Here is a 115,343-nt window from a genome sequence, read left to right as displayed (position 1 = left end):
CTGGCGAAAGTATTCCTTCACGTCATCGAGCATAACGACATCGGCATATTTCTGATTCATATCGTACAGATTCATCCAATGGGAGGCTTCGGTCCGGTCGAACACGCATTCCTCCACGACGCCCATCCGGAACCGGTTCGTCGCTCCGTCTACGACTGAGGCTCTTACGCACCCGCTCGTCGTTTCGCCGCAGCAGATGACGGTATCAATGCCAAGGCTGACCAGTTGAAAAAGGAGCGGCGTACCCTGAAAGGCACTCGGCGCCGTTTTCTCAATAACGAGCTCGCCGTTCACCGGCTTCACTTCTTCGACGATTTCATAGCCTTTGAGGCGCTGCTCCTCCGTAAGTGCAGAAGGTCTGGATTTACGGTGAATCCATGGCTTAATGCCGCTCTGCAGCCCTTTTACATGAATGACCGGAATGCCGCTTTCCCTGGCAACCGCGACAAGTTCGGCTGTTTTATCCACAGCGGCCCAGCCCTCCAAGCCTGTACTGCCCGGCCATGTCTCCATCGACTCGAAGATCGGCTCTCGGCGCGTCCCAAGCACGCTGTAATAGATGTCGATCAGCAATAGCGCAGGTCTCTCACCGAATCCGTTCGGCTCTTTCTTGCCTGTCAACTGATTATGCTCTTTGTCGCGCTCCGAGAAAAACGTTTCCCAACCTTTGGAATTCATCCTCATTCCTCCTCTTGAATATTATGTGACTTAAATGGCATATTACCTAACATTATCAAGAACTGCTCGCTAGTGTTGTTTTCATCTTACATGCGTTCAACGACCCGGTAAATAACCGTTTTTGAATGATTTTATTCATATAACGAATGAATACGGTTACATTTCAGAATTTTCAATTAATTAATCGTGAAATCATTGTACGATCGCCAATCTTTTGTTAGAATTATGTTAATAAATGTGACGCAATAAGAAAGGGGTTAAGGGATGAATCTCGAACAAATCTCCACCTTTCTCACCGTCTATCAAAGCGGAAGCTACAAGAAGGCGTCAGAATTGCTGTATCTTCCGCAGCCGACGGTATCGAACCGGATTAATCAGCTGGAGAAGGAGCTCGGCAAATCGCTGCTGCTTCGCGGCAAAGGCAATGTGAAGCTGACGGAGGAAGGAAAGGCATTTCTGCCGCACGCGCGCCGGATCCTGGGAGCGCTGAAGGAAGGGATGGAGGCTGTGGAGCGGGTAGGCGAAGGGGCAACCGGCAAGCTGTCCATCGGCTGCAACAATTCGTTTGCCGCCTCTATTTTGCCGGATGTAATGGAGGCTTTCGCCAATCAATACCCGGACGTTTCGATTAAGGTATACACGTACGCATCCAGCGAGCTGGTCCGGTTAATGAAAAATCAGCATTTCCAGCTTGGCATTACCCGTTATACGAGCAATGACAGCGGTTTGAACTACCGTCCGATTTTGAGCGAACAAACGATGCTGTTTGTATCGCCGGATCACCGGTTTGCGAGTCGGATCTCAGTCTCGCTAGAAGAAATTTTGCAGGAGCCGATCCTGACCTATCCGAAGGAAACCCAATACCGCAAAATGATTGACGTGACATTGAATCAGTTCAGCTTGTCCTACCAGCCGAAGCTCGAGACGAACAACTTGCAGCTAATCAAGCATTTTCTTAAAATCAATACCGGCGTGTTTCTATCTGGCAGCGCATACATGAGGAAGGAAATCAAACAAAAGGAGCTGGTTCAATTGGAAATTGAACGCAACCCTTTTCCGCTTAGCCAAGTTTTTGTCGCTTACCGTGACAATGAACTGCATAGTCTGGATTATTTGTTCATCAAGCTTTTCGAGGAACAGATTAATCTACAGGCCAAGGAAGGCCCGCTCCTGACCGCCTTCTGTTAATAGAAAATAAAAGATTAGACGGATAGGATTCGGGATTCATCCGAATCCTTTTTTGGTATGCCTGCTCTTCCATTGAAAACCAGCATGACAGGAAGACTAAAGTGAGTATATTTTAATATTTTACATTTGCCCTTATTCATCTTCCTCTAATGTTTGTCCGCTATAATCTGAAATACCTTTTGCTTCTTAGAATAGGAGGTGAACGATGAAGAATCTGCAAGCGGGAATCGAAGAGAAGGCTTCTGAGACGGAGGTTCGTCAGAAAAAAGAACGGATCGAAGAAGTAACGCTTCTTCGCGCGTTTGCTTTCTTAGCGGTGACGCTTCAGCACTGCATAGCGGAGTATATTTATCGGCCGGACATCATGCCGGCAGACTCGGTCATGCTGGCGATGCTGTATCATTTCACCCGGTTTGGCACGCCGGCGTTCGTGTTCCTGTCCGGTCTCATCCTATTTTACAATTACAGCGGGAAGCTGAACTACCGTTCGTTTATTCGAAGAAGGTTCGGTGATATTTTTGTTCCTTTTCTATGCTGGACGATTATTTACTGGGTTGCGGTGGAAGGGATTAACGGCTCCAAGTTGATGCAGCCTTCGGCGTGGCCGGGTATCTTCTTGCAGCTGGTAAGGCCGACCTACGGCTACCATCTGTGGTTTATCCTCATGATTTTTCAGTTTTACTTGTTATTCCCGCTGTTTTCCAAGGCGGTCGCGTTGTTCCGGGAGCGTCTGCACCTCCAGCCGGAAGGGAAATTATTCAACCGGGTTGCGTGGGCGACCGTGGGGCTCGGCCTAATGTACGGCGGGTTATTGTGGCTGTCCTATTACAGAATGCCAGGCTGGGCCGCTTCCATGGGCGGTATTTGGGCGGGGCTGATCGCGTACCGCTCTTATTATTTTGTCATGTACGTATTCTACTTCCTGATAGGCAGCGTATGCGCCTTCGGCCTGGCCAGGTTTCGGACGTTTGCGGCTGATGCGATGGGGTGGACGATGTTCGTGTTCATCGGGGCGTATATTTGGCTCGGTTACGATGTTCTGCGCTTCTCGGCGGAGCGAATGAATTTACAGGTTTCCAGCTATTTGAAGCCTTCCACTTTCTTGATCATCGTCTCCGAGCTGCTTCTCCTGTACGGGTTCGCGCTGATATTGCAGAAACGGAAAGGCACGCTTTACCGCATCCTGCGGTTTATCGGAAAGCATTCGTTCGGCGGATTTCTGGCCCACGCGTTTGTGCTAATGCTTGTGAGCGTGGTAACGCGGCCCATGCAGCTCAGCGGGTCTCATCTGCCGGCGGCATTGATTACGTTTATCTTGGTTGCGGCAGGCGCGATCGGTTTGGCCAGTCTGCTGGAAAAGCTGCCGTTCGGGCGATGGCTGGTCGGGCCGACGGGCCGCCGAAAGCCAAAGGCGACTTATGCAGACCGGTCAGCGGCGGAACGTCCCGTCCGAGAACAGACAGGCTAGCAGTCGCTTCAGCTTCCCGGTGCGTTATAATGCAAATAGCTATTCATCTAAGAGGACAAAATTAAAATAAAAGGGCTGCCACACGGCAGCTCTTCACTCAACTATTTCATCCCGACTATGTATGCCTAGTCAGGAATCAGCTCTGATTGCGGTTAACGAACGGAACCGTCGTTTCTTCCGGATGCTCGATGTCCGTATCTCCGTAAAATTCACGATCCATGCGAATGTTTGCTTGTTCAATCTCCGACTTGTCGGAAAGCGGGCGTTCGCTTGCGATGTCTTTCGCTCGATCCAATTTCAACACTCCTTTCTGGCGCTGCACTAGTATGCCCGTCATTGTATGTGTAAATGTACGTCAAAAATACCAGTCCTGCAAGAATACCCCTCCAGCCTGACCGGATGCCTCTCTTCCCAATCCGCCATGAGATGAGGAGAGGAGTGTGCTAGCTGCCTACGAAGGCAGTAAACACACTCCTTTCTTAAGCTCATTCCCAAATTTAGGCGGACACGGTCTGTTTGTTCAGGCTTCCTACCGAATCAAAGTATTGGCTAGCATAACTCAAATCAATAACGTCGGCATACTTCTGATGCATATCATACAAATTCATGTAGTGGGACGCCTGTGTGCGGTCGAATACGCATTCCTGCACGACACCCATCTTGAACCGGTAGGTTGCGCCGTCCACAACGGATGCGCGCACGCAGCCGCTCGTTGTCTCGCCGCAGGCGATTACCGTATCGATGCCGAGGCTGACGAGCTGGAATAACAAGGGGGTACCGTGAAATGCGCTCGCAGCCGCCTTCTCGATGACAAGTTCGCCCGGCAGCGGCTTAACCTCGTCAATAATTTCCCTGCCTCTAAGGATGTCTTCTTCGATCAGCTTAGACATATCGCGCCGCTTCTTGCCTCCGCGCGACCAGCTGTTAACGCCGGTGTGCAGCCCCTTCACATGGATGACGGGGATACCGTTCTTGCGCGCCGAAGCCAGCAGTTGGACCGTATGGTCTACCGCTTCCCAACCTTCAAGGCCCGTACTCATCGGCCAGGTTTGGACGGATTCCATAATCGGCAGCCGTTCGAAGCCAAGCACGCTGTAGTAAATGTCGATCAGCACTAGTGCGGGCGTCTCACCGAATCCGGCAAGCTCCTTTTTGCCAAGCAGCGCATCATGCTCCTTGTCCTGCTCGGTCATAAAGTCGTACCAACTCAACTTTGACATTTCGCATCCCTCCGAATCGATTAGTAACAGCTTTATCGTAATCGACGCCAAAAAGGCTGTAAATGCGCGGTTTTGAATGTGCCGTTCCATTATTTGAATGATAGCGCCTTCATGGGTATTTGCGGCAGCAGTTGAATGTAGTATGGGAGGGAATCGCGGATGAATAAGCCGAAGAAGATCCTTAGAAGCAAAATCGTTCTCTTTCTGGCCGTACTTATGGCTTTCATGTATATCAATAATAGCCCGCTCTTTTCCAGCGGATTTGACGCCCCGGAGGACATCAACCGGCTGCCCTCAGGCTTCACCGGCGGGATATGGACGAACCGGATTGACCGCATTCGCTCCACTCTATCAATAAGTAGTGATGGTTGTTTCATTGCTTCTTTGCATCGTCAAATGATCTGGAAGGAATGCTTCCCCGAGATAAAGCGCACTCGGATATCCGGGAAATCGCCTTCCAGACGGGCGGCCAGCGCCTTCATGCCGGGCTCTTCGCTCTGCGCGTGGCCCAGCAGAATCAACGCTTTCTTTTTCCCTTGATGCGCAGCGTCGCGCACATATTCCGGCGTCTCCCATTCCGGTCCCTCGCCTGTGATGATCAAGTCCAGCTTTTCTTGCTCGAAGAGCGGGATTGACAAAGCGCCGCCTCCCCGGTAGCCGACCGACAGCCCGATTCGCGTGCAAACCGCGGATAGATCGCCGACAGTCCGGACATAAGAAATGCCCAGCTTCCCCTTCACGTACTCAGCCGTTTCCCGAACGGTCATCGCCGGAATCGTCACAATCGCCGCCGCCGGCTTATGCTCGTCAACCACCGAATCCCAGCCTAATGCACGAAGCAAGCCTGCCGTAATGCCGTCGGGGTTATAGCGGTGCACGTAATCGTGGCATCTGTAGATCGCAATGCCCGATTCGGTGATAAGCTTTAGCTTTTCCGCATATACGGGGTCATGATCGCTTATGATCGGGTTCTGATGACAATAGAAGCTCGCTTCATGCGAGATGATCAGATTCGCCCCCGCTGCGACCGCTTGTTCAATCACCTCTTGCGTCGCCATAAATGTCGTTACGATGCCCCTGACCTCGGAATCGGGCTCACCGGCCTCCAAGCCGTCAACCGTATGCGCCAAGGGGCCGACGGGCTCCATTATTTTGGATATAACATCACTAATACGTATCGTCAAAATCTCCTCCCGCTCTATGGGATAACGCAATGCCCGAAACAGGTGTTATCCCGGGTTTTCCGTTATCCTTATTTTTCGTAAGCCTTTGCTGCCGTTGCCAGCTGCTCATACGCTTCTTCCGGATTTATTTTGTTGAAGCTCGTTAGAGAACGCTTCCATTTTAACATGCTTACCCCTCCTGAAATCAATCATTATGTTTTTGCTCTGTTTTCAATTAGCTATTGAAAAAGGTTGATCATATAAGAGGAATCCATGATTTATTTAAAAATACCCCGAATCTTCGCGATGACCGAAGCATTGAAAATCGAGAGCAGAATAGTCGAAAAAAGTCCGGCATCGAAGCGATGCCGGACATTTATTGCCTATTGGCGAGTTACACCTTTTTACTTTTCTTAATGGCTATTGCAATCGTTAGAGCGAGTCCGCCCCATAACAAAACTGCCCCGAACAGTAACATGCCGATCGCCGCTCCGCTCATTCCCGGACTCCCTCCTGTTTGTTATCTGTTTTCCATTTAAACACGTATGCCAGGGGAAACGCGATCAACAATGTCGCGCCAACCATCATCCATCCAAATATAAGCAGTGCATGAAAGGGGTATCCCTCGTATGCTTTCGAGAATTCCAACTGGAAGTTTTTAAAAGTCATGAAAAGCAATATGAGCGGAGTCACGCCGATAATCATGATGTTCCACCAGGCGCCCACACGGAAGTCGGACACCAGATTGTTCTCTTCCCGGATGCGTGTTATGTTAGTGAACCAGCCGATAAGGATCACTTCGAACAGGCCGGCAATAACGATACCGAAGTTATTAATAAAATGGTCTACAATATCAAGCAGCACGATACCGGCGCCGGTTGTATAAACGAGACTTGCCAGCGCGCAAATGCCGACCACCCAATTCACGGCCGTTCTTCGGCTTAAGCGGAATTTGTCCATCAAGGCTGCTATCAATACTTCAACGATAGAGATCAACGATGAGAAACCGGCAATGACTAGCGACAAGAAAAAGAGCGCTCCGAACGTTCCGTTTAGAGCGGGGAATGCGTTAATGATTTTCGGAAATACAACAAAAGCAAGTCCGACGCCCGAGGCAGCCACGTCTTTCACCTCGCTGCCTGTGGATACGGCCATGAAGCCGATCGCGGCGAATACTCCGATCGCGGCAAGAAATTCGAAACCGCAATTACTGAAAGCCATAATAAAGCCGCTATTGTTTATGTCCTGTTTCTTGTTGAGATAACTGCTATAGGTAATCATTATAGCAAACGCGATCGAAAGGCTGAAAAATATTTGCCCATACGCTGCCATCCATACGCTGTGCCATTCCGGATTCGTACCGCCGAGGAAGCCTGGCAATATTTTGCCGAAATCAGGTGTGAGCAGGTGATCTAAACCAACGGCTGCCCCCGGCAGCGTTACTGCACGGATGACAATCAAGATCATGACGACAAACAGGATCGGCATGAAAATTTTGCTTATTTTTTCAATGCCCTTCTTTACGCCGCGATACAATATAAAATAGGCTCCTGCCCAAACCGCGATTAAAGGAATCAGAATGTGCCACTGCAAACCACCTAAATTCCAACCCGACTCCGTTACGGCATCAACGGGAGTGCCCAGATATGTACCGAATAAAAATGCTTTCGTATCTTCTCCCCAACTCAAGTTGAACGAGAAGAAGAAGTAACTGATCGCCCACGCAATAACCGCAACATAGTAGGTTGTGATGACGAAACAAATCAGTACCTGCCACCAGCCGAGCCATTCGAACTTACGGGATAACCGGCTCAGCGATAATGGGGCGGACCCTCTGCCTTTCCGTCCGACTCCGAACTCCAGCAGAAGGATTGGAATTCCTGCCGTTAATAATGCGAAGAAGTAAGGGATTAGAAATGCTCCCCCGCCATTCTCGTATACGACGTACGGGAACCTCCAGATGTTACCCAAACCTACAGCCGAACCGACTGCAGCCAATATGAAACCTACCCTGCTGCCCCACTGTTCTCGTTGTTCCATTCAGCCACATTCTCCTTTCTGTTAATCATGAAAGCGCTTTACAACCTATTATCACATAATATTTTATTTGTTATCAAGGTCAATATGAAATTAATTCAGGAGACTAAGCTGTATATAGTTCAATTGAATTTTTCCCATGTTTGAAAAAAATATCCTCGGTCCCCGGTAAAAAACTCTCAAGCAGAAGGCGCTTGTCTGCGTTCATGTCAGAATTGGTCAAATGCATGCCGCGCGCATACTTACCTTATAGATTGCAAATAATTTAGGTGGTGTATGGGCGGATGCATCTGAACTTGATCTTTATGGCATACTCCAAGCAAGAGGAGCGAGCGCATACCTATGGAGAAGACCAAATCACGCAAGCTGAACATATCGTTCGAGAGCGACATGACGTTCTCTTCATTCAACGAATCCAAAGGTAAAGAATCCAAGAAAAGCAGCGGCGGCTCTAAAGGAAGGATTTGGGAGTTTGCGGCGCTGGCTACTATCCCGATGGTGCTCGTATTCGGCAATTCCATGCTTGTGCCCGTACTTCCCGAAATGCAAAGGGAACTTGGAATCAGCAAATTTCAAAGCAGTCTCGTGATCACCATCTTCTCCCTAGTCGCCGGGATCTTTATTCCGATCATCGGATATTTGTCGGACCGCTTCGGACGTAAGGTCATTATCATTCCGGCACTGGTTATTTATGGAGGCGGCGGGATCTTAGCAGGCTTTGGCGCCATTTGGAACTCTTACTCGATCATTATTATCGCCAGAGCGATTCAAGGTCTTGCGGCTGCCGGAACGGCCCCCGTCGCCATGGCGCTGGTCGGCGATATGTACGAGGGCGGAACGGAAAGCAAGGCTCTCGGGCTGACCGAAGCGTCGAACGGGACGGGGAAGGTGCTGAGCCCGATTATCGGCTCCTTGCTCGCCTTAATTGTATGGTATGCTTCCTTTTTCGCTTTTCCGGTATTTTGCGCTTTATCGCTTCTGGCCGTGCTTTTTCTGATCAAAGAGCCGAAGCGTAATAAGAAGCAGGAATTGAAGCAGTATATCGGCAAAATAAAAGAGCTGTTCAAAGAAAAGGGCAGCTGGCTCATCACGTCGTTTTTTGCAGGCTCTTTGGGACTTTTTATTTTGTTCGGCGTGCTTTTTTATTTATCGAACATTTTAGAGAAGCCGCCTTACAATATCGACGGCGTCATGAAAGCATTGGTACTAGCCATTCCGCTGCTCGGCATGGTCATCACTTCCTATACGACGGGAAGCCTCATTAAGAAAAACGGGCGTCTCATGCGGTGGTTGATGAATATCGGATTGATTGCCATGTCGATATCGCTTGCCGCAACGATTTTTTTCTTCAAAAATATATATTTGTTTATCGGCCTGCTGACGGTAAGCAGCATAGGCACCGGACTGCTTCTGCCCTGCCTGAATACGATCATAACCGGCGCCGTTCAAAAAAGCGAACGCGGAATGATCACCTCCCTGTACAATAGCTTGCGATTTTTGGGCGTTGCAGCCGGTCCTCCGTTATTCGGCTGGATGATGGATAAATCGGACCGCATCGTATTTATCACCGTATCGTCGTTGTCGTTCCTTACGCTCGGATTAGTTTTCTTTATGATCAAACCGCCGCGGCAGGTTAACTGAACGACATCAAGGGCTGCCATTTCGGCAGCCCTTGATGTCGTTCAAGCGCAGCATTGTGCTTCAAAAAACGTGACAACTCACATGGCAGACTCATTTACTCATTTTCCGCTTAATATAGCTCATTCGCTAATAGTATCCCCATTCGTCCGATATTGACCCGGCGTTAGCCCCGTCCACTTTTTGAATGCGCTCTGAAAAGCGCTCGGTTCCGAATAATGCAGCAAATACGCAATCTCTGCGACCGAATACTCCCGTTTGTGTAAATAACCGACCGCCAATCCCTTTCGGACGCCGGCGGCAACATCATTATACGAGGTGTTCTCTTCCTTCAACTTGTTCTGCAAGGTTCTCGTGCTCATCCGGAACGATTCCGCCGTCTGCTGCAGGGTTGGAAAATAAACCGGCATGCATTTCAGCATCCAATGAAATACCCGATCGGAGAACACCCTTCCATTGGTCAGCTTATCCCTCGTTTCCTCTGCGATCGATGCAAAAAGTTCAAGCAGCTTCGAGTCGGAATATAAAATAGGATAATCGAGCACTTCTTTGCTCATAAGTAAATAATTGTCCGTACCGCTGAATGCCGGTACTCTCCCAAATACGTTCAAGTAGGGAACGGTATCATCCGGCGCATCATGCGTGAACTGAATCTCATGAAGCGGAATGCGCTTGCTGCTCATTTTGCCGATCAATTGATACAACGAGCTCGCCATATCCTCCATGCAGTGCCGCGACATCCGTCCGGCCCGGCTTTGCAGAAACAAACGGAGCAGCACGCCTTCGCCCCGAACCTCCCACTCCAAATTAAATCCGCTGCACAGGATGGTGTTATATCGTTGGTAGGCCTCCAGCGCGTCGGCAACCTTCCCGGAATGCATCATCACGTAACCCAGAATACCCAAATCCACCACGTCCGTTAAATGACCCTGGCGCAAGCCGAAATGATCGTCCCTCGTGAATAAAGCTGCCGTATTCATGAGCCGTTCCAGTTCCTCTTCGGCGATTCGGACCTCCACATCCTGCAGCAGACTTCCGTCAAACGAAGAAAACCGGCAAAACTCATTCCAATCCAAGCCCTTATGAACGATTGCCTTCATGATCGGATAAACCAAGGAAATGGCAATTCCCTGACTATTCATACGATCTCCCCTCCAATTGCGCGATCCAACAGGATTAATGCGCTTTAGATCATATCTCCCGCCGGTTAAAAGTTTTATGCTGTATGTAGTTAATTGTTCCCCTATCATATTACACGAGAGGAATGGTCAGATGAAATCTAAAATCGTCATTATTAACGGGCATCCCGATCCGCAAAGCTTCTGCTCCGCCCTATGCCGCTCATATATAGAAGGAGCCGCGAGCCGTTCTGCGGAAATACGCGAGATCGATTTAAGCCAAATCGTCTTTGACCCGAATTTGAAGTTTGGATACCGCAAGCGCACAGAGCTTGAGGAGGATTTAAAAGAAGCGCAGGAGCTGATCCGGTGGGCCGATCATCTCGTGTTCGTCTATCCTACGTGGTGGGGGGCAATGCCGGCGATTCTAAAGGGCTTTATCGACCGCGTTTTTTTGCCCGGCTTCGCCTTCAAGTACAGGGAGAATTCGGTCCTCTGGGATAAGCTCTTAACCGGCAAAACCGCGCATTTGATCGTCACGATGGATACGCCCGCCTGGTATAACCGTTGGATCTACCGGCATGCCGGTCATCATGTGATGAAGCGGAACATCTTGCAGTTTTGTGGTATCACGCCCGTTCGCGTTACCGAGATCAGTCCGGTTAAGCCGTCCTCGGCGGAGCAGCGCGCCAAGTGGCTGGACAAAATAAAGCGGCTGGGCACGAAGCTTGCTTAATGCGTGCAGCGAACCCGATTGAAATTTCAATCGGGTTTTACGTATAATTTTTTAATTAAAAGCTAAAGTTTGTAAGGCTTCTTTTTCGCCTGCAATTTGATAAAATACAGGATACGGCATCATTACATTAACCCATTGGAGGATGAATCATGACAAAGCCCGCGCAACCGAACGAGCCATTGGTCACCCATATTTATACCGCTGATCCGTCTGCTCACGTATTTGAAGGCAAGCTGTATATTTATCCTTCCCATGATCTCGACCATGAGAAGCAATCGAACGACAACGGCGACCAATACGATATGGAGGATTATCACGTCCTTTCCTTGGAGGATGTTAACGCGCCTTGCATCGACCATGGCGAAGCCCTTCACGTGAGAGATATCCCTTGGGCCAAGCAGCAGCTATGGGCGCCCGACGCGGCTTATAAGAACAATACCTATTATTTATTTTTTCCCGCCCGGGACAAGGCCGGCATTTTTAGAATCGGCGTCGCTTCTAGCCCGTCTCCTTCCGGTCCGTTCACGCCTCAGCCGGATTACATACCCGGCAGCTTCAGTATCGATCCTGCCGTTCTGGTCGATGAAGACGATAAAGCGTATATGTATTTCGGTGGACTATGGGGCGGCCAGCTGGAGAAATGGCAGACCGGCGCTTTCGTTCCGGATGCGGAAGGACCGGCCGAGTCGGCTCCGGCACTAGGACCGAGAGTTGCCGAATTAAGCGGGGATATGCTCACGTTCAAGCAATCGCCTCAAGAAATATCCATCGTGGATGAGGACGGCAATCCCATTCTCGCAGGCGATGAGGATCGAAGATATTTTGAAGGTCCATGGGTGCATAAGTATAAGGATGAATATTACCTTTCCTACTCTACGGGCTCGACGCACCGCATCGTTTACGCGACGAGCAAAGATCCGAAAGGGCCGTTTGTCTTCAAAGGCACGATCCTCACGCCCGTTATCGGCTGGACGACCCATCATTCCATCGTTCAGTTCAATGATAAATGGTATTTATTTTATCATGACAGCAGCCTATCGGGCGGAGCCGACAATAAACGCTGCGTGAAGTTTACCGAGCTCGCGTATAACGACGACGGTACGATTCAAACGATACACCCTTACGGGAACAAATAAACTTCGCAAAGCATAGCATATGCGTAAATGACAGGAAGCCGATCCCCCCGGATCGGCCTTCTTTATTTGCTTCCCCTGGGATTCACACCGCATCTGAAAGTATTTCATGGTAAAATAATTTCCAGATTATATAATAGAGGTTAGATGACCGAAAGGATGCTGATCCATAATGAAATTTGAAGAGTACCGCTATGAACGTCCCGATGTAGACAAATTCAAGCAGGAGTTCACCAGACTGCTGGGGGAACTGAACAACGGCGCAACGTTAGAGCAGCAAAAAGCTTCCGTCACTGCCATTAACAAGCTTCGAAGCGAATTTGATACGATGGAAACCCTGGTGAGCATCCGGCATTCCATCAATACGAAGGATGAATTTTATAAAGCCGAGCAGGAGTTCATGGATGAGACGGGGCCGATTCTACAGGAATACATAACCGATTATTATAAAGCCCTTGTCCATTCCAAGTTCAGAGCCGAATTCGAGAAGGAATGGGGTTCGCAGCTGCTCCAGCTTGCCGAAATCTCGCTTCGTACGTTTAGTCCCGAAATCATCGAAGATTTACAGTTGGAAAACAAGCTTTCAACGGAATATTCCCAGCTTATCGCATCCGCTAAAATCCAGTTTGAAGGCGAAGAACGCACATTGCCTCAGCTCGCGCCGTTTGAACTGTCGACCGACCGCGATATGCGTAAACGGGCTTCCGAAGCCAGATACGGCTTTATGTCCGAACACGAGCCTGCATTTGACCGTATATTTGACGATCTCGTCAAGGTGCGCGTCCGCATAGCGAAGAAGCTGGGCTACGACAGCTTTGTTGAACTCGGCTATGACCGGATGATGCGCACGGACTACAATGCCGATATGGTGGCCAATTTCCGCAAGCAAGTGCTGGAGCATATTGTCCCGGCAGCCCTCCTGCTGCGGAAGCGGCAGGCCGACAGGCTGGGTCTGGATGAATTGAAATACTACGACGAGAATTTCAACTTCGAGACCGGCAACGCCGCTCCCAAAGGCGATCCCGACTGGATCGTGGCGAACGGGGCGAAGATGTACAAGGAGCTTTCGCCTGAAACGGATGAATTCTTCTCCTTTATGCGGAATAACGGTCTCATGGATCTGGTCAGCAAGCAAGGCAAGCAAGGCGGCGGATACTGTACGTATATCAGCAAGTACAAGGCTCCGTTTATTTTCTCCAATTTCAACGGAACCTCCGGGGATATCGATGTTCTGACCCATGAGGTAGGCCATGCCTTCCAGGTATTCCAGAGCCGCAATATTGAAGTGCCGGAATATGCATTCCCTACCTATGAGGCTTGCGAAATTCATTCGATGAGCATGGAATTTATTTGCTGGCCGTGGATGGAGCTGTTCTTCGAGGAGGATGCCGCCAAGTACCGTTACAACCATTTGGCGGACGGCCTGCAGTTTATTCCTTACGGAGTCGCCGTCGATGAATTCCAGCACTATGTGTACGACAACCCGGAGGCAACGCCTGCCGAGCGCAAGCGTTCATGGCGGGAGATCGAGAACAAATATTTGCCTCACCGTAATTACGACGGCAACGCTTACCTGGAACAGGGCGGATTCTGGCAAAAGCAAGCCCACATATTCCGCTCCCCGTTCTATTACATCGACTATACGCTGGCCCAGATCTGCGCCTTCCAATTCTGGAAACGTTCGAATGAAGATTTCAAATCCGCATGGAGCGATTATTTGCGGCTATGCCAAGCGGGCGGAAGCCAATCCTTCCTTAAGCTGGTCGAGCTTGCCGGTCTGACCTCGCCATTCGAGGATCATTCCATCGGCTCCGTCATCGGAGACATTGAGGACTGGCTGAACGGGATTAACGACAAAGCGCTGTAAGACGCGGCGAAGACCGCCAAACATTAGGGACACCTTATGTTTGGCGGCCTTTTGCTATAATGCGAAGGAAAGGAGTGAATCAGGATGAATCGATATATCGATCAATATATTCGCAATGAAGAAGAGAGGGTACGGGCAGGCATGGCGGAGGAGCTTGCTGCCCGTTTCGCGGAGCGTGCCGCCGCGCACGACCGGGAAGGATCCTTTCCCTTTGACAATTTCGCCGATCTTCGCGAGGCCGGTTACTTAAAGCTGACGGTGCCGAAGCCGTTCGGCGGGGACGGCATCTCGCTCTACGAGCTTGTGTTGCTGCAGGAACGTCTCGCTTACGGGGACGGCTCGACGGCACTCGCCGTAGGCTGGCATCTCGGCCAGGTCCTTCACATCGGGACAACCGGGAAATGGCCGCCGCGCATATGGGCTGATTTGTGCCGTTCTGTTGTGTCAGACGGAACGATGATCAATACCTTTGCCAGCGAAGCAGCCTCCGGCAGCCCCAGCAGGGGAGGTAAGCCCGAAACGAAGGCTATACCGGTACCAGGCGGGTGGCGGATTACGGGACGCAAAACGTTCAGCACGCTGTCACCGATTCTCGACCGTTTTGTCGTTACGGCCTATATCCAGGGCGAGGACTGCACGGCCGACTTTCTGATCACACGAACGGATCGGGTGAGCCTTGCGGAAACCTGGGATACGCTCGGGATGCGCGCGACTGGAAGCCACGATGTCATACTGGACGATGTGTTTGTGGAGGAAGACATGCGGCTGACCGGACAAGGCGCGGATGACGGCGGGGGCTGGCTTCTGCATATTCCGGCTTGTTACATGGGCATTGCCATGGCTGCAAGGGATTTCGCTCTTGCTTTCGCCCGCTCTTATCAACCCAACCATTTAGCCGGACCGATCGCCGATCTTCCCTCCGTCCGGCAGACGATCGGAGAAATGGAAGCCCTGCTGCGGACCGCGCGCGTTCTTCTGTACGCGGCAGCGGACCGCTGGGACCGGCAGAAGGAAGAACGGCCTTCGGCCGCAATGAAATCGGAGCTCGGTCTGGCCAAGTATACGGTCACCAATAACGCCGTCAAAATCGTGGACCTGGCGATGCGCATCGTCGGCGGTTCGAGCTTGTCGCGAAAGCTCCCCCTGGAACGGTACTACCGCGATGTTCGCGCCGGCCTTCATAATCCGCCGATGGATAGCTCGGTGCTCCATAACTTGGCCTCAGCCGCTTTAGACGAAACGCTGTGATTCCGGGGAAAATTTAAAACAAATCATGCGGAACGCGCGGCGGAACCTCCCGATTCCCCTTCAGAAAATATTCATATCCGCCGAATCGGGAGAGCGCCTCCCGGTCGGGCAGCCATACCCACTCGTCGATTTCGGTCTGGCAGCGGTGGGCCCGGAACGCGGCAAGCTTCTCCTTCAAATAGCCGCGAACGTCGATCTTGACCACGTCTTTCCGGGAATATCCGAAACGCTCGGGCCGTTCCATCGCGTTCCCGAAAGAAATGAAATATAACGAGCCTCGATGTCCCATTCGCCGGAAAGCTTCCGTCGCCGCTTTCCCGATTGCGCAATGATCCGGGTGTCCGCCCAGCGTCTCGTGAAAAGTAAGCACGACATCAGGATCGACTTCTCGGATCAAATCTTCAATCCGTCCCGCCAAGCCGCCGGGATCGGTAAATTCAACCGTCTTGTCGCGGATATCCAGAAAGAGAAGGTGCCGGATGCCCAGGCTTGCGCAGGCTTCCCGCAGCTCGATCTCGCGTGCAGCCGCCATTGTTTCCCGGTTAAGGTAAGGCGGATTGCCCATCCGGCGTCCCATTTCGCCGCGTGTGGCGCTCACCAGCGTAATTTCGACGCCTTCGCCGGCGTATTTGGCAAGCGTTCCGCCGCAAATAAACGACTCGTCGTCAGGATGGGCAAATACGGCCAGAAGCTTACGTTTTGGAGCGTTATCGACTGGTTTGTTCATTCCGGAAACGGCTCCTTTCCGATGTGAAGCGCCGCATTCATCCGCCCTCTGTCGTCATAGCCGGCCAGCAGCAAGCGGCCGTCCCCGGCGATCTCGTAGTGGGTGAGAGCTTCCATCCGCAGCCAGCCATGCCCATCGAATCGGAGAGCAGCGCGGAACGGGCCATCCCCCGCGATATAAGCATGAGTAACGTGAATCTTGAAATTGCGGACAAACACAAACGATGTCGCCTCGCTGTGAATATAGACATCCGTTCCAACGAAAGACCGCAGCTCTGCCTCCACATGAGGCTTCATGATTTTGTTCATCATTGAATTCTCTTTTCTTAACATATTTTCGTTGCTTACCGGATTATCGTATCACAAAAAAACTTTTAATAAAATCCAACTCTTGGATACCGGTTTTACGATCTATTTTGTTTATGATGTTTTGAATATCAATGCTAAATAGACGAATACACGGGCAATACGGGTCGCACATACATACATTCTAATATCCAAATTTTTCAAGGAGGCCTCATTACCCAGAATGAAGAAGAAATCAAGGAAAATAAAGACGAACGTGCGTTTGCACGGCGAACTCATTGAAAGCTCATATAATGAACTCGAGCTGTTGGAATCCCGCCCTGTTCCGGTAACAAAATCTCCGCTTCTTCAAGTGCTTGATTCCTTAAAGCACAAATCAACGAATATAAAATAATTTTATAAAGTCGAATATTTAAAAGCCGCTTCGTCATGAAGCGGCTTTTGGATACGGGTTACGTATCAAGTCGGCTTTAATGGGGTAAAAACACGATGAGAGCTCTGAAAATTTTCTATTTTTGTTCATTTCCTTTAAGCATCTACATGAGACGGACGAGGGCGGCGCATATGCTCAAGCTTTACGGCAGCTGAGGCTATTATGATCGACAATAGACATACCGCGAGAAAATGAAGCAAACGATTCGCAATAAACAAATGCTCCAGATGTACGGCCTCCGACGCTCCGCGAACAAGGACGATGGCGTAGGGATGCAAAATATAAATCCAAACCCGCCAGTCTCTGAACGCTTTGCCCGACTTGCCCCTCCAGTGCAGCGCCCATTGGAACAAATAATAAGCGGCGGGAATCGCAAAAATATACATCCCGTCATGCCTTGGAATATCCGCCGCATTCAGGAGGATGCCCTCGGCGAACATCAGGATTAGCGATGCGGCGAACAAGCCGGCCTGCGCGGCCGCGCTCCTCTCCCGTTTCGGCTGCTTAGACGCCCAAGCGCCCAAAGCAAGAAATACGGGAGCATAAAATAAGCCGTTGCGCGTGTAATCGAACAGGTTGAACATTCCGTCATAGATTTGCGTCAGACCTTTGTTTCCCTCCATGAATCCGTAATAGCTTCCGCCAAGCAATCCGATGGCATACAAGCTGCATGCTGCTGCCAGCATCGCTTTCATCGGCATTCTCTTATACAAGAAATAAGTCATATATAGACCGGTCAACATGGCCGGCAAGTACCACAAATGATAGACGGTGCCGTCGAACACGATGTCTTTCATAAAGGAATAAACGGAGAAATCCGTTGTAAAATAACCCGTATACAGGTTTAGCGGAATATACAATAAAATAGCAATGACGTATAGCTTGCCTACTTTTTTGGCATAGCCATGCAGGGCTTGCGGGTCGGCTGCAGGGTCGCCGGTCAGCTTGCGGAAAAAAAAGAACCCGGAGGTCATGAAAAACACGGGAACGGCTATCCGGGTGAGGACGCCGCTTATCAGAAAATCAGCATAAGGATTGATACTTTGCAGCGGACCCGTATGATTGGCGACAACCAACAGAGCCGCCATAAATTTCAACCAGTCGAGACCGCTGTAATTCGGCTTCATCACAACAAACAACCTCCTTCAGGTTACAAGTCATCTTCTTGATTAAAGATAACTGTTAACTGTAAAGAGGTTTTTAAGTAAAGCTTAAGTTTTGCTTATTTTTTGACAAGCCGCCGTTCATTTCGCGCCATTGATTGCTGAATAATATATTCAGCCGCGACCTAGTTGAGCTTCTTCTTGTCCTGCTTCCCCAAATGGGTATAGGGAATATGCCGAACGAATACGATTTCCTTGGGCATCTGGTATCTTGCGGCCCTCGTCCGCAGCCACTCCATAAGCGCTTCCTCGGTCAGGTCGGCATGCTCGGCCGTTTGAACGTACGCTTTCAGCCTCTGTCCGAATAATTCGTCGCGGACGCCTTTCACGGCGACGTCTTCTACCGATGGGTGGCGGATCAGGATTTGTTCGAGTTCGATCGGATAAACGTTCTCGCCGGCCGACACGATCCGGTCGTCCGCTCTCCCGCACAGAAAATAATACCCGCGCCGGTCCCGGTAGCCTAAATCGCCCGTCTCGATCCAAGCGCTGCCGCCGCTCTGCGTCGACCACTTGTTTTTGATGCAAAATTGGCCGATCTCTCCCGCTCCAACCCTTTTCCCGCGGGCATCCAGTACGTTTAACCGGACGCCTTTTATTTTTTTGCCGATCGTGTTAGCGGCATGCGTTAAATCTTGCGGCGTCGCGATGATATTCAAACCCGCTTCGGACGTTCCGTACAGATTGTACAATACGTCTCCTAACTTGCCCAATACCTCGGCCGCCAGCTTCGGATTAAGCTCCGCGCCCCCTGAGGCGACGCAAGCAAGCGACTTCAAATCCCCGGCATTATGCCTCAGCATTTTATGAATCATCAACGGTACGACGGTAACGACTTTAACCTGATGCCGCCGGATGAGAGCGCATGCCTTCCCGGCATCGAAGCCGCTCGTGAGGACGACCTTCTTCCCCAATGCGACGAATAAGAATAGGATCGCGACCCCGTAGCCGTGATAAATAGGCGTAGCGATGTAAGCCGTCTTGTGCCGCAACAAATTCAGCTTCGCAAGCAACGTCGAGAAAGGCTGCAAGTAATGGAACAGCGACGGTTTATGCGCGGCTTGTTTAGCTTTGCCCGTGGTACCGCCCGTCAGCAGCATGATTTTGCCGGACGACGTTCTCCGCCGTTTCCGCCCGGCGTACCCGGATGCGCGAAGCATGTTATTAATAGCGGGCAAGCGGTCATGGTAGCTCAATACCTTATCTTTCGAATACGACGATTGCTCTATCATAGAAGCTAGCTCCGCATCGTATACAAGCAAGTCAAAATCATAGGCGTCCGTCAATTGTCCGAACTGGGCCGCGCTCATCTCGGCGCTCAGCAAACAAATATCCGATCCCGTCATGGATGCGGCAAAAAGGGCTTTCACCAAAGAGGCATGGTTTCCGCACATCAGCCCGACTTTTCGACCGCTCCCGACATTGTAATGCTGCATCAAAAGCTCGGCAAGCCGTTCCGATTGGGACGATAATTGCCGGTAGGTCAGCGTTTCCCTGTCATCCGTCAACGCGGTCATCCCGCCAAATTGGCTCTCTGCGATTTTTAGCAGCGCCATGACGTTGACGCCATAATGACGGATGGCGGAGACTATTCCGTACAAACCGGCCGGAGAAAGCATGCCGATTCGGCGGAGCACGCCAAACAGTTTAAGAATCCCCACCGTCATTCCTCCTATTCCGCAGCCTGCCCAACATTGCCGCTTCCCACGGACCTCTGAACAGCAAGGAAGCCAGTTGTCCGAATAGCAGCCACCACGGCATGACTCTTTTCCGTTTCGTATACATGGACTTGGCGATGATTCGCGCCGCATGGTCCGCGCTCATGGCTGGCCTGTTCCGATAGGCCGCCGTCGGCAGGATCATCGGCGTCCTTACTAACGGCAGATAGATCGACGTCGTTGCGATTCCCATTGCATGCAGTTCGGGCGCCGAGGACCGGAGCCAGGTATCGAAAGCCGACTTCGAAGCCTGATAGGCGGCAAAGTAAGGGAATGGGATTAACGACGTGTTGATCGTCGAAACGTTGATCATCTGTCCCTGTTTTTGTCTCAGCAGCGGAATGACGGACAACAGCAACCGGACGGGCGCAAAATAATTGATCGCCATCGTCCGGGTAAAATCGTGGTAGCGGTCCAAGGAATCTTCCATCGATCGTCTGATAGATAGGCCGGCGTTGCTGACAACCACGTCAACCCCGCCTGGCAATTGATGCAGAAAGGCTAAAAACGACTCCAGCTCGTCCTCCTTTCGAAGGTCCGCCCTAAAGACGCTTACCTGTGCAGCCCCTTCCTCGATTTCCCGTTTTATGGCGCGAAGCCTTTCCTCTCTTCGGGCTGCCAGGATCAGGTGAACCGGCAGACGGCCGAGCAGGTATGCCAGCCGTTCTCCGATCCCGGAGCTCGCGCCCGTTATGACGACCGTCTTCCCTTGCAGAACGCGGGCAAGCTTCTTCTCTTCCATGCGATCCGGCGGATATAGCAGTCTTTCCAACAAACTAGGCTTGCGCATCGGCATAATCCTTTACGGTAGGGTTTGCCTCTATTGTCCTCGAATTAGCCGCGGGACACAAGCAAAAAAAAGCAGCCGGATCGGCTGCTTTCATCTTCCCGCAGCCGCCCTTTCTACAAATGTCTCAGCTTATCCGGATTGGCTACGGCGTAGATCGATTCGATTTTATTGTTTTTATAAGCAAAAGAATAGACGTATTGAATGCCGTCATCCATGACGATGCGAAGCCCCGGCGCTCCATTCACGTTAAGGTAAGCGTACGTGTATTTTCCTTCATACATCTTAAGCAAATTGAAAAGCAGATGAATAACCTGATTGAACCCGGCAACGGGAATTTGCGCCGCGCGCACCTTGCCGCCGCCGTCCGAATAGAAAACCGCGTTCTCGCCCACCAGCTCAAGCAGCCGGTTCGTATTCCCCTGCAGGAGGGCGTTCACGAAATCCTTCACCTTCTCCTCGGCGACGGGGACCGGCGGATTTTGTTCGGGATCGAAATGAATGCTTTTTTTGGCTCTGCGGAAAATTTGGCGGCAATTCGCGCTGCTTTTCCCGACCATTACGGCAATCTCGTCGAACGGATAGTGAAATAGCTCGCGAAGCAGAAAGACTGCTCTTTCCACCGCCCCCAGCTGCTGCAGGAGCAGCAGATAAGCCGTCGAGATCGACTCCCGCCGCAAGTAAGCTTCCGAGGGATCGGCTTCCGGCGCCCCGTATTCGATCAACGGCTCCGGAAGCCAAGGCCCGACGTACAATTCCCTTTTTTGGGCCGAGGAACGCAGCAGGTCGAGACAGCGGTTCGTCACGATTTTGTACAGATACGCTCTTTCGTTTTGAACGGCGCCGGCTCCTTGCAATTGGTTGTAGCTCAGGAAGGCTTCCTGCACGATGTCTTCCGCGTCCATGACGCTTCCAAGCATCCGGTAAGCCAAAGAAATAAGCGGAGCTCTATAGATTTTATATAATGCTTCTAAGCTCATCGAATGGATTTCTCTCCTTGTCCTCAAGGGAGAGCATATGCCGAACGGCTCTCTTGGCGCTTGCCGTCGAGGCGTCAACCAGCATTTCGCCGTGCGATGCCCAATCGCCCGCCACATACAGCCCCTTGATTTCCGGGACGGCGGGTCCCGGGTTCTCTTGGCGTTTCAAATGCATGAAATCATGGCAAACCGTGATCTTCGGCAAGTATTGGCTGACGATCAATTCGTCCCTCCAGCCCGGCTGGATCAGATCCAAGGCTTGTTCCAGCTCCCGCAGATCTTGTTCCGGATCGGTCTCCTTTCCTTGATACTTGATCAAGGATACGACCTGCGCGCCGTCGTCGCTTAAATAAGCCGCGCGCGACTGGTTCGAGAGGAAGACCGTTTGATCGATGCCGTACACGAACTGCTGCTTCGGCTTCGGCAGGCGCCGCAATGCCACGTCCAGGCAAGCGGACGTAATTTCGATCGCTTGTTCTTTCCAGGCATGAAGAGCGGTGGCTTCCGCATGCGGGACCAATTGACAGGCGGCCGCGGGTGGAACTGCGAGGACGATGTTTGCCGCCTCGATCCTCGTTCCGTCTTCGCACTGGACATGCCGTACGGCACCTTCGCCGTGATCGACGGAGGCGGCCTTGCTTTTCGTTAGAAACCGCACGCCGAGATCCGATGCTTTCATCCCTAATTCATCGACCGTCGCGCCCCAGCCGCGATCCAGATACAGCACGCCTTGCAAGGAATTTTGAAGCTGCTTCAAAACAGGGCCGGCCGCCTGCAGATCCGGCGCCGCCACGTAACTTGCCGTACGCAGCAGCGCATAAAATAAATGCCGTGTCATCGGATCGCGCACGTTTCCTTCGATCCACTCCCGGAGGCTGACGCGGTCATAGCGGCGGGTATCCAGCTTTCCCAATTTCGCGAGCCAAGACGCCAGCTCCGTCTTTCCCCTCCAAGACAGGAGCGGGGTGGTCAACAAGGAGGACACGCCCATCGGCATTGTATGCAGCTTCCCTTTCCATATCCCGTACCCGTCGATCGACGGTTTATTTCCTTGCAGGCTAAGCCCCAATCCACGGAACGTGGCATATGCGTCCCCATGATATAAGGCATGCCCGCCAAGATTAAAGTAGGCGCCCTTCTTCTTGTTGGAAATGGCCCTGCCGCCCAACCGTTCCGCCCGTTCGATAACGATCGTTTTCTTCCCCGCCTTTGCGGCATAGACCGCCGCCGTCAACCCCGCGATTCCCCCGCCTACGATTGCCACGTCATACTGCAGCTGTTGCATGTTGGATCATCCCTTTCGAGTTTGTTACCGGTATGACGGGCAAGGGAGGCAAAGTGTGACAAAAATAAAAAAATTAGTTCTCCATGATATAAGTATCCAAGTATTCGTTGCGGAACTTTCCATCCGGATCCAAGCGCTTCGTCAATTGCCTAAAGTCCGGCAGCTTCTCGTAGAGCGATTGCAGCCGGGCGGGCGTCATGGCAAACAGCTTGCTCCAGTGCGGACGGGCATGAAAGGGCGCAAGCAGCTCTTCGATCATCGGCAATACTTGCCGAACCGCCTCCCCATCCGCTTTCCACGTAAAATGGACCGCGACCGAATCCCGCTTGTAGCAGGGGCTCATCCACAGATCGTCCGCGGCAATCGTACGAACCTCGGAGACGTATAGTAGAGGCGCTATCCGCTCCCTTAGACGATCAATTGCGCACAGCGCTTGATAGGCATATTGTCGGGGAACGAAGTATTCGCTTTGCAGCTCTTCCCCGGCGCTCGGAGTGAAATCCATGCGAAAATGCGGCATTCGTTCGTACCACGGTCCGGGAACGCCCATCTGCTCGCTGCAATTATCCGTATTGAAGCCGGGCACCGGGTGCCGATTCCCCGCTGCCGGCGTCGCGCCGAATAACGCCGGCTCCGCCTGGGCGGATGCCTGCGTTGCTCTCCGTTTTATCCAAACCTGGTTAAAGGACGGTTCCTTCCAGTCCGTAAACAAGCTGACGCTGTAAGCGCTTGAGAATAGATCGTCAAAATGATGTTCCAGCTGCGCGAGCGGCAGATTCTCGTACACGCGCTGGCTCATCTCGAACGCCGGGATCACGTCCAGCGTGAGCTTCGTGACAACGCCCAGCGCCCCGAGTCCGACGACCGCCCCGGCGGCGTCGCCGCCTTGTTGATCGCGCGAGAATACGACTGCCTCTCCGTCCGCTTTCACGAGCTCCAGGGCATGAACCGCCGTTGCGAGACTGCCGTTCCGGTCGCCGGAACCGTGCGTCGCCGTCGCGCATGCGCCCGCGACGGTAATATGCGGCAGCGACGCCAAATTATGCAGCGCATAGCCATGGCTATCGAGGTACTTGCACAGCTCTCCGTACCGGATTCCGGCCTCGACCGTTACCTTATGGCTCGTCCGGTCCAGCGCGATGACACGGTTCAGGTTTTGCAGCGAGAGATGGCTTGCGGCCGTATCCGCGATTCCATTAAAGGAATGGCGCGAGCCGAGCACCTTCACCCGATTACGCCTAGCCACCATTTCCTGTACTTGCTCCATGCTGTCGGGGACAAGGATTTCCGTGGCGCCATACCTGTAATTGCCAGCCCAGTTACGTTCATTTTCCACTTATGCAACGCTCCTTACCCATTTGGATGAACTCTATGTATTAGAATATCTATTGATAACAAATTTAACAAGAGTTGAAACGGCATCCAAATCAGGTTCAGGAGTATTATTCATAGGGCAGTGTCTTATAGAAAGGTGAAAATAGAGCGCAGCAAGCCGCGTTTCTTCGGAGAGGCCTGAGGCTTGGCGGCGGCCGGGTGAGTCTCGTCGTGCACCGGTCGGTTTCTGACGCTTGGCGTCTGAATCGTTTCTACGGCCGCGGCTAATTGCACGATCATTTGCCGCAGCTCCTCGAGTTCCTCGCGCTGCCCGCGCAGCTGAACCGACACGACTTCGTCGGCTTTCTGTTGAAGCGAGCGTTCGACTTGCTCGATTCGGGTTAACAGCTCTTCCGCAGCCGAAGCATCGGCATGCGGCGGGGTCTCTTCCTGTCGACTCGCAGGCCGCTTCTTGTCTCCGTTAAGATGAATGCTGTCCAAGTGATCCCCGTGATCGATGCGTTCTTTAATGTGTTTGAGCAAGCCGATATCATGCTCCGAGAATATATAGTGGCCGAACCTGTCCTTTTGAAAACAATCCGGGAAAGTGGAAGCCCAACGTTTGATCGTCGTTTGGCTGACGGAAATCAGATCTGCGGCATCCTTCGTTTTCAAAGCACCCATTTCTATCCCTCCGCTTCAGTTTTTCTAACTATATATTAGCTGCCCGGAAGCGGCTTCCTGCAAGGGTGACAAAGGTAGTGCCGATTCGATAAAAAAAGTGCTTTTTACGAGTGATCATGCAAAAAAGCAGCCCGTTCCTCATCCGAGGGCAGGCTGCTTTTGCTCTACTCGTTCACCATTCGTTTCACCTTCACAACGCAAATACGACCGACCGATTGGTCCTCCCTTGGAACGTAAATCAACCCAAATTAATCTCTTTGATCTTGTCTAACGGGATTTTCGGCTGCCGGGCTTCCGTAAGAAGGCCGTTGATTTCCTGCTGAACGTCGGCCAGCTGCGTATAGCAGAACCCGCTTATATAATCCACGCTCTTAATCGCTTGAATGAGGCCGGCGAACCGTTTCAGAAACTCCTCGTCCGAGGAAACCTGTTCACCGTAGCCCCAGCCCTTATCCGACTGGTAGGCAATCCCGCCGAATTCGCTGATGATTATCGGCTGCCCCTTGTATGCATACCCTTCGGCAAAGGCGTACTTCCAATGGTTGCAAGTCGATTCATTCGTAACAATGGCATCCTTGTCCGCATAACGCTTCAAAAAGCCTTCGCCGGTTCCGACATAATCATGCAGCGTCAGAATATCCGAAACCGTATGCTCCCAACCGTCATTCGTAATGACCGGGCGATACGGATCAATTGACTTGGTCAGATGGTAGATGCCCTCGGTAAATTTCTGCTGTCTCTTATCGCGGAGGATGGACGCGATCCCCCACGATTCATTGAACGGCACCCAAGTAATAATGCTCGGATGGTTATATTGCCGGCGGACGATTTCCAGCCATTCGTTCGTAAACGCTTCGACCGCGTTGTCGTGAAACTCGAAGGTCGCCGCCATTTCGGACCATACCAGCAGCCCCTTCACATCGCACCAATAGAGGAAACGGGCGTCTTCAATTTTCATATGCTTGCGTACGCCGTTGTAGCCCATCGCCAGAATATGGTCGATATCTTCAATGAGGGCTTCCTCGTTCGGCGGTGTTAAATGACTATCCGTCCAATACCCCTGATCCAATATCAGCCGCTGGTAGACCGGTGAATTATTCAGCAGCACCTTCCCTTTTTCAATGGAGATCTTCCTCATCCCGAAGTAGGAGAATACCCTGTCCATCACCTTATCGCCCGAGTACAGGACGAATTCAACATCATATAAGTTCGGATGCTTGGGCGACCAGTAGCATTTCTTCCACGGTCCGTTCGCCTCATGCACCAGATCGACTTCAACGGTCTGGCACGGGCGATCCACGATTAGGCTTACCTGCTTGACGGGTTTGCCCTTCAATGTAATAACGGCTTCCAGCCTCAAACCGGCGGCCGCTTCCGCCCCGTGCACCTGATAATCAAACCGGACGTTATTGCGGTCGATATCCGGCGTTATTTTGACGGCGTCAAGCCGCTGCTCCTCCACGTATTCAAGCCATACCGTCTGCCATATTCCGGTCGTCTGGACATAGAAGCATTCGAAGTTATCCTTGGTCCAGCGCTGCTTGCCCCGCGGCTGGGTGCAGCTGTCGCTGTCCTCGGCCTTGACCGTCACATAATTATCTGCACCAAATACTAGATAAGGGGTAATATCGAAGGAAAATGCCGCGTAGCCCCCTTGGTGCCGGCCGGCCATCGCGCCATTGATCCATACCTTGGCGATATAATCGACAGCCTGGAAATGCAGAATGACCCGTTTTCCTTCGGCCTCCTTCGGTATATGAACCGATTTGCGATACCACACGTACGGATGGAATTGCTCCTCGCCGATCCCGCTCGCCTTGGTTTCGTAAGTAAAAGGCACGTTTATCGCATGCGTCCCGTCAAGCTTCTCCTGCCACTTCTCCTTCTCCCCGGCATTGCGGTCATCGAAGCGGAAGCTCCATTCGCCGTTTAAATTCAGCCAATTATTGCGCACGAATTGCGGCCTCGGGTAATCCTTGGTGTAGGCTTTGGTCGTCATGCCCGGCCTCCCGTTCCTTGCTGCGCCTTGATTTCAATGGCATAGACGGAGAATGGACGCAGCGGGTAACCTTCCCGCCATGCGGCAATCGGCACCTTGCTGCCGGTGCAGACGATACGCTCCGGTTCAAACACGGAATTGATGTCGTCAAAGGATTCCCCCGTAATTTCATGCAGGATCGTGTCCCCATCCGCCCCGAAGGCGTCCAAGCTCAGCTCTGCTTTCACTTCCTGCAAGCTGCGGTTTACGATAAATACGGTAACGAGGCTCCGGTCTTCATTCGCGCATGCCGCGATGTCCAAATCCGGAAGCGCGTCAAGTCCGATCGGCGTCGTCTTGAGCGCCTGAACGGAGAAGGTGCCGCATACGGTTTCGACCGGTAGCATATGCCGGATGTCACGGCCCGCATACAGCTTTAATACTTCATAGGTCGGCGTTCCGTACACGGTAAGGGGACGGCCGCTCCAGCCCGATTCCTTGCCGCAGTATTGATCGGCATAATAATCGCCAACGCGTATGCATCCCCCGAGCCAGCCGTTCACCAGATCGGAGAAGCTGCCGATGTGGATCATATCGCTGCAGCGAAGCATTTCATTCAGGTTGGCGGCATTGGCTACCGCCGCCCCCAGCGTATGCTCGTTCGGCAGCCCTTTTCTGATCGTATTCGGATAATACATCGTGTTGTACTCGGTGATGGCCAGCTTCACATGGCTATGCTTCGCATTCGAGCGGATATGCTCCTCCGCCTGTCGAACGTGGTAACGCGTCCATTCGGGATAAGAAGCGATCGCCTTATACCGCTCCTCCGCCGGGCTGTTCGGGTTCATCCCGAAGAGTCCGTAACCGTGATAGATGTGCATCGTCAAATAGTCGATATGCTCGCCTGCAATTTCCAGCACCGACTTGTTCCATTCCTGATCGAAATGCCCGCAAGCCAGAATAACGATGGAAGGGTCCACCGCCTTCATGGCCTGCACGAATGGAATCGTACGTTCCGCGAACTCGTTCGCGGAGCATGTTCCCACCTGCCACTGCCCCCACACTTCATTGCCGATCTCCCAATACCGGACATGGTACGGTTCAAGGTGACCGTTCGCTGCCCGCCTTGCACCCATCGGCGTATCGATGCCTCCGTTGCAGTATTCCACCCACTGAGCGGCTTCCTCGGGCGTGCCGGAGCCGTCGTTCACGCAGATCAGCGGCTCCACCTGCAGCTCACGGCAAAATTGGATAAATTCGTCGGTGCCGAAATATTTGCTTGTCCACCCGCCCCAGGCTTCATTGAACATGACGGGCCGCTCCAGCACGGGACCTACGCCATGCTCCCAATGATAAGCGCTGATGTAATTGCCGGCGAGTCTCATCATGCCGGCGTTAAGGTCCCGCGTCATCTCGACAATCTCGCGCTTCACCATTCCGATGCTGTCCACAGGCAACAGCGAAACATGATCGAGCCAGAGCATCCCGGTCGACACATGATCGACCCATCTCGGGTGCCCGGCCGGTACATAGATCCGAATCTCGGCTTCGGAGCAAGCGCGGGATACGGGCAGCTGTACATCGTATGTCTGCCAGTTATGGCTTTCGAGGTCGACGCGCACCCGGCCGAGCAGTTCCTCCGTCCGCCGGTCAACCGCGTCAATGAATACATACCGGAGCTCGATGGATGCACGCGCAACAAGTTTGACCGTGTAATCCGTCGGTCCCTTCAAAGCCGCTTTCTGAGCAATGCCCGCATAGGCTTCGTCGTCGCTCAGCACACGGATGCGTTGTGCGCGCCCCGAGTGCTTCGGGGCCGGCGCTTCCAGCGCATATTGGGTATTCCTTCCGTTCGTATAGGCAGCCCAGCTTCCGGAAACCGCCCTCTTCGCTTCGGCTTCGCTTTCAAAGTCCATGTCCTTCAACGGATACGCGAGCATCGCTTCCATATGGTCCCGGATATCCTCCACGAAATGACCGAAGAGGTAAGGGTTGATCGCATGCCCGCTCGTCCGGCTGCAGTCAATCGTAATCGTTGCATTCGTTTTCAACATAAAGCCTCCATTTGGGATATTTTATAAGGGCTTCCAAGTTAACCTTTGATCGAGCCGATCATGACGCCCTTAACAAAATGCCGCTGCACAAAAGGATACATCATTAATACGGGCAGACTGGAGACGATGATAACCGCGTATTTAATGCTCTCGGCAAGCAGGATCTTGTCTTCCAGCCCGACGGTGCTGTCCACGGCATCGGATTGGCTGATCATCAAAATTTCGCGCAGCACAAGCTGAAGCGGATGCAGGGCTTCATCCCGAATATAGATGAGCGCGTTAAAAAACGAATTCCAATGGCCTACCGCGTAGAACAGGACCATAACCGCTAAAATCGGCTTGGATAACGGCAGAATAATGTTGAGAAGCAGCCGCCAATTGGAGCAACCGTCCATATGGGCAGCCTCCTGCAGCTCCCAGGGAATACTTGCCTGGAAATACGTTCGCATGACGATCAGATTGTACGTGGCGATCGCGCCGGGAACAATCAGCGACCACATCGTATCGACCATCCCCAATTCTTTGACCAGCAGATAGGTCGGAATCAGCCCTCCGCTGAAAAACATAGTGAGCGTGATAATGACCATCATGACCTTGCGTCCGGGAAGATCCGGTCTTGACAGCGGATACGCCGCCAATATCGTCATGATGATGTTAATGAACGTGCCGACCGCCGTATACAGGATGGTGTTGCGGTAACCGGTCCAGATTTTTTCGTTATGCAAAATATTCGTGTAAGCATCCAGCGTAACGCTCTTCGGGAGCAGCCATACTTCCCCGTTCAGCGTTCTTGCCGGATCGCTGAATGAAGCGCTGACAATAAATATAAGCGGGTAAAGCACGATAATCATAATAACCGCGGCAATCGCGTACACGATTGCGTCGAACGCCCGGTCATCCGAAGTGCTTCTTATGGTTGCTTGCTTCGACATTGCAGGGCACCTCCTTTACCATAAGCTCGTCTCTGCCGTTTTGCGGGCAAACCGGTTCACGAGCAGCAGCAGCATGAGATTAATGACCGAGTTGAAAAGCCCGATCGCAGCGGTGTAGCTGTATTCTCCCTTCAGAATGCCCGTTGTATAAACAAACGTGGAGATCACATCGCTGGATTCCAGATTCAAATTGTTTTGCAGCAATAGAATTTTCTCAAACCCGATGTTCATGAAATGGCCGATATCCAGGATGAGTAAAATAACGATTACGGGAACGATGCCCGGCAAGGACACATGCCAGATGCGCCGCAGCCTGGTCGCCCCGTCCATCTTGGCTGCTTCATACAGCTGCGGATTGACTCCGCTAAGCGCCGCAATATAGATGATCGACTGCCACCCCATGTTTTGCCAGATGTTCGAGCCGATAAAAATCGTCTTGAACCAGCCGGCTTCCTCCAGAAATCGGATCGGCGTGCCGCCGAACGCCTCGATCAGAATATTGACCGGACCGGTTTTTGGCGACAGGAACACCGTCAGAATGCCCACCATGACGACAACCGATATAAAGTGGGGAATGTACGTTATATTTTGCAGCCACTTGCTGAACGTTTTGCTCCGGATTTCACTAATAATCAATGCCAGAAGGATCGGAATCGGGAATGCAATCAACAGAGAAAACAGATTGATCGATACGGTGTTCCAGAGGAGCCTCCAGAAATAATAAGAATCAAAAAAACGTTCGAAGTGAGCAAAGCCTTCCCAGCTGCTGCCGACAATCCCCTTTGCCGGGTTGAAATTTTTAAACGCGATTTGCAGCCCATATAGCGGTCCGTAGTGAAAGACCAAATACCAGACCATCGGCAGCAGCAGCATGAGGTACAGATCGTAGCGCTTGCCCATTTGCCTTAACAGCCGGTTACCGCGTCCCGTATGGCTCCGAGGCAGAGCAGCCGTCGCATCGGCTTGCACGCTCTTCATGAGCATCTACTCCTTATCCATGGTGGGATCTACTTTATTTCTCCATCTTGTCATAGGCATCCTGATAAAGCTTCTCCAGCTCGTCGACCTTCATCTTCTTCAGCGTGGATTGGAATTCTTCCCACTTATCGAAGCTGAGCGCGCCGACAATAAATTTCGTGCTCTGCTCCTCGTAATATTTGTCGATATCGTTGCGCAATACGTTGACCTGCTGCGCCGTTTGCTCGTCGAACATCGGAGCCGCGTAGCGGACCTCCGGCATGAACGGATCCAGCTTCTCCTGCGCCGCTTGCACCTGAGGAGGATTGATAAAGGAGGCAACCTTGTCGCTGATGATGTGCGGCGCTCCGCCACCGGCGTACGGCGTTATTTTCGCTTGATTAGTGATGTCCTTCAGGAATTCTTCCGTGTAGTACGGGATTCCGTCCTTCAGCTCGTAATGCTCGCCTTCTCTGCCGAACCTCAGCAAGGTGGAGCCTTCGTCGCTGAAGAAATAATCGATCCAGCGCATCGTGACTTCCGGATATTTATTGACGGACGTGACGGCAAAGGCTCCAAAGTCCCGCGCGACAGGCGAGGCTTGACTTTGCAGACGATCCCCTTGAGGACCTGTCGGAGGCGCGATCCCCGTATATTGCTCCTGGATCGACAGGAAATTATTGTTCGTCTGGTCGAAGAAAAATCCCGCGTTGCCGGAGCCTTGCTTGGCCAGATATTGCGCTTCCTTATGCGAGAATATCTCCTGATCCAGCAGCTTCTCCTTATAAAGCTTATTTAAATACATCAGCATCTCTTTATTCCGTTCGCTGCCCATCCAAATGTCGACCTTGTCATTGTCAAGATTGATATTGTAGCCGAGCTGCAAATCCAGACCGAATGATCCGGTCATCATCGTGACCACCGACAGCCCTTGACGGGCGGTCATCGGAATTTCATCCGGCTTCCCGTTCCCGTTCGGATCCTGATCCCGGAAAGCGACCAATGCTTGGTACAGATCCTCTGTCGTCTCCGGCTCCTTCAGGCCGAGCTTATCCAACCAGCTTTTGTTAATCCATTTCTTATCCGTACGCGCCGCGCCCAGCGTCACAATACCCGGAATGGCGTAAATGTGGCCTTCCGGCGTCGTGATGGCCGCGCGGATCTCAGGATATTCCTCCATCAGGTTTTTTAAATTTGGAGCGTATTCGTCGATCAGGTCTTCCAGCGGAATCAATTGGCCTGCCGATCCGTAGCGGACCGCTTCGAGCGGCGACAGGCCCGAACGGTAGAGAGCATCCGGAAGCTCATTTGAAGCGAACAACAGATTTTTCTTCTCCGGGAAGCCGTCTGTCGGCGCTTCGATGAATTCCACCTGCACATTGCTCATTTTCTCATAATCCTGGAACACCGGCATATCCTTGAACGGACCGTTAACCGGTGCGATCCGGGTGAACATCTTAAGCTTGACCGGTTCCTCCACGATCGGGAATCCATCGGTTTGAACGACGCTTTCGGATGGAACCTCGTCCTCTGTCTCTTTGTTCGAACCGGCACCGGAACTGCATCCGGCGAGCACCAAGCTGGTTGCAATTACCGTGCTAATCGCATAACTTCCCCAGTGTTTACGCATAAATCCGTGACCTCCGCTTTTTTATTCACCGACGTTTGTAAGCGTTTACCGTGGTGTGAATTCATTATAATTCACCTGAAACTGCCGCAAATTACAATAATATGACTATTTACTCCACTTATTTTACGGATTGGCCGTGATCCGCCGTCTTCAGCTGCGTGGAATGAGCACGGCTACTTCTCCGCTCTCCCCCGTCCCAAGCTGTTCAAATATTCCTGCGGCGTCATCCCCGTTATCTCCTTGAACACTTTGAAAAAATAGTTGTGTGTGGTGAAGCCCACTTGATTGCTGATCTGTTTGATCGAATACTGACCGCTCTCAATCAGCTTACGGCCTGCATCGATGCGGACCCGGTTCACGTATTCGGAGAAGGTCGAATTCGTCTCTTCTTTGAATAGCCTGCTTAAATAAGAAGGGTTCAGGCCGATCGTACCCGCCGTCAGCTCTAACGTGACATATCCCGTATACCGTTCCAGGATGAAATCGATCGCCTGCGACACATGCCGTGAATAGGAACCGGTTACCTGCCGCCGCTTCAATAATGTCAGCAAGCCGGCGAAGTACGACTGCAGCCAATGCTCCAATTCCAAGATGCTGCCGATCCTCCCGAGCTCGCTGCGAGAGGGAAGCTCGTCCGTTGAAGCTTCAGGCGAATGGATCGGCATCCATTTTTTCAAAACCTTATCGCCGGTGTGCAGCAGCTCGCTGACGATCATCTGCACCGTATGGGAATGAATCGGCTGATTGCGAATGGCGGCCAACACGGAGGCTATCAAGCTATGCATGCCTTCCTTGTCTAACCTCTCGATGGCGAGAAGAATTTGCTTCTGCTCCTCAATGGTCAAGGAAACACGCTGGTTATATACGCTTCTTCGCCGTTCCTCCGCTTGCTCCGAATCCCCGGAAGACTTGCCGGCGGCGGGCGGCTCTATGGAGGGAGAAACATCCAGCGCCCGCCCGGCTGAAGCGTAGCTTGCTCCGATCTGCGATAAGCTGCCGCATGCGTGACCGACCGCATAGACGCACTTCAAATTCAGAAACAGCTCAAGCGAATGCTGAAGCTTGCTCACCAGCCTGCCTGCCTCACTCGCGGATGCATGCTCGCTGCGCTCCTTGAAGGCAAGCACGACGATCATTCTCCCGTCCCCCGCATAAGCGGCTGTCCGCTCATGGATATCGCCCAAGCTCTGCTGCATAATATCGACGGCCTGCTGTACCAGTCTGTTCGTTTGCACGTCGCTGTACGATTCCGTGAGCAGCAGGAAAGGAACGATTTGAACGGCCGCTGCCGCATAGCTGACCGCCCCCGGGTACAGGCTGTTGCTGCGCGCATAGGCTTCAAACTCCGCTGCGGCATCCTTATTCCCCCTCACCAGCTCCGCCAAATGATCGCGGATGAGCACGGGATTCAGCCTCTCGGCCATTTTACCGTTGGCAATGCGGTTTTCATGCAACCGTTGCTCCTGCCGCAAATCCAGTACCGCTTTGTTCAACATGGTGAGAAGCGTTGCTGCGTCCAACCGGTGCTTTAATAGATAATCGACTGCCCCATTCTTCAGGCACTCGCGAACGTAATCGTAATCGTCAAAGCTGCTGAGCATGATCGTCTTGATCGGGGGAAATCTTTCTCTAATCGTTCGATTGAGCTCCACGCCGTTCATCTCGGGCATATTCACGTCGATAATGGCGATGTGAGGCGGAGATTGCTCGATCATCTCCAGGGCGATTGCCCCGTTGTACGCTTCTCCGCATATCTCGAATCCATTCTTTTCCCAATCCAACAGTGTCCTAAGTTCATGACGCACCAATGGCTCGTCGTCTACCAGCAGTACCTGAAGCATGACTCATATCACCTCTTTACCGAATTTGGACATATCCGTCCCGCATAATTTGGGAAACCGGATTTCTGCCTTTGTAAATAATCCGGGCTCGCTGTACAGCTTTACGCCGTAGGGATCGCCGTACATTCGAACAATCCGTTCATGCACGCTGTGCACCCCCATGCCGCTAAAGCGTGACGGCGCCTCGTGCTTGCCCGCCTCTCCCAATAGAAAATCCATTTGCTCCGGCGTCATGCCTTTGCCGTTATCCGTCACTTCGATCATAAGATCATTCCGTTCGCCGTAGACCCGAATCAGCACATAGCCTCCTTGCCCTGACGGACCGATGCCATGAATCATGGCATTCTCTACGAGAGGCTGCAGCATCAGCTTCAGCACGCGGCATTGCAGCAAAGCCTCGTCTTCGATCTCCGTATGCACCTCGATTGGCTCCATGTGTTTGTATTTCTCGATCGATATATAACTGTATACATAATGAAGCTCCTCCCGCACCGTCAGAAATTCACTAGAATTTCCGAGCACGCTCCGCATCAGGTCAATTAACGAGCCGGACACCTCAACGATATTAGGAACGTTGTTCAGTTTAGCCAAATATTTGATCGTGTTGAGCGAATTATATAGAAAATGGGGCCGTATCTGCGCCTGCAGCGCCGTCAACTCGGCCTCGCGCTTCTCTTTCTCGCTCATCCGTATTCCTTCGAGCAGCCGTTTCAATTCCTCTACCATGCTGATAAAAACATGGTACAGGTGGCCGATTTCATCCTTCGTTTTAATTTCCGTTTTCGGAAAGGTCAAATTCCCGTCCTTCACCAGCATCATCATCGATTTTAACCGCCGGATATTGATGGTGATCCGGGAAGATACCTGATGGGAACCGATCAAGACGACGACGAAAACAATGACCGATACCTCGGCCAATAAATTGCGGATTCGGGTGGACTCGCTAAGCAGCGAATCCAGCGGAATCAGCGCCAGGGTTGTCCAGCCCGTATTCATGGATTTGCGGCTGACGACGATATACGGCCTGCCGTCAATCTCTTGTTCGACGACGCTGCCGGGCCTGGCGATTTCCTCATTCATCCTCACAATGGTTTCTACCGAAGGAGCGGAGCCGTCAGGCGCCGATTCGGATTGATAGACAAATCCGTTCTGCTTATCCAGCACATACATCATGCTGTCCGCGGTCGGCTTCACGCCGTACGTCTTTTTGATAAAATCATAGGATAAATCCACCATTACGACGCCGACGGTCTCCCGGTTGTAACGAATTTCACGTCCGACCGTAATGACATCCATCACCCCTGCCGGCTTAAAATACGCATGCTGCGATCCGTTGCGCAGCATATAATCCATCATTTCCGTCTCCAGAACGGTACGGTCCAGCCAAGGGCCTCCGGAGAAGAACACCTTTCCGTTCAGTCCGACAACCGCAATGCGCGAAATATAGGGCTTATAATCGATTAGAACAGATAAAAATTCATCAATCCTCTTCTGCTCCTGGAACCATTCATAGCTAATCTCCTCCGATGGGCTTAACAACGTATCGATAACCGTATTCTTGTTGGTCACAACGACGGTGTTCAGCCGGTCGATCTCCTCCAGCATAATATTGAGGGATTCATCCGCCTGACGGATGCTGTCCGTCACTGAGGTGACCGCGTTCTTCTTAATCGTCTCGCGCATATTCATATAGACGATGGCGGTAATGGTTACGATGGAGAGAAGAGTAACCAGACTAAAGGCGATAAAGATTTTCCCCTGAATGCTCATAGTCGGCGAAATTAATCTTCGAAGAGAGGATAGCTTCATATCGGGTGAACTCCTTTCCTTCCATGAGACGCGTTTTCTTGCAAGCGCTTTCGAATGTGAGATCAGTTATTCTCATTCAGCTTACGGATCGTTGACGGGGAGACTTCATAATAGATTTTGAAAGCCCTCGTGAACGAATATAAGTCCTGATAGCCGAGAGAAAGAGCAATCTCCGTAATGGTCGCGTCCGTTTCTTTCAGGAACCGCTTTGCCTTCTCCATGCGGATCTTCTGTAAATACTTCATGGGAGGCATTCCTACCTGACTGGCGAACACGTTGGAGAAGTACGAGCGGTTCACTCCCGCAAACGCGGCAACCTGCTGTACGGAAATGCCCTCCGTGGCATGCAGCTCCATAAAATTCATGCATTCCTGAATCCACCCGGCCGGCTCAGTCATCTTGGTTGAAGCCGATTCCGGGATTAATCCGGCAAACAGCCCGCATACCAGAGCTTGCAGCTCCAGCGACACAGCCGGGTTCCACCGCTCAACGCTGTCCATCGCATGAATCACGCGTTCGGCCGAATCCAGAATGCCAGGGGAGCCCTGCTTCCTGAGAAACGGTTTTTCCGGCGACAAGCCGGCCAGCTCCAATAACGGCTTGACCCTGTCGCCATCCAGCGCCAGCCAGCTCATTTGAAGAGACGAATCCGAGGGGAGCATATAATAATAATACGTTCGCCCCGGATACAAACAAAACATATCGTTCTTTTGCAGCTCAATCCGTCCGCCCTCGTACTCGACCGCGACCATCCCCTCCAGTACGAAGTGAAGGCTGTAGCATTCGATCCTCTTTGGCCCTGCCTTGTAGTTGGTCTTGGCGATACTGCGTCCAGCCCGGACGGGCCACAAATGTCCTTCTTTGTCCAGATATCCGGGTGTATAGTATATAAAATCCGCAAATTCATATTCGTACTCCTGCATCATACGGGTTCACTCCATCCAACTTTTTTCACAATTTATTACATAATGACAATAGAGGAAGCAGAAAAAGAGAAAGTAAAAATGAATAGATTCAGTGTTATCATAATATGAGTGCATGAGATTTGTCGAGATAACCTCACATAATGATAAATTAAAAATAGACTATCCCTAAAGCCGTATTCACGGCTGTCGGAATAGTCTACTATCGTAAAAAAAAAGGGGCTGTCTAGCCTATACTGGATTTCGTACAGTAACTTTCGTGCATCACATCCTATTTTCGGCCTAACCCGTATTCTTCACAGTAACTTTATCTGTTTGAGGACTCATTCTCGGATACGGTGCTTTTTCCACTGGATGAAATCCACTATAGCCACCTAATAGGACGAAAACCCGCTCTTACGCCGGATGAATTCCAGTGTAGGCATGCAGTCGAATGGTTGTATCAATCCCCGATATCCCATGCCGGATTCCATACGACCTCCCACAAATGGCCGTCCGGATCAAGGAAATGCCCGGAATAGCCTCCCCAGAAAGCTTCATGCGCAGGATCCGTAATGACGGCTCCCGCCCTTTGGGCTTGAGACATGATCGCATCCACTTCTTCTTTGCTGCCAACGTTGTGACCGATTGTCAATTCGGATGAGCTGGGCGGCGATAGGGGAACTTTGGTTTCATGAGAAAGATCGCCGCGGCTCCAAATGGCGAGCTTCAAACCCGGCTGCATGTCAAAAAAAGCAACGGCGCCATGCTCGAATTCTCTCCCGACGATGCCTTCCGTCGGCAATCCCAGACCGTCCCGGTAGAAAGCAAGCGACTTTTCCAGATCATCTACGCCTAGTGTAAGTACGGTAATTCTTGGTTTCATTGCTTGTCCTCCGTCCCGAAACAGGATGATAAAACGCTTAACGTTATTATTACATCTAATCGGACGTATTACTTGTAAAAAACGGACCTGGCAAGACGAAAGCCGAGATCATCAATCCGGAACGAAGGGTGACTGCGGCGCCGGCAAGTCGCCCCGCAGCCCCTGGCCTCTTCCGCCCAGCTGCCGCCGCGGAAAATTCTGTAGGAATCATATACTTTCACATCGTATAGATCCCAGCACCACTCCCATACATTCCCTAACATATCATAGAGCCCCCATGCATTCGGGAGCTTTAAGCCTGCCTCATGTACCTTGCCCCCGGAGTTTTCCTTGTACCAAGCGATTTCATCGAGCTCGCCGTACCGGTAACCGTCCGTTCCCGCTTTGCAAGCATGCTGCCATTCCGCTTCTGTAGGAAGACGATAGCCGTCCGCCTCCCAGTTGCAGACGACATCCCCGCCGCTGCCGATTACCGAGTAACATTCCTTTAGACCCGAGAGCCGGGAAAGCAAGTTACAGAACAGAATAGCATCATGCCATGAGACATCCGTAACCGGTGCCTGAGGTTCGTCAATAGGGTCAGCCGTCTGCTGCGCGATCGAGAAATATAAAGCTTTCGTAACAGGAACCGGTGCGAGCAAAAAAGAATTCACATTAACCGTCCATATCGTCTTTATCCGATCGTCTCTTAATTCAATTTCACCTGCAGGAATTTTTACCATCGGATACCCAGTATCATTATGCCGTGCGTTCGACACCTATCTTCCTCGCGTATATCTTCTATTTCGCCTTGCTTAACCTTTCAATCGCTTCTTGTTCGGTCGGCAAGAAAAAGAAATCGCGTCCGCAGTTGCATTCATAAATAAAGTCTTGCAGGCTTCGGCTTGAATATGCGGAAAAATCCCCGACAATGGCGGCCTTCACGTGATAATTGATGAATTTTTGTAGAATTTCGCCAGCTAAGCGTGTTTTCAAATCGAAAAAGCTTTCGCTCAGCAGGGATTTGTTGATCACGAAACGGTCGCAGTCTGCCTCGTATCTGACGGTTGCGATGAAATCCAACGCGGATTGAACATCCGTAATTAAAACCCCGTCGCCGCTTACGACGGCAATATTTCCTCCGCCTGCTTCTATCTTCGTTATATGCATAATCGCCCTCCTAGTCATCAAATATCTATTGGTAAATTCTATCACATTATCCGTTATTGAAACCATTAGGACGGATCGTATATGCGGTGCAGTCTTCGACTGACAAAGGTGATGAATACAATGGCGGATACGAGCACGGAGCCCGCGCAGACAATGAACAGCACCTTGTAACCCGTATATTGCGAAACCCAGCCGAGAATGATCGAGCCGAGTCCGATGCCGAGATCGAACGCGGTCATGAAAGAAGCGCTGGCGACTCCCCTTTTATCGGGAGGCGCCAACCTTAGATTCGCTGCTTGCAGAGCCGGTTGCGCGGAACCGAACCCGATCCCGTACAGAACGGCGGCGACGACTACGCCGACCAGACCTTCCGAGAAACTCAATACCACAAGCGATAATACGGTAACGATAAGTCCGGGCAGGATGACGTTAGCCTCGCCGAGCCGATCGGACAGCTTGCCTGCAATCGGCCTTGCCAGCGTCAGCGCCAAAGCATAGACGAAGAAGAACGTACCTGGGTTCACCTGGATCGAAGCTCCGAACAACGGCAAAAACGTCGTGATTCCGCCGTAGGCGACGGATAAAAAGAAGAGAGCGACGGTAAGCGGAAATACGGATTTTTCGAATAATACGATTTTCCTCGATTCCGGTTTGGGATGTTCGGGGACAGGGGTTAAATAAACGAGCAGAAGCGCGGCAAAAGATAAACCCGTCGCGAGCCAAAACAAGCTGTGATAAGCCCCGTCGCCAAGCACCGCTATTCCGAGCGCCGGCCCTATCGCCATGGCGACTGTCATCGCCATGCCGAACCACCCCATGCCCTCGCCGCGGCGCGTCGCCGGTATAATATCAGTGATCGAGGTGCTGACGGCAGTCGTCGACAAAGCCCAGCTGGCGCCATGCAGCACGCGCAAGGCAAGCAAAACGGCGATCGTGCTTACCCAATTATAAAGATACATCGAGAGGACGAACAGCAGAAGCCCCCCTATGATGAACGGCCTTCTGCCGTAACGATCCAGCAACCCCCCAATGACTGGTCGAAAGACGACCGCCGTTAAAGTAAATGCCCCTGCGGCAAGCCCTACCTGCGACTCCGTGCCGCCCATGTCTTTAATAAAAAGAGGCAGCGTGGGCAAGAGCAGATAAAATCCCGTAAATAAGACCAACATCCCCAGCGTCATTTGAATAAAGGATTTTGTCCATAATCGCTCCATAATCTCCCTCCTTAGGAATTATGAAAAATCTTCCACCCCTTCATCCGGCTGCGTCTTGACTCGCTCGATTTCGTCCTTGATCCACTGCATTTCAACCTCTCCCAAGCGTTTGCGGTGATCGAACACGCGCAGCAGCTGAAGACGCTGCTTCTCCGGCTCGGGCTTGCGCGTGATCAGATTTGACTCAAATTGCGCGAGGAATCGTAGAGAAAACAATGGCGCAATAATTGACCAGTTCCCGGTAAGCGGTTGCGCTCGACGCTGACGCGCTTTGACTTGTGAAACACAAAAACGTTATCCAAATTATAGCTTTCGGCCAATAAAGTCCTCAAGCCATAGCTTCTCTCCTCAGCTTGCGATATTCGCTCGGCGTATGGCCAATCGTTTTCTTAAACGTATTTGTAAAATAAGCAGGGTCCGTAAAGCCTAGTCTTTCGGCGATTTCGGTTACGCGCAAGGACGTCTTCTCCAGGAGCGCTGCCGCATCTCTCATTCTCATCGCCGTGACATAATCCGTAAAGGTCATTCCTTTGGTTTGCTTGAATAGCTTGCTAAAGTAACTCGGATTGAGATGAACCCATTCCGCAGCTTCGGCCGACGACATATCGTACACCCGGTTCGACTCGATGTGATGGATGACCTGATCCACCGGAGACAGCTCTTGCACATTTACTTCAGGCGCGGCAGCTTTCTCCCCTGATTCGGTTTCTTCTTTTTTTTTGATCCAGGCGCGCAAACATGCTCCCAGCTCTTTCTTCTCAACCGGCTTTAATAAATAATCGAATGCGCCTTTCCGCAGCGCTTGCTGCGCATACTTGAAATCGTCGTGCCCGCTTATCATGACGACGTTTGCGCCGAAGCCGTTCGCTTGGAGCTCTTCCAGAAGAGTAAGTCCGTCCATCACCGGCATCAGGATATCCGTCAAGACAAGATCCGCTTCATTGCACCTTAACCAATCCAGGGCCTCCATGCCGTTGGACGCCTCGTGCACCACTTGTACCGGAAGCTCCGCCTTCTCAATGACCTTCTTTAACGCGACCCGCACCCACTTCTCATCCTCTACCAACATAAGACGATAATCCATCGTTTCTTCCCCCTATTGCGGATGATATGGCAGCATGATCCTTACCTCTGTCCCTTCGCCTTCCATGCTGGTAATTTTCAACCCGTACGGCTCTCCACACACATGACGGATGCGGTGTTGTACGTTCATCATTCCGATATGCGACTCTTCGGACGGCTTATCTTCGTCTAATCGGCGCCGCAGCTGTTCAAGCGTCTCCGGCGGGATCCCGGGTCCGTTATCGGTGACAAGCACCTCGAACCAATCATCCGCGAGCGGCCGGACCGATATCCGGATTCGGGTTATGCCCGCATTTCGTTCCATGCCGTGAACGATGCAATTCTCGACGATCGGTTGAAGTGTGAATTTGGTAATCTGCTGCCTCAGCGCCCAATCCGGCACATCGAATTCGTATTCCAGCCTCTCTTCAAAGCGGAATTGCTGAATGCGCAAGTAGATTTTGACGATATCAACTTCCTCCTGAACGGTAACATTGACGCCCGTATCTTTCACGTTATACCGTAATAATCGGGCCAAGGCCGCAGCCATTGAGCCGATTTCTTCCATATCATGTTCAAGCGCCATGCCGCGGATCGTATCTAAGGAATTATAGAGGAAATGCGGATTGATTTGCGCTTGAAGCATTTTGAGCTCCGTTTCCTTCTGTCTGAGGTGCATCTCCGTTTCCCTCAGCTTCGAGAAATAGACCTCCTCAAGCAGTTGGGAGAGACGGTCAACCATCGTATTGAAGCCGTTAGAAAGCTTGCCGATTTCATCCGCCGTTTCGACGGGAAGCCTCCATTTAAAGTCCCCGTTCTCGACTCTTCTCATATTTTGATACAGCTTTCGGATCGGTCTTACCAAGCTTGCAGCCAGGGTGACGCTAAGGACAAGCGCTATGGCCATAAAAATCGCGGTAGTTCCAAAAATCATTCCGCCGATATGCTCCCTGCTGCTGCGCATCAACGCTTCATACGGTATGGAGGTGACGACCTGCCATTGCAAGGATTCACTGCGGCTGAACGTCTGCAGTGTTCTGGACCCGTCCGCTTCCGTAACAAAAGATCCGCTCTTCTCGCTGCCGATCGCCTGAATAATTCCGGTATCCGCCTTCTTGCCGATCAGGCTCATGTCCGGATGATAGACGATATATCCCCGCTCATCCAGAATAAATAGAAACCCTTGTCCTGCTTCGCCAAGCTTCACTTTCCGGGCTACATCATGTAAGCGCTTATAATTTACATCGATAACAAGCATCCCGAAGGGCTGAAGCGTCTGCGGATTTGCAATGCGTTTGACAACCGATATGACGGGCTCTTCTTTGCCGTTCATTTGAACAACCCGGCTGTATACCTTCGGGCGGCCCGTGACCGGTATATGATCGTACCAGTACTCTTCCTCGATTCCCCAAACCGTTGACACGCCTGCTTGCACAGCCGAATTAATCGTTTGAATCCGGTCCAGGATCAATGTTATATTGATGACGTCCGATTGCGAGTAGGCCGAATTTTTCAGCACGCCGCGCACGTCCGGAACGATATTGGCGTCATTCACTTCTTCAAGCGTTTTCAGCTTTAAAAAAGTAACGGTATCCGGATGATTTACGATTTTCAATGTACTGATCTCGAAGCCGCGAAAATAATCCTCAACGTAATTTTTGACTTGATCGATTATTTGCCAGCTGTACTGTTTGGCTTCGTTCTCTAGCGTTCGGGAGGTCTCCCGGTAAGAAATCATTCCGACCATCATCATGGGAAATATGACCAGCAGGGCGGAGTATATCGTCAATTTGATCATGAGGGGCTGATCGCGAAGCAGCAAGAAGCGCATCATGTTATTTAGAAAGCCTCGGTTCATGCCGATCATTCGTCCATCACCTTCACTCTCTGTGGTGTTTTAGTTTCAAGTTGAGTACCGAAGATCTGCGTCCGGTCTTATCGCCAAATCGGTACAAAGAAGGCCACGGGCGATCCCGCGGCCGATCATTAAGTTATCGTAATCAGAGTAATAATCTTCAGTGATTGTCATATCTGATATACACATAAACGAAAACTTTCTTATCCGGACTATAATCATTGCCCGTATGTCCCTTAACTCTCCACTCCGCTCTGTAACCACTGGGCACCTCGGCAGCACTGTACTCGGTGCCGCTTGTGAGTAACGTCGTATCTTCCGGCAATTGGTTACCCTCGCCCACGGTCTCCAGACTAAGGTCATAATCTTCCCCTTCCGGGGAAGCCATGGAGACCTTAACGACTCCATGGAAACCTTCAGGGGGGCTCCAAGATCCACTCAACTCTTGTCCTGAGGATGAAATGTACCCGTAATATAACGAATACTCATAATTGTACCAACCATCCGAATAAGTTTTGGAGTCGGAAAGCTGAAAAGAGCCGGGAGCCGGATATGCTGCAGTAGTGACCGTCACTTCTTGTTTCACACTTAGGTTGCCGGCGGCATCCACGGCGACCAGTGAAAAGAGGTAGGACGAATTTGGAGACAGCCCCTTCACGTTATAGCTGTTCACATCCCTGTTCAGGGTATCCAGCAGCGTATTGTCTTGGTATACCAAGTACTTCTCTACACCCGTTTCATCCGTAGCCGGCTGCCAATTCAGCAACGCACTGTGATACGTTACATCTGCGACGCTCAGTGCATCAGTCCCCGGCCACTGAGGTGCGGTAGTGTCCCCGGGTACAGTCGGGCCGTAGTTTAGAAGGAACAGAGTACCCTCGACCGCTTGGTACCATGTGCCGTTGTGATAAGAGGGAGCCAAATGATAATAACTGTCGGACGTAAGTTTCTTCGGTTCCTTATCTCCAGGATGGTACATATACAGTTCGCTATTGTACGTGATCGCCAAAGTTCCGTGTTTGTTCAAAGCACGGATTTTCGAATTTCCGTTGAAATATGTCACTTGGGTCACAGTTCCCTGCGGAGATTCCAAGAATATTTGTCTGCGACCGCTCGATGCGGGCTTTGTGTATGCGATCCAGCCCTGATCGATCTCGAAATCAGAATGCGGGCTGGTGGTGTCATCATAGTACGAGGATTTACTGATCATTGTAAGAGAACCGTCCGCATATTTCAATATATCGCGGCTATTGGTGTTCAGAAGCACAGTCTTTCCGTCAAACACGGGCGATGGATATTCGAGGCTGGTTTTGATTAGCTGCCTGCTTGTACCATCGGGCTGAAATAGGATAATTCCCTCGTTATTAGCGGCGACCAGGCTGCCGTCCGCAGCCAGCGCGGCATAGCCCACTCTTCCGAAATTGCGGATCTCCCCGGTTTCGGTATCGATCAAATCTCCTGTCCAATCAGAGAAAGCAAATTTTCCGTCGGTTTGGACAGTAGAATGCTCCGAGCCATAGCCCGAGAAGGTTTCGACACCCGTAGCCTTAAGTTGACCGGAATACCACAGGAACAGTTCGCCATAGTCATGGCCTGTATAGACATTCACCACTGCACCTGCAGGTGTCAGCAGCGACTTGCCCAGATAATTATAGGGAGCATCATAGATGATGGTTTCCGTCCCGTCCGTGCGATTCTTGATCCGCACCTTGTCATCGATTCCTTTGTAAAGGGTTCGGGTATCGTCGAAATCCAAGATCGTTCCTTCCACGTTATCTACCGGAATTACTGAAGAAGGATCAACCATTGTATTCTCTGCTACCACCGCGGAACCGGAGTCCGCGGCAGTTGCCTGAAAAGGTACAAGCATCGTCAGCAACAGAAAGGCACAAACGAAAAGCATAAACCGTCGTCTCATCAATCTTCACTCCATTATTTTTTACCTTAAATCTACCATATTGCCAAAATCTACGAATGTGCTCATTGCACTATTACAAAACAAATCTACCAAAAATATTAAAACAAACATTGGTATATTTCGCATTGAATGAAATCGATATGGAGTAACTGATTAAGCATACCTGCACGATAGCACAACAGGCTGATATTATCAGCAACCTACGTAGTGAAAGTTATTTATGCTCCTGGCGTTGGAGTGGCTCTGAATGCATTTACAGTCTTGTCCATAACAACCTGTGCATCACTTCCCGAATCAAGAATCGTATTCTGAAGCGATTCTTTTTCTACCAATACTGTTGTTACGGTAAGCGGCTCTGATGCTTCGGTAGTCAACAAAGCGTCTACTTGCGCAGAGAAACAAGAATCACTTATCTTGGCATGAACCTCCTTGGCAACAACATGATTATTAGAAATATAATTTCCATTACCCGAAACAATACGTATGATTACAGGTGTTGCACCTGCCGGCTTGATGTTCTGAGTATTAATTCCTTCAGAAAAGTGATTAGCAATTACAGAATTATTATTGCCACTCATATAGAGGAGACCATACAAATCATCTAAACCATTGTCTATTCCCAGAAAAGGAGTCCACGGTTCATGGTCACGTAAAAAGTGATTTGAAGAAACCAAGTTTTCCGAACAATTTTCCCTGAATACCACCATTCCTGGATAAAATGAATGAAGTCTATTATTTGTGATACTGGAACGTGTCACACCATCAAAATAGATACTGCTCGCACCTCGTGGAAAAACATTATTCGCTGTAATCAAAAGTCCACCAAAATTTTGAGCGTAAATTGAATATCCTTTAAAACCGGCTCCTATCAAGTTATCGGTTATTTTTGAAGCCTGTCCCCAACCTCGCAGTTCTATACAGTTACCACATTCAGCTATGAAATTATCATGTATAGTCAGAGCATCTGCATGATAAATAGTAATTCCATGCTCTAAATACACAAACCCCATGCCTGTAATCCGAAATGAGTCACAAGCACTTGCAACATAAATACCCGTTTTCCCGTTAGCGTATGTGTTTTCCGGATTTGTTTCTCCTGAACCATCTTCAATAAAATGCAAACCATCAATACAAAAGTCAGAAAACTCTACCGAACTTATTCGGGGATTTCCACTTCGTTCAACATAAAATGCAGCTCCTTTATATTCCTCGTCATTTACTTCTGGGGGAATATCTACGAGTATGCGACTTCCTCCCGGCCACAATTCATGCAAATCCGCCCATTCATTCTCAGAAGTATTAAAACGAATACTCGAAGATGTAAACCCGTGTCCAGAACCCATAATTTTAAGATAACTGATGTCTATAACTACTTGACTGCCAAGATGATAATCTCCCGGTGGAATATAGATAACCGCACCCGGCTTTCCGCCTTTATTCACATCAGTGTCCGTTTGCCTCCTTTTAATATCTGCTATAATGCTATTGATTACCTCACCAATATCCTCATACGGATTACCGACAGGCCACTCTGTTACGTCGTAATAATTTTTACTAGCCATAAATAAATTCTCCTATCAATTTAGTGTGTTTGTTCATAAACTACTTTTCCTTAACGGAATACTAGAATTCCGGCATTTCACTCATTCCTTTACTGCTCCCATCGTCATGCCGCTTACAATATACTTTTGAATCATTATGGAGAAAATCATAACCGGTAAACTGAAACAGACAGCCGCTGCCGTCATAGGCCCCAAATCAAGATTATACGCGCCCAAAAATTCGGAAAGACCGACAGGCATCGTTTTAGCAGATGTACTGGTCATCATCAATGCCATCAAAAAATCGTTCCACGAAAGCATATAACAAAAGATGGAGGTTGTTGCCAAGCCGGGCAGGGAAACGGGCAGAATAATCTTTATAAACGCACCTAGCCTGCTGCAGCCATCCACGCGAGCCGACTCATCCAGCTCCTTTGGCAATCCATCAAAAAATCCGATCATCATCCAAATCACGAATGGAATGTTAATGCTTGTATACACAAGGATCAAAGCGAATTTCGTATCGTATAGGCCCAATTGGTTTATAATTCCGTACATCGGAACCGCCACGCTGATTAAAGGCACCATCCGCACGCCGAGGGTCAGCAATAAAAACATATTACCCAAACGGGAGGAAAACCGGGACAGGCCGTATGCGGCGAGCGATCCGAGAAATACACTTATTACGGTACTAGAAATTGCGGTAAAAAAGCTGTTGCCAAAATATTTTGCAATCGGAAGTAAATCAAACATCGTCCGGTAATTTTCCAATGTGAATACACTAGGAATTAAGGTCGGGGTAGATGAAATAACTTCAGCTGATTCTTTCAGGGAAGTCATTATTAAATAAACGTAAGGAAGCAAGAAGGCAAGCACAAACAATCCCGTTAAAAGCAGGATTACCATGGAGCTTACCGTTAATCTTTGTTTGGTGAACGTAGTCATTTGATAACCCCCTGTGTCATACTGCTTTCTTGTTCGGATTCCACAACCGCATCATGAAAAACCCGCAAATTGACATTAACGCGACCATAAATAATATGGCAAGCGCACTGGAATATCCAACCTGATTATAACGAGCCATCGTGTTATAGATCATCGTGCTCAGAAGGGAAGAGGAGAAGTTAGGGCCGCCTTGGGTCAACACCCAAATGATATCAAACGAGCGTGCCGCATCAATCATTCTTATCAGGACGGCGACGACGATGACCGGACGAAGACAAGGCAGTGTAATACGCCAGAAACATTGGCTCTTATTCGCTCCGTCAATGTGCGCTGCTTCGTACAGACTTTCGGGTATGCCTTGTATGCCTGCCAGCAGGATCAGCATCATAAACGGCGTAGTCAGCCAGATATCTGCTATCATGCAGGACAGTAGCGCAAATCTTTCGTCTGATAACCACAAGATGCTCTGCGGGCTGTCAATGATACCCATCTTGAAAAGAAATGAATTAAGAATTCCGAATTGATCGTTGAGCATGAACTTCCAAATTAAACCGCAGACAAGCGGTGCGATCATAAGCGGACTTAAAAATAACGTACGCGCAAAATGACTGCCTTTGAAACCCGTGCTTAACAGCAGCGCCAGAATTAATCCGAGCACGAGCTCGATCGACACCGCTCCAATTACAAAAACGATAGTATTGTAAAGAGAGTGATAGAAACGGGCCGAAGTTAAAGCAGTGACGTAATTTTCTGCGCCGACAAATTGTGTACCGGTTTTGGAATCGAACAGACTGTCTCTTGCCAGAAGAAACATGGGATAAACGAAAAATAGAACCATGAAAACGGCAGCCGGTGAAAAGAACAATAGAGCTGTTCTCCGATCACTCTTGGTCATAGAGTCACATCCTTATCATTTCGATAGATGAAACGGAAGATAGGCGCGCCTATCCTCCGCTCAAAACATAAATTTTACTGGCCTTGAATTTCGTTAATGATCTTAGCTGCTTCATCCAGTGCTTCTTGAGGTGTCTTCTTGCCCGACAAAGCTGCTTGCACAGCAGGAATCAGCGCTTCGCTTTCAATCTCGTTCCAGTACTCAAGTACAGGGCGGTTCTTAGTTTGCTTCGCTGCCAAAGTCTCGCCAAGCGAAAGCAGATGAGCGTACTCAGGTTTCTGTCCGCTAGTTTCGAGGATAGACTTACGAGCGGCTACACCAATTGCAGCCAAGTATTGGTCATTGCGGTCGTAAAGGAATTTAATGTATTCTTTAGCGATGTCTTGTTGCTTGGAGGAGGCTGGGATAACTTGATACCATGGACCAGGTACAACACCAACTCCGGCATCTCCGCCGATCATCGGCGCAGTCCCTACTTTTCCTGCTACTTTCGATTTGGCAGGATCGTTAGACGGGACGAAGAAATGTCCCCATTCCAGCATCATTGCCATCTTGCCATTCCAGAACAACTCGGCAATTTCGTCAGAAGCCATATTCAAAGCGCCTTCAGGTGCCGATTTATCTTCTCTCAAAACCTTAGTGATGAAATCCAAAGCATCTACGTACGGTTTTGTGTTTACATTTGATTTACCGTCTTCACCGACTACGAGTTGGTCTGCTCCGGCTTGCAAAGCATGATCCAGCCAGCTCGCAACGGAATCACCGTTGTTTTTACCTAATACACCTGTACCGTACATATCCATCTCGCCATTGTTGTCCGTATCTCGTGTGAAGAATTTAGCTGTGTCACGATACTCCTGCCAGTTGGTAGGCACCTTCAGTTCATAACCGTATTCCTTTTGGAAAGCTTCTTTTTCTTTCGCATCTTCAAAAAGGTCTTTGCGGTATAACATGGTTTTGGAGTTAGTCCACACCGGCATGCCGAGAATTTTGTCGTCTACTTTGCCGCCATCGATCAAGTTAGGATACAAATCGTTCTTCACTTCATCTGTAAACAGGTCGTCCATTGGCTCTAAGCCACTAGCTAATGCGGGAAACCACAGAATGTCGATTATCGCAGCATCGTAAGAACCCGTTTTTGCTTTTAATTCCGCGTTGAGCTTGTCAAAAACGCCGATATAAGGAACAGCCTCTATCTTAACTTCGTACCCAGTTTCAGTTTTAAATTCTTCTGCTGTAGCTGTGGCCACTTTAAAAGCGGGGCTTCCACCTTCCACGAGCACAGTAAGGGACTTGTCCTTTTGCTTATCCGCAGAGCCTTCTTTGTTTCCTGCCGTATTGCTTACTTTTTCATTTCCGCCTGTACATCCCGACAATACTGCTATGATCAGCATCATGATAACTAAAGCAACCAAACCCATTTTTTTCTGATAAGCCATACCTAACATCCCCTTTAAGTTGTTCTGTATTGTTATAGTATTGATGATGTTGGAAACGCTTAACGGTAGCGCTTTCCACGACTTCATTGTATATTAGGATAAGTTAAAAGTCCTTGGCATTAATTTTTCAATACTTATCATATATTGCTTTTTATTTATTTTTCTCTCGGAGGTGACCCGAATGTTGTTTCAAAAGCTTTCTCCATATATTCGTGTGGCAATGGACAGTACAGTTCCGTCACAATGGCACTTGCAAGAACGAGTTCTATTTGATTACGAGCTTCTTTATGTAAAAGAAGGAAGGATAAAAGTAACCATCGAAAATCAAACTTATGAAGGAGAACCTGGGGATTTATTTCTATTTCGACCGAAACAACCGCATTCCATTATGAAAATAGGTACCGGAATGTGTCGGCAACCACATTTGCATTTTGATTTGATATTTAAGGAAGACAGTCCTGATGTGAAAATTTCTTTTAAACCGTTGGAGGAGATTTCTGAGGAGGAAATGAAGTGGTTCCGCGAAGACGTCTTGGATAGTAATTCGCTTAAGATTGCGAGCCACCTGAGGCTTCGAAATCCTATTATTATCGAGAATATGCTATTTGAAATTATTAATGAATTCCAATTGAAGCTGCCTTATTACGAGACCAATGTGAAGGGTATGTTCATTCAATTGTTTATCCATCTCCTTCGCGAGAATTATTGGAACCAGAATCCTCATCTGGTTACCAACATGGATGAATTGGTTAAAATTCGCAACTACTTGAAACATCATATCGATCAAAAGGTGACAGTGGACGAGCTCGTTCACATCTCAGGAATAAGCAAGTTTTATTTAATTCATTTGTTTAAAAAAACATTCGGTATGAGTCCGATACAATATCACCAGATGTTACGAATCGAAAAAGCGAAAGAGATCATTCAGTTCACTACAGAATCTTTGACTGTAATTGCCGAAAAATTTGGATACTCCGATATTCAGTCATTCAGCAAAGCTTTTAAGAAAATAGACGGTGTCAAACCATCTTTCTACCGCAAAAATAAATAAAAAAAACGTCAGGGAATTTCAACCTGACGGTTTATCGATTAATTCAACTTAATCTTGTCGTTGTTGCAAAATATGATCGGCCGTGCGGATCGCGAGGGCAACCGTAGTTAACGTCGGATTTGCCGCAGACATTGTAGCAAGTACTCTAAGCAGACGAGCTAACTCAGGACGATCACTATTCTTTGAGACCTTTTCCTCGAAAATACGCTCATATCCGGAAGCCTTCAAAGAATCGATTTGTAAATCCATGGACTGATCGGAAGTCGAAACACGTGCATAGCCAATTTTATCCATTTCCCAAACCTCTTTTGTCTATTAAACCTTCGATTAGCATCTTTCTTAAATACATCTTGAATAATAGACGATTTAATAGACTGAAACAATGGTCAGTTTAGGGCATTATATGTTGATGTTTACAAAGTCTAAAAAACGATCGTTTTTTAAACAGCCATAGCAGTTCATATCATTAAAGGATACGAACACTTTTGATTTAGTCGCCACAAAAATACAGCCCTAGAATTTATCGGATTAACCAGAGGGGTTTTCCAATCTCTATTCTAAGGGATGCACTTCATGTAATATAGGGTCTTTTGTTTACGGTTTGGCTCTTGACCAGTTAAAGGAGTGACTTTTTTTATAATCTTCACGTAGATTTGGATGCTTTATTTCTTAAAGAGCATCATCTATAAGACCTCTTTCAGCACCGAATTTCCCATCCACCCTGAAAAACTTCATTCTAACGCTATTGATTATCAATCAAAGTTCCGAATAGAAAATATTTTCTGTAACTGGCGTATTTGCTTACTTCCCTTTCAGGGAAAGGCTTCTCGGGTTTCTCTCAATCACACATAATACCATTAAGTGTGATTCAAAAGGCACTTGGCAATTCATGACAGCTTCGCTGGGATTACCCCTAATACTATGTTTACTTTGCTATTTTATTCACATAATTGATCTATTTTGTATCATTTACACGATCTGTTGTCTAAAAAATACTCTTGACGAAAAGCTGGCGTTGAGCTGGTAAGTGATCAAATCGGCTCAGATCGTATATACGATTCAAAAACATAAAGATGACATTTTCGAAGGCGGACAGACCGAATGAGTTCAGGAGGTTATGCAAGCTAAAGTGGGTCCAAAAGGACGCAAAACAAAAAGCAAAGCTGCTAACTTAGGAGAGCGCCCGACAATCGCCAACAAGGACCGGAATGCCCCTCTGGAGATTCCGGTCCTTGCTGGTTTCATTTCACATACTTACTGTTTCTCAAATACCCAGATCGTGCTGGAATCCGTAGATCCTGTGTTCCATTTTGCTTCATTCGCCGTAGTTGCGTACAAATATTCTCTGCCGGCCACTTTATTATTTACACGGAAACTGTAAAATTCGCCTGAGATCGGTTCAATGTTCCATAACGCATCGTCATAGATGCCACCACCCGTGTTCCAGGTCATGATGTTGTCGAGATCGGTATTCAGATATTCGCGTCCTGTTACTACATTCTTGATGGTCCAATAGCCGGATGAATGTTTGGAAACGATCCACTTCTGATCGTCATAAATCGTACCTGCAGCAAGGATGACCCCGCCATTCACATCGGTATCGAGGTACTTCCCGGAATCCTTATTTTTGATTTTGTAAGTAGCGCCGGATACGACCCCGGTGCGGATGAATTCCCATTTTTGCCCGCCGGTGTCCGTCCAGATTTGCACATTCGTCCCGTTGGCGGTCCCGTTTCCGTTCACATCGAGCGCTTTGCCGCTATTGGAATCGATTAATTTATATGTCCCGTCAGCGTTGAGTACGATTCGCCATTTCTGGTTCGCTCCGCCGAGGTAGGTCCACAATTGCACATTCGTCCCGTTGGCCGTGCCCAGGTCGGCTACGTCGAGCGCTTTGCCGCTCTGGACGGCGAGAATCCGGTGGGTGCCGTCGCCGTTGTCGATGATTGTAAAACGCTGGGCATTGTTGCCGTTATCTTGATAGATTTGCACATTTGTCCCGTTGGCGGTGCCCCCATTAGCAACGTCCAGCATCTTGCCGCTGTTCGGATTTCTCAGCGTATAGGTCTCACCGGATACAACGGGTCCAGTCGTGTACAGAAGCGTAGTAAACGGCTGATGGTCGGTATGAATGCCTTCCGGCCGAAACGCGGCAGCCCTGGCTTTAGTATGGTACACCGGATCTGTAGTGACTGAATCAGCGAAGCCTTTGACGTTATGATAATGGTTCCACACCATCTCGTAAACCGGACGCATTTGCCCTCTGCCCGATTCGGAGATTACAGGCTCGTTTCTCCAGTCATAGGTCCAAACAGGCGTAAACGGTACCGTTCCTCCATTATTATACTTAGCCGTGTACTCAAAACCCTTAAGGATAAGACGATTTGAGTATTCGTACAAATCCTCAAAGCTGGCATCGCCGATTTTTTGATTGTAAGATATTTGCGCCATGGTCGCCAGCATTCCGATTCCTAACTGGGTATGAGGCTGGTCGCGTCCGCTTTCCTCGGACTGCGCCAGGTTCGGGTCGCTGGAAGAAGGGATGAGATAGTGCGTTACCCGGCCATTATGATTGCCGTTTTTAAATTCATTCACGGCTTCATTATAAATGGTGAGATCGTCGCATAACACGCCAATAGCCATGATTGTAACCATTGGGGCAGTGTCCTGATTCCCGCGGTAATAGTACGGGTATTGGTTACCATTTTTGTTGTAATGGTTGGCAAGATAGTCGCGCAAGGACGGCAGGAAGTAGTTTAGAAGCATGTTTTTCGCCGCAGTAAATTTACCTGCGTTTACCCAAGCGCTGTCTGAGCTCAAAATATCTGCTGCCGCGGCTAGCCTATAGCCGGTTAATCCCGCCAATAATTGTTTTTCATCGCCGCCTACCGCGGTGTTAACCGTACTTGACCAGGCATCGACAATTTCTTGCGCTTTCAACTTCGAATTGTTGGCTTCCGTCGTATTGCTTGAAACCTTCCATATGATCGCATGAACGAGTGCTGCTTCCGAATCGTTAAACAGTTGACCGCCCGAATTTAATTCGGGATGGCCACCCCATCTTGCAGGCGCGGGTACGGGACGCGGAACATAGGTAGGAGAAGCGAATGTAGTCGACTTGCCTGCATTCCATGCTTCGATCCAAGGACTCGCCCCTAGTGCCACCTTTTGCTTGGCACGGTCAAAATCGGCTTGCGTATACAAGATTCCGCCGCCATGTGTGAAAGTGGCAGCGCTTACAAGACTCGGGTTGACGGTTACTCCGAATGAGACGGTTGATAAAACCAGCACAGCTGCAAACGCAATGAACAGCATTTTCTTGATACTCTTTAAATCAATTTTCCCCATTATCAATACCTCCTAATATAATTAGACGTTTTCCATTTTCTTGCAGTCGCAATAAGAATCAACATTTTCTTTAAGTTCTCACCTCCTTAAAAGGGGGAATGTTACCGCTTTCATAAATAGTCAATCCAGAATCTTGTCCAAAACCCATCAGAGGCTAAATCATTATATCACCCCCCCAAAAAATGAAAGCGATTACAAAATTATGTAACTTTCAATAGCTTCATAAAGTACTCCCCTTTTGGTTATTTACGATTACAACCTTTATTTTATAGCTTCTTCAAGCCTCTAAAATTGTACAATCTCACAAAATGTTATCCTTTCTTATGAATGGGATCCTCACCGAAATGACGGTCCCCTGATTCGGGAAGGAATGGATATTGACTCCGTAGTCTTTGCCGTAATAAAACCATCTCCTTTTTTTATTTGTAAACGTCAACCATTCTTAAATACAATATTTTCTCTTTCTAAAGCATTACATATTCATCCTTCCGAATTAATTAAAGCAATCGAGGAACACAAAACAAGAGATGAACCACTTGCTTAAATTTAGTCAAGTGAGTTCATCTCTTGTTTTTATTTTCGGATATATTCAAAAATTGGCAGATATACATTTCGATAGTGGTATTCAATATTATCTTTGGCTATCAGATGTCTGATATCGAGTCTCTTACCATGTAATTCATTTTTCTCGTCTACATGGAGAATTGAATCTAATGTCTCAGGGTTGATTGCGATTATCCCTATATCAAATAATTTATGATGGTTAGGACACAGGACGAGCATATTTGTACTATCATCAGCACTATCTAAAGCATGTGCTTTTATATGACACACTTCGGAATAGGCAATCCCCCCTCTATTTACGTCCCCAAGCAAGATAAGAGGTACTTCGCATATTTGACATGTCTCGTTATAAAGTTGCTTTAGCTGCTTGACTGGGATTTGAGTTCTAGGGCGTTTGCGGATCAAATATTCTGATAATCTCCTTTCCCCATTAAAGTGTTGTCTCTCCAATGGGGAAACTGAAAAAAATATTCTTCATCACTAGCATCGACATTATTAATATTGTCTTCCATTGACTGCTGTAGTACAAAACTTATCTCATTTACATCCTCTTCATTAAAATACTTAAAAATAGCATCCTTAATAAAATTAACCCAGCCGAATGTTCTTATAAGTTGGTCTATCCCTTTACCGTTTGTGCTGTATAAATAATGAAGAATAGTACTATGACGTAAACTCGTAGTTTCTATACGTTGATTTAAACCAAGGTTATAGGAGATATACTTTAATATGTACGATACCCATTGGGTAATAAATGTCGGTTTTTTTCCTGACCATAAATTAGAATCATACTGTATTCCTCTTGCTTCTTTATTGTCCCAAAGTCTAATAAAGAAAAGTTCATTATCCTCATACCCAGAAGAAGTTCTTCTTCTATAATAGTCCAAGATATATGATGATAAATGTTCGTTAAACATTATCCAACTACTATTAAAGTTATTGTAGGGATTCTTAACCCTGATTTGATTGGACGTTATTTCAAAATCACTTATTGTTAAAGTACTGATTTCACTTGTATCAAATGCACCACCTAAACAAACTGCAACACATGCTTTCAATTCATTAATAATATCTTTATTATTCAGATGCTCGTACCATTTATCATTGAATAATTCATTGAAGTTAAAATCTCTTGGCAAGTAATTAGCTCTTTCGTCTGATGTATACTCTTCTTTTGATTTTTTCTTAGTTAGTTCTCTTTTTAAATCCTTATTGATTGGAAAAGGCAAGTAATGTTTAACATTCAGTAAATCAGTGTGAGCAAAATTATAAAAATGTTCTAATGCCGCAATACCAATATTTGGATTTGTATCTTCAATCAAGAACGATCTTATATTCTCTAATGAAAGCAATTCAATCAAATCCGTGTCAGAATGCATTTCCGTAAACTGATTTATCTTTGGGGTATATTGATCTTTTGTACCTTCTGTCTTAAAGTAAGCTTCTGAACTGTAACGCCAATATCCCTCTCGTGCACTTAATTGAGTCACTTCCACTTCACTCATCCCCCTCAACAAATGCTATCCAATGTAATGATATCATATTTTCACATACGAAATGATCATTGTCATGTTCCTAGAAAAACGTTGGGTATTTTACCCAACGTTTTTCTTTATTAGACATTTCCTAACATGTTAATATAAGACAAGCATGAAATTTAGCAGAGGGGTCGATAAGATGATAAAAAAGATTGTCAAAATCAACAACACAGGTAAATTTAGATCTTTTGCATCTAAAGGTGAAATCCAGTTCAATAGGATGAATCTTATTTATTCTGAAAACGGGCGGGGAAAAACAACCCTGTCGCATATTTTAAGATCACTTCATGATCAGAACAACGATTTGATATTGGGAAGGAAAACTTTGGGTTCCAATGAAGAACAAAGCATAGAAATTCTCACAGACAATGGAATGGTTAAATTTAAGGGCAACAAATGGTTAGTAAAACCAACATTCGATACCGAAATTTTTGACTCTCATTTTGTAAATCAAAATGTTTTTTCAGGATATATTGTTGAACACGATCAAAAGAAGAAAATGTACTTATTCACTATCGGAAAAAAAGGAGTTGAGTACGTTGATAAGCTTTTTAATGATGATGAGCAATTAAAAGCTGCTAACAATTTAAAAAAACAACTTGAAAAAGACATTGTTTCAGGAACTCACGGTATTATCACATACTCTGAATTCTTATCTTTAAAACACATGGATAATCTTGAAACCGAGATATCAAAGCAAGAAATGATGCTTAAGGCAATTGAGAAGGAAACTGAAGTCAAGGGGAAATCTGCATTTAATCTTCTAAACCTCCCTCCATTCGATAAAGATAAATTTCTATCCAACTTTGAACGAACTGTGCTTAAGAATCTAATGCACGATGCTGAAGTATTAACTAAAGAACATATACATAAAAAGTTAGATACTTCTGAAGGAGAAAAATGGTTAGAATACGGCGTTAATCACATGACTAATGATACATGTCCTTTTTGTAATCAAGATATAAGTCAAGTTAACATCGTAAAAGCATTTCAAAGCTTCTTCAGCGAAGAATATAACAAGGCAAAAAGCATTATCGCAAATTTAGAATCATCATTCAGTCAGATATTCAGTACAGAGAAAATATTCATTTTACAAAATGCAGTTAAAATGAACACTGAAATTTCCATTTATTGGAAGCAGTACATTTCTTTTGATAAAGAACTTTATTTCGACCTAGAATACTCAAGTACAATTTGGAAAGGATTCACTGAGGAGATTATTTCACTAATTAATGCTAAAAAATCAACACCATTAGAGGAGATAGCTATCCCCGAATCATTAATAACCCATATAAACAATTATTTATCTTTACTTGATAGAATTCAAACATACAACAATGAAATAAATGAATTAAATGATCTAGTTGAACATAGAAAGAAAAGTATCGATACAATAAACATACAAAATACTAAAACAAGATTAAACAATCTGAGGAATATCGAACTACGATATTCAGAAGATAAAGTAACCATCATAAAAAAATATCGAGAACATCTAGAATTATTACGTTCGTTGGAAAGAAGCAAAAAACAAACTAAATCAGATCTTGATGCATATACAGAAACAATTTTTACAAGATATGAGGAAAGAATTAATTTTCATTTAAAAAATTGCGGGGCAAGTTTCACAATAACAGAATACAAATCGAGTTTTTTAGGTGGTAAACCAAGTAGCAACTTTGCACTCACAATTAATGGTTACAAAGTTGATCTCGGTAACGAAAAATCCCCAATTTCTAAGCCTTCATTTAGTAATACCCTAAGCGAGGGAGACAAGAGTTGCCTGGCATTTGCATTTTTCCTTGCTAAATTGGAAACAGATTCAGATGTTCAAAGCAAAGTAGTGATATTCGATGATCCAATATCGAGTCTAGATAGTCATAGAAAAAACTACACCGCTGATCAGATTCTAAGATTTAGTAACTTAGCAAAACAAGTACTCGTTCTAACGCATGACTCTTATTTTGCAAGGATACTGTGGCAAAAATTTGCTGATAAGTCATCACTTCTTACGCAATTATGTATACGGCGCGATGGAATAACAGATAGCAAAATAGATATCTGGAACATTGAAGAAGAAACAAAGAATGATTACTATCAGGGTTTTTTCGCTTTAGCTGACTTTTTAGAAGGGAATTCTAAACTCGATCTACGGGCAGTAGCTAGATGCATCCGACCACTAATTGAAGGAAATCTTAGAATTCGCTTTCCAAAGGACTTTAAGAATGATGAATGGTTAGGTAATTTTATTGATAAGGTCAGAAATGGGTATTCTCCAGCTGTTATTCAAATGCAGCCTCAATTATCTGAGCTTGAAGAAATCAATGATTTTAGCAAAAAGTACCATCATGATAAAAATCCTTTTGCAGATAGTGAATCACTGAATGAAATCGAATTGCAAAGTTATGTTGAGAGAACTCTGAACGTAATTCGTGGAGTTCATACATTATCTGCATAAAAGTAAGCGTCCCATCACGTACAACTAGCTCCATCTCCATCTGAGACCAAAAGTTTTACGATACCTATCCCATAACGCGACAAGTAATCGGAAGCATAGATGACCATGGCAAATAAGGCTCGAGCGCCTCTGGATTTTGTGAATCCGAAAGCTGCGGAAGCTGCTCGAACAGGCACTTTAAATATTGAAATGGAAGAAGTCCGTTTTCCTTCGCCGTCTCGATGACGCTGTAGATCGCCGCACTTGCCTTCGCGCCGCGAGGCGTATTCGCAAATAACCAGTTTTTTCTCCCGATTACGAATGGCTTGATCGAGCGCTCATCGGGGTTGTTGACGCATCGATCCGTATAAACGGCGGTTCATGGTCACCGGCGGGTGGTTTTTCATTGTCGATGTTGAAGGGGCGAGTGTTGATGTTCAAGTATGATAGTTATGAAATGGGAATAACTTCACTGTAAATGGATGAGAAAGTGAGGTTATTCCCATGAAAGAAAAGAAAGCTTTTACAGTTTTGATCAACTCAAAAACAAGTAAACCGGCAAAGTTATTTATCCCGAATCATCTTGTGGCTTTTCCTGAAGATTTGGATGAAGATGAGTATATGTATCTAATTGCTGAAGACCAAGAAGGAAATGTCGAGTTTCTATATTCTAACGACGTCATATGCATTACATCGACTGATCCAGATGATCCGAAAAGTTGTACATTCCACGGGGAATGTTGGCCAGTACATACCGTGAAAGCTACTCAAGAGATGGCGGGTCTAATGGAAAAGTTTTTAGTGTTAGACGGGGGATAATGGTGAGTATTTAAAATTGATATACCTTAATTTACCGGCTTCCACCTCTTAAGCCGATTGGTAAAATTGACAGCTTTGCGAAATCCCGAACATTGTTTTTAGGCTTCCATTATCCTCTGCTCATACTCCTTTACACGCCGATAAAAGGTTGGCTTCTTCATGCCGATCTGCCGCATAGCCTCCGTCGCGGTCATACGACCATTTTTCCAAGATATGCCTGGATAAACTTGTCGTCTATCTCCTGCCTAGGCCTCCCGAACGTCACCCCATCCGCTCGGGCAACCTCTATCCCTTCCGCCTGACGCTGCCGGTTCTTTTTCCGTTCCTGCTCGGCCACATACGCCAACAAGCTAAAAACTGTCGCCCATCGTTTTAAACTTCCGGCTATCGAATAAGGTTTCATTATCCAAGCACACAATATCTGTACCGATCTCCCGCGTGATGTACTTCCATTCACTAATGATTCCGTCGTAATCCCGACCCAGCCGGTCCAAGGCATCCACGTAAACCAGGTCGCCTTCGTGGATCATCAGACGCATAGCCTGATAGCGTGGTCGATCAAAGTCCTTTCCGCTTTGCTTATCGACCCGCGTCTCAAAAAGCATGCTTTCTGACACTCCATTCTGGAGTTAGTTGCAAAGGTAGCCTGGGACAATGCAATTGTCGGTGTCACCGTCCAATTTTCCCGGCAGCGAACTAGCATGTAACAAATGCGCGGCTTCTCAGCCGCGCCTTATTTGTTATGGCTCCACCTTTAGAGCGACGATAACCTTAAACAAATCCCCATCCGTCTCGATAGACATGCGACCGTCATGTAGATCCACGATCGATTTCGTGATGGCGAGACCAAGACCGGAACCATCCGTATGTCGTGACGTATCGCCACGTTTGAACCGTTCAAGCAGCTCCTCTCCATTTTCGCTATATTCGTACTTCGATACATTTTTGAACGTGACGAACACCTGTTGGTGGTCTACTATGGATATCGTGATATACGCTCGTGAGTGGTCTAAGGAGTATTTCATCATATTCCCGATTAAGTTGTCGAACATGCGCCATAGCTTCTGCCCGTCTACACATGCATATACAGGCATTTCTGGTATCGTGACCCGGAACTGGACGGTAGAGCCTTCAATCGCATTATCATATTCAGCGAGTGCCTGCTGCAAAAGTTGGACTAGATCGGCCCTCGCTAGCGTTAGTTCCACATTGCCGCTTGCCATTTTCGAGACCTCGAACAGATCGTCGATCAGCACCTTTAGCCGCTTCGATTTTTTGTCTATGATGTCTATGTAGGCTAATCTCTCCTCGCTCGATACGTCCTCCGCTTTCAATAAGCCTGTATATGTAATAATTGAAGTAAGCGGTGTCCGCAGGTCATGACTGACGTTCGTAATAAGCTCCGTCTTAAGCCGCTCGCTCCGAGCCTGCTCGTTCTGCAACGTCTTTACGCCGCTCTTTAATACGTTAATGTTGGCCGCCAGACCGGTCAATGCGGTCTTGCCCTTCACCGGCAACTCTTCCGCCAAGCTTCCCGCTGCTAACTCATTCGCAGCTTTAACGATTCGATTGAAATACGCGACTTTATTAATAAGCAGCAAGATGATGGGTAGTCCGACGAAGATAAGCAGGACGATATAGAGGATCGTAGAGACTGGCTCCAATGTCATTCGACTTCCAAAGAACATAAGATTGCCTGCAGCGCCTAGGCCGAACACAACCAGTAACAGAATGACTAGCTGAGTGCCAGTACTCTTAATGAGGAATGCATCCTTCACGCTTCCGATGATATGTGCAGCGAATGACCGTATGCTTCTCCACGCCTTATTCAACAGAGCATGTTCCCATACTCGCTTGAAGCTCCCCGGGTCCTGCCGCCCCGCATACAGCAGTTGCCCTTGCACCATTGTAAGGGCCCAACAAACCGCCGCGATAACGATTATGATAGCTAGCTTCCTGCCGGTGCTCCAAGACCGGTCGAATACGGCATGGAATTGATAGGAGAAGGAAAGCAACAGTCCTATAGCTCCCAAGCCTGTTGCCAAGAGCAGCAGCCCTCTGGCATCGATAGGCAGCTTATTATAATAGTGCGCCCATCTTCCTTGGTCTATAGGCAACCCCTTCGCTTCCTTGATCCGATAGAAGAATACGATTAGTCCAGCGATGCTTGCCAGAGTGTAGACCAGCAATACGATCTGAACCTGTCTATAGCGATCTGCTTCGATAACGATGGGGCTGGTATTAGACACCCCGATACGGCCTTCATAAGGGGCGAAGGATTGATTAATAAGTTCCGAAATCCAGTGCTGGAACGAATGATCGATCGGTATCGTATATCGGGTCGTGAACAGCTTGACGTTCATCTTGCGGTCGGCCGAACTTTCTTTCAATACGCCAAGGTTCGTATACACTTTGCCGTTAAGGCTATTCATGAAATAATAGTCAAATTTCTTCCTGTAGTTGACGTATTCGGCACGGTAGCTCTCCCGATCCTCGTAGTAGTTGTCGATTCTCTGCTCCTTGTCTTTCGCAAGCACGGTTTTCACATACTCATCGTCCTTAAACTCCTTGGTGACTTCCTCTATTCTCCGATCCCTCTCCGCCGTATAGAAATCCGCCGCTTCCTGATTATCGGCCGCTAATGCCTCCTCAATGCGGAACGCGTATTGATCCTTTATCGTTGTCATATTATCGGTTAAAGTGCCCAGGCCGTTCCGATACTGAATAATCTCTCCCTCACTAACCGTAATGGTCGTTTTGGCGTCCTCCAACGAAATCGCATTGAGCTCGAATTGGTTTAAATAGTGGGCGAATTGGTCTATCTGACTACGAAATTCCGGCGAGTGGTAGTAATCTCGATGCATGTAATTGCCGCCCATGGCAATCAACGTTAACGGTCCGCTCAGTCCGATAATAAATAAGAGCGCGTAGATAAAAACAGCAAGTCTATTTCTCCATCTTGTACCCAATGCCCCACACCACCTTCAGCCGCTTTTCTACGAGGTAAATACGGAATGAAAACACCGGATGCTATTGTGATCGCATCCGCCATCCTTGCACAAGCGGACAAAAACTAGCGATTCGTCGTTTGACATCCTCCATGTTCATTTCCTATCCCGCATATAAATTTCGTTCCTCTAGCTTACATCGCGCCAAAATGTATGTTTCTTTCCTTCACCTTTTAATAGTAAAACCCGGTCCGCATATCGGCTGACCGGGAAGCTGGCTATTCTATATTCTTACCAAGCGGAACACAGTTTCCAGATATCGATCGAACTCAACGTGACCTGGCCGCCGGTTGAGAAAACTTCCATATGGATGCTGCCCGGATCCGGATATATATTATTGGTCATCACGGTACGGTAATGATCCGTATAGACTTCGACCACACAGGTGTCGATGAAAATGTGGAATTTCAAAGATTCTTCGCCCGATCTTTCCAAAATAACCGACGGTACGCCCTCGCTCCATCCATCGGACTGATTCCGGTCGAAACGAAGCTCGTTTGTCGGCAAATGGTAGACGAGCATCGTCCGCTGCGTTCCATCGGTAGAGGATCGAAGCACGAATCCGATCTCCTCCGCTGTACAACCGGCCAATTGAAACTCCGCGATGATTTCCACGCAATCGCTTGCTGCATACTTGGGCAACACGTCGGCCCCCGGGGAGATGATCGTATTCTCCAGACGAACATGCTCTCGGCGAAGCACCTTCAATTCCTCCACAGGCGCAAATCTCAACCTGCCGTCGGTATCCAATTCCACGGTTCTCGGCGCAGACATTGCGCCGCACCAGTGATTCTTCTCCGTAGGACCGAAGTCTTTGAACCATGGCATCCAATCCCAAGCGTTCAACCAGGCAATAATCACTCTTCTTCCCTTGCCATCGAGAAACGATTGCGGCGCGTAATATTCGTACCCATGGTCGATATCTCCCATCGTATCCCAGGTGAATTTCCCTGTCTCATAATCCATATCTCCGACAAGGTAAATCGTTGTTCGATTTCCCATTCCCATGGGCGAAAACATCAGGACGTGCCGTCCGCCGAGCGGGAAGAAATCCGGACATTCCCACATATAACCCATTGTACCGTCACTTTCCGCAAGTACCCCGCCATATTCCCAGGCACGAAGGTCAGGCGATTTGTATAGCAGCGCCTTCCCGGTATTGTCTTTCCTAGAGCCAACTACCATATACCAGAGTTCACCGTGTTTCCATACTTTTGGATCGCGAAAATCCACAGAGCCATCTTCCGGAGGGCCCGGAATAACAGGGTTGCCTTCAAATTTCTCGAAGGTGATGCCGTCTTCACTTGTTGCCAGGCATTGGGTCTGGATCACCTGCCCGTCCTCAATTAGAATGGTTCCCGTGTACAGCAGGGTGAGGACACCGTTGTCATCCACGGCGCATCCGGAGAAGCAGCCTCCGCGATCATGCAAATCATAGGGCTCGCTCGGTGCGAGAGCGATTGGCAGATGTTCCCAATGTATGAGGTCCTTGCTCTTTGCATGTCCCCAGTGCATCGCGCCCCACCTGGAACCGTACGGATAATGCTGATAGAAGAGATGATATTCCCCTTTGTAAAAGATCAACCCGTTCGGATCGTTGATCCAATAAGCAGGTGCCATAAAATGATATTTTTGCCTGCTTAAATCTTTGCTTACGGTTTCTTTAATTTTGGCGATGGAATGTTCCGCTTTCAATAAAGCTTCCCGGTGTGAGATCATCCCTTTAGTTGGCAATTTCACGTATATTCCTCCTGCTGTTTATTTAAACGAGCTACGAATGTTCTTGCTCTGTTCGATGTTTCCTTGGGAGTGTCTGGATAACCTGTCTACTTTCTTCTGAACTTGATTCGTCCGGCCTTCCGAATACTCGTTCATTCGCTCTTTGGCGAGCTCGTAGGATTCCTTCATTTCATCATTCAATTCTACCTTCTTGAGCGGACCCGGGCTCGGGAATTGCGGCATCGGTTGGATGCGTTCTTCCACCGGCAGAATGCCGAACGGCTTCGAAGGAAGCGTCTGGTACCAATAAGCCGTTGATGACCAGTCGTCGGATAGATGATTGGCATGCCCATGTTCGATGGTGACTTTAATGCTCTCCGAGAAATGAACCGGATCGGTAATATGGAAGCGGTACGAAACCTGGTAACCGGGAACGTCGCTCTCGTGCACGATAGAGCCGTGAAACGGAAACGCGTTCTTCTGCATGCCCCAGGCATGGTTGAAATAATCTTCCGCGCCTGTTCCGACAATGCTTGGCAGCTTCTCGCCGTCGATGAAGAACATATCGTCGCCTTCTCCCCACCAGCTGCCCTGGAAGTGGGTAACGGACAGATTGCAGCCGATATAATGGCCTTTCCCTTCCGCTTCCAGGATGACGTAGTTACCTGCTCCGTCGAGATTTGCAACCCGATTCACCTCCGGCGTATTGACCTGAAGGTCGGGACCCCAGCCATCGCATGGGTTCTCACGGCGCCATTGCGCATGGAAATAAGCCGTGTCATCGCCGAAAGGCTGCTTGTAGAGCTCATAGTCGATATGGAAATAGAGACCGAACGGCACATCGTTTTCATTGATGATTTCGATTTTGGCTCTCTTATTGAAGGGCATTGGCAAGTAACAGTTTACCGATGCAACCCCGCCGAACTTGAATTGTTCCTCCGGTTTAGCGGAAACCGTGAACGGGAGCGAAGCAAAATTGCCCGGCATGGAATGGCCGATACAGAAAAAATCACCATAAGGGACAAGCACGCTCGGATGGGATTGATCGTCCCAAGTCATCTTGATCAGCACTTTACGGTACCAAGCCGGGTCAGCCGTCTCCCACGTCACGCCAAGTGCGTTATGAATTTCATTCACCGGTGCGATATTGCCGCCGCCTGCCGGATTGATGACGCTCGGTCCGTGTGTTCTGCGGCAGAACGATGTCATCCAAATATGTGAAATGCTGCCCGGCCCTTCGATGTCGCCAAGAACAACCGATTCACCGGCGGGAATCATCCAGTAATCCTGATTACGGCCGTCTTGATCCCAGCTGGATGCCCTGGCGGTGCGGACTTCCTTGATCTGGGTGAGCTTACTGAGCAAATTTAACGATTGGCTTTGCACGGATGATTTCTCCAGGTTTAACGATTGATTTTGCATAAATGATTTCTCCTTTTGATAAGTTTTATATGGAAAATGATTGTTGCCGCTTGGAAGTTGCCTGACTCAGCCTTTAACAGCGCCTGCCGTCATGCCTTCAATGATGAATCGCTGGAAGAAAGCAAAGAAGATTAACTGCGGAATAATGAGCAGGATGCTGGCAGCAATGATGCCGCCGTAGTCAATGTTGAACCTTCCCTTGAATTGGGAGATGCCAAGCGAGATCGTCGTCATGGTCTCGTCGCTGATCAATGTCACGGCGAAAGGGAACTCATTCCAGATATACAACACATTAAAGATAAAAACGGTAGCCACAACAGGCATAATGATCGGAAACACGACCGCTCTGCCCAAGTTAAGCAGCCCGCATCCGTCGATGACCGCAGCCTCCTCCACTTCTTTCGGAAAACCCCGCAAAAAGCCTGTAAACAAAAGGGTGTTGAAGGAAATGGATGTGGCGATATAGGGAATGATCAGCGATGCGTACGTATCCAGCAAACCGAACGATATGGTCAGCCGATAGACGGGAAACAACAGAATAAATGCCGGTATGGCGAGCCCCGTTAACAAGAGAGCGACAATGGATCGTCTAAGCCTCTCCGATCTGAAAATCATGCGCGACAATGCATAGGAACTCATGAAGGTGATCAAGATTTCGATCACAATCGTCACGATTACGATGATAAAGGTGTTTTTATATAACAGCGCCAAATCCAATGTCGACAAGGCGCGTCTGTAGTTATCGAAGCTAATGGTTTCAGGAAGACTGAATGGGTTGTTCAGGATGTCGCTGTTCGATTTGAACGATAATAATATCATCCAAAGGAATGGAAGCAGTACGATCAGGGTGACGAGATAAGACAGTACGGTTTTGCCGGTGTTTCCGGTAGAACGCGCCGATTGTTTACGCAAGGCCAATTGAGTCATCGGCTTGGAGCTTGTACTTGCTGCATGATTCACCTTTGTCCCTCCTCCTATTCCTCGATGTTCTTTTTGCTGAGCCCCATGTAAACCAGTGAGAAAACCATAGTCAGCAGGAAAGTGACGGTGGCGATCGCCATTCCGTAACCATACTCGCCTGAAGTGAAGGTCACGTTATACATGTAAGTCACCATCACTTCCGATAAGTGATTCGGTCCCCCGTTCGTCAGCAGCAATACGGTCTCGAATATTTTAAATACACCCGTAATGATCAGAACGACATTTATTTTAATGGTCTCGCCCAGCATAGGAACCGTAATGCGAAACAACTGCTGAAGCTTGCTTGCCCCGTCAATGGAGCTTGATTCATAAACATCCCGCGGTATCATCTTTAAGCCGGCCAGGAAAATCGTAGCAAGGAAACCGATCATCTGCCATGTGAATACGACGCCTACGGAATATGGCGTCAGCTTCGTTCCTCCGATCCATTGCAGAGCAAGTTGATCCACCCCGATTTTCTTGAGAATCACATTGATTAATCCCATCTGCGGATCGAGGATGAATACCCAGATCAATCCCACCAGAATTGGGGCCACGATGCTGGGGGCAAAGTTCATGGCCTTGACGGCATTTCCGCCCTTGATCTTCACATTGAGTAGCAGAGCGAGCAGAAATGCGCCCGGCAAAAGCAGGACAAACGCAACAAGCAGGACAATGAACGTATTCTTGAGCGATTTCCAGAACAATGAATCGCCCAGCAAGCTGGCGTAATTATGCAAACCCACGAATATCGCTGCGCCAATGCCCGAATATTCTGTCAGGCTATAGCAGAACGATACGATCACCGGAAGAATGATATAAGCAAGATACACGAGCAAGGTGGGAAGAAGCATAAACAGGATATATCTTCGTTTGCTAAGCCAGATCATCACGCTCTCTCCCTATCCCATGGATTTTAGGAACGATTCTGCCGGAGCCGTACACCGGCAGAATCGTTTTTTGTTACTTGGAGACCTTATCATCAATGAGCTTTAGCGCCTCTTCCGGTTTGTAGATTCCGTTGATAACGCCGTAAATGCTGTCGTTCAACTGATTGGCAACTGCTTCGGACACAACTAGGTCGGGTTGAGCTGCCGGACGCTCCCATCCCTCTTCATTTAGCTTGCCTATCACATCCGCATAGACCGGGTATTTCTCCTTGTCCACATTGCCCGTGTATTTCACGACTGGAGGCGCTTCATTTTCGGCCATTACGGCTGCCCCCTCCTGACTGTAAAAGAATCCGAAAAATTTGGTTACCGCATCGTACTTTGCCGCGTCGTCTTTCACTCCCGCGCTCGCGACTAGAGGAGCCGCAGCTACAGCCATGGCAACCTTCTGATTGCCTACTCCGTCCGTGAAGGTCGGTCCCCATGAGAAGCCGGCCGTCTTGCCGATCGGGCTGCCTTCGATCTTCTTGGTTTCCCAAACACCGGCATCGAGCATCGCCGCTTTGCCGCTCGTGAACATTTCAACCGCTTGAAAGTAGGACAGCGACGAGACATTGTCCGGGAAAGCGCCGTTTACGCGAAGCTCATCAATCTTGTTGAAGAAGTTCAGGAAATCCGGATTATCGAATTTGTCTTTCCCGGCCTGAATGTTATCGATCTTGTCAAAGAAGCCATAACGGGTCAGCATCCCGAGGAACGCCCACGTGCTAAATGTATCCTTCGCCCCCTTCGCGATCGTCACTACATTGTTCTCCTGAAACACTTTAACGGCTGCGAGAAGTTCATCATAGGTTTCCGGAACCTTGAGACTGTATTGATCAAACAACGCTTTGTTATACCATAAGCCGGTGACCAAAGCCTGATACGGCAGGCCGAACTGTTTGCCGCCATCCTGATAAGCACTTATCATTTTGGAATCAATACTGGCAGCGGTTTCAGGATTGCTTTTTAAAAAATCGCTAAGGTCGAGCAGCAGTCCAGCCTGATTCATTTCTTTGGCTGGAGCCGGCAGCAACCAGAATATGTCCGGCAGCTTCTTGGACTGCGCCATCATTTTCATTTTCTTCACATGCTCCTGCGTTTCGGCGCCTTGAAGGTCTATCTTGATATTTGGATATTTCTCTTGAAATTTCTGAATGATTCCATACATATATGGCTCTTGTTCCTTCACGTTGGCCACATGCATGGCAATCGACAGCGTTACCTGCTCAGCATCGGTTGCTGTATCTCCCTGGTCGGTATTGGCGCCGGCATTGGCAGGTACATGGTCTGCGGTATTCCTGCTGTTACCGCATGCCGCCAAATTGAGCATCAAGAAGCATACGATCAGGACAATCGACAATCGTTTATTCATTGCTCATACGTCCCCCTTTTTCACATTCTCCCAAGATAGCAAATATTGCACTGCCACTTGAAGTATAAGCCAATAATACTCTCATAATAGCTGATTGTATTTAGCAAAACTTATTTTATATTTATCATTTATTGCTTTTGTGATACGCTTACAAAAATCGATGAAAAGGCGGTAGTCGTATGATCCTTCATCAAATTTCCCCTTACATTCGCGTTGCCATGGATAATACCGTTGAACGTCCTTGGGTCATTCAGGAGCGTGTGCTGTTCGATTATGAGCTGTTGTATATTATGGAGGGTAAAGTCATCGTCACCATTGAAGATGTCGTCTATGAAGGGGTTCGCGGGGATATTTTCCTGTTCCGTCCGAAACAGCGGCACAAAATCGTCAAGGTCGAAGGGCAGCGGCTTAGGCAGCCTCATCTCCACTTTGATTTCTTTTATTCGGAGGACAGTGACAAAGTCAAGGTTTCCTTTCGGACGCTTGAAGAGATTGGCGTCGACGAACATACTTGGTTCAGGGAAGATATCATCGACAAAATGCCGATCCCGTTATCCAGCCATTTGCGGCTGAAAAACCCGATTCTGATCGAGAAAATGCTAATGGACATTATCTACGAATATGAAACGAAAATGCCCTTTTACGAGTTCAAGGTTAAAGGATTGTTCATTCAACTGTGGATTCAATTGCTGCGGGAAAATTATTGGCACCTCAACCCTCATCTTGAAACGAACATGCACGCATTAATGCATATCAAACAATACCTGATGCACAATACGAGCAGGAAGGTGAGTCTTGATGAGATCGCGAAGATGTCGGGGATCAGCAAGCATTATATGGTTCGTCTCTTCCAGAAAGCTTTCGGCATGAGTCCGATCCAATACCACCAGCTCATGCGCGTTCATGCCGCCCGGCATTTGATCCAGTTCACGACAGACCCGCTGACGATCATTGCGGAAAAGATGGGTTTTCCGAATATCCATGCATTCAGCCGGTTCTTCAAAACGGTCGAAGGCACCACCCCTTCCTTTTACCGCAGCAGCAAAAATTAATCCGGCGCCCAAACAGGCGCAGGAGAATTTCACCGATCCACAGTTTGGGCTTCAACACGGAACTTTCTCTAAGAAGATAGTCAATGTCGTCCGTAGGGCTTTCGAAAACCTGAAATGCCCCCTGCCGTCGCCGCTCCTCCCCCAGACCGAATCTAAAGCATGCTGAAGGCTGTATCCTCTTAAAATGGATTTGTTCTACAATGGCTGTAGCGAAAAAGCAACCGACGGCGATAAAACGATTCTATTTAGGAGGTACCCTTAATGCCTGTATTGGAAGTGCGGAATTTAAAAAAAGCTTACGGTCAGGTTACGGCTGTAGCGGATATCAGCTTCTCGGTTGAACCCGGGATCATCGGTGTACGAACCGCGAGGGCGACTCGCTCCAGCTATGGACGACGCAGCCTGAGGAGACGTTGTATGAGCTGTTCGGCTTTACCAAGGACCGCGGGTTCCGGGTCGAGCAAATCTCGATCCGCGAAATGAGTCTGGAAGACGTGTTCATTGCCTTCACCGTCAAAGAATGGAGGGACTAATGAATAACAGCAAACAATTTGCCAAAATGTTCACCGCTCAGATCAAAATGATGTTTCGCGGGAAACAGGTATGGTTTTGGAATATCTTTTTTCCCATTATCTTGATGGTTATCTTTATGATTATTTTCGGCGGAGGCTCGAGCGACAGCTTTAAAGCGAAAATCGCCGTTGTCGACCCGCAGCCGAACGCGACGTCGGGCATGCTGCTCGAGCAGCTGCGGCAAATACCGGTGCTCGAATTCATAGATGACGCGCCGGTCAGCAAGGAGATTGGCACGGAGTGGGTGGAGAAGCAGGACATTAACGCGCTCATTATACTCCCGGAATCGGAGCGCGCGGCAACGATTCAGCTTATCGTGAACAAGGAGGATGAGCAGGGCGTAACGACGCAGGCGGTCGCCGGCATTTTGGATAAGCTGGTTCAGCAGGCTAACCTGGCTGTCGTCGGTGCGACGGAAACCTTCCGAATAACGACGGAATCCGTGTCGTCCGGCGCCGACGATCTGAGCTATGCGGATTTTCTGCTCACGGGGATGATTGGCCTATCGGTAGCGCAGGGCGGATTGTTCGGCATGGTCGAGCTGGTCGATATGCGCCGCCGCGGCTTGATGACCCGCCTGCGCATGACACCGGCCAATATGAACCTGTACGGCATGGCCGGCATGCTCGTCCGGCTTCTGCTCGGCATCATTCAAATCGTTATTTTGTCGCTGATCGGGGTGTTCGGCTTTGGCGCAAGTCTGCACATTAATGTGTTCAGCCTGGTCATTGCCTTTATAGCCGGGGGACTCGTTTTCAACGCGATGGGTTACCTCTTCTCGTCCTTTAGCAAAACGATCGAGGCGTACATGGGAATGGCCAACATCGCCAGCATGCTGATGATGTTCCTCAGCGGCGTCTTCTTCCCGCTCGAGACGCTTCCGGAGTGGCTTCAGCCGGTTACGCAGGTTCTGCCGCTTACTTATTTCGTTGACGGCATGCGCGACGGCCTCATCTACGCTTCCGGCATCGCGTCCAGCGCCTTCTGGATCGGAATCGGCATCATGATCCTGTGGGGAGTCGTTTCCTTCCTGATCGGTTCGCAGGTCTACAAAACGAAATCATTCTCGGCTACAAGGTAGACAGCTTACGGTTGAAGAAAACTAAATTTAATTTATTTCCAATAGCTCCAAGCACTGTTTCTTAAGGATGAATTAACTTCGCTAGTGTATTACCCTGATCCGATTAGACCGTTTCTTTTTTCAAATACTTTTCCAAAAATAACAGGATCGCATGATCCCCTTTCAAACGGTTTTCTTTCTTGGTGAAACCATGTCCTTCATCATCAAAAACGATATATTCTACCGGAACCCCGTTTTTTCTGACCGCTTCTACAATTTCGTCCGATTCCACTTTAAGAACTCTCGGGTCATTCGCTCCCTGCAGTACAAGCAGCGGTTTCACGATGTTCTCCGCATGAAACAGCGGTGAAATGCTTCGGATATATTCTTCATCGGTATACGGATTTCCGATTTTCCTATAAAGCGCATCGCGAAACGCTTCCCACCATGAAGGGATGTTTTTCAGCGTGCGGATCCAGTTTGAAATGCCGAAAATATTGACACCAACAGTAAATTCATTAGGTTTGAAAGCCAGTGCGGCCAGTACCATGTATCCGCCATAGCTTCCACCAAGAATTCCAATCTTTTTCTCGTCGATATAATCTTCGGAAATCAGGAATTTCTTCGCTTCAATGCAATCCGCCAGATCGACCTCTCCATGTTTCAAGTCCGCCATTCTAAAGAAGGATTTCCCGTAACCGGAGCTGCCCCTGTTGTTTACGGCAATTACGGCATAACCATGATTGACTATATACTGAATCAAAGGGTCGTAACCAAGTCTCGATTGACCACCCGGACCGCCATGTACCCATACCAGCGCAGGGATTTTTTCGTCATCGCGGATATAGTGGGGTCTATAATAAATCGCCGGAATATCCAGGCCGTCAAATGACGGGTACCGCACGACCACGCCTCCCGCCAAATCGGCCGAATCGATAGCTGGATTTAACGTATCGGTCAGTTTATTAATGGTTTTCGTTTCCATATCATATATATATAAATTATTGGGAGAAGTGGAATCGTTCAACATGAAACAGAATCGCTTTTCACTTTTGGATATGTTGATACCGTTGATTTGTCCGTTCGGTAGTTGCGATAACGACAGAGGTTCATTATTTTCGGTATCGATGATGGATACTCTTGTTTTCGCGTCCTCGTTGATACCTAACACCATGTACTTATTGAAGTGCGATAAAGAAGCGTACATGATGTCCCAGTTTTCCTGAATGATGATTTCAGCGCGGCCTGTTAGAAAATCAACTTTCTTTAAATATAGAAATTCATAATCCTCATCGGTCAAAAAATACAAACTCCTCGAATCACGATCAAATGTCTGAGGAAAATGATTGACTTCCCCCTGATGCGGACTGATCCATTTCATCTCTTCGGAAATCCGGTCGAATACATACATATTTGAATCATTAGTTGTCAATGTTTTATAAAAGCCATATATCTTTTGTCTTTAGAGACGCAGCAGAATTGATAGCCTTCCTTATTTTCATAAAGCTGTCGGGACGTAAACGTTTCTATTTCCATCTCGTAGATGTCCATGAACTTAGAGTCTCTCTTATTAGATCCGTAAAAGAAGCTCTTTTCGTCGTCGCTCCATCCGTAAAAAACGGCCTTCTCATTGTCACCGGGCGTCAAATCCCGGCTATTTCCCATCTTATCGTAAACGTAAATATGATTGAGTTCATTACCGCCCCGGTTGCTGGTATAAAGAATACGATAATCATCGGGGAAAAAGGAGATGCCATATATCGGATCATCTACCGATTGTGTAATCTGCTTCGCGCGGCCGTCTTTAACCGAAATGATGTATGCATTGAAAACTCCTGTTTTGTCGCTTGAATACAAAATATATTCGTCATCAAATGAAATCGAAGGACTTACAACGCTCTCGGTATTCACAAAATCCTCTATTGAATATCTTCTGATTGACTTGCTCTTCGAAGGAATGGAAGGATTATTATTCTCCACTTTGTTTTCCCCTCTCAAATGGAATATCAATACTTATTCGATATTATACATATGTTTCCTTCTTTCGAGTGTTATTGCGGTGCCGCTCCCGGATTATCGTCATGATCGATAGGAGTGTTTCTTAAATGCGATAAACGAAACGGTATCCGGATCAGCAGCAGCTCCGCAACAAACATTAGAATCCCTATGATAAGGAGTAGTACCGACCAGCTTTCGTCCAAATTCAACAGAAACGGATAAAAAATAAGCTGTGCAGCAAACACGGCCATGTAGAGCTTCCGCCTGGTGACAATGTCATCCAGCATCTCCGGCGGGGCTATCGGTCTTGCTATCGTATACAGCCTTCGAAAAATTAGATAGGCAAGCAGAGCATGCAGAATGGCCGTTCCTTGCACATAAGCTTGCATGCCAAGCGGCGCGGCTGTTAACTGTTTGATGTCAATGCTTGTTTTGATCACGAGCTGCGGCAAAGATAAGAAGATGAGGACAGCAGCCAGCCAGCTTGCCAGCTTGAATCCACCATCCCCGGCTCCAAGCTGACCTAAAGCCATAAGGATCATAATATATCCAATCATATCCGGAAGAACATCGAAGGATCCCAAATGAAGATCAACGAGCGGAAACACAAGACCCCAGCCGAGCCTCCTTAATGTGCTACGCATGGAAGGGTTCAAGAAAGCTCACCTCCGGAGCGGACCATCCACTTGATTTGCTTCTCGCTCAGATAAAGGTTGAAATTTATAGGAATACGATCGTATACCATTCTTCCGTCCTCTGTCTTGAAGGTAAGCAAAATGTACGCTTTATACACCTCAAAAGCTGCCGGTGCTTCTTCCGGTATGGTCCATTTGTAGTTAAACGTCAGTGGGTCCCCGGCGGCAAGCCGTATAGGCAGTTGTGAAATCGGTTCATCCCGTTCGGCCATTGACAGTTCGAACATTGTGCTTAGCCTGTCGCTGAAGTTGTAATCGACTTGTTCCAAGGTAAGAGGCTGCTTGACGGTTACACTGTATTGACCAGTGCCGTCTGAGGAGCCTCTGCTTGACGACGTTTCCATCAAACCCTCCCTCTTCTCCCACACTACGTTGATTTCACCGATCGGCACCTTTTCGGGCTGGCCTTCGTTATAATATACAGTAGCTTCTTTGATCTTGACCGGCGCCTTCACCATTTGCCCGGCTTCCTCGGTTCTCCATTCGCCATAAGCCTTCCCGAGCACCTGATGCCTATAAGAATTCGGATGCGGATCGATTTGAAACCGGAGCATCGGAAGCTCTTCCAGCTGGATCCCCGTCACCTTCCTGCCTTCCTTTTTGTTCTCCAAATAGGTCAATTCGATCCAATCGCTCTGATTGCCGTTTAATATCATATAATGCTTCAAAAAGACCGGTTTCTCCAGCTGCATGGATTGGTAATACCAAACATTACCTACCCAGCTTGCCGTCATCAACAGCAGAACTATCGACCATAGGAGCTTATTGCCCAGCCTCAGCTTTGGTTTCGTATGCAAAGCCTCCCCCCTTCCTCATTCATTCAGTTTATCACTTTTCTAGATGGAGTTAAAAACGGAAAAAATCGAACGTTAAGCAGACACAAAACTGTTTGAATAACAGGTTTGCGTATACTTGTGTCGTTCGCCCATTAATTGAGCACACTTGTGTCGCATCAATATTCACAAGTGTGCTTAATTGAACACCGACTCAAAACTGCTGTAATAAACGACACAACTTTGCTTAAATAAAAAAACGCGAGACAAAACTGTTATTCAAACAGTTTGTCTCACGTTTTCAAGGGAGCCAATATTGCTATCGTACCCGTTAAGGTTAATGGTTTTTAAAGACCTTTACTGACCTAAAATGACTAAAACATGCTAAATATCTCATCAAGATTTCTCCATTCATCCCCAATCCAAATCATTTCATCTATAAACCGGCTCATTGCTTTATCATGTCTAAACTGCTCATCTATGTAAGCGTCAAATAGCCCCCACCTTGTCATCAAGATGGGGGCTACTACGATCGATGTTATTCTTACTCGACAGGTTAGCGGCAGCGACGACGACCACGGAAGCAGCCATTCTCCTATATTAAATGATACGGATACTGCTCTATACCTGGAATCGTGTAGATTCTGCTATAGCCTGCATCTATAAGGGCTTGTGCCGCTAAAGAACTCTTATACCCCTTTTGACAGTAAAGGATTAATGGAGTATCCTTTCTATCACATACCGAGAACGGGTTATTTGATATATCATGTAACGGTATACAAATGCTTTCCTGTATATGCCCTATTTTATAATCCTGATTAGTCCGCACATCAACAAGCATTGCAGTATGATCATTTAACATCAGCTCCCATGCTTCATCGGGGGTCAGATTTTTACTTTGAAATACTCTGCCCTTAGTCCGAGGAATACGCTGCTCCCTATCAAGCATTCTTACAACAACTTCTGCAGCTTCCGCATGAGTTAAGCTGCCCACAGCGTCGAACATGTTATTGTCACGCCCGGGCATTATACCTTTAACATACATCTGCGCTATATGCATAACGCAGGTATGGCAGGAATATAAGTCCCTAAGATTTTCTGCCGCCGACCATTCGTACTCATCTCTTTCTCCGAATTCTGTTAAAAGCGCCTCATGAACTATTCTTGCAGCGGAACGGCGCTCAATGGGTTTGCTTATGTTTGTTATATCATAGTCCTCAACTATTCCCTTATACAACGCGTAATCCATATACCCTGATGACCAACAGCCACGCGTTGGCTCTATATTGCCTTTACGACTTCTAATTACCATTGTCACAAACTGTTCAGTAGTAACATTATCCTCGGGATGAAATAAGCCGCCATTCATCCCTGGAATAATGCCACGTTCTATAAGTTTTAAAATATATGCTTTAGCCCAATGATTATCAATATCTGATAGTTTTACTATTCGAGTGAAGTTCTCAGGAACAAAATTCATCATCAGCGTATTAAACAGGAGTAACTCTTATGGTAACATTGTCATAGGCGTCAATACCTGTAACAGAGAAGGTTCTTGAATGGTTTGTTGTAACCTCGCCTGTCCATAAATCCTTTAGGGAATAGCTTGCTGCATGTTTGAATGTTTCAGCATCCATCATTTTATGCCCGATATAGTCGATAATGCGGCTTACATCAACGGAATGCTCCTTCGTATCTCTTGAGTCGCTGAGATTGATAAAGGACATTGCAATATCTCCGTTTGCAAGAGGCTTTACAAGAATATCAACACGGTTGTTATTAGCAATATATGCCGTATCGGGATTGGCATTATCGATAGAGCAGTAAATTCTTTTTGCTTGAATACCGAGGGTATCCTGATTCAATGCGATTACATCTTTGTTCGCAATAATCATCCATAGCTCGTCACCCTTTGCAACCCGTCTTAAATCCATTCCAAGCATAATCGGAGAATTCATCATACACCACATCGTCATATGAGTTTTACTCATGGTAGTTGTAATTCCGTTCATACCGATTACAAGCATATCGGGATCGTTCCACCCCTTGTCAAGTCCGGCAAACTCGTCCATAATAACCGCCTTACTGTACTGCGAGGTTATACTTGCGGTATGGTTTGACTTCCATTCGGCGGAGCCCGGATTACCATCAGAGCCGACAGAGAAGGTTATATCATTAAGAATACGCCATGAGTCTCCAACCTTATATCCCCAGTTATGCGGCTGTGTTTTACCCCATTCACAGATTGAGAATACAATATCATGGTCAGGGTCAGCCTTGTTCAAGCCTTCGAGCAAAGCCGCATATGAATTAAGAGTATTTTCCTGCCTTCTGTGGTTCATTAGACGTATGATATTTTCTCCCTCATTTAAGGATACCGTTATTTCTTCTGAATCTGCAAAGGCAGATGTACTTTCGGTAAGAGGAAGCATATTATCGAAATATCGAGTTTCATTATCTGCGTTTCCTACTGCTAGCTGAAGCCAGCGTCCCGTGCCATCCTGCTCACCGCTTGCGTAATTTACGGTTATGGCGTATTCTCCGCTTGCCGGTGCGTTCACAGTAAACTCAAGCTCACTCCAGCGGTCGCCCACAGGTGTTGTACCCACGTTTGTTCCGTCGAAGGTACCGATATTTGTCACATAGTCGCCTCTGTTTTTTGCTGCGCCCTGGCCTAGAAGCACACCGTCCTTAACAGCATTTAAACTTATTTTCAGTTCTTCACCCGTAACCGTTATGCTTCTGATATTCGGGGCATAGGAATATTTTGAATTTGTTGAGTCTGAGAACGTTGCATTGTCCCAAAGGTAGTAGCAGTTATCAACCTTTATAAAGTCAACCCCCCAGTCCATATAAGACCTCGTGTCGACATCCTCAAAGCCGCAAGTACCTACCGCAGAGCCTGCACAAAGATGTGTACCTATATCATTGTACATACCGAATTTAAGTCCCTTGCTGCGGATGTAATCGGATAATGCCTTAAAGCCGCTTGGAAATTTAATCGTTTCATTTGAAAGCAATCCGTTGACGCGTTCGGACTTATAGCAGCCGTCATCGAGCACAACATACTTGTATCCCAAATCCGCAAGTCCCAAATCAACTATTGCGTCTGCCATTGCCTTTGTGAGTACCTCGTTGTTCTTACTACCAAAAGCATTCCAACTGTTCCAGCCCATGGCAGGGAGGCGTCCCTGCTTTTTACCTAAAAGCACCTTGCCGTTTGAGAAAGCCGGAAACATATAGTCAGGATCCGTGATCTCGTCCGGCGCAGTCCTTGATGTGGCTCTAGCCGATACGGAGGCAGATATAGAATTTAAATTCATAAACTTGTCCATAAGAAATCCTCCTTAAACTTGCATTTTCATTGTTATGATAAGACAAATAAATGTGTTAATAAATATGTTTTTATCGAGTGATTATGGGGAAATGTGATATATTAATTTCGGGAGCTGATTTCAATGAAGCTATATTATGCAAAAAGCCCTTTAATCTCATCGGATATTTATCCCATGCAATATGGTGAACAGCAGTGTGATAACGGATATTCCTTTGGACCTGCAGTGCGCAACTTCTATTTGATCCATTACATTTACAGCGGGCAAGGCGAATTGCATATTAATAACAAAGCTTATAAAGTACATGCAGGACAGTTTTTTCTGATCTATCCGAAACAAACTGCATTTTATAAGGCAGATGACAATGAGCCCTGGCTGTATCGCTGGATTGAGTTTGACGGCAGCTTTTCGGAAAAGCTTATGACTGTGACAGGCTTCTCACACGAAAACCATGTTATTAATGATGATAATGGCGTTGGAAACGCACTTAAGAATATAATAGATTTAGGCTGGACTGATTTTGAAACAATCATGAGCCATTTTTGGCCATTTATCGCGGCACTTACGAAGGGTAAATTATTAAAGAAAGATGAGAATACAGCAGAAACATATGTCTCTTATGCAAAAAAATATATAAGAAGCAATGTTCACAAAAGGATATCCGTTTCTGAAATTGCACATTTTTTGAACATAGACCGCAGTCATCTGGCACGTATCTTCAAAAGGATTTGCGGCATAAGCACACAGCAGTTTATCATTTCTCTTAAAATGGAGATGGCTACACAATCACTCAAAAAAAGCAGTATGACCATTAAAGAAGTTGCCAATAGTGTAGGATATGACAATCAGATGGAATTTTCAAAGCTGTTTAAAAAACACTTTAATATGACCCCCACTCAATGGAGAGAACAAGATATCTTTCAACAGTCCATAAATAACTATGAATGAAATCCTTTTCGATCGCGCGATCAAACCGTTCGTCATCGGACGAAAAAACTGACTATTTGCCAATACACCCCGCGGCGCGAAGGCAAGTGCGACCATCTACAGCGTCATCGAAACGGCGAAATTAAATCCGTTCAAGTATCTTCAATATCTCTTCGAGCAGTTGCCTCAGCTTACCGATCCTAAAGATCCGGATTAGCTGGACAAGCTGCTTCCGTGGTAGGCGTCAATACCGTTGACTTGTCGGGTGTTTAAAAACTAAGCTAAAAAGAAACGGCCCTCATCTTGAAAACAAGGTGGGGGCTGTTTGACGCTTACCTCAAAAGAGCCCTCCTTCGAAGGCAGCTTGAAAGGATGTGAACGACTCTTCTCGCTCCGCCGGTTGTTCATCGCATCGATATGCGCTTCAAGTAGGTTCATCACTTGTTGTTGCAATGGTTGCAAGGACTCCTGCAGCCTAAAGTCCAGCGGTATGATGTCAAGTCCCTAATTCTTTCGAATTGGAAATTTTCATGACTTCACCTCCCTCCGTCCATAAAACGGAACGTATGTTCCTATATCGCTAGATCATAAGGAAAGAAAGGAGTTCTTGTAGTAGATTCAGGAAGTCTATGTCTCTTCTTTATGGTCTTCATTACGTACTATAAACCTTTCGGGAAGACAAGCAGAAACGCCTGGTGGCGTCCTATCTGAGGACGCAACCGTTTCGCGGAGAAATATAAGTCCAATTATAGGTGCCTAACTTATAAAGTCTTATAATTAAAAAAAGAGACGAGCTGCCGGCTCGTCGCCAAATAAGAGATGATAATTAAGGATGTCATGGAAAAAATCTAATTGCTGCTTGACCTTGGTCCAAGTGCTTTCATTTTTAAGGCTCTCTTCTTCTCATGAAGCACACTCTCATAATAACCGAGCAGCTGTTCAGAGGGTTCTTTCCAGCTCACTCGTCCCGCCGCCTCGTAAGCGTTGCCCGTAATCCGCTCCCGCAGACCGGGTTCGGACAACGAGGCTATCGCTTCCGCCAATGCTCCGGGACGGTCCCCGTCGAACAGCACGCCCGTTACCCCGTCCTCGATCTGCTCGCAGGTAGGTCCGCTTCTTCCCGCTGCGACCGGCAGTCCGGAAGCTATCGCCTCCAGAATGACAAGGCCAAGCGTTTCGGTTGTGGAAGGGAAGACGAACAGATCGGCGGAAGCGTAAGCTTGTGCCAACGATTCGCCGTGAAGGAAGCCGGTAAAGATCGTGTTCGTGCCGCGAAAATAGTTCTCCAAAAAAGCTCTATGCGGGCCGTCGCCGACAAGCGCGAGGCAGAGTTGGGGAGAAGCGTGCAGCGCATCCCGAATTTGCTCGATCCCTTTCTCGGCGGCGAGCCTCCCGACATAGAGCAATACGGTTTGGCCCGGCTGGCCGCCGGACAGCAAGGCGCGCATGTCCGCATTTCGATGCCTCGGTCCAAAGCTCTCCATATCGACGCCCCGATTCCACAAATGAACATTGCGGAATCGATGAGCTCTAAGCTCGGTCAGCACCGACTGCGAGGTGCACAGGTTCAAATCCGCCCTGTTGTGCAGCAGCCGTAACCACCACCAGAGAATCGGTTTCAGGAACGGGAGACGATAGTAATCGGCGTAATTCGGAATTTGCGTATGATAGGAAGCGATCATAGGCAACCGAAGCTTACGGCCGTAATAAATTCCTGCAACGCCCAAGACCGCCGGGTTGACGACATGCACCAGATCCGGACGAAGCCGGCGCAGCAGGGCGCCAACCTTCCGGCTCGGCATCGCCAGCTGCTTGCTGGGATACAGGAAGAACGATCGTGCGGGGATTCCTTCGATCTTAACTCCGCCAAATTCATAGACGCCCAAGTCCGGCGCAATAACGGTCACATGATGGCCTTGCTCCTGAAGCCATCGGATGGTCGCGCACAGCCGGGTAACGATGCCATCCGTGGACGGCAGAAAGGTTTCGGTTACGATGGCAATCTTCATCCGGGCAGGCCCCCTATTCTACTTCCAGGTTACTTGCGGCAGGACGTTCTGAGGAAGGATGCGGTCCTTATGCTGGCAGGCGGTTAACAGAATGTCCCTCAGCACCTCGTCTGTCAGCAGATGCGGCTCCAAGCCGAGTTCCTTCAGCTTCGTGTTTTTCGCGCAATAGTAATGCTTCTCCTTCTCGACGCGCGGGTTGTTCAGGTGGGCGATTCTCACGTTCAACCCTTCCCTCTGCGCCACTCTGCGCACCTTATAGGCGAGATCCATCACAGAGAACTCCTCCGTGAATTGGTTGAACACCCGGAACTCCCCGGAATCGGCCGGATGCTCGGCGGCAATCTCGATACAGCGTATCGTATCGCGAATATTCAGAAACCCGCGGGTCTGGCCGCCTTCCCCATAAACCGTCAAATCGTGGCCGATCGCGGCTTGGGTAAGGAATCGGTTCAGCGCCGTACCGAACACGCCGTCGTAATCGAGCCGGTTGACGAGCGCCGGATCCATCATCGTCTCATCGGTGTGCAGGCCGTAGACGACGCCTTGATTCAAGTCAGTCGCGCGCAAGCCCCAAATTTTGCAGGCAAACATCAAGTTATGGCTATCGTGAACCTTCGAGAGGTGGTACATGGAACCGGGCTGCTTCGGATAGGGGAGCACGTCTTCCCGGCCGTTGTGGACGATTCTGATATAACCTTCTTCGATATCGATATTGGGGGTCCCATATTCTCCCATTGTGCCTAGCTTAATCAGATGGCAGTCCGGAACGACTTCTTTGATGCCGTAAATGACGTTAAGCGTGCCGACTACGTTGTTGACCTGAGTAAACACGGCATGCTCCCGATCGATCATCGAATACGGGGCTGAGCGCTGCTCCGCGAAGTGCACGAAAGCTTCGGGGCGGGTTTGTTCCAGAGCGGTTCTCAGAAAATCGTAATGGTTCAGGTCGCCTACGTATAGCCTTATCTCTCTCCCGGTCAATTCTTTCCAAAGGGCGATCCGATCCTTCAGCGAAGCGATCGGCGTAAGCGAATTCGAGCGCAGCTCATCATCCCACTTGCGGCGAATCAGGTTATCGATAATAGTGACTTCATGTCCTTTTTTCGATAAATACAAAGCCGTCGGCCAACCGCAAAATCCGTCTCCACCAGCGATCACGATTCTCATGAACGTTTGAGCCTCCTCAGGTATTTCCAATATAGAATAGATCTGCCCTGCATCGTGCAATTCGAAGATACAATAACACAGCTTTGTTAATTTAGAATAAAAAGTCGACTATTCAATTAGGCAACTCCGAATGAAATGATCCTTACTAATCCTATTGTGCGGAACAATTCAATTATTCTCTCAACTGCATGAAGAATATGTTAAGAGGATCATGCTTCGGGCTAAACACTCTGGATACGAATTGAAACCTATGATGTTTATCACTTCAGCCGAAAATGCCCTTCAAGTATGATTTTTAAAAAAGGAAAGAAGGAATTAGAATGAAAAAAAGTTGGATAACCGGCTTATATGTTGGCCTTATTGCAGGTATTGCCGGTATAGCCTTGTATTACTTCCTAAGCGCGGTTACAGGATTAAAGTTCAATCAATTGAATCCTGTTTCCATTATGATGGCATCCATTGCAACCAATCTGATCGGAGCGTTTATTTTCACAAAGCTTCGTCAAAAAACGGCCCGGCCCGGAGCGTATTATGCTTTGATCGCTATTGGATTTGCACTACTGTTATCGCTGATGGATTGGGCATACCCGCCCGAGCCGCATATTGGAGATATATCGAACCCGATTCATGCTATCGTTGTAACGATTTCGATTGTATTGATTCCGAGATGGCTGCAAAAAAGGGACTGCGGCTCGTCCGGGATAAAGCCCGCATAATAGGACCTCCATTTGCATTCATTTCGTGTTATGATCATTTCAAAATCTTGACGTCGGGAAGCGATGAAATGAAAAGATGGTTGACTCTGGCGCCATTGATAATCCCGTTTATATACTTGTTCTGTCTGCCGTTTCGCCCGGCTTGGTTTGAAATGCTGCTGTTTCTTCTGTTCGCTGCAGCGTACAGGCAAAGCTACGCCAATGCGAAGCGGCGCGAAATCTATATCTTCGTACAGGTTTTTGCAATATCTTTCATGGGGGCTGTGGAAGCCCCCTGGTTATTGAGCTTGGGCTTGTACCCGGCAATAAGCATGAGTATGCTGGCCTCCTATCGCCGCATTTCCCGGATGGTCGGAATAATGACGACCTGCTTCTTCGGTTCGATCGTTTTCTTTTATGAACAATTATCTATTCCTTGGCGGTATGAATGGCTTCCCATTATTGCGGCATTGATGTTTGTCCCTTACATCTTCAGAATGTACCAAAGGTCTTGCGAGGTAAAAGCGGAGCTTCAGAACGCCAATGATGAAATCGCCCGACTAATCAAAAGCGAGGAGCGGCAGCGGATTGCCAGGGACCTGCATGATACGCTCGGGCATACCTTATCGTTGATTACTTTGAAAAGCGAGCTGGTGGAGAGGCTCATTGCCGGTTACCCGGACCAAGCTCTTCAAGAAGCGCGCGACGTTCAAAAGATTTCAAGATCGACTATGCTCCAGGTTCGGGAGCTGGTCAGTGAAATGCAATCTATCGACATCGAGGAAGAAATCCGGCGCGCAGAAGAAATGTTTCATACGGCAGGCATTGCTTTTGAATGCCTTAACCGTTCCGAGAGAACAGCGTCTATAATCCAAAATATACTGGGTATGTGCTTGCGCGAGTGCGTAACGAATGTCATTAAACATAGCGGCGCCGACAAGTGTTCGGTCAATCTTTGCGAAGCGCCTGGCGTGTATATGCTGCACGTGCAAGATAATGGGATCGGAATGACGAAGAACGACAACAGGCTTGAACAATTTGGAAACGGCTTGCTCGGGATGAAGGAAAGACTGCTGCTAATTGAAGGCAAGCTCGAGCTTGCTTCCGATCAGGCTTGGGGGACGAAAGTGACCATTACCGTGCCGAAAACCGGGAGGGCGTAGGATGAAAGTCGTTATAGCGGAAGATCAGGGAATGCTTCGGGGGGCCATCAGCAGGCTGCTGGCTCTGGAAGGAGACATCGAGATCGTCGGCGAGGCGGGCGACGGCGAGCAGGCTCTTCTACTTGCTCGCGAGAAGGCGCCCGACATGATTGTACTCGATATCGAAATGCCGATATTGAACGGTCTGGAAGTAGCTGAAATACTGAGAGAGGAAGGAACGGAGTGCCGCGTCGTAATCGTCACTACGTTTGCCAGAAGCGGATATTACCAGCGTGCGCTTAAAGCCGGTGTGCACGGTTATTTATTGAAAGATGGGCCTGTAGCGGAGTTAGCCGAGGCTTTGCGCAAAATAAAGGCGGGATGCAGAGTGTTCAGTCCCCTTCTAACCTTCTCGATGAGAGAGGAAACGAACCCGCTCTCGGAACGCGAGACCGAAGTGCTGTTGCACCTGAAACAGGGCCATACCGTGGCGGAAATCAATAAGCTTTTATTTCTGTCGCCGGCGACCATTCGCAACTATATTTCCGAAATCTTGCAGAAGCTCGAGGCCAAAAACCGCATCGATGCCGTAGCGATCGCTCAGAGCAAAGGATGGTTGAAATAAGCTTGAGTCAGTAAGGTGCGGAAGGGATAAATCTAACACTCGTTTTAGAAAGCATCGGCTTTTCGGATGTGGTTGTATCGGCTGATTTTGAATACGGCAAGGCACCGGCAAACGGGAAGCAGAAATTTGTATATGAAGCGAGACGAAAGTAAAGTACCTCAGGGGTAAGCCAAGACCTCTGTTTTTTTTCGTGCACTTATCGAAATAAAAAATTGCCGCTCCACTTCAAAGTTGACAAACAGTTGTCAACAACCCCTCCTTATACTACAACCATGAATCATAAATTCAAGGAGGACATTTTACTATGATGAATACCCATTCCCATTTAAATGCCGACACGGCGATACGACCGTTTCGCATCGAAATTCCGCAATCCGATATCGATGATTTGAAAGATCGCTTAGCCCGTACCCGCTGGTCCGGCGAAATGCCCGGAGTAGGCTGGAGCCGAGGTGTTCCCGTTAATTATTTGAAGGAGCTCGCCGAATATTGGCGCAATGATTATGACTGGCGCGAGCATGAGGCCAAGCTCAATGAGTACCCGCAGTTTACAACGACGATCGACGGGCAGACCATCCACTTCCTGCATGTGAAATCACCGGAATCCGATGCCACGCCGCTGATGCTCATTCATGGCTGGCCCGGCTCGATCGTGGAGTTTATGGACGTCATCGGACCGTTGTCGAATCCGCGTGCCTATGGCGGCGATCCTGCCGGAGCATTCCACTTGGTCATTCCGTCGATTCCCGGATTTGGTTTCTCAATGCCGCTAACTGAGCCTGGATGGACCGTAGGACGCATCGCGGGAGCTTTTGTTCAGCTGATGGCTAGACTCGGCTATGCCCGATATGGGGTTCATGGCGGCGATACCGGTTCGTTCGTTGCGCCAGTGATGGGCCAAAGGGCCCCCGATCATCTCATCGGCGTGCATGTTAATTCCTTGCTGACGTTCCCGAATGGCGACGAGGGCGAGATGGATGAATTGTCCGAGGAAGACCGGAACCGCTACGCCATGATGGAGGGATTCAATGATGGGTACCTGCAGATCCAGTCTCTCCGTCCTCAGACGTTAGCCTACGGACTTCACGATTCTCCGGTCGGACAACTCGCTTGGATTGTTGAGAAATTTAAGGAATTGACCGAACCGGAAGAAGGTCTGCCTGAGGATTCCATCGACCGGGATCGCATGCTGACGAACGTCAGCCTGTACTGGTTCAACGGAACGGCCGGATCCTCCGCCCAGATTTACTATGAATCCAAGCATGACTATGCGGCATGGGAGCCGAAAGAGCGCGGTACGGTGCCGACCGGCGTGCTGCTCTCCCTCTCCCATGACATCACCGTGCGCCGTTTTGCAGAAAGGGATCACCATATCGTGCATTGGTCGGAGTTCGAGCAAGGCGGCCATTTCTTCGCCATGGAACAACCCGCTCTATTTACCCAAGATGTCCGCGAGTTCTTCCGAAAGCTCTGATTAATGGGACAAGAGTTCGCGTCATTGGTCATGTCATGGAGTGACTCTTTGGGCTGAATGCTCTATCATGATCTTAACGGAGGTGGTAGTCGTGAAGCTCGAGCGTCTAATGGCAATCACAATCTTATTATTGAATCGAAAACGGGTGCAGGCTCAAGAACTGGCGGACCGTCTGGAAGTTTCATTGCGGACCGTCTACCGTGATTTGGAAACGCTCGGCATGTCCGGCATTCCGATCGTTTCCTACTCGGGAAACGACGGGGGGTTCGAAATCATGGAAAGCTTCCGGCTTGATCGCCAGATGTTGTCGTTCGATGAGCTTCATACCTTATTTACTGCTTTGCGGGGATTACATTCAACGCAGGCGATGAAGCGGCACAATATGGACCGGCTGCTCGAAAAGGTGGGAGCCCTGGTCTCGCGTGCGGAACAGGAGCATATGGCGGATACCGACCAAATAGCGATTGATTTAACGCCTTGGAGAAGCGGCCCGGTATCGAGTGCGTTGTACGAGGCGCTGCATGGCGCTGTTCAAGATAAGAGACGGATTCGGTTTACCTATACCGACAGCAAAGGCGCGGTAACGGAGCGCTGCATTGAACCGAATATGCTGGTGCTTAAAGGATACACATGGTATTTGCATGGTTATTGTTTAAATCGCGAGGATTACCGGTTGTTTCGATTTTCGCGGATGCGGGATTTGGATATATTGCCGGAAACCTTTCATCGCCGATCCATGTCGCTCGCCGAAGTGAATGAACAATGGGAAGCGGCATGGGATCAGGAATCGGTCGATCTCGTCCTTCGCTTTACGGGCACGGCCATCGTCTCCGCAATGGACCATTTCGATTCGGCCGACACGGAACGGCAGCCTGACGGATCGCTAATCGTGCGGACCCGATATTTCTATAAGGATGACAAGTCTTTGATTGGTTTTTTGCTGAGTTTCAAATCGAACTTATATGTGATCGAACCGGACCATCTTGCGTCAGCCGTTCGTCAAAGCGCTTTGGACGTGTTCAATTTGTATGATGGAAGATCAACATAAAGGAGGCCGCCCTTCGTTGGACAGCCTCCTTTTTCCATATCGGTCTATCTGAAAATTGCAGCAATGATCTTATTTAGCCGCTTCAATCGCGTCAAGAATAGAGCTGTATTCGGAACGGTAGCTGTCGATGACCGGTTTAACCGCGTCTTTCCAAGGCTGCAGATCCGTCACTTCCGTAATCGTTACCCCGGCGGCGCGAACGGCAGCTTCCGATTCTTGCTCATATTTGGCCCATTCCTCGCGTTGAAACTCGATGGAATCCAGTGCCGCCTGGCGGATGATGCCTTGGTCTTCTTCAGATAGCTTATCCCATACCGTCTTGGAGACGAGCAGCACCTCAGGGACCCGTTGATGACTGTCTAATAACAGATGAGGCGCGACCTCGTAGTGCTTGCTGGAGTAATAACTCGGATAGTTGTTCTCCGCCGAGTCGATGACGCCGGTTTGAAGCGAGCTGTACACTTCTCCGTACGGCATGGGCGTCGCGCTTGCGCCGAGCGCATCCATAACGGCGAGGTTCACTTTGTTTTCCTGAACGCGGATTTTCATCCCCTTCAAATCCTCAATGCTTGCGAGCGGCTTTGAGGAATAGAAGCTGCGGGATCCCGAGCTGTACCAGCCCAGCCCTTGCAAACCGGAGGATTGCAAACTGTCCAGAAGGCTCATTCCTTTCTCTCCCAGCAGAAATTTCCATACATGTTCGTCGTTATCGAAGATGTACGGGAGACTGAATACTCCGTAATCCTTGTTAAACTCCGCCATAGGACCCGTGCTGACGCGGGTGAATTCAATTGCACCCAGCTGAACTTGCTCGATAGCCGCCTTCTCTTCCCCAAGCTGCGCAGACGGGAACACGTCGATCGTAATGCGTCCGTCAGAACGCTCCTTCACAAGCTCGGCGAATCGCATATCGCCTTTGGTCGTCGGATAATCGGCCGGATGCGCCTCTGCCAATCGGAATGAATAGGTTGGTCCTTCGCCGGCGCCAGACCCGTTTCCGGATGGATTATTTTCTCCGGAGGCAGCGCCCCCTCCTGAGCCGCAGCCGCTAATAAGCAGAACAACCAGGATGATAACGAGCAAGCTCCAACTTCTCATTTTCAACAAATTCATAAGCAGTATCCCCTTCCTTATTGTGAACCGTTTACATGTAAAATTATATTGAAAGCGCATTCAGCGGGCCATGTGTGATTTTGTTGTTCTTTTGCATTATTTTTGTTACGTTACGATCCGTTAACGAGGTTAGGGAGCCACATGGATAGGCCAGGCACATACGTAATAAGGAGCAGAACCGCAACCATCACGCAGAAGTACGGGATTAGCCGCTTCGTCGCTGCCTCGATGCTGACCTTTCCAATGGCGCTGCCGACAAAGAGTACAGTGCCGACCGGAGGCGTAATCAATCCGATCCCGAGATTCAGAATAAGCACGATGCCGAAATGAACCGGGTCCATCCCGAGTGCCGTTACAACCGGGAACAGGATCGGCGTCATGATCAGGATGAGCGGCCCCATATCGAGCGGCGCTCCGAGAACTAAGAGCAATACATTAATGATGAGCAGAACGATGACCGGGTTCTCCGAAATCGCAAGCAGTCCCTCCGTCATCAACGCCGGAATTTTCAAGTAGGTTAATACCCAAGCGAATGCGTTCGAAGCCGCTATCAGGAATAATACCATGGACACGGTACGAAAGGTTTTCAGGAAAATAACCTTCACATACGACAAAGGAAGATCGCGGTAAACAAAGAAGGTAAGGATAAAAGCGTAGACACAAGCAATCGCGCCCGACTCCGTCGCCGTAAACCAACCGGAGAATATGCCTCCTAATATAATCACGGCCGTAAACATCGACAGGAAACCGTCCGCTATGATCCTTGGCACTTCCTTCAGCTTTACCGGCTCGCCCTTCGGATAGCCTCTCTTACGCGCAATGATATAGGAGGTGGTCATGAGCGACACGAGCAATATCACGCAAGGGACAATCCCGGCAAGAAATAAGCTGGAGATCGATACGCCGCCCGCTGCAAGCGCATACAAAATCATGTTGTGGCTCGGCGGCATAACGACGCCTTGAATCGCGGCAGCGGACGTCACCGCAACGGAGAAATCGGCATCGTAGTTTTTCTTCTTCATCATCGGGATCATCACCGATCCGACGGAGGAAGCATCCGCGGCGGCCGAGCCGCTAATATTGCCGAAAAGCATGCAGGCGACGCAGTTGACCATGGCGAGTCCGCCTCTTATTGCCCCTACGCTAAGCTGGGCCAAATTAATCAGTCTTAATGCCAGCTTGCCTTCGCTCATGATCTGCCCGGCCAGAATAAAGAACGGTATCGCGAGCAGCGAGTAGGAGTTCAGCCCTTGCACCATCCGTTGTCCGATGACGGCAAGCGGCAAGTCCAGCGTAAAGGCGACCAGCAGCGACGATAAAGCTAACACCATTGCGATAGGGAAACGTAATAAGATTAATACGACGAAGCTTACTGCAAGAACAATGATGGAAAGCGTCACGCTCATTCTTCCAACTCCTCATCCAAATGTTTATGCTGCACGGTATCGACTCCGAATAGATGGAGAATGGAATAAGAGCAAATCATAATGCCGGTAATCGGCATAATGACATACATGACGCTGCTCGACCAGCCGGTAGCCGTCATGCTATTGTTGCTCATCAGCATAGTGAATTCCCAACCGTTCAGAACGAGAAACCCTCCGAATCCGAAATTGCAGAGCGGGATCAGCACATCCAAAAACCGGTTGAAAGGCTTGGGCAGACGTTTGGCGAATGCGTCCATTGCAATATGAAGCCGGTCCCGAAAGCCGATGGCAATCCCCAAGAAAGAAAACCAGATTAACAGCAGCAGCGTAATTTCCTCCGACCAGAAGAACACAAAATTAAAAAACTTTCGGGTAACAACCTGCATCGTCACGATGACGGTCATGAGCGCTACAGCGCTTACCGCGAATGTCTCAACGACCCTGTCAATCCCTTTCGCAACCGCTGTAATCCTTTGAAAAAATACGATCATTCCTTCAATCCTCCCCTCTTCATGTATCCCTCATTTCCTTGCTAGATCTAATTGTAAGTGTTTTCATGGGGGCGAAAAAGAAGATGATCTTGTGCTTTATTTGTAATATTTTTGGTTTTTAAAGCTTGTTTTTACGTTTATGGTTGTCCTGAAAGCAAACAAACTCCCGGGTTCCTCTCGGAACATAGGAGTTTGTCGGGTGCAATTTCCGGCCGCAACAAAGTGGTTTATTGGAGCTTTTCTTTCATCCTGGAATAACGGAAATAGTCAAAATCGGCATGCCCCCCCATTTCCTTGGCGGCATAATAAAACAAGCCGATCCGGTAGCCCATAAAATGATCCAGCGTATATTTCATCTCTAACGAACCTCCGATTCGAACCCAATTGCTTCCGTCCGCGGCGTAATAAAAGTCCGCAATGTCAGCACTATCCTCAAAATCAAATGCAATCTTCAGGAAAATCCGGCTGCCGTCGAATCGGATCGTCTCGAGCGCCTTTTCCCTGCCGTCGCCGCCATTGACGCACATGGCAACGAATCTGTCGCCGTTCTCCGCAATTTTAATGCCAACGGTGCCGAAATGATTTTGCAAAGCGACCAGCCCGGCATGATCGCCGGGTTTCATATGGGATATGTCCATCGATATCATCCCAACGCAGGCCGGGCCTTCCGTCCGCTGCGTCAATGTATTGCGGGCATAGAGGACGCTGTCGGTAATGCCGCCTGTCGTCAACCTGAGATAACCGGGCCGTTCCGTTAGCGACCATAGCCGATTGTCCGGGTTATGATTCCACTGCCAATTGATGGCCAGCTTATTTTCCGCATAATCAAACTCGTCGCTGATCACCAGCGGCTTTTGGGGAGAACGGGGCAAATCGGCTTCAAACTGCTCCGGCGCCTTTCCATCGACGCCGATGACAGGCCACCCTTCTACCCAAGAAACGGGCAGCACATAGGGGATTCTGCCGACGGCATCGTGATCCTGAAACAGCATCGCGTACCACTCGCCGCCCGGGGTGTCAAAGATGCCCCCTTGCGCGATACCTTTGTTGTGATACCCCATGTCGTCATCGAATACGATTTTTCGTTCATACGGACCCAGAAGCTTCTTCGAACGGTAACAGATTTGCCTGCGGCGCTGGTTTCCGGTCCTTGGCCACTCAATAAAGAACAGATAATAATAGCCGCCGATCTTATACGCGTGGCATCCTTCACATCGCAGTCCGATGCCGCCCCGTTCCGTCTCAAACAGGAGCTTGTTAATGCCCCCCGGTTTAACCGCCGACGCATCGGCCGTCAGTTCGGTGATGCGGATGCCTCCGTTGCCGAAAAAAACATACACGCGGTCATCGTCAAACAATAAGCCCGGATCATGATGAAGTCCGTTGATAACGGAGCGCTCCCATTGACCGCTCTCGACATCGCGGGTCCGGTAAATATAGAAGCAGTTAGTGTCGTTACTGGAGAAACAGACGTAGAAGAGCCCGTTATGATAACGGAGGCTTGCGGCCCATGAGCCTTGTCCATAAATGTTTTTCCCATTGATCAGATTATGAGCGTCGTTATCCTCAAACCGGTCGAATACGTAGCCCGCGATCTCCCAATGCATCAAATCTTCCGACTTCATAATCGGACAGCCCGGCATCGTATGCATGCTTGTGCTAACCATATAGTAGGATGTCCCAACTCTTATCGGGTCCACATCCGGAACGTCCGCCCATATGACCGGATTCGAGATTAACGTTTTGCTCATCCATAACTCTCCTCATCACCAATTTGCATTACCCGGCTGCCTTACACTTTTGCTTGCCCGCTCACGGTCATGAACGCGCAATGTCCATTACGTTCCAATAGGAGGGCTTCGGGTTATGCTCCCTATCAAAGAGGAACGGCCAGTTTTTTCGGCCTCTCACCGGAAAGTTATCGAGCCAGGTATAGTCGTCGGCCGCTCCCCAGAATGTGACGGACGTTATAGATTCGCTATATACCTTAAATAGCTGGAAAAATTGACTGTAACGTTCCGCTTGCCGCGCAAGCATCTCTTCAGTCGGCGCCTCCAGGTCGGTTCGGCGGTCGTCATGTTGAAATACCGATACGTCGAGCTCCGTAATATGCAGCTTCATGCCAAGGCCGACATACCTTTCAATCGCTTGGCGAATATCGTCGACGGATGGATGCTCCAGATTCCAGTGCGCCTGAAGCCCGATCCCGTGGATCGGCACGTCCTTCTCCTTCAACGACTTGACCAAGGCAAAGATCTTCTCTCTCTTCTCCGGTACCGATTCGTTATAATCGTTATAAAACAACAGCGCCCCGGGATCCGCCGCATGCGCGTATTCGAACGCTTTGGCAATGAAATTCTCGCCGGCGATGTCGAGCCACTTGGACGGGCGCAGCAGCTCCCCGCCCCTGTCGGAAACCGCTTCATTCACGACATCCCATGCATAAATATTTCCCTTATAACGCGAAACCACCGTTTCAATATGGGATTTCATCCGCGTCAGCAGCGCTTCGCGGTCGACTACGCCTCCCGAGCGATCCTCAAACACCCAATTTGGCGTTTGATTATGCCATACGAGCGTATGGCCCCTGACCGCCATGCCATTCGCTTTCGCGAATGCCATCAAGCGATCCGCATCCGTGAACGTATATCGGTCTTCCGCGGGATGCAGGCTTTCGAACTTCATTTCGTTCTCCGCCGTTATGCTATTGAAATGATGCGTCAACAGCTCCCGCTGCGTGACCAGCGTCTTTGGATTTACAGCGGCCCCAATCAAGAATTGCTGACCGAAAGCTTCATGCAGCCTAGGGGATACATCAGAGCGTGAATAAACCATTTTCGTTGCCTCCTCCTTAACATCTCTTTTAAGCTAGATTCCTTTATACCGAAAGTTTAGCGCTTATGTACAGCATCAACAACCCGTCGATCGTTTGTTCATTAACCCGGCAAATGATTGGTACACGCATAAGGCCGCCCTAGGTACGTTGTACGCAAATAAGCCACTCACAATCGAGCGGCTGCATTGATTCAAACGAACCAAACAACTCACGAAAATATACAAGGGCTTTTTTGAAATAAAATATTGACTTTCCTATAGGGGTAAGGTTTATGGTTAAGATAAGCAATTCCGGCCGGAGTTCTTTATGAAAGGGTGTCATCGTTGAAAATTGGCGAGTTCGCTGAACTTAATAACGTAACTGCTAAAATGCTGCGGCACTATGACGAGATTGGCTTGCTGAAACCAGCGGCAATTGATCCCGAGACGGGTTATCGTTCCTATGAACAGGAGCAATCTCATCTATTAAACTGGATCATCATTCAAACGGTTTCAGACTTGCTTCCTCGCCTCCAAAAGTAAGAATCCCATGAAGAAATTCTAGGGAAACGTAGTAGCTTTAGTAAGACCGACAAAGATGCAACGTTCATGCGGATGAAAGAAGATCACATGCGTAACGGTCACTCAAGCCAGGCTACAATGTACAAATTGGGACGGATAATCAGTTCATAATTGGATACAGCCTGCACCAACGTCCAACGGAAACGCGATGTTTAAAGCCGCACTTGGAGAAAGTTAAGACAGCACTCGGCAAGCTGCCGGGAACGATCATCGCAGATGCAACAATCGACCAAAATAAAAAAATGGTGGCGCAGGGGTAAACCCTATCGCCACCATTAAAAAGCGGCTATCTCAAAAGCAGGTAAGTTCATTACTTACTTAGATAGCACTCTTGTATGAAAAGCATGTTTCAAATCAGAGCAATTCTATTTCATCAACTCGTTTGTTGAACTTCAACTTTCTTATTTCGAACGTCCCTTGGAAGATGTTTTTACACGCTTCCGGCGTTTCACACTCGATACCATGACATTTTTCTCCGTATGCGTATAAATGTGCTTATAGACAGGACAGCAATGATGCTGCTTAACCGTTTCAATATTTTGAACGACATTCACAAGCTGCGGATGGTAGTAGTCCTCGTATTGTGTAATCGGAGGATCATAGATCGTTTGCGTCGGACAATTGGGACAAAATTCCATTCCACTCATACCGCCGACATTGCCGGCATTTCCGGCACTTCCGACATTACCGACATTGCCCATATGAAAGTTATTATTACGGTTCAAAGCAATTATCTCCTTCCTGTTTTAGAATACACCTTATTGTATTCACACAGAGACAAATCGACCTGTACACTTGACCCGGGAGGCGATAGCCCCTTAGGTTTCCGAGGTATAGAGGCGTGAGAATTGCCATGTATCGGATACCGCCGCCGAATTTTTAACGCCTACTCGACTGCCTTGTAATCGAACCAGTCGAAATGAACCGGCGATTCGGACCTGGCGCCGTTGCCCGTCGCATACAAGGCGAAGAACACGCCTGTGAATCCGCCGGCGACTTCCGTTGCGAGCAAAGCGGTCTCTCCGCGTCCGAACCAGAATGTCGGCTCGCCGGCATCCGAGAACCCGAATGTGTACTGATCCTTATCCGCTTTCACATGCAGCACGAGCGAATCGGAAGTCCAAGGCGCTTCATTCTCAATCTTCTGCAAGCTGCCTATTCTTCTGCGGAAAATGATCTTCCTCTCTCCGGAAATTCGGGTCACCGCAAGCTCGTAGTGAAAGCGATCATTCATGTACACGGCAATACCCGCTTCTTCTCCGTCCCGCTGCGGCGCAAACGTCATATGCGCCGATACGTCGCAAACAAAGTGCTGCTGCCTTCTCCCTACAAACGCAGGCGCGCCGCACTCATTCAATGTCGTCTCGTTGCCGCGCAGCGTCAAGCAGCTCTCCTTTTCGCCCAGCGACCATAGCTCCGGGCTCGACGTTCGCATCATATTCCAGTACGTCGCGAGCGCCGGACTCGTGAAATCGTCCTTGACCGGCTGAGCGGCTGCCGGCTGCAGCGGGAGCGTACCGGATGGCATTAACTCGCTTACGGTCCCATTCTCGCCGATGACCGGCCAGCCATCCTCCGTCCAGATGACTGGCGCAAGGAATGTCTCCCTGCCGAGGTGATGGCGATTCGGATAACCGACAGGCCGAATGCCCAGGAATACGGCCCACCAGCCGCCGTCCGGCGCCTGAACGAGATCCGCGTGTCCCGTCGCATGAATCGGCATACGCCGGCTCCTGTGGGTCAGAATCGGATTGCGCGGGCAGCTCTCGAACGGACCGTCCGGCAACTCGCTTCTTGCCACGGTCACCATATGCCCGTACTCGGTGCCGCCTTCGGCGATGAGCAAATAATACCACGCTCCGATCCGGTATAGATGCGGAGCCTCCGGATATTGCCCGCCGGTCCCCGTCCATAGGAAGGTAACATCGGAGACTCTCTTGCCGGTCTTTACGTCGATTCGGCTCTGATAGATGCCGGGGCCCTTAGCTCCATTAGAGGACGACGTGAAATAGACCGTCCCGTCCTCGTCGAAGAACAGATCGGGATCGATGCCGGGATGATCGACGAAGATCGGGTCGGACCATTCCCCCCGCGGATCATCCGTAAACACATAAAAGTTGCCACCGGCCGAGACGTTCGTGGTCACCATGTAGAACGTCCCCTTATTTTCGCGAATGGTTGGCGCGAATATGCCGCCGGAGCTTGGAGCCCGGCTCAAATCAAGCTGCCCGGGCCGGGTCAGGACATGGCCAAGCTGCGTCCAGTTGACAAGATCCTTGCTGTGGAAGAGCGGGACGCCCGGATAATACTCGAAGGAGCTTGTTACCAAATAGAAGTCATCGCCGGATCGGCAAACGCTGGGATCCGGGTGGAAACCGCTAATAACGGGATTTTTGTATGGCATGCCACAAAACACTCCTTTACGTCAAACGATTTATTGTCCAAACTTACCCTGGTGATCCGATATGCGGCGTTTATTCCGCCAACTTGGAAGGATCAACGACCGCCCAGAACGCCGGTTTCGCCTGAAGCTGCTTGTCGAACAGGAGCGGCGCCTCGGTGCGTTTCACCGGAAACGAATTCAGCCACGTATGGTCATCCGCGATTCCCCAGAATACGACTCCGCTAAGAATATCCTTGTTCGCCTTGAATGCCTCGAACAGCTCGCGGTACCGATCCGCTTGCTTCTTCAGCACGTCATCCGGAATTTCCGCGCCGAAATCTTTGCGATCGTTCCAAGCATAAATACTCATATCCAGCTCGGTAACCAGATTGTCCAGGCCGAGCTCGCCGAACTTCCGCATCGATTCGACGATGGAATCGACCGTCGGCCCATAAATGCTGATATGCGTTTGATGACCGACGCCGTCGATGGGTACGCCTTTGCCTTGCATTTCCTTCACCAGTTCATATAACCTGTCGCGCTTTGCCGGATTGTCCGTGCCGTAATCGTTGATGTACAGCTTGGCTTCCGGCCCGCCCGCTTCGCGCGCCGCACGGAACGCCGTCTCAATATAATCGGTGCCCGTAATCTTGTACCAGTCGCTGGCGCGCATCCCGTCCGGATCGCCGGGTTCGATTACTTCGTTCACCACGTCCCACGAATGGATATCGTCCTTGTACCGTCCGACGATCGTCCGGACATGCGTGCCGAGACGTTCCAGCAGCAGCTTCTTGTTCGCTTCGCGCTTCGCCGGATCGGTCTCATCGACCATCGGTTTGCCATCCGCATCCTTGAAGAACCAGGCGCCGACCTGGCTGTGCCAGACAAGCGCATGGAAGCGCACCTCCATGCCGTTCTCCTTCGCGAATTCGACGATCCGGTCAGCGTTGCCCCAAGTGAAATGGCCTTCCGCAGGCTGGATCGCACCCGGCTTCATCACGTTCTCCGCGACTAGCCATTTTACGTGCTTCTTGAGCAGCTCGGCCCCCGGTCCCTCCGTCTGGAACGGTTCGATGGCCGCTCCGATCGGGAAATCGTCGGCGTACGTTTCCGAGAGCGAAGGGATATCCGCCTGCGCCGGCGGCTCGGAAGGCTTTGATTCGAATCGGTTTAACAGCAGCACGATGAAGACGATTGCGATTGCCGCAGCGACGGCGACTATGGCGTTTATTCGTTGTTTCTTTGAATCGGACAAGCGGATAACCACCTTCCCGGGTTAATGGGCATACGCAGGTTGCGAATGCATGAAAACGCCTTGCGAAAACCTCGGCCCCCGCAAGGCGTTTTCCTTATCCTAAATAAAGCTTATCCTACTATACCGGTTCGCTCAATACTTTCCACAAAATAGCGCTGAACGAACAAATATATAATAATGAGCGGTAAAATCGCGAGCAGAATGCCCGTATCCTGCACCATGCTCATATAGAACGGATCCGCTTTTGACGCATCGCCGCCCGAAAGCTGAATCGCCAGATTGTACGGCAAGGACGACAATTGCGTAGACATGACTTTACTCGACGTTAAATACGTCGTCGTAAAGAAGCTGTCGTTCCATTGCCATACGAACGAGAAGAGCGTTGTTGTTATAATGGCCGGCACCGCGTTTGGCAGCATGATGCGGGTGAACGTTTTCCCTACACTGGCGCCGTCAATGTACGCCGCTTCCTCGACTTCTTTCGGAATCCCCCTGAAAAATTGCCGGAAAATAAAAATATATAATCCCGCTTTGAGCGAATTCGCTGTCAGCGACGTAAGAATAAACGGCCAATAGGAATTGAGCAGATTAACGGACTTCCCGGCAATCAAAGGAATCAGCCCCATTAAGGTGAAATCCTTCAGATTTAAATAAATCGGAATGAGGATGGTCGTCGGCGGTACGAGAATGGTTAAAATAACGCCTGCAAAGAGCAGATTGCTTCCTTTGAATTTCAGGCGGGCAAACCCGTAACCGGCGAGCGCGCAGGAAATCGCGGTCAGAATCGTCGTCGTCGCCGAAAGCGTAAAGGTATTGAGCAGCGTCTCCCAGTAGTCCATAATCCTGATCGCGTTCATGAAATTATCCAGCGTATAATGCTCGGGAATCCATACGACGATCGGCGAGTATAGGTCCGTTTTGTCCTTAATCGCCGTTGAGATTTTCTGTAGAATCGGGTACAAGATGACGAACGATAATCCTGCGATCAGCGTTAACCGAATGAACGACCAAAGCCAACGCTTCCAGCTTTCTAACGACAGCAATCGAGAAACGGGCATCTCTTACACCTTCTTTCTACTCATTCGTGGTAAAAGACTTTTCTGGAGACAAAATAAGAACTGAGCAACAAAATGATGGAAATCGCCAGAAAATAAATCCAGGCCATCGCCGAGCTGAGACCGAAGTTAAATTTGACGAAGCCCGTATCGCGGATCAAGTCCGTCAACGCGTTACGCGAGAAGGAATCGATGATCGTGTAGATCATATTGACCAGAATAAGCGGACTGACCATCGGAAACGTAATTTTCCAGAAGGCTTCATAACCGGTAGCCCCCTCCATCTTGGACGCTTCGTACAGTTGAGGAGAAATTGTCTGAATGCCGGCAAGGAAAATCAGGATCTGGACGCCCGATTGGCTGACGATCTGGTAGATCCGGTCCACCGCCCCCGTCAGATACAAGACGATTGTCTCGCTTACGCCGGCTTGCAGCATCATTTTAGCCAATTCAAAGCTTCCAAAAGCATTCAAAACGCCTCCGGAGCCCGCATTCTGCTCGTTGACGGCTTGGATCAAGCTGGTGCTCTCAAGGGTTATAATGATCCCGGAGGCCAGTATGACCGGCAAGAAAAAGATGGACCTGGCCAAGGATCTTCCGAAAAACTTCTGGTTCAGCAGCACCGCCAGGAATAGGCTGAATATGACGATCAGCGGTACGTTTACGACCATATTCACGATCGCTTCCGTCAGCGTCCGGTTAAAGCTCGCGTCGACGGTCAAGGCTTGCAAGTAATTCGTCCAGCCGGCAAACGTGACCGTCAAGCCTTCCGCATTGGCTTTTATGGTGCTAAAACTGTACCGTAAGGAAGTCAATAAGGGAATAAAGAAGAAAAATACAAATCCAAGCAGCCAAGGCAAAACATAAACAAAGCCCCAAAGCGCTTTCTGTTCCGCATACGTCATTTGTTTCATGAGCTTCGTCAAGGATTTCATGATCGTCCACCACCCGTCACATAGCTCTCGGCTTCGACCGTCCTGCCTTCGACCGTCACTTGCGAACGGTTATAATTCACAATGACATAAGCGCCGTTCTCATAGACCGTTTTGAACACGCCTTCGCTCAGCTTCTCATGCCCGATGATCCGCTCGCTCCGTACATTTCTCAGAACCTCGTTCACTTGTTGATAGATCTCGGCCGCCTGGTCGATCCACTGCTCGTAATTGACGGCATACAGATGGTCATACTCCGTATCCTTCACCTTGTGATTAGGCTCATAGATCCATTCGAAATATACGCCCGCTCCGTATTCCAGACATTTCAGCACATATTGCTTCGCATCCGTATAGGTGGACAGGTTATAAGGCGCTCCCGTATAATCGATGAATCCGCGAACGACCATTTGATAGAACGGAATCACCTCGTCCTCGATTTTAAATTTGCTGTTCGACATAGGCGCATCGGTGATGTCCGTCAGGAAAGGAAGCGCATAGGCATTTCCTCCTTCAGCCATCAGCTTGAGGTCCGCTTCGCGAATCTTGTTCAGCGCTTGGACGGATACGCCTTCGGACTCCGCCCGGTCGATTTGCTTGTTCTTGCGGTAATCGCTGTTCAATTGATCGGCCAAGTCCCGCAGCGAGATGCCGCCGGTTTGATAGTCGCTGAAATCCTTCAGCATGGCATCCGCGTATTTGCCGGCCTCCCTCGGCGAGACGACATAAGACGGCGACCGGTTTCGATCGCGTCGGTTCAAAGCCATGTCTAGCGGATAAAGCGTTGCGGGAACGCCTCTTAACGTCCTGGAAGCTTCCTTCGTCTCGTCGAACCCTGAGCTTGAATGGGCAGTAAGAATCGCCACATCCGGATAGAATGAAATCCCCTCGTTCCGCGCAAACGAAACAAAATCCCGCAAGCCTTCGCTCCCGCCGATCGCCCGGTCGACCGACAGGTTATCCGGAACCTCGTGATCAAGCCCTTTGTTAAACCATCCGGAGTACTTGAGCTTGATTTGTTGAATATTGCGCTGCTGCATCTGAGCAACAATGCTCTGGGCTTGGTCGAATGTCGTAAGCGGCTCAAGCGCCCGATATGGAATTCCTGCGAAATGCTTCTTCTTGGAAATGCTTCCGATCAGTTGCAAGTAGAATGGCGTATCTCCCGGATCGTCTTTCGTCCCCGCTTGGGGGAGTCCGTTATTCCGCTTCAAATAGTCCTGATAGTACGCAGCCAATCCTTGATAAGAAGCGTCTTCGCCGTCCAGAAAAGCATATCGGACCGTGAAGTCGGTCTTCATCGGATTTTCTTGAAACTTCGGCAGCGAGCGCTGCTGTCCGTTCGCATCCAGGCTTAGATCGCCTTTGTTCAGAAAGGAGAAGCTCGGATAGACATAGTTATAGCTGTTCAGCCTGCCGCTGATATCGGCATTAATGGCCGCAACGGATTCGCCTTCTTCAATAATGCCGATAAAAGCTCCGCCCTCGCGGATGATTCCGAATACCGGAAGCCTGACCTCTTGCGTTCTGACCGCATCTTCGGTCGTGATCATCGTCTGATCCGTTCCGTATACCTGCTGCAGGTAGGCCGGATACCGGGTTTTGCCGTTGTTAAAGCGGATAAGCGCTCCCGACCCGTCAGGGACAAGAATGGATCCCTTCGTATCCGTTCCCCCCGCGCCAAAGAAGCTCAGAAGAGAAATCGTATTTACCGGATATTCCTCCGGATAACGGATGCTCGAAACCGGTACTTTGGCAACGAGACTATCCCCATCGAGAACATATTCGATCGATGCAAGGAACACCCGCGGTTCCGGCTTCGTCTGAGCCAGATTGTTCTCCGTGATATCCGCCGCAAGATCCTCCTCCGTATAACCCGAATCCTCGAATGCCTTAAGCGCCCGGTCAAGCTGAAGACCTTTCAGCGCGCCGTCGTTTCTTACATAAACGGAAGTTTCTTTATCTTCGGTATAGGCGATTTTCAATGCCCGCTGCCCCGTATGATCCAATTTGCTTAGCACCTTTTCTTCAAAACGGGCTTTGCCGATCTTCATGGGCATGTCGTCCATTGTTTTGGCGCTCGTTCCGAACTGATAGGACACCCTTATGCCATTCGTAATCTCTTCGAATTTGATTTGTTTGTGGACAACGCTGTCCGAATAGGAATTGACTGCGTTAAGCTGGCCGAACAAATTATAAAAATCGAGTTTCAATTGCGACGACAATACGCCTTTGTTAACCCCTGCGGCCAACGGATCCGATTGGCGCTCAGGCGGATTGCTGTGCCATATTTCGCCGCTTTGCTTATGAATGACCGCAACCGCGCCCGTCTGATCATCCGCATACAATTGTAGAAAATCATTTTCGGCTATCCCCTTCATGCCGTCCGCGCGGGAATCCGTGAAGGAAGCGCTAAGAGCCTTTCCTTGCGTGAATGCCTCGGCAAGCTGTTCGCTTTCTGCCGTCTGATTAGCCGGACTTTCATTCATACAGCCTGCAGCGATGATGCAGGCCAGTAAACATGCAATAAGCAGGGCATATCTGGCAGCTGTGCTCATCTCTCCCCCCTCCTTTCTTAACTCCTCATCACGATTTCTTGATAGATAACGGATATGAAAGCGATAATCTGTTGGACCAAGCTAAAGAACAATAAACTGATAAAGGCCATAAAGCCCATTGCAACGACAGTCAGAATGAGGATCCCGATCGTCTTGGACGGCGTAAATTGATGCACCGTCATATTCCCGACAAATAACAGAAACATAAACCAGATCACGGCAACGCTGTTCGAAAAATAATAAAATGCCGTCTCCTGCATCGAAATGACGTTGCTAAGCCAGATCCACGGGAAATTAACAACGACCAGCGGAATGAGGGCAAAGCATGTCGAGGTGAAGATTTCAACAAACTTTCCTTCCCCGTCCATCAAGGTCGTAAGCGACCAATTGGCCACGCACCAGAACAAGATCGGCACGACCACGTACACGACTTCCAGGAAGCTGTTCATTTCGTTCGGATTGAACAAATTAACCAGGAAACCGCTGTATTGGCTGCTCAAGATATTGGTAACGGCCAGCAGGAACAAAACCGTAAAGGAAATGATCAAATTGAACCTCTGACTGCGGTCATATTTCAGGTCCCAGTAGCCGTTGAAAGGATGTACGATGAGGTGTAACGGATATTTAATCCACTCTTTGCTCAATGGAAACACCCCTCTTTCTTACCGACGTTTTCCGATAATTTCTCAGCAATAGCGCACAGGCTGCAAGCACGACGATAACGGTCATGATCGTGGCGAAGTGCTCCCTCATCACTTGCTTCCGGAAGAGCAGGAACGCCTTCGAATAATTCGGCTGATCCATGCTTCGTTTAAAATGCTTCATCGCCTCGTCGTAATCGCCTTGCCTGAGAAGCGACTTGCCGATGCCGGCATAAGCGAATTCCAGATTCGCGTTCATATTGATCGTCTGATTGAATAATTGAAAGGCTTCCTCTTCCTCGCCGCTGTAATAGCTTCTAACGGCTTCATTGAGCGTCCGGCCATACGCCGTCGTTTGAAATACCGTTATCTCGCCAAGCGCCTTATCCAGGACAAGGAAATCGTCGCCAACCCGCTCAATCGCCGCCGGCGTATTGAATTCGCCCAATTGGTTGCCTATGCCCCCGAATACGTACATGAAGTGACCGTCTCCGCTATAGGTGAAGACCCGGCCCCGTTTGGAATCGAGAACGGAATACATCTCGCTGTCCGCGACATCGATATCCACGAGTCTTGAGGGGCCGGCTTCGGGCGTATAACGAACATCGCCTTGCGGGTTGAAATACCCCGTTCTCCTTAAAATGTCGTTGCCCTGGGCATTCAGCTTTTTGATATTGTCGCCCCAAAGATCCCCGTTGGTTGCATAGATGAACCCTTCGTCGTCGATATCCAGGTTCGTAAATTCCGTCGGCGTAAACATGACCATCTGACTTCGCTGCGCCCGCGTCGACAGCCGTTTCCAAAGGTATTCGACCGGATCGACATAAACGCGGTTAGCTCCGATAAAAGAAGTGAACGCCCCGTCCGCGTTAAATTCCATAAAACCGTCGAATATGCCGGTCGCCATCGCATAAATCCGCTGCGCCTCGTCCATCACGACCCGAACGGGCTGGAACTGGAAATGGGCTTGCAGCAGCTCGGATTCCGGCGCTTCGACGATCTTCACCAGTTTAATATGCTGATCGAGATGCACGACGCGTTTATTTCCCGTATCGGCTACAATCACATGCTTCTCTTCCGTTACGAAAAGGCCTTGCGGATTTTGGAACTTATCCGCTTGCCCGTCCCGATCAAAGGAATCGATCGTGGCGACCGGCTTGAACCGTTCATCCAGAATAACAATCCGATTGTTGCCGGAATCCAGCACATAGATTTGTTTGTCCTTCGTAACGTGAATATCGTTCGGCTCCTTGAACGGCCCTACCCCCAGGTCCGGCCCGCTGAGCAGAGCCGTCGCCTGATAGGCCGCAGGGGAAGCGACGGTATCTCCCCAGAAAGAGTAATTATAGGAAGCGGCGGTTCCGTCTTCGGCCTGAACAAGCGTTCCGCCCAAACTTGCGCCCAGTATGCAGCAAAGCGCAATCAGGAGGCTTGCTCTCCCTCTTCGTATGCGTCTCAACATCGTGCGCGGCCCCCCCTAATCCTTCATCCCGGATGTCGCCATCGTCTGAATGACGCTGCTCTGGGAAATAATAAAGAGCGAAATCGGGACAATCATCAAGATCAGCGCGACTGCCGCTCCAACCCCTGCCCTGGCAATTCCCCCGAGCGTAATCTGCCCCAATGCATAGTGAAGCGTCTTTAGATTTTCACTGTAGATAAAGCTGCCTCCATCGGTGCCCCACAGCATCGGAAATTGCAAAATCATAAGTGTAAGCCATGCAGGCTTGACATTGGGCATGACGATGCTCCAGTAAATGCGGTACTCGTTCGCTCCGTCAATCTTGGCCGCTTCCAGCAAGGCATCCGGGATTTGCTCCATAAATTGCTTCATCAGGAACAAACCTAACGGAAAGGCTAACGACGGCACGATGATCGACGCATGCGTATTGATCCATCCCAGCCAGGACATGACCATATAATTGGGAATGGCCGTTACATGCGGAGAAAACATCAAGGACAGCACGACGATGGAGAAAAGCGTTTTCGAGCCCAGGAACCGGTATTTCGCAAGCGGATAAGCCGCTGCGGATGCCAGTAAGATATGCCCCGCGGTACCGACAATCGTAATCAGCAATGTATTGGCAAGATAGCGCGAGAGCGGCACCCACGAATTCCCCATCAAGGCCAGCAGGTCGTAGAAGTTATCCAGCGTCGGATTGTTCACGAAAAACCGCGGCGGAAAAATGAACAATTCGTCAAGCGGCTTAAAGGCGTTGTTCACCGCATAGATTAATGGCAACGCCATGAAGGACCCGAATAAGGCAAGGAGCACGAACAGCAAAAAGCTGACGGTAAAGGAGCGATTAAGCTTTTTGGGCGTTCGGAAGACCGCCATCATTTTCATGACCAACGTCACTCACCTATCTTTCTCAACATTTTTTGCGTCAGCATGTTGGTCCCGATCATAAGGCCGAAGAGAACCGTCGCGATGGCGGACGCGTAGCCCATCTCGAAACGGATGGTGCCGAAGTCCATCAGATGCGTCACGACGGTATGCGCCGCGTAGTTGACGCTTGGAAATCCCGCAAGCGCGATCGATATGTCGGCAACCGCGAACGAAGCGGTAATCTGCATGACCGCGCCGAACAGAAGCTGAGGCCTCATCGAAGGCAGCGTAATGAACCACAGCTCCTGCCAGCGGTTCTTAATCCCGTCTACCGCGCCCGCTTCAACCAGCGTTCTATCAATCGTTTGCAGACCGGCGATAAAGGCCAGGAAGCTGGTTCCCAGGCTGAGCCAAAGCTGTACGATCATGACGATGGTCAAAATATATTTCTCGTCCAGCAGCCATTGAATCGGTTCCAATATAAACCCGGTCTTCATCAGAAAACCGTTCAAATAGCCGTAGCTGTCCCCGGAAAACACGATCAGCCAAATGAAGAACACATTTCCCGAAATCGCCGGCGCATAAAAAATCAACGTCATGAATGCGCGCACCTTGGGCGCAAGCTCATTGATAATCCATGCAAACACGAAACAGGCGATATAGCTGACAGGACCGGTAATGACCGCGAACATAAACGTATTCTTCAAGGCGATCATAAAAATATCGTCGTTAAGAAACAGCCTTGAATAGTTCTGCCATCCGACAAACCGCGGAAATTCAAGCATATTGAAATAGAAGAAACTGAGGCCTAACGAGAAGACGACCGGAATAACGGTAAATAAAAAGAAAATAATCATGTAAGGACTCATCAAAATGTAATAATGCTTGTTTCGTTTCAACTCGTTCCTGACATAAGCCAATCGGGATCTCTTCTTCGGATGAATGGAGCCCTTTATGGCTTGAGCGGTTGTTTCTGCTTGCACCCTCTTCCACCCCCTAACTAATACGGTAAATTAAATTCCTTCCGCTTAATTTCGATTTCATCGTTGATATAGAGGATATAGTCCGAAAGGGCTTCGCGAGGATTCTCATTCGCGTTGACGACTTTCCTGAAGGCATTGTCCAAATGCCTGCCCGTAAAGTAACCGCCCGGAACCTGCGGAATGCCTCTGACCCACTTCCACTGGCTCTCTAAGTTGTTATAGTCCTTGACCGGCCAAGGCAATTCTTCGAGCGCTTCCATATTAGCCGTCGGATACCGGGCCGCCTCGCCCATAAGACCTTCCATCTCGCGTCCGTAAGCAATTTGGGTTTCCTTGTCCGTCCACCATTTCATAAATTGCCATGCCGCCTCTTTGTCATCCGAATTCTCCAGCAGCATGACCGCGGTCGTGTGGCTGGCTACTTCATTGTTTATCGTACCGTCCGCAAGCTTCGTGCCCGGAACAATGGTAAAATCCCATAGGCCTTTGATCTCCGGAGCCAGGACCGTAAGCATGTTATACGTCGTATAGTCCGCAATCCCGACCGGCATCTCGCCCGTTCTGAACCGGTTCGGGAAATCCGCTTGCAGCGGGAATTTATAGCTTGTATAAAATTGCGTCCATTTTTTAAATGCACTCATCGAAATTTCGGAATCAAGTGCGCTTTTCTTATCGTCATCCCGGTAAAATTCGCCGCCATTCTGATAGAGCAGCATGGAGAATGCCGCATTCGGAACCAGGCTCGCGTTCGTGGCTTCAAGCGGCAAATAAAACGCCATATTGTGCTTCTGAAGAACCGATATCATGTTATAGATGTCCTGCCAGGTCTTTGGCGGAGTCAATTTCAGCTCCTCGAGGATATCCTTGCGGTAGAACAACATCGGGAAGGTCTGCTGCTCCGGGAGGGCATAGACTCCCTCATCGTATTTATACGGCACCAGGCCGCTGTCTCGGAAACGGGAAGCGACTTCATCGAAATCCTCAAACGTCGACAAATCGGCCGCAGCGCCCCTCATCGCATAGTTCACCGGAACGTCTTCGCCGATCTGCATCGCTACGTCCGGCCCTTCGCCGGCAAGCGTAGCCGGCAGAAGAATGTTGCCCGGGACGAGCCTAAGCTGAACGGAAATATCGGTATCCGGCGTAAAGGAATCGTCGATCAAGCCCTTCAATACTTGCGCCTGATCGCGGCCGGTCGTAATCCAGACCGTTACCGAACGATCCTTCTCTCCGGTATTGCCGATGCTGTCATAATCCTCCGTATAAGAGGCCGCATAGGCGCCAAGCTCGTGTCCCGCCTCTTCCAGGAAGGTTGCTTCCGCTCTCGGAAGCTCCCGGTCAGGCGAAGCAACGACAAGATAATCAAGCGAAAGCGGTTGTTCCCGCACGGTCAGGAGCCAAGTTCCCAGACCGCCGACATTGATCTTGTATGCATCCAATCGCTTGGCAACCGTCTCGGGATATTCCACCATATCCTTCAGCTGGCGGACCATCGAATGAAGGACGGCTACCTTGTCGCTCTTCTCGCCCGTCGCTTGTTCGAGATAATCGGCAACGCTTTGAATCGTTTCGGCTTGTTTAGTGAAAACCTCAATCATATCGGGAATCCGTTTCTCGAGCTGATAATCGCGGAACGGATCCGGCGTATTCGACGTAATCATCAAGATTTTCCGGTACATCTCATTCAACTGCAGCACGCTTGACTCGATCGTCTGAAGCAGCGGAGCGATTTCGCCCAGGGAGACTATCATTCGAATGCGATGCGTGCCCTTGGTCAAATGGTACAAAAAGGGCTCGTCGCCGCCCAGTACGTTCATCTTCCAATCCCTTTCAAAGTTAAACCGGATCCGCTTCATTTCCTGAAACGGATATTTCCCGTCGATCATAAGACTCCGCGTGGCGTAGACGCCGCGAAGCTGGTCCTGCTTTTGTTTTAACGCAATTTGATATAATCCGTCCTCTTCCGCCTCGAATTCCCATTCGATCCACTGCCCGGGCAGCTTCCAGTTCAGTCCTCCGATCGCGTTGATTCTGATTTTGGAAACATCATATGGAATAACCGTCGGGCTGGACCTGTCGGACATCGGGTATAAGGTCGGGGAAGACTTGAGCGCCGCGTCCTCCGCTTGGATGAGAATCGATTGATCCTTGACAGGCTTAATGCCTTCGGCTTCATATTCGCTCTTCAGTTGTTCGTACGTCTTCAAGCCCTGATCCTGGTAAAGCTCGATATAATCAATAGCCATCGGCTCCCGTAATGCCGTCAAGGATAGCCTTTGCGCGCCTTTGTCGAAATAGAAGGAATAAGGCTCATCGTAATAACCGTATCTGTCGGTGATCGCCGAGATTTGCCATGCGGGCTTCTCGACCTGTCTCGGACGCAGCTCGTTTCCTCTGTCGTCTCTCTTGATCTCGTCATGCCGATTTCCCCAAACCCGGTCAAACAAAATAATATCGGCGCCCTTAAAGGGGATTTCCCGATTAATGGCAAACTCTCTTTCAATCGCGGAGCTCTTTCCCTCGATCGGATAATAATGAATTCTAACGTTGTACAGGCCCGGCTGACCGATCTGCACGTCCCAGCCAATGGACCCCGTCTCCGGCGTAATGACCGCTTTTCCGTCCAATCCATGCAGCTGTTCCGCGACTTCGAAACCGTCCCCGACGGTTTCGGCATATTTCTCCCCCTCGATTCGGATGACCCCTTCAGGCCGCTCCGCAGCCTGGTGGACGTTTAAATAATCGTCATACCCGCCTTCTCCGGCCGATTCCGTAACCGCTTCAAAATCTGCCATGGCCCGAACTTGCCCGTTTCCTGCCGGATTCGAAGGGTTGAACGCCCAAATGGACAAAAAAAATACGGCTAGAACCAGTATGACGATTACATAGTTCTTCTTTCTGATGTTCAACTTTTTCTCCCCCTTCTGCAGCAAGAAGTATTTCAATCCGCTAACAGTCCCCATTATAGAAAATTTCTTAATGGGGACTGTCCGTCAATCCATATCAATGGTTATGGGGCATACACTTCGTCAATCGCCGCCTGGAACGCCGATTTATACTTCTCGACGACGGTGGAAACCGAAACCCCGCTATTCAATTCTCCGACGAAATCATAGTATTTCAGATTCGGGAACGTATTGTGGTCGAGAATGATCATGTTAGGCGCAACCATCTTGGCATTGTTGATGTCATCTTCGTTGGTAAACAAAGTTTCATACCAGCCTTGATCCGGATAATCATACATGGATTCGATGTCGTTGATCTTTTCCCAGATATACATGAGCTGCTCGGGATTCTCGACCGCTTTCGGAATCGTCAAAGCCTGGAAGAGCCCTTCATAGGAATGATATTCGGTAGCATTCGGTCCCTTCGGAAACGGAACGAAACCGAGCTCATAGTCCGGCATATCCGTCTGCATGCCGCCAAGTTCCCATAGCGCGCCCGCATACATCAGCGTGTTGCCTTGACGGAAAAATTGGCCGGGCTCCGTCCAATCGCCGCCCTCCGTCGGTCTGGCCACTTGCTCGGTTGCCAGGCGGGAAACGAAATTAAGCGCGTCAAGCGTCGCGGGATCCTCCAAATTTTGCTTATCTCCTTTGGTGAGGCCCGTATTGTTGGAATACAGAGCGTGATCCATAAGCGATAGATTTGCGAGCCCCCATGTATCCAGCTTGCCATCGTTATTCGTATCCTTGTTGGCCTCTTTGGCAACCTGAATGAACGTATCCCAATTCCAGTTATCTTCGTTCACATATTCTTGAAGCGGTTTCAGACCCAGCTGATTCAAAAGCGTGCGGTTGTAGAAGATGCCCTGAACCAGATTGGCGTGGCCCTCGCTGAATCCGTACCCTCTGCCCTCATACTGGTAATATTCATTCGTGACTTTTTGGTTGAATGCCCTGGGGTTCTTCGTATACTCGTCGATCGGCCACAACAGATCTTGTTTCACAAGCGTTGGAACCGTATACGTTTTGCCCATCCGGACGATATCGCCGATCGGCTCGCCCGCCAGCAAGGATGCAGTGGCTTTCTCCTGGTACTCGCCGTAATCGATAGCGACATATTCCACTTTGAAGTTGTGCTTCTTCATTAGTTCATCCAGGTTTTTCTTGCGCTGAATGTTGTCCGGATTGTCTTCCGGAATCGTCATGTCCCACCAAGATACGATTTTGATCGTTTTGCCGCCTAGGTCGAAATCCATCTCCGGCGTGCTGTACGCTTCTTCTGCATTGTTCCCCGCGGCATTGTCCGGCGTATCGGCCGCGCCGTTGTTCGTAGCGGCATTGGTTCCGTTGTTGGTGCTTGCGTTGGCGTCGGCGTTCGTGCCGGCGCCGCTGTTTGAACCGCTGCTGCATGCTGCGAGAACCAGAACCAACGCGCATAACAGAATCATCATCTTGCGAATCCGCATGCTTAATCCCCCTTAAGATTTGTAAACACAATCAAAGTTTAGCGCTTACATTTTGCAGCAGCAACCTGTCGAAAACGAGATATTCCACCTGTCTAATTATAGGTCGGACGCTGAAATTTCGAATCCGAATCCGCAAGGAAAGAGAAGAAGTAAACAACGGTTAGCGATATAAAGAAAAGCACATTGTTTATCATTCGCGTGTTTTACATAATGAAAGCGTAATCTTTTGCAGGCATGAATAGATCCGGCGTGCCGCAAATGCATGGGGGGTAACATTGTGTATAAAGTTCTGTTTGTCGATCTGAATCAACATTCGAGAGAAAAGATACCATATACGCTTGATTGGAACCGTGCAGGCTTTGCCTTGGAAGGTTATGCCGACACGTCCGCAGCCGCCCTGTCTTTATGCGGCAAGGATCATTTCTCGCTTGTCGCGATTAACATGAATGAAGCGCAAGCGGAAGGGATCGAGCTGTGCGGACGAATTCGCTGCCAAAGCTTCGTGCCGATCATTCTTATCGGCGGAGTCAGCGACTTCCAGCTTGCGAGAAAAGCGATGTACTATCAAGTCAGCGACTATTTGCCCGATCCCTTGTCGGCCGATGATTTAACGGCAAGCTTGCTGACCTTGAAGCATAAGCTTGACTCCGCCCTGCAAGCGGATCATCATGCGCATGCCTTGTCCTCATCCGAGAATGATTCTTCCGCGCAGACCAACGTGATCGATAAAGTGAAGGAATATGTGGAGGAAGCGCTGCATCAGAACATTACCTTAAAGGAGATTTCCAATATCTTGCACTTTAACTGTTCTTACCTGGGGCAAAAATTCAAATGTCACGTGAACATGACCTTCAACGAATACCTGCTTCAGCAGCGAATGGAGAAAGCCAAATCCTTGCTCCAGCATACCGACATGAAAGTTTATGAAATCGCGAACGTTGTCGGATACTCCGAAATGGACTGGTTCTACAAAAAATTCAAATCGTACACCGGTGTAAGCGCTAACGAATACAGGAAGATGATTTCGATTACGGCATAATCCGCGATGGATTGAGAATTAATTTATCCGATATAAAGGAAGCCGCTTGCTTTGTTCGCCGAAGCAAGCGGCTTTTTTTGTTATTGATTGATATGCTTCGGGACTGTCGCCTAACCACCCTCCACTGAATACATCTGTAGTATTAGATAAATCAGGAGAGGATGTTGACCGTGCAAGCTATTCCTCATGATCTCGTTCAAGGATGGATCGCCTACACGTCGAACCGCGGCGGAACGTTCGACATTTGGCTGTACCGACCGCAGGACGGTCTTAATTTTCAACTTACACAGGGGCTTGGTGCGGAATTTTCCGTCCCTTATTGGTCTCCGGACAGCAGGAGAATCGCTTTCATCGGCATTGGCAACGTGGTCCACCTGCTGGATATCGTCACCCTCGCCGTCGCCCGGATCGACCAAATCGAACCCTACACGCTGCTGGACTGGTCCCCGGACAGCCGGCTTCTCGCGTATGTCAAAAACGGGCGAATCGTCATCTATGATACTTTCTCACATGGCAGCTATGCCATCACGGAGCCGGGCGCCAGCGATGTCCAGTGGTTTCCTTCGGGTACAGAGCTTCTGTTCGCGGCTCCGGATTCCAACGGCATCACCCAGCTCTTCCGCATTCGGACCGATGGTACAGACCGGAGACAAATCACGAAAAATGCGGACGGACCGCTCCATGACGTTCGCCTTTCCCCGGACGGAACCTTCGTACTCTATACGTTTCCAGGTGTCAGCATCTCCATCATTTCGACGGTGGATCTGGCTACCGGCACCACCTACACGCTGGATGGCGGACCGCTCGCCAAAAACTATTTTCCGGCATGGTCCCCGGACTCCCGGAGCATCGCCTATAGCGCAACCGCCTATAAGGAGCCGAATTATTATTCTCTCATCCAAGTCGATAGCCGTAACGGTCAGAATCAAAGAACGTTGGCGGCTTCGGACTGTTTCGCCACTCCCGTCGGCTGGTCGCCGGACGGCAGCAAAATTGCGTATTTATCGGGATGCGCAGGTGTAGAAAGCGCAAGTCAGCTCTGGATTGCCGATATCAGGGAGCCGATGCCGGAGAGCGTTATCAGCGGCGGTCGAATTACCGCCCTGCAGTGGTCTCCTCTCGTCAGAAAGGTTCCGGAAAATATCTACACAAGCTTCGTGTACCGGGTATCCTTTCCGTATCCCGCAAACTGGCGCCGGGTCAGTGAAGAGAGGTACGAAGGGCCCGGTGGTTTTTTCCAGGTATCCGCGATTTCAGCGGGCGACCGGATTGCCGATATATGCAGCTCCGAAGCTTTTCATCCATTGTTGCCTTACGGCTCTTCTCCTCGGATTATCATGATAACGATACAAAACCAAGAGGCTTGCTTCATTTTTCCGTCGTCCGACCAACCGCCGGAGATGAACAAACAGGCCGCCCTCATTGTGAGATATCCCCGCCCTATCCAAATCGGGGAAACGTTTTACAATTATTTTATTCTGTGGGCCGACGTCAACCATATCCGCCAAATTGGCAGGCGGCTGTCGTTCCTTTAGCCGGTCTTCATTGATGGCTGGTTTTTTCGGCGGGCATCCGCAGCCTGCAGCTAAAATTGTCACCTCTAATAGAACGTTCGATAAATCCAGCTGCCGGTCGACCGGCAGCTTTTTGACGTTCAGCCGGTCCTGTAACATGTGATATTTAATAACTACAAATAGTATTTAATTCCTCCATGGTTCGTTATCGTGAGTTGTTATATCATTTTCAATATGGCGGCTGCCTCGCTGGGGACGATCAAGCTTCTGATCTGAATCGCGCGAAAGGCAACCATGTAGAAGGAAGAAGAATTTCAATTTGAAAGCGCTGCATTTTTCGATGCAGCCAATTCCTAAGGGGGTATTTACATGTGGATGCGCAATACGATGCTGCTATTCTGTAGTCTAATCTTGGTATTTATGGCGGCATGCAGCAGCGGCTCAGGCGGAGGTGCAAATACGAATAAATCAGGCAATTCGGGCAATAAAGCCGTTAACGCCCCTGCAGCTTCGAATGCAACGGAAAACGGAGAAAACGAATCGACTGGAGATGAAGAAGTGAGCGGCACGCCTGAGATGGAGTTCGATATGGGCGGCCGGACGATCAAATGGGTATCTTGGTACGATGAGTCGATTAAGGAAGATAATCCGGACAATATCAAGAAGAAAGAAAATATAGACGCTTTAATGGAGAAGCATAATTTTAAAATGGAATACGTTGTTGTCGATTACGGAGAGTATCAGGAGAAGGTAACGGCTTCGCTGGTAGCGGGAGAGCCGATCGGCGATATTATCCGGGTAGCTAGACCATGGATGATTCCAACGCTGGTCAATCAGGGCTTGTTCTCGCCGGTCGATGAATACACGAAAAACGAGAAAGTGTTTATTCAGCAATACACGAACGAGTATTCTCAGTACGAAGGCAGAGGTTACGGATTCAGGGCAGGCATCAACGGCGCTTCATCGGGCATTTTCTATAACCGCACGTTGCTGAATCAATTAAGCTTGAAGCCAGTGCAGGAATATGTGAACGAAGACAACTGGAATTGGGACACTTTCGTTCAGGTTGCGAAAGATGCGAACAAAGATACGAATAACGACGGGAAGCTGGATACTTGGGGGCTTGCCACAGCTTCGATTCTTGTCCAAGCCATGGCTTCGAATGAAGCGAATCTGGTCGCACTGGATAAGCAAAATCTCGAGGATCCCAAAACGTTGGAAGTATTGAACTTCTTATCACGACTCGCAACCGAGGCCGTCGCCAGACCTACGGAAGGCGGGGATTGGACAGAGCCCGGTCAATTTTTCCGCCAAGGCAACACGTTGTTGTATGCAGGCAACGATTATGAAATGGAAAATCTTAAAAAGGATATGCCCGATCATGACATCGGTTTCCTGCCATTCCCTAAAGGGCCCAGCGCTACCCAATATCATTCCCATAATACGATTCCGAACTACTTGACGATTCCTAGTGTAGTCGAACATCCTGAGCAGTTGGTATACATCTATGAGAAGATCAACGATATCGATTCGATCTACGACTACCCGAAACAAGCTACGCTTGAAACGTTATTCAGCAACGAGGACGATATCAATAACGCAAAGATGGCCGGAGAGAGCATCAAAGTTATCGATAACAATAGCGGGTATCCTTCCATGCCTTATTACGAATTTTCCGGAGAATTACTGGAAGGCGTTTCGGTATCGACTGTCGTCGAGAAATATAAAGTGCCGTTCCAGGCGGCGGTTGACGAAATCTGGAAGAAGTAACAATTGATCTTATTTGATCAGCAGTCCCTACTCATACATTTCGATTGAAGGGACTGCTTCATTCCTTGCTGAGGAGAGAAGCGTTGCCTATTAATGCTTCTTAGCAGCTGACGGAGGATAGCCCTTCATCTCCTTGAACACTTTGCTGAAATAGGATATATCGTGAAAGCCGCAGCGTTCAGTGGCTTCCGCCACGGTAAAATCGCCTGCCGACAGCATTATTTCTGCGTTGTTGATGCGAATACGGTGTAAATATTCCTTGAAGGTCGAACCGGTGTTTACTTTAAATAATTTACCTAAGTAAACGGGGTGAAGGTTAAACCTTTCCGCCAAATCGTTAATCGTGATATCTTCCGAATAATGATCTGCGATGAATGCGGTTAGTTTCTTGATCCGCAGATCGATA

Annotated in this window: 93 protein-coding genes and 6 pseudogenes (2 of these 99 only partly in view); 25 read left to right on the top strand and 74 right to left on the bottom strand. The window is 49.0% G+C overall.

Features of this window, described 5'->3' with window-relative positions:
* Positions 1-678, bottom strand: partial view of an isochorismatase family protein gene (locus H581_RS0111565; protein WP_051250701.1) — the 5' portion only. Its footprint begins 24 nt before the window's first position; 678 of the gene's 702 nt are visible here — the first part of the coding sequence; the start codon lies at positions 676-678; the stop codon falls past the left edge of the window.
* Between the two features lie 264 nt (positions 679-942).
* On the opposite strand from H581_RS0111565, the gene H581_RS0111560 reads away from it, so the two are divergent.
* Both H581_RS0111560 and H581_RS0111555 read left to right on the top strand, forming a co-directional pair.
* Positions 943-1,866, top strand: coding sequence for a LysR family transcriptional regulator (locus H581_RS0111560; protein ID WP_028610120.1), 924 nt, complete (start codon positions 943-945; stop codon positions 1,864-1,866).
* Between the two features lie 205 nt (positions 1,867-2,071).
* Positions 2,072-3,334, top strand: coding sequence for an acyltransferase (locus tag H581_RS0111555; RefSeq protein WP_051250698.1), 1,263 nt, complete (start codon positions 2,072-2,074; stop codon positions 3,332-3,334).
* Positions 3,335-3,470: 136 nt separating this feature from the next.
* Here H581_RS0111555 and H581_RS37880 read toward each other — a convergent pair whose 3' ends face one another.
* On the bottom strand, positions 3,471-3,629 hold the full coding sequence (locus H581_RS37880; protein WP_156889566.1) for a hypothetical protein: 159 nt from the start codon (positions 3,627-3,629) through the stop codon (positions 3,471-3,473).
* Between the two features lie 202 nt (positions 3,630-3,831).
* Positions 3,832-4,554, bottom strand: coding sequence for an isochorismatase family protein (locus tag H581_RS33800; protein WP_169507496.1), 723 nt, complete (start codon positions 4,552-4,554; stop codon positions 3,832-3,834).
* Positions 4,555-4,803: 249 nt separating this feature from the next.
* Here H581_RS33800 and H581_RS38910 point away from each other — a divergent pair.
* Positions 4,804-4,893: pseudogene (locus H581_RS38910) on the top strand (glycerophosphoryl diester phosphodiesterase); the annotation flags it as partial.
* A 53-nt stretch (positions 4,894-4,946) separates the two neighbouring features.
* Here the strand turns inward: H581_RS38910 and H581_RS0111535 are convergent.
* The 3 genes from H581_RS0111535 to H581_RS0111520 form a co-directional block, all read right to left on the bottom strand.
* A complete protein-coding gene (locus H581_RS0111535; RefSeq protein ID WP_028610117.1) occupies positions 4,947-5,738 on the bottom strand; it encodes a Nif3-like dinuclear metal center hexameric protein in 792 nt (263 codons plus the stop codon).
* Between the two features lie 373 nt (positions 5,739-6,111).
* Positions 6,112-6,216 (bottom strand): MetS family NSS transporter small subunit, encoded by a 105-nt coding sequence (locus tag H581_RS37875; RefSeq protein WP_156889565.1) that lies wholly within the window; start codon positions 6,214-6,216, stop codon positions 6,112-6,114.
* Positions 6,213-7,757, bottom strand: coding sequence for a sodium-dependent transporter (locus H581_RS0111520; protein ID WP_028610116.1), 1,545 nt, complete (start codon positions 7,755-7,757; stop codon positions 6,213-6,215). The genes H581_RS37875 and H581_RS0111520 overlap by 4 nt, the downstream gene beginning before the upstream one ends.
* A gap of 339 nt (positions 7,758-8,096) precedes the next feature.
* On the opposite strand from H581_RS0111520, the gene H581_RS0111515 reads away from it, so the two are divergent.
* Positions 8,097-9,395: an MFS transporter gene (locus H581_RS0111515; protein ID WP_028610115.1), complete on the top strand. Its 1,299-nt coding sequence runs from the start codon at positions 8,097-8,099 to the stop codon at positions 9,393-9,395.
* A gap of 119 nt (positions 9,396-9,514) precedes the next feature.
* Here the strand turns inward: H581_RS0111515 and H581_RS0111510 are convergent, their stop codons facing one another.
* Complete coding sequence (locus tag H581_RS0111510) at positions 9,515-10,534, bottom strand: AraC family transcriptional regulator (protein WP_028610114.1); 1,020 nt, start codon at positions 10,532-10,534, stop codon at positions 9,515-9,517.
* A 130-nt stretch (positions 10,535-10,664) separates the two neighbouring features.
* On the opposite strand from H581_RS0111510, the gene H581_RS0111505 reads away from it, so the two are divergent.
* The 4 genes from H581_RS0111505 (at position 10,665) to H581_RS0111490 (ending at position 15,494) form a co-directional block, all read left to right on the top strand.
* On the top strand, positions 10,665-11,246 hold the full coding sequence (locus H581_RS0111505; RefSeq protein ID WP_028610113.1) for an NAD(P)H-dependent oxidoreductase: 582 nt from the start codon (positions 10,665-10,667) through the stop codon (positions 11,244-11,246).
* Between the two features lie 149 nt (positions 11,247-11,395).
* Entirely contained in the window at positions 11,396-12,382 is a 987-nt protein-coding gene (locus H581_RS0111500; RefSeq protein ID WP_028610112.1) for a glycoside hydrolase family 43 protein, read from the top strand.
* A 169-nt stretch (positions 12,383-12,551) separates the two neighbouring features.
* On the top strand, positions 12,552-14,246 hold the full coding sequence (locus tag H581_RS0111495; RefSeq protein ID WP_028610111.1) for a M3 family oligoendopeptidase: 1,695 nt from the start codon (positions 12,552-12,554) through the stop codon (positions 14,244-14,246).
* Between the two features lie 84 nt (positions 14,247-14,330).
* Positions 14,331-15,494 (top strand): acyl-CoA dehydrogenase family protein, encoded by a 1,164-nt coding sequence (locus H581_RS0111490; RefSeq protein ID WP_028610110.1) that lies wholly within the window; start codon positions 14,331-14,333, stop codon positions 15,492-15,494.
* Between the two features lie 13 nt (positions 15,495-15,507).
* Here H581_RS0111490 and H581_RS33795 read toward each other — a convergent pair whose 3' ends face one another.
* The 29 genes from H581_RS33795 to H581_RS0111335 form a co-directional block, all read right to left on the bottom strand.
* Entirely contained in the window at positions 15,508-16,221 is a 714-nt protein-coding gene (locus H581_RS33795; RefSeq protein ID WP_036718491.1) for a PIG-L family deacetylase, read from the bottom strand.
* On the bottom strand, positions 16,218-16,532 hold the full coding sequence (locus tag H581_RS0111480) for a DUF1806 family protein (RefSeq protein WP_245600026.1): 315 nt from the start codon (positions 16,530-16,532) through the stop codon (positions 16,218-16,220). The genes H581_RS33795 and H581_RS0111480 overlap by 4 nt, the downstream gene beginning before the upstream one ends.
* A 522-nt stretch (positions 16,533-17,054) precedes the next feature.
* Positions 17,055-18,086 carry an acyltransferase family protein gene (locus H581_RS33790; RefSeq protein WP_051250694.1) on the bottom strand — a complete coding sequence of 344 codons (1,032 nt, stop codon included), beginning with the start codon at positions 18,084-18,086 and terminating at the stop codon, positions 17,055-17,057.
* A 161-nt stretch (positions 18,087-18,247) separates the two neighbouring features.
* The gene (locus H581_RS0111460; RefSeq protein ID WP_211231464.1) at positions 18,248-19,783 is read right to left on the bottom strand and encodes an AMP-binding protein; all 1,536 of its coding nucleotides are present in this window, start codon (positions 19,781-19,783) and stop codon (positions 18,248-18,250) included.
* Positions 19,770-20,630, bottom strand: a complete 861-nt coding sequence (locus H581_RS0111455; protein WP_028610107.1) for an SDR family NAD(P)-dependent oxidoreductase — start codon at positions 20,628-20,630, stop codon at positions 19,770-19,772. The genes H581_RS0111460 and H581_RS0111455 overlap by 14 nt, the downstream gene beginning before the upstream one ends.
* 113 nt (positions 20,631-20,743) lie before the next feature.
* The gene (gene sigJ / locus H581_RS0111450) at positions 20,744-21,607 is read right to left on the bottom strand and encodes an RNA polymerase sigma factor SigJ (protein WP_028610106.1); all 864 of its coding nucleotides are present in this window, start codon (positions 21,605-21,607) and stop codon (positions 20,744-20,746) included.
* Positions 21,585-22,892: a phytoene desaturase family protein gene (locus H581_RS33785; RefSeq protein WP_036718487.1), complete on the bottom strand. Its 1,308-nt coding sequence runs from the start codon at positions 22,890-22,892 to the stop codon at positions 21,585-21,587. The genes sigJ and H581_RS33785 overlap by 23 nt, the downstream gene beginning before the upstream one ends.
* 73 nt (positions 22,893-22,965) lie before the next feature.
* A complete protein-coding gene (locus H581_RS0111440; protein ID WP_028610105.1) occupies positions 22,966-24,228 on the bottom strand; it encodes an FAD-binding protein in 1,263 nt (420 codons plus the stop codon).
* Positions 24,229-24,353: 125 nt separating this feature from the next.
* Positions 24,354-24,890, bottom strand: coding sequence for a MerR family transcriptional regulator (locus H581_RS0111435; RefSeq protein WP_028610104.1), 537 nt, complete (start codon positions 24,888-24,890; stop codon positions 24,354-24,356).
* 238 nt (positions 24,891-25,128) lie between these two features.
* A complete protein-coding gene (locus H581_RS0111430; protein ID WP_028610103.1) occupies positions 25,129-26,889 on the bottom strand; it encodes a glycoside hydrolase family 2 protein in 1,761 nt (586 codons plus the stop codon).
* Complete coding sequence (locus tag H581_RS0111425) at positions 26,886-28,919, bottom strand: alpha-L-arabinofuranosidase C-terminal domain-containing protein (RefSeq protein ID WP_028610102.1); 2,034 nt, start codon at positions 28,917-28,919, stop codon at positions 26,886-26,888. The genes H581_RS0111430 and H581_RS0111425 overlap by 4 nt, the downstream gene beginning before the upstream one ends.
* A 41-nt stretch (positions 28,920-28,960) precedes the next feature.
* The gene (locus H581_RS0111420; protein ID WP_028610101.1) at positions 28,961-29,854 is read right to left on the bottom strand and encodes a carbohydrate ABC transporter permease; all 894 of its coding nucleotides are present in this window, start codon (positions 29,852-29,854) and stop codon (positions 28,961-28,963) included.
* A gap of 15 nt (positions 29,855-29,869) precedes the next feature.
* A complete protein-coding gene (locus H581_RS0111415) occupies positions 29,870-30,832 on the bottom strand; it encodes an ABC transporter permease (RefSeq protein WP_028610100.1) in 963 nt (320 codons plus the stop codon).
* Between the two features lie 34 nt (positions 30,833-30,866).
* Complete coding sequence (locus H581_RS0111410; protein WP_028610099.1) at positions 30,867-32,441, bottom strand: extracellular solute-binding protein; 1,575 nt, start codon at positions 32,439-32,441, stop codon at positions 30,867-30,869.
* A 173-nt stretch (positions 32,442-32,614) separates the two neighbouring features.
* Complete coding sequence (locus tag H581_RS0111405) at positions 32,615-34,282, bottom strand: response regulator (RefSeq protein ID WP_028610098.1); 1,668 nt, start codon at positions 34,280-34,282, stop codon at positions 32,615-32,617.
* A 3-nt stretch (positions 34,283-34,285) separates the two neighbouring features.
* On the bottom strand, positions 34,286-36,091 hold the full coding sequence (locus H581_RS0111400; protein WP_028610097.1) for a cache domain-containing sensor histidine kinase: 1,806 nt from the start codon (positions 36,089-36,091) through the stop codon (positions 34,286-34,288).
* 62 nt (positions 36,092-36,153) lie between these two features.
* Positions 36,154-37,014 (bottom strand): AraC family transcriptional regulator, encoded by an 861-nt coding sequence (locus H581_RS0111395; RefSeq protein WP_028610096.1) that lies wholly within the window; start codon positions 37,012-37,014, stop codon positions 36,154-36,156.
* A gap of 442 nt (positions 37,015-37,456) precedes the next feature.
* Positions 37,457-37,879: a VOC family protein gene (locus tag H581_RS0111390; RefSeq protein ID WP_028610095.1), complete on the bottom strand. Its 423-nt coding sequence runs from the start codon at positions 37,877-37,879 to the stop codon at positions 37,457-37,459.
* Between the two features lie 68 nt (positions 37,880-37,947).
* Entirely contained in the window at positions 37,948-38,637 is a 690-nt protein-coding gene (locus tag H581_RS0111385; protein WP_028610094.1) for a formylglycine-generating enzyme family protein, read from the bottom strand.
* Positions 38,638-38,659: 22 nt separating this feature from the next.
* The gene (locus H581_RS0111380) at positions 38,660-39,028 is read right to left on the bottom strand and encodes a DUF4180 domain-containing protein (RefSeq protein WP_028610093.1); all 369 of its coding nucleotides are present in this window, start codon (positions 39,026-39,028) and stop codon (positions 38,660-38,662) included.
* 65 nt (positions 39,029-39,093) lie between these two features.
* Positions 39,094-40,242, bottom strand: coding sequence for an MFS transporter (locus H581_RS0111375; RefSeq protein ID WP_028610092.1), 1,149 nt, complete (start codon positions 40,240-40,242; stop codon positions 39,094-39,096).
* An 18-nt stretch (positions 40,243-40,260) separates the two neighbouring features.
* Entirely contained in the window at positions 40,261-40,458 is a 198-nt protein-coding gene (locus H581_RS0111370) for a hypothetical protein (protein WP_028610091.1), read from the bottom strand.
* A gap of 112 nt (positions 40,459-40,570) precedes the next feature.
* Entirely contained in the window at positions 40,571-41,326 is a 756-nt protein-coding gene (locus H581_RS0111365; RefSeq protein WP_028610090.1) for a response regulator transcription factor, read from the bottom strand.
* 12 nt (positions 41,327-41,338) lie between these two features.
* On the bottom strand, positions 41,339-43,171 hold the full coding sequence (locus tag H581_RS33780; RefSeq protein WP_051250692.1) for a sensor histidine kinase: 1,833 nt from the start codon (positions 43,169-43,171) through the stop codon (positions 41,339-41,341).
* 148 nt (positions 43,172-43,319) lie between these two features.
* On the bottom strand, positions 43,320-44,984 hold the full coding sequence (locus H581_RS0111355) for a fibronectin type III domain-containing protein (RefSeq protein ID WP_169507495.1): 1,665 nt from the start codon (positions 44,982-44,984) through the stop codon (positions 43,320-43,322).
* A 311-nt stretch (positions 44,985-45,295) separates the two neighbouring features.
* Entirely contained in the window at positions 45,296-46,639 is a 1,344-nt protein-coding gene (locus tag H581_RS0111350; RefSeq protein WP_028610088.1) for a NosD domain-containing protein, read from the bottom strand.
* A gap of 81 nt (positions 46,640-46,720) precedes the next feature.
* Positions 46,721-47,563 (bottom strand): carbohydrate ABC transporter permease, encoded by an 843-nt coding sequence (locus tag H581_RS0111345; protein ID WP_036718484.1) that lies wholly within the window; start codon positions 47,561-47,563, stop codon positions 46,721-46,723.
* 16 nt (positions 47,564-47,579) lie between these two features.
* Entirely contained in the window at positions 47,580-48,458 is an 879-nt protein-coding gene (locus H581_RS0111340) for a carbohydrate ABC transporter permease (RefSeq protein WP_028610086.1), read from the bottom strand.
* A gap of 74 nt (positions 48,459-48,532) precedes the next feature.
* Positions 48,533-49,897, bottom strand: a complete 1,365-nt coding sequence (locus tag H581_RS0111335; RefSeq protein ID WP_028610085.1) for an ABC transporter substrate-binding protein — start codon at positions 49,895-49,897, stop codon at positions 48,533-48,535.
* Positions 49,898-50,078: 181 nt separating this feature from the next.
* Between H581_RS0111335 and H581_RS0111330 the strand changes: the two genes are divergently transcribed.
* Positions 50,079-50,948 carry a helix-turn-helix domain-containing protein gene (locus tag H581_RS0111330; RefSeq protein WP_028610084.1) on the top strand — a complete coding sequence of 290 codons (870 nt, stop codon included), beginning with the start codon at positions 50,079-50,081 and terminating at the stop codon, positions 50,946-50,948.
* 48 nt (positions 50,949-50,996) lie between these two features.
* Here H581_RS0111330 and H581_RS39660 read toward each other — a convergent pair whose 3' ends face one another.
* The 4 genes from H581_RS39660 to H581_RS37870 all read right to left on the bottom strand — a co-directional run bounded on the left by H581_RS39660 (position 50,997) and on the right by H581_RS37870 (position 56,365).
* A complete protein-coding gene (locus H581_RS39660) occupies positions 50,997-51,242 on the bottom strand; it encodes a recombinase family protein (protein WP_028610083.1) in 246 nt (81 codons plus the stop codon).
* A gap of 960 nt (positions 51,243-52,202) precedes the next feature.
* Positions 52,203-54,296, bottom strand: a complete 2,094-nt coding sequence (locus H581_RS0111320; protein WP_028610082.1) for an RICIN domain-containing protein — start codon at positions 54,294-54,296, stop codon at positions 52,203-52,205.
* A gap of 573 nt (positions 54,297-54,869) precedes the next feature.
* Positions 54,870-55,265, bottom strand: a complete 396-nt coding sequence (locus H581_RS0111315; RefSeq protein ID WP_028610081.1) for an HNH endonuclease — start codon at positions 55,263-55,265, stop codon at positions 54,870-54,872.
* Positions 55,262-56,365, bottom strand: coding sequence for a site-specific integrase (locus H581_RS37870; protein ID WP_156889563.1), 1,104 nt, complete (start codon positions 56,363-56,365; stop codon positions 55,262-55,264). Before H581_RS37870 ends, H581_RS0111315 begins: the two co-directional genes overlap by 4 nt.
* A gap of 172 nt (positions 56,366-56,537) precedes the next feature.
* Here H581_RS37870 and H581_RS0111305 point away from each other — a divergent pair, with 172 nt between their 5' ends.
* A complete protein-coding gene (locus H581_RS0111305; protein ID WP_028610079.1) occupies positions 56,538-58,856 on the top strand; it encodes an AAA family ATPase in 2,319 nt (772 codons plus the stop codon).
* Between the two features lie 64 nt (positions 58,857-58,920).
* On the opposite strand, the pseudogene H581_RS37120 reads toward H581_RS0111305, so the two are convergent.
* Positions 58,921-59,187, bottom strand: a pseudogene (locus tag H581_RS37120) (transposase domain-containing protein); the annotation flags it as partial.
* 152 nt (positions 59,188-59,339) lie between these two features.
* Between H581_RS37120 and H581_RS0111300 the strand changes: the two are divergent.
* Positions 59,340-59,654: a hypothetical protein gene (locus H581_RS0111300; protein WP_028610078.1), complete on the top strand. Its 315-nt coding sequence runs from the start codon at positions 59,340-59,342 to the stop codon at positions 59,652-59,654.
* Positions 59,655-59,752: 98 nt separating this feature from the next.
* Here the strand turns inward: H581_RS0111300 and H581_RS39655 are convergent.
* The 7 genes and pseudogenes from H581_RS39655 to H581_RS0111265 form a co-directional block, all read right to left on the bottom strand.
* Positions 59,753-60,259 (bottom strand): annotated as a pseudogene (locus H581_RS39655) (recombinase family protein).
* A 135-nt stretch (positions 60,260-60,394) separates the two neighbouring features.
* Entirely contained in the window at positions 60,395-62,623 is a 2,229-nt protein-coding gene (locus tag H581_RS0111290) for a sensor histidine kinase (RefSeq protein WP_028610077.1), read from the bottom strand.
* Positions 62,624-62,893: 270 nt separating this feature from the next.
* Positions 62,894-64,402: a glycoside hydrolase family 32 protein gene (locus H581_RS0111285; protein ID WP_245600024.1), complete on the bottom strand. Its 1,509-nt coding sequence runs from the start codon at positions 64,400-64,402 to the stop codon at positions 62,894-62,896.
* A gap of 18 nt (positions 64,403-64,420) precedes the next feature.
* A complete protein-coding gene (locus tag H581_RS0111280) occupies positions 64,421-65,803 on the bottom strand; it encodes a glycoside hydrolase family 172 protein (RefSeq protein ID WP_084134552.1) in 1,383 nt (460 codons plus the stop codon).
* A gap of 66 nt (positions 65,804-65,869) precedes the next feature.
* Positions 65,870-66,763, bottom strand: coding sequence for a carbohydrate ABC transporter permease (locus H581_RS0111275; RefSeq protein WP_245600022.1), 894 nt, complete (start codon positions 66,761-66,763; stop codon positions 65,870-65,872).
* A 14-nt stretch (positions 66,764-66,777) separates the two neighbouring features.
* Positions 66,778-67,653 carry a carbohydrate ABC transporter permease gene (locus H581_RS0111270; protein WP_028610073.1) on the bottom strand — a complete coding sequence of 292 codons (876 nt, stop codon included), beginning with the start codon at positions 67,651-67,653 and terminating at the stop codon, positions 66,778-66,780.
* Between the two features lie 73 nt (positions 67,654-67,726).
* On the bottom strand, positions 67,727-69,067 hold the full coding sequence (locus tag H581_RS0111265; protein ID WP_028610072.1) for an ABC transporter substrate-binding protein: 1,341 nt from the start codon (positions 69,065-69,067) through the stop codon (positions 67,727-67,729).
* A 179-nt stretch (positions 69,068-69,246) separates the two neighbouring features.
* Between H581_RS0111265 and H581_RS0111260 the strand changes: the two genes are divergently transcribed.
* The gene (locus tag H581_RS0111260; RefSeq protein WP_028610071.1) at positions 69,247-70,119 is read left to right on the top strand and encodes an AraC family transcriptional regulator; all 873 of its coding nucleotides are present in this window, start codon (positions 69,247-69,249) and stop codon (positions 70,117-70,119) included.
* Positions 70,120-70,651: 532 nt separating this feature from the next.
* Positions 70,652-71,773, top strand: coding sequence for an ABC transporter permease (locus H581_RS0111250; RefSeq protein WP_028610070.1), 1,122 nt, complete (start codon positions 70,652-70,654; stop codon positions 71,771-71,773).
* A gap of 103 nt (positions 71,774-71,876) precedes the next feature.
* Here the strand turns inward: H581_RS0111250 and H581_RS33770 are convergent, their stop codons facing one another.
* From H581_RS33770 to H581_RS0111225, 6 genes are all read right to left on the bottom strand, one after another.
* Positions 71,877-73,184 (bottom strand): S9 family peptidase, encoded by a 1,308-nt coding sequence (locus H581_RS33770; protein ID WP_211231463.1) that lies wholly within the window; start codon positions 73,182-73,184, stop codon positions 71,877-71,879.
* Positions 73,181-73,732 carry a TolB family protein gene (locus H581_RS38595; RefSeq protein ID WP_211231462.1) on the bottom strand — a complete coding sequence of 184 codons (552 nt, stop codon included), beginning with the start codon at positions 73,730-73,732 and terminating at the stop codon, positions 73,181-73,183. Before H581_RS38595 ends, H581_RS33770 begins: the two co-directional genes overlap by 4 nt.
* Positions 73,733-73,803: 71 nt before the next feature.
* On the bottom strand, positions 73,804-74,406 hold the full coding sequence (locus H581_RS0111240; protein WP_156889562.1) for a hypothetical protein: 603 nt from the start codon (positions 74,404-74,406) through the stop codon (positions 73,804-73,806).
* Positions 74,403-75,242 (bottom strand): hypothetical protein, encoded by an 840-nt coding sequence (locus H581_RS0111235; RefSeq protein WP_028610068.1) that lies wholly within the window; start codon positions 75,240-75,242, stop codon positions 74,403-74,405. The genes H581_RS0111240 and H581_RS0111235 overlap by 4 nt, the downstream gene beginning before the upstream one ends.
* A 571-nt stretch (positions 75,243-75,813) precedes the next feature.
* Positions 75,814-76,701 (bottom strand): S-layer homology domain-containing protein, encoded by an 888-nt coding sequence (locus tag H581_RS36395; protein ID WP_051250688.1) that lies wholly within the window; start codon positions 76,699-76,701, stop codon positions 75,814-75,816.
* Between the two features lie 7 nt (positions 76,702-76,708).
* Entirely contained in the window at positions 76,709-78,553 is a 1,845-nt protein-coding gene (locus H581_RS0111225) for an alpha-galactosidase (protein WP_245600019.1), read from the bottom strand.
* A gap of 123 nt (positions 78,554-78,676) precedes the next feature.
* Between H581_RS0111225 and H581_RS0111220 the strand changes: the two genes are divergently transcribed.
* On the top strand, positions 78,677-79,501 hold the full coding sequence (locus H581_RS0111220) for an AraC family transcriptional regulator (RefSeq protein ID WP_028610066.1): 825 nt from the start codon (positions 78,677-78,679) through the stop codon (positions 79,499-79,501).
* Positions 79,502-79,511: 10 nt separating this feature from the next.
* Positions 79,512-79,721 (top strand): annotated as a pseudogene (locus H581_RS37105) (transposase domain-containing protein); the annotation flags it as partial.
* A gap of 607 nt (positions 79,722-80,328) precedes the next feature.
* Here the strand turns inward: H581_RS37105 and H581_RS33760 are convergent.
* Together H581_RS33760 and H581_RS0111205 are read right to left on the bottom strand one after the other, a co-directional pair.
* On the bottom strand, positions 80,329-81,489 hold the full coding sequence (locus H581_RS33760; RefSeq protein WP_051250686.1) for a glycosyltransferase family 4 protein: 1,161 nt from the start codon (positions 81,487-81,489) through the stop codon (positions 80,329-80,331).
* 18 nt (positions 81,490-81,507) lie between these two features.
* On the bottom strand, positions 81,508-82,656 hold the full coding sequence (locus H581_RS0111205) for an NAD-dependent epimerase/dehydratase family protein (RefSeq protein WP_028610065.1): 1,149 nt from the start codon (positions 82,654-82,656) through the stop codon (positions 81,508-81,510).
* 320 nt (positions 82,657-82,976) lie between these two features.
* Here H581_RS0111205 and H581_RS0111200 point away from each other — a divergent pair, with 320 nt between their 5' ends.
* The 5 genes from H581_RS0111200 to H581_RS0111180 all read left to right on the top strand — a co-directional run bounded on the left by H581_RS0111200 (position 82,977) and on the right by H581_RS0111180 (position 87,640).
* Positions 82,977-83,372 (top strand): hypothetical protein, encoded by a 396-nt coding sequence (locus H581_RS0111200; RefSeq protein ID WP_028610064.1) that lies wholly within the window; start codon positions 82,977-82,979, stop codon positions 83,370-83,372.
* A gap of 68 nt (positions 83,373-83,440) precedes the next feature.
* Positions 83,441-84,514 (top strand): sensor histidine kinase, encoded by a 1,074-nt coding sequence (locus H581_RS33755; RefSeq protein ID WP_051250684.1) that lies wholly within the window; start codon positions 83,441-83,443, stop codon positions 84,512-84,514.
* A gap of 1 nt (position 84,515) precedes the next feature.
* Positions 84,516-85,118 (top strand): response regulator transcription factor, encoded by a 603-nt coding sequence (locus H581_RS0111190; protein ID WP_036718477.1) that lies wholly within the window; start codon positions 84,516-84,518, stop codon positions 85,116-85,118.
* A gap of 304 nt (positions 85,119-85,422) precedes the next feature.
* Positions 85,423-86,592, top strand: coding sequence for an epoxide hydrolase family protein (locus tag H581_RS0111185; RefSeq protein WP_211231461.1), 1,170 nt, complete (start codon positions 85,423-85,425; stop codon positions 86,590-86,592).
* Between the two features lie 91 nt (positions 86,593-86,683).
* Positions 86,684-87,640 carry a helix-turn-helix transcriptional regulator gene (locus H581_RS0111180; RefSeq protein WP_028610061.1) on the top strand — a complete coding sequence of 319 codons (957 nt, stop codon included), beginning with the start codon at positions 86,684-86,686 and terminating at the stop codon, positions 87,638-87,640.
* Between the two features lie 69 nt (positions 87,641-87,709).
* On the opposite strand, the gene H581_RS0111175 is transcribed toward H581_RS0111180, so the two are convergent.
* The 5 genes from H581_RS0111175 to H581_RS0111155 all read right to left on the bottom strand — a co-directional run bounded on the left by H581_RS0111175 (position 87,710) and on the right by H581_RS0111155 (position 93,506).
* A complete protein-coding gene (locus H581_RS0111175) occupies positions 87,710-88,753 on the bottom strand; it encodes a TRAP transporter substrate-binding protein (RefSeq protein ID WP_028610060.1) in 1,044 nt (347 codons plus the stop codon).
* Between the two features lie 110 nt (positions 88,754-88,863).
* On the bottom strand, positions 88,864-90,159 hold the full coding sequence (locus H581_RS0111170) for a TRAP transporter large permease (RefSeq protein ID WP_028610059.1): 1,296 nt from the start codon (positions 90,157-90,159) through the stop codon (positions 88,864-88,866).
* Positions 90,156-90,671 carry a TRAP transporter small permease gene (locus H581_RS0111165; protein WP_028610058.1) on the bottom strand — a complete coding sequence of 172 codons (516 nt, stop codon included), beginning with the start codon at positions 90,669-90,671 and terminating at the stop codon, positions 90,156-90,158. The genes H581_RS0111170 and H581_RS0111165 overlap by 4 nt, the downstream gene beginning before the upstream one ends.
* Positions 90,672-90,898: 227 nt before the next feature.
* Positions 90,899-92,422, bottom strand: a complete 1,524-nt coding sequence (locus H581_RS0111160; protein ID WP_028610057.1) for a glycoside hydrolase family 43 protein — start codon at positions 92,420-92,422, stop codon at positions 90,899-90,901.
* Between the two features lie 67 nt (positions 92,423-92,489).
* Positions 92,490-93,506 carry an endo-1,4-beta-xylanase gene (locus H581_RS0111155; RefSeq protein ID WP_028610056.1) on the bottom strand — a complete coding sequence of 339 codons (1,017 nt, stop codon included), beginning with the start codon at positions 93,504-93,506 and terminating at the stop codon, positions 92,490-92,492.
* A 315-nt stretch (positions 93,507-93,821) separates the two neighbouring features.
* On the opposite strand from H581_RS0111155, the pseudogene H581_RS39315 reads away from it, so the two are divergent.
* Both H581_RS39315 and H581_RS38585 read left to right on the top strand, forming a co-directional pair.
* Positions 93,822-93,971: pseudogene (locus tag H581_RS39315) on the top strand (MerR family DNA-binding transcriptional regulator); the annotation flags it as partial.
* A 33-nt stretch (positions 93,972-94,004) separates the two neighbouring features.
* Positions 94,005-94,181: pseudogene (locus H581_RS38585) on the top strand (IS1182 family transposase); the annotation flags it as partial.
* Positions 94,182-94,468: 287 nt separating this feature from the next.
* Here the strand turns inward: H581_RS38585 and H581_RS0111145 are convergent.
* The 12 genes from H581_RS0111145 to H581_RS0111090 all read right to left on the bottom strand — a co-directional run bounded on the left by H581_RS0111145 (position 94,469) and on the right by H581_RS0111090 (position 110,614).
* The gene (locus tag H581_RS0111145) at positions 94,469-94,792 is read right to left on the bottom strand and encodes a hypothetical protein (RefSeq protein WP_051250682.1); all 324 of its coding nucleotides are present in this window, start codon (positions 94,790-94,792) and stop codon (positions 94,469-94,471) included.
* Between the two features lie 161 nt (positions 94,793-94,953).
* Positions 94,954-96,471: a glycoside hydrolase family 43 protein gene (locus tag H581_RS0111140; protein WP_028610053.1), complete on the bottom strand. Its 1,518-nt coding sequence runs from the start codon at positions 96,469-96,471 to the stop codon at positions 94,954-94,956.
* 70 nt (positions 96,472-96,541) lie between these two features.
* Positions 96,542-97,705, bottom strand: coding sequence for an endo-1,4-beta-xylanase (locus tag H581_RS0111135; protein ID WP_028610052.1), 1,164 nt, complete (start codon positions 97,703-97,705; stop codon positions 96,542-96,544).
* A gap of 110 nt (positions 97,706-97,815) precedes the next feature.
* Positions 97,816-98,763, bottom strand: a complete 948-nt coding sequence (locus tag H581_RS0111130; RefSeq protein ID WP_028610051.1) for a carbohydrate ABC transporter permease — start codon at positions 98,761-98,763, stop codon at positions 97,816-97,818.
* Between the two features lie 20 nt (positions 98,764-98,783).
* A complete protein-coding gene (locus H581_RS0111125; RefSeq protein WP_028610050.1) occupies positions 98,784-99,695 on the bottom strand; it encodes a carbohydrate ABC transporter permease in 912 nt (303 codons plus the stop codon).
* A complete protein-coding gene (locus H581_RS0111120) occupies positions 99,692-102,250 on the bottom strand; it encodes a DUF5696 domain-containing protein (protein WP_028610049.1) in 2,559 nt (852 codons plus the stop codon). Before H581_RS0111120 ends, H581_RS0111125 begins: the two co-directional genes overlap by 4 nt.
* A 17-nt stretch (positions 102,251-102,267) precedes the next feature.
* Complete coding sequence (locus tag H581_RS0111115; protein WP_028610048.1) at positions 102,268-102,894, bottom strand: YIP1 family protein; 627 nt, start codon at positions 102,892-102,894, stop codon at positions 102,268-102,270.
* The gene (locus H581_RS0111110; protein ID WP_028610047.1) at positions 102,875-104,353 is read right to left on the bottom strand and encodes a hypothetical protein; all 1,479 of its coding nucleotides are present in this window, start codon (positions 104,351-104,353) and stop codon (positions 102,875-102,877) included. The genes H581_RS0111115 and H581_RS0111110 overlap by 20 nt, the downstream gene beginning before the upstream one ends.
* Positions 104,354-104,368: 15 nt before the next feature.
* A complete protein-coding gene (locus H581_RS0111105; protein ID WP_028610046.1) occupies positions 104,369-105,238 on the bottom strand; it encodes a carbohydrate ABC transporter permease in 870 nt (289 codons plus the stop codon).
* Between the two features lie 8 nt (positions 105,239-105,246).
* Positions 105,247-106,203: a carbohydrate ABC transporter permease gene (locus H581_RS0111100; protein WP_028610045.1), complete on the bottom strand. Its 957-nt coding sequence runs from the start codon at positions 106,201-106,203 to the stop codon at positions 105,247-105,249.
* A gap of 17 nt (positions 106,204-106,220) precedes the next feature.
* Positions 106,221-109,112, bottom strand: a complete 2,892-nt coding sequence (locus H581_RS0111095; protein WP_028610044.1) for an extracellular solute-binding protein — start codon at positions 109,110-109,112, stop codon at positions 106,221-106,223.
* A gap of 101 nt (positions 109,113-109,213) precedes the next feature.
* Positions 109,214-110,614 (bottom strand): ABC transporter substrate-binding protein, encoded by a 1,401-nt coding sequence (locus H581_RS0111090; RefSeq protein ID WP_028610043.1) that lies wholly within the window; start codon positions 110,612-110,614, stop codon positions 109,214-109,216.
* Between the two features lie 277 nt (positions 110,615-110,891).
* Here H581_RS0111090 and H581_RS0111085 point away from each other — a divergent pair, with 277 nt between their 5' ends.
* From H581_RS0111085 to H581_RS0111075, 3 genes are all read left to right on the top strand, one after another.
* Positions 110,892-111,653: a response regulator transcription factor gene (locus tag H581_RS0111085; protein WP_028610042.1), complete on the top strand. Its 762-nt coding sequence runs from the start codon at positions 110,892-110,894 to the stop codon at positions 111,651-111,653.
* Positions 111,654-111,823: 170 nt separating this feature from the next.
* Positions 111,824-113,188, top strand: coding sequence for a hypothetical protein (locus H581_RS0111080; RefSeq protein ID WP_425414598.1), 1,365 nt, complete (start codon positions 111,824-111,826; stop codon positions 113,186-113,188).
* Between the two features lie 348 nt (positions 113,189-113,536).
* Entirely contained in the window at positions 113,537-114,937 is a 1,401-nt protein-coding gene (locus H581_RS0111075; RefSeq protein WP_028610040.1) for an ABC transporter substrate-binding protein, read from the top strand.
* Between the two features lie 90 nt (positions 114,938-115,027).
* Here the strand turns inward: H581_RS0111075 and H581_RS0111070 are convergent, their stop codons facing one another.
* Positions 115,028-115,343: the end of a helix-turn-helix transcriptional regulator gene (locus H581_RS0111070; protein ID WP_028610039.1), read on the bottom strand. It continues 467 nt past the right edge of the window; the window shows 316 of its 783 coding nt (coding positions 468-783); its start codon lies off the right edge, out of view; it ends in the stop codon at positions 115,028-115,030.

The organism is Paenibacillus harenae DSM 16969, from assembly GCF_000422465.1.
GTDB classification, from domain to species: domain Bacteria; phylum Bacillota; class Bacilli; order Paenibacillales; family Paenibacillaceae; genus Pristimantibacillus; species Pristimantibacillus harenae.
This window is presented reverse-complemented; position numbering and strand designations above follow the sequence as displayed.

Coding starts and splice junctions, on each gene's coding strand:
- H581_RS0111560 (WP_028610120.1), top strand. CDS start 943: ATGAATCTCGAACAAATCTCCACCTTTCTCACCGTCTATCAAAGCGGA.
- H581_RS0111555 (WP_051250698.1), top strand. CDS start 2,072: ATGAAGAATCTGCAAGCGGGAATCGAAGAGAAGGCTTCTGAGACGGAG.
- H581_RS33800 (WP_169507496.1), bottom strand. CDS start 4,554: ATGTCAAAGTTGAGTTGGTACGACTTTATGACCGAGCAGGACAAGGAG.
- H581_RS37875 (WP_156889565.1), bottom strand. CDS start 6,216: ATGAGCGGAGCGGCGATCGGCATGTTACTGTTCGGGGCAGTTTTGTTA.
- H581_RS0111520 (WP_028610116.1), bottom strand. CDS start 7,757: ATGGAACAACGAGAACAGTGGGGCAGCAGGGTAGGTTTCATATTGGCT.
- H581_RS0111515 (WP_028610115.1), top strand. CDS start 8,097: ATGGAGAAGACCAAATCACGCAAGCTGAACATATCGTTCGAGAGCGAC.
- H581_RS0111510 (WP_028610114.1), bottom strand. CDS start 10,534: ATGAATAGTCAGGGAATTGCCATTTCCTTGGTTTATCCGATCATGAAG.
- H581_RS0111505 (WP_028610113.1), top strand. CDS start 10,665: ATGAAATCTAAAATCGTCATTATTAACGGGCATCCCGATCCGCAAAGC.
- H581_RS0111500 (WP_028610112.1), top strand. CDS start 11,396: ATGACAAAGCCCGCGCAACCGAACGAGCCATTGGTCACCCATATTTAT.
- H581_RS0111495 (WP_028610111.1), top strand. CDS start 12,552: ATGAAATTTGAAGAGTACCGCTATGAACGTCCCGATGTAGACAAATTC.
- H581_RS0111490 (WP_028610110.1), top strand. CDS start 14,331: ATGAATCGATATATCGATCAATATATTCGCAATGAAGAAGAGAGGGTA.
- H581_RS33795 (WP_036718491.1), bottom strand. CDS start 16,221: ATGAACAAACCAGTCGATAACGCTCCAAAACGTAAGCTTCTGGCCGTA.
- H581_RS0111480 (WP_245600026.1), bottom strand. CDS start 16,532: ATGATGAACAAAATCATGAAGCCTCATGTGGAGGCAGAGCTGCGGTCT.
- H581_RS33790 (WP_051250694.1), bottom strand. CDS start 18,086: ATGAAGCCGAATTACAGCGGTCTCGACTGGTTGAAATTTATGGCGGCT.
- H581_RS0111455 (WP_028610107.1), bottom strand. CDS start 20,630: ATGCGCAAGCCTAGTTTGTTGGAAAGACTGCTATATCCGCCGGATCGC.
- sigJ (WP_028610106.1), bottom strand. CDS start 21,607: ATGAGCTTAGAAGCATTATATAAAATCTATAGAGCTCCGCTTATTTCT.
- H581_RS33785 (WP_036718487.1), bottom strand. CDS start 22,892: ATGCAACAGCTGCAGTATGACGTGGCAATCGTAGGCGGGGGAATCGCG.
- H581_RS0111435 (WP_028610104.1), bottom strand. CDS start 24,890: ATGGGTGCTTTGAAAACGAAGGATGCCGCAGATCTGATTTCCGTCAGC.
- H581_RS0111430 (WP_028610103.1), bottom strand. CDS start 26,889: ATGACGACCAAAGCCTACACCAAGGATTACCCGAGGCCGCAATTCGTG.
- H581_RS0111420 (WP_028610101.1), bottom strand. CDS start 29,854: ATGTCGAAGCAAGCAACCATAAGAAGCACTTCGGATGACCGGGCGTTC.
- H581_RS0111415 (WP_028610100.1), bottom strand. CDS start 30,832: ATGAAGAGCGTGCAAGCCGATGCGACGGCTGCTCTGCCTCGGAGCCAT.
- H581_RS0111410 (WP_028610099.1), bottom strand. CDS start 32,441: ATGCGTAAACACTGGGGAAGTTATGCGATTAGCACGGTAATTGCAACC.
- H581_RS0111405 (WP_028610098.1), bottom strand. CDS start 34,282: ATGCTTCAGGTACTGCTGGTAGACGACGAGCCATTGGTGCGTCATGAA.
- H581_RS0111400 (WP_028610097.1), bottom strand. CDS start 36,091: ATGAAGCTATCCTCTCTTCGAAGATTAATTTCGCCGACTATGAGCATT.
- H581_RS0111395 (WP_028610096.1), bottom strand. CDS start 37,014: ATGCAGGAGTACGAATATGAATTTGCGGATTTTATATACTATACACCC.
- H581_RS0111390 (WP_028610095.1), bottom strand. CDS start 37,879: ATGAAACCAAGAATTACCGTACTTACACTAGGCGTAGATGATCTGGAA.
- H581_RS0111380 (WP_028610093.1), bottom strand. CDS start 39,028: ATGCATATAACGAAGATAGAAGCAGGCGGAGGAAATATTGCCGTCGTA.
- H581_RS0111375 (WP_028610092.1), bottom strand. CDS start 40,242: ATGGAGCGATTATGGACAAAATCCTTTATTCAAATGACGCTGGGGATG.
- H581_RS0111365 (WP_028610090.1), bottom strand. CDS start 41,326: ATGGATTATCGTCTTATGTTGGTAGAGGATGAGAAGTGGGTGCGGGTC.
- H581_RS33780 (WP_051250692.1), bottom strand. CDS start 43,171: ATGATCGGCATGAACCGAGGCTTTCTAAATAACATGATGCGCTTCTTG.
- H581_RS0111350 (WP_028610088.1), bottom strand. CDS start 46,639: ATGGCTAGTAAAAATTATTACGACGTAACAGAGTGGCCTGTCGGTAAT.
- H581_RS0111345 (WP_036718484.1), bottom strand. CDS start 47,563: ATGACTACGTTCACCAAACAAAGATTAACGGTAAGCTCCATGGTAATC.
- H581_RS0111340 (WP_028610086.1), bottom strand. CDS start 48,458: ATGACCAAGAGTGATCGGAGAACAGCTCTATTGTTCTTTTCACCGGCT.
- H581_RS0111335 (WP_028610085.1), bottom strand. CDS start 49,897: ATGGCTTATCAGAAAAAAATGGGTTTGGTTGCTTTAGTTATCATGATG.
- H581_RS0111330 (WP_028610084.1), top strand. CDS start 50,079: ATGTTGTTTCAAAAGCTTTCTCCATATATTCGTGTGGCAATGGACAGT.
- H581_RS39660 (WP_028610083.1), bottom strand. CDS start 51,242: ATGGATAAAATTGGCTATGCACGTGTTTCGACTTCCGATCAGTCCATG.
- H581_RS0111320 (WP_028610082.1), bottom strand. CDS start 54,296: ATGGGGAAAATTGATTTAAAGAGTATCAAGAAAATGCTGTTCATTGCG.
- H581_RS37870 (WP_156889563.1), bottom strand. CDS start 56,365: ATGAGTGAAGTGGAAGTGACTCAATTAAGTGCACGAGAGGGATATTGG.
- H581_RS0111305 (WP_028610079.1), top strand. CDS start 56,538: ATGATAAAAAAGATTGTCAAAATCAACAACACAGGTAAATTTAGATCT.
- H581_RS0111300 (WP_028610078.1), top strand. CDS start 59,340: ATGAAAGAAAAGAAAGCTTTTACAGTTTTGATCAACTCAAAAACAAGT.
- H581_RS0111280 (WP_084134552.1), bottom strand. CDS start 65,803: ATGCAAAATCAATCGTTAAACCTGGAGAAATCATCCGTGCAAAGCCAA.
- H581_RS0111270 (WP_028610073.1), bottom strand. CDS start 67,653: ATGATCTGGCTTAGCAAACGAAGATATATCCTGTTTATGCTTCTTCCC.
- H581_RS0111265 (WP_028610072.1), bottom strand. CDS start 69,067: ATGAATAAACGATTGTCGATTGTCCTGATCGTATGCTTCTTGATGCTC.
- H581_RS0111260 (WP_028610071.1), top strand. CDS start 69,247: ATGATCCTTCATCAAATTTCCCCTTACATTCGCGTTGCCATGGATAAT.
- H581_RS0111250 (WP_028610070.1), top strand. CDS start 70,652: ATGAATAACAGCAAACAATTTGCCAAAATGTTCACCGCTCAGATCAAA.
- H581_RS36395 (WP_051250688.1), bottom strand. CDS start 76,701: ATGATGAATTTTGTTCCTGAGAACTTCACTCGAATAGTAAAACTATCA.
- H581_RS0111225 (WP_245600019.1), bottom strand. CDS start 78,553: ATGGACAAGTTTATGAATTTAAATTCTATATCTGCCTCCGTATCGGCT.
- H581_RS0111220 (WP_028610066.1), top strand. CDS start 78,677: ATGAAGCTATATTATGCAAAAAGCCCTTTAATCTCATCGGATATTTAT.
- H581_RS33760 (WP_051250686.1), bottom strand. CDS start 81,489: ATGAAGATTGCCATCGTAACCGAAACCTTTCTGCCGTCCACGGATGGC.
- H581_RS0111205 (WP_028610065.1), bottom strand. CDS start 82,656: ATGAGAATCGTGATCGCTGGTGGAGACGGATTTTGCGGTTGGCCGACG.
- H581_RS0111200 (WP_028610064.1), top strand. CDS start 82,977: ATGAAAAAAAGTTGGATAACCGGCTTATATGTTGGCCTTATTGCAGGT.
- H581_RS33755 (WP_051250684.1), top strand. CDS start 83,441: ATGAAAAGATGGTTGACTCTGGCGCCATTGATAATCCCGTTTATATAC.
- H581_RS0111190 (WP_036718477.1), top strand. CDS start 84,516: ATGAAAGTCGTTATAGCGGAAGATCAGGGAATGCTTCGGGGGGCCATC.
- H581_RS0111185 (WP_211231461.1), top strand. CDS start 85,423: ATGATGAATACCCATTCCCATTTAAATGCCGACACGGCGATACGACCG.
- H581_RS0111175 (WP_028610060.1), bottom strand. CDS start 88,753: ATGAATTTGTTGAAAATGAGAAGTTGGAGCTTGCTCGTTATCATCCTG.
- H581_RS0111170 (WP_028610059.1), bottom strand. CDS start 90,159: ATGAGCGTGACGCTTTCCATCATTGTTCTTGCAGTAAGCTTCGTCGTA.
- H581_RS0111165 (WP_028610058.1), bottom strand. CDS start 90,671: ATGATCGTATTTTTTCAAAGGATTACAGCGGTTGCGAAAGGGATTGAC.
- H581_RS0111160 (WP_028610057.1), bottom strand. CDS start 92,422: ATGAGCAAAACGTTAATCTCGAATCCGGTCATATGGGCGGACGTTCCG.
- H581_RS0111155 (WP_028610056.1), bottom strand. CDS start 93,506: ATGGTTTATTCACGCTCTGATGTATCCCCTAGGCTGCATGAAGCTTTC.
- H581_RS0111140 (WP_028610053.1), bottom strand. CDS start 96,471: ATGCCATACAAAAATCCCGTTATTAGCGGTTTCCACCCGGATCCCAGC.
- H581_RS0111130 (WP_028610051.1), bottom strand. CDS start 98,763: ATGCCCGTTTCTCGATTGCTGTCGTTAGAAAGCTGGAAGCGTTGGCTT.
- H581_RS0111125 (WP_028610050.1), bottom strand. CDS start 99,695: ATGAAATCCTTGACGAAGCTCATGAAACAAATGACGTATGCGGAACAG.
- H581_RS0111120 (WP_028610049.1), bottom strand. CDS start 102,250: ATGAGCACAGCTGCCAGATATGCCCTGCTTATTGCATGTTTACTGGCC.
- H581_RS0111110 (WP_028610047.1), bottom strand. CDS start 104,353: ATGTTGAGACGCATACGAAGAGGGAGAGCAAGCCTCCTGATTGCGCTT.
- H581_RS0111105 (WP_028610046.1), bottom strand. CDS start 105,238: ATGAAAATGATGGCGGTCTTCCGAACGCCCAAAAAGCTTAATCGCTCC.
- H581_RS0111090 (WP_028610043.1), bottom strand. CDS start 110,614: ATGCGGATTCGCAAGATGATGATTCTGTTATGCGCGTTGGTTCTGGTT.
- H581_RS0111075 (WP_028610040.1), top strand. CDS start 113,537: ATGTGGATGCGCAATACGATGCTGCTATTCTGTAGTCTAATCTTGGTA.